The organism is Chitinophagaceae bacterium, from assembly GCA_016717285.1.
In the GTDB taxonomy this organism is placed as follows: Bacteria; Bacteroidota; Bacteroidia; order Chitinophagales; family UBA10324; genus JACCZZ01.
This window is the reverse complement of the sequence record JADKFU010000004.1, coordinates 807,403-922,745: the sequence shown is the minus strand read 5'-3', so window position 1 is coordinate 922,745 and position 115,343 is coordinate 807,403. Positions and strand designations below refer to the sequence as shown.

General features: G+C 41.1%; 99 protein-coding genes (2 of these 99 only partly in view). 84 read left to right on the top strand and 15 right to left on the bottom strand.

Annotated features, from left to right (window positions below):
• From IPO83_09000 to IPO83_08990, 3 genes are all read left to right on the top strand, one after another.
• Positions 1 to 258 carry the 3' portion of a hypothetical protein gene (locus tag IPO83_09000; protein ID MBK9731412.1) on the top strand. It extends 159 nt beyond the left edge of the window, so only the last 258 of its 417 coding nucleotides appear in the window; its start codon lies beyond the left edge, outside the window; the stop codon is at positions 256 to 258.
• Between the two features lie 204 nt (positions 259 to 462).
• Positions 463 to 1,029 carry a YceI family protein gene (locus IPO83_08995; GenBank protein ID MBK9731411.1) on the top strand — a complete coding sequence of 189 codons (567 nt, stop codon included), beginning with the start codon at positions 463 to 465 and terminating at the stop codon, positions 1,027 to 1,029.
• Positions 1,030 to 1,039: 10 nt separating this feature from the next.
• Positions 1,040 to 1,951, top strand: a complete 912-nt coding sequence (locus IPO83_08990) for a hypothetical protein (GenBank protein MBK9731410.1) — start codon at positions 1,040 to 1,042, stop codon at positions 1,949 to 1,951.
• A 46-nt stretch (positions 1,952 to 1,997) separates the two neighbouring features.
• On the opposite strand, the gene IPO83_08985 is transcribed toward IPO83_08990, so the two are convergent.
• Complete coding sequence (locus IPO83_08985) at positions 1,998 to 4,538, bottom strand: T9SS type A sorting domain-containing protein (protein MBK9731409.1); 2,541 nt, start codon at positions 4,536 to 4,538, stop codon at positions 1,998 to 2,000.
• Between the two features lie 377 nt (positions 4,539 to 4,915).
• Here IPO83_08985 and IPO83_08980 point away from each other — a divergent pair, with 377 nt between their 5' ends.
• The 6 genes from IPO83_08980 (at position 4,916) to IPO83_08955 (ending at position 15,416) form a co-directional block, all read left to right on the top strand.
• Positions 4,916 to 6,298: an iron-sulfur cluster-binding protein gene (locus IPO83_08980; protein MBK9731408.1), complete on the top strand. Its 1,383-nt coding sequence runs from the start codon at positions 4,916 to 4,918 to the stop codon at positions 6,296 to 6,298.
• 201 nt (positions 6,299 to 6,499) lie between these two features.
• Positions 6,500 to 9,034: a helix-turn-helix domain-containing protein gene (locus tag IPO83_08975; protein ID MBK9731407.1), complete on the top strand. Its 2,535-nt coding sequence runs from the start codon at positions 6,500 to 6,502 to the stop codon at positions 9,032 to 9,034.
• 329 nt (positions 9,035 to 9,363) lie between these two features.
• On the top strand, positions 9,364 to 11,424 hold the full coding sequence (locus IPO83_08970; protein MBK9731406.1) for a M13 family metallopeptidase: 2,061 nt from the start codon (positions 9,364 to 9,366) through the stop codon (positions 11,422 to 11,424).
• Between the two features lie 126 nt (positions 11,425 to 11,550).
• Positions 11,551 to 13,644, top strand: coding sequence for a T9SS type A sorting domain-containing protein (locus IPO83_08965; GenBank protein MBK9731405.1), 2,094 nt, complete (start codon positions 11,551 to 11,553; stop codon positions 13,642 to 13,644).
• Positions 13,645 to 14,218: 574 nt separating this feature from the next.
• Positions 14,219 to 14,683, top strand: coding sequence for an Lrp/AsnC ligand binding domain-containing protein (locus tag IPO83_08960; GenBank protein MBK9731404.1), 465 nt, complete (start codon positions 14,219 to 14,221; stop codon positions 14,681 to 14,683).
• A 202-nt stretch (positions 14,684 to 14,885) separates the two neighbouring features.
• The gene (locus tag IPO83_08955; protein MBK9731403.1) at positions 14,886 to 15,416 is read left to right on the top strand and encodes a Uma2 family endonuclease; all 531 of its coding nucleotides are present in this window, start codon (positions 14,886 to 14,888) and stop codon (positions 15,414 to 15,416) included.
• Here IPO83_08955 and IPO83_08950 read toward each other — a convergent pair.
• A complete protein-coding gene (locus IPO83_08950) occupies positions 15,398 to 16,333 on the bottom strand; it encodes an exopolyphosphatase (GenBank protein MBK9731402.1) in 936 nt (311 codons plus the stop codon). The two genes, IPO83_08955 and IPO83_08950, sit on opposite strands and share 19 nt — an antisense overlap.
• Positions 16,334 to 16,459: 126 nt before the next feature.
• Here IPO83_08950 and IPO83_08945 point away from each other — a divergent pair, with 126 nt between their 5' ends.
• Complete coding sequence (locus IPO83_08945; GenBank protein ID MBK9731401.1) at positions 16,460 to 16,906, top strand: Rieske (2Fe-2S) protein; 447 nt, start codon at positions 16,460 to 16,462, stop codon at positions 16,904 to 16,906.
• 119 nt (positions 16,907 to 17,025) lie between these two features.
• Positions 17,026 to 17,898: a DMT family transporter gene (locus IPO83_08940; protein MBK9731400.1), complete on the top strand. Its 873-nt coding sequence runs from the start codon at positions 17,026 to 17,028 to the stop codon at positions 17,896 to 17,898.
• Between the two features lie 51 nt (positions 17,899 to 17,949).
• Here IPO83_08940 and IPO83_08935 read toward each other — a convergent pair whose 3' ends face one another.
• Positions 17,950 to 18,330: a RidA family protein gene (locus tag IPO83_08935; GenBank protein ID MBK9731399.1), complete on the bottom strand. Its 381-nt coding sequence runs from the start codon at positions 18,328 to 18,330 to the stop codon at positions 17,950 to 17,952.
• 277 nt (positions 18,331 to 18,607) lie between these two features.
• Here IPO83_08935 and IPO83_08930 point away from each other — a divergent pair, with 277 nt between their 5' ends.
• From IPO83_08930 to IPO83_08915, 4 genes are all read left to right on the top strand, one after another.
• Positions 18,608 to 19,315 (top strand): 3-hydroxyacyl-CoA dehydrogenase, encoded by a 708-nt coding sequence (locus IPO83_08930; GenBank protein MBK9731398.1) that lies wholly within the window; start codon positions 18,608 to 18,610, stop codon positions 19,313 to 19,315.
• Positions 19,316 to 19,319: 4 nt separating this feature from the next.
• Positions 19,320 to 20,648 carry a polysaccharide deacetylase family protein gene (locus IPO83_08925; protein MBK9731397.1) on the top strand — a complete coding sequence of 443 codons (1,329 nt, stop codon included), beginning with the start codon at positions 19,320 to 19,322 and terminating at the stop codon, positions 20,646 to 20,648.
• A 62-nt stretch (positions 20,649 to 20,710) separates the two neighbouring features.
• Positions 20,711 to 21,364 carry a uracil phosphoribosyltransferase gene (upp, locus tag IPO83_08920; GenBank protein MBK9731396.1) on the top strand — a complete coding sequence of 218 codons (654 nt, stop codon included), beginning with the start codon at positions 20,711 to 20,713 and terminating at the stop codon, positions 21,362 to 21,364.
• A gap of 116 nt (positions 21,365 to 21,480) precedes the next feature.
• Positions 21,481 to 22,506: a PorP/SprF family type IX secretion system membrane protein gene (locus IPO83_08915; GenBank protein ID MBK9731395.1), complete on the top strand. Its 1,026-nt coding sequence runs from the start codon at positions 21,481 to 21,483 to the stop codon at positions 22,504 to 22,506.
• Positions 22,507 to 22,555: 49 nt separating this feature from the next.
• Here the strand turns inward: IPO83_08915 and IPO83_08910 are convergent, their stop codons facing one another.
• Entirely contained in the window at positions 22,556 to 23,194 is a 639-nt protein-coding gene (locus tag IPO83_08910) for a DNA-3-methyladenine glycosylase (protein MBK9731394.1), read from the bottom strand.
• A gap of 294 nt (positions 23,195 to 23,488) precedes the next feature.
• Here IPO83_08910 and IPO83_08905 point away from each other — a divergent pair, with 294 nt between their 5' ends.
• A complete protein-coding gene (locus IPO83_08905; protein MBK9731393.1) occupies positions 23,489 to 24,112 on the top strand; it encodes an SAM-dependent methyltransferase in 624 nt (207 codons plus the stop codon).
• 10 nt (positions 24,113 to 24,122) lie between these two features.
• Here IPO83_08905 and IPO83_08900 read toward each other — a convergent pair whose 3' ends face one another.
• Entirely contained in the window at positions 24,123 to 24,401 is a 279-nt protein-coding gene (locus IPO83_08900) for an acylphosphatase (protein MBK9731392.1), read from the bottom strand.
• A 197-nt stretch (positions 24,402 to 24,598) separates the two neighbouring features.
• On the opposite strand from IPO83_08900, the gene IPO83_08895 reads away from it, so the two are divergent.
• From IPO83_08895 to IPO83_08850, 10 genes are all read left to right on the top strand, one after another.
• Positions 24,599 to 25,243 carry a hypothetical protein gene (locus IPO83_08895; GenBank protein ID MBK9731391.1) on the top strand — a complete coding sequence of 215 codons (645 nt, stop codon included), beginning with the start codon at positions 24,599 to 24,601 and terminating at the stop codon, positions 25,241 to 25,243.
• Between the two features lie 130 nt (positions 25,244 to 25,373).
• Positions 25,374 to 25,859, top strand: a complete 486-nt coding sequence (locus IPO83_08890; GenBank protein ID MBK9731390.1) for an asparaginase — start codon at positions 25,374 to 25,376, stop codon at positions 25,857 to 25,859.
• A 308-nt stretch (positions 25,860 to 26,167) separates the two neighbouring features.
• A complete protein-coding gene (locus IPO83_08885) occupies positions 26,168 to 26,983 on the top strand; it encodes an ABC transporter permease (protein ID MBK9731389.1) in 816 nt (271 codons plus the stop codon).
• A 143-nt stretch (positions 26,984 to 27,126) separates the two neighbouring features.
• Positions 27,127 to 28,371 (top strand): ABC transporter ATP-binding protein, encoded by a 1,245-nt coding sequence (locus IPO83_08880; GenBank protein ID MBK9731388.1) that lies wholly within the window; start codon positions 27,127 to 27,129, stop codon positions 28,369 to 28,371.
• Positions 28,364 to 29,248, top strand: coding sequence for a sulfotransferase domain-containing protein (locus IPO83_08875; GenBank protein ID MBK9731387.1), 885 nt, complete (start codon positions 28,364 to 28,366; stop codon positions 29,246 to 29,248). Before IPO83_08880 ends, IPO83_08875 begins: the two co-directional genes overlap by 8 nt.
• A 1-nt stretch (position 29,249) precedes the next feature.
• Entirely contained in the window at positions 29,250 to 29,663 is a 414-nt protein-coding gene (locus IPO83_08870; GenBank protein ID MBK9731386.1) for an FdtA/QdtA family cupin domain-containing protein, read from the top strand.
• Positions 29,660 to 30,595, top strand: a complete 936-nt coding sequence (locus IPO83_08865; GenBank protein MBK9731385.1) for a GNAT family N-acetyltransferase — start codon at positions 29,660 to 29,662, stop codon at positions 30,593 to 30,595. Before IPO83_08870 ends, IPO83_08865 begins: the two co-directional genes overlap by 4 nt.
• A gap of 1 nt (position 30,596) precedes the next feature.
• The gene (locus IPO83_08860; GenBank protein ID MBK9731384.1) at positions 30,597 to 31,346 is read left to right on the top strand and encodes a class I SAM-dependent methyltransferase; all 750 of its coding nucleotides are present in this window, start codon (positions 30,597 to 30,599) and stop codon (positions 31,344 to 31,346) included.
• Positions 31,347 to 31,401: 55 nt separating this feature from the next.
• The gene (locus IPO83_08855; GenBank protein MBK9731383.1) at positions 31,402 to 32,508 is read left to right on the top strand and encodes a DegT/DnrJ/EryC1/StrS family aminotransferase; all 1,107 of its coding nucleotides are present in this window, start codon (positions 31,402 to 31,404) and stop codon (positions 32,506 to 32,508) included.
• On the top strand, positions 32,501 to 33,511 hold the full coding sequence (locus IPO83_08850; protein ID MBK9731382.1) for a glycosyltransferase: 1,011 nt from the start codon (positions 32,501 to 32,503) through the stop codon (positions 33,509 to 33,511). The genes IPO83_08855 and IPO83_08850 overlap by 8 nt, the downstream gene beginning before the upstream one ends.
• Positions 33,512 to 33,541: 30 nt before the next feature.
• On the opposite strand, the gene IPO83_08845 is transcribed toward IPO83_08850, so the two are convergent.
• Entirely contained in the window at positions 33,542 to 34,672 is a 1,131-nt protein-coding gene (locus IPO83_08845) for a hypothetical protein (GenBank protein MBK9731381.1), read from the bottom strand.
• Positions 34,673 to 34,757: 85 nt separating this feature from the next.
• On the opposite strand from IPO83_08845, the gene IPO83_08840 reads away from it, so the two are divergent.
• Positions 34,758 to 35,906, top strand: a complete 1,149-nt coding sequence (locus tag IPO83_08840; protein MBK9731380.1) for a glycosyltransferase — start codon at positions 34,758 to 34,760, stop codon at positions 35,904 to 35,906.
• 65 nt (positions 35,907 to 35,971) lie between these two features.
• Positions 35,972 to 36,916 carry a GNAT family N-acetyltransferase gene (locus tag IPO83_08835; GenBank protein ID MBK9731379.1) on the top strand — a complete coding sequence of 315 codons (945 nt, stop codon included), beginning with the start codon at positions 35,972 to 35,974 and terminating at the stop codon, positions 36,914 to 36,916.
• Here the strand turns inward: IPO83_08835 and IPO83_08830 are convergent.
• Positions 36,906 to 38,183, bottom strand: a complete 1,278-nt coding sequence (locus tag IPO83_08830) for a glycosyltransferase (GenBank protein MBK9731378.1) — start codon at positions 38,181 to 38,183, stop codon at positions 36,906 to 36,908. The genes IPO83_08835 and IPO83_08830 overlap by 11 nt on opposite strands.
• Positions 38,184 to 38,433: 250 nt before the next feature.
• Here IPO83_08830 and IPO83_08825 point away from each other — a divergent pair, with 250 nt between their 5' ends.
• The 4 genes from IPO83_08825 (at position 38,434) to IPO83_08810 (ending at position 42,552) form a co-directional block, all read left to right on the top strand.
• Positions 38,434 to 39,759 (top strand): glycosyltransferase, encoded by a 1,326-nt coding sequence (locus IPO83_08825; GenBank protein ID MBK9731377.1) that lies wholly within the window; start codon positions 38,434 to 38,436, stop codon positions 39,757 to 39,759.
• A gap of 162 nt (positions 39,760 to 39,921) precedes the next feature.
• Positions 39,922 to 40,752 (top strand): polysaccharide deacetylase family protein, encoded by an 831-nt coding sequence (locus IPO83_08820; GenBank protein ID MBK9731376.1) that lies wholly within the window; start codon positions 39,922 to 39,924, stop codon positions 40,750 to 40,752.
• Positions 40,739 to 41,506, top strand: coding sequence for a class I SAM-dependent methyltransferase (locus tag IPO83_08815; GenBank protein MBK9731375.1), 768 nt, complete (start codon positions 40,739 to 40,741; stop codon positions 41,504 to 41,506). The genes IPO83_08820 and IPO83_08815 overlap by 14 nt, the downstream gene beginning before the upstream one ends.
• Positions 41,503 to 42,552 carry a GNAT family N-acetyltransferase gene (locus tag IPO83_08810; GenBank protein MBK9731374.1) on the top strand — a complete coding sequence of 350 codons (1,050 nt, stop codon included), beginning with the start codon at positions 41,503 to 41,505 and terminating at the stop codon, positions 42,550 to 42,552. Before IPO83_08815 ends, IPO83_08810 begins: the two co-directional genes overlap by 4 nt.
• 95 nt (positions 42,553 to 42,647) lie before the next feature.
• On the opposite strand, the gene IPO83_08805 is transcribed toward IPO83_08810, so the two are convergent.
• Positions 42,648 to 43,538 (bottom strand): sulfotransferase, encoded by an 891-nt coding sequence (locus IPO83_08805; protein MBK9731373.1) that lies wholly within the window; start codon positions 43,536 to 43,538, stop codon positions 42,648 to 42,650.
• Between the two features lie 119 nt (positions 43,539 to 43,657).
• Here IPO83_08805 and asnB point away from each other — a divergent pair, with 119 nt between their 5' ends.
• Genes asnB through IPO83_08780 form a run of 5 tightly spaced genes read left to right on the top strand, consistent with a single transcriptional unit; the run spans position 43,658 to position 50,042 of the window.
• On the top strand, positions 43,658 to 45,505 hold the full coding sequence (gene asnB, locus IPO83_08800) for an asparagine synthase (glutamine-hydrolyzing) (GenBank protein ID MBK9731372.1): 1,848 nt from the start codon (positions 43,658 to 43,660) through the stop codon (positions 45,503 to 45,505).
• Between the two features lie 26 nt (positions 45,506 to 45,531).
• Complete coding sequence (locus IPO83_08795) at positions 45,532 to 46,380, top strand: class I SAM-dependent methyltransferase (protein ID MBK9731371.1); 849 nt, start codon at positions 45,532 to 45,534, stop codon at positions 46,378 to 46,380.
• A complete protein-coding gene (locus IPO83_08790; protein ID MBK9731370.1) occupies positions 46,381 to 47,604 on the top strand; it encodes a glycosyltransferase in 1,224 nt (407 codons plus the stop codon).
• A 6-nt stretch (positions 47,605 to 47,610) separates the two neighbouring features.
• On the top strand, positions 47,611 to 48,711 hold the full coding sequence (locus IPO83_08785; GenBank protein ID MBK9731369.1) for a glycosyltransferase family 4 protein: 1,101 nt from the start codon (positions 47,611 to 47,613) through the stop codon (positions 48,709 to 48,711).
• A 53-nt stretch (positions 48,712 to 48,764) separates the two neighbouring features.
• Positions 48,765 to 50,042: a glycosyltransferase family 39 protein gene (locus IPO83_08780; GenBank protein ID MBK9731368.1), complete on the top strand. Its 1,278-nt coding sequence runs from the start codon at positions 48,765 to 48,767 to the stop codon at positions 50,040 to 50,042.
• On the opposite strand, the gene IPO83_08775 is transcribed toward IPO83_08780, so the two are convergent.
• Together IPO83_08775 and IPO83_08770 are read right to left on the bottom strand one after the other, a co-directional pair.
• Positions 50,008 to 51,453, bottom strand: a complete 1,446-nt coding sequence (locus IPO83_08775; GenBank protein ID MBK9731367.1) for a hypothetical protein — start codon at positions 51,451 to 51,453, stop codon at positions 50,008 to 50,010. The genes IPO83_08780 and IPO83_08775 overlap by 35 nt on opposite strands.
• A gap of 127 nt (positions 51,454 to 51,580) precedes the next feature.
• Positions 51,581 to 52,738, bottom strand: a complete 1,158-nt coding sequence (locus IPO83_08770) for a methionine aminotransferase (GenBank protein MBK9731366.1) — start codon at positions 52,736 to 52,738, stop codon at positions 51,581 to 51,583.
• Positions 52,739 to 52,998: 260 nt separating this feature from the next.
• On the opposite strand from IPO83_08770, the gene IPO83_08765 reads away from it, so the two are divergent.
• The 17 genes from IPO83_08765 (at position 52,999) to IPO83_08685 (ending at position 67,093) form a co-directional block, all read left to right on the top strand.
• Positions 52,999 to 53,736: a DUF547 domain-containing protein gene (locus IPO83_08765; GenBank protein MBK9731365.1), complete on the top strand. Its 738-nt coding sequence runs from the start codon at positions 52,999 to 53,001 to the stop codon at positions 53,734 to 53,736.
• The gene (locus tag IPO83_08760) at positions 53,733 to 54,338 is read left to right on the top strand and encodes a TIGR04282 family arsenosugar biosynthesis glycosyltransferase (protein MBK9731364.1); all 606 of its coding nucleotides are present in this window, start codon (positions 53,733 to 53,735) and stop codon (positions 54,336 to 54,338) included. The genes IPO83_08765 and IPO83_08760 overlap by 4 nt, the downstream gene beginning before the upstream one ends.
• 122 nt (positions 54,339 to 54,460) lie before the next feature.
• Positions 54,461 to 55,273, top strand: a complete 813-nt coding sequence (locus IPO83_08755; GenBank protein MBK9731363.1) for a purine-nucleoside phosphorylase — start codon at positions 54,461 to 54,463, stop codon at positions 55,271 to 55,273.
• Positions 55,274 to 55,370: 97 nt separating this feature from the next.
• Positions 55,371 to 55,703 (top strand): carboxymuconolactone decarboxylase family protein, encoded by a 333-nt coding sequence (locus IPO83_08750; protein ID MBK9731362.1) that lies wholly within the window; start codon positions 55,371 to 55,373, stop codon positions 55,701 to 55,703.
• A 229-nt stretch (positions 55,704 to 55,932) separates the two neighbouring features.
• Positions 55,933 to 56,982 carry an arsenosugar biosynthesis radical SAM protein ArsS gene (gene arsS / locus IPO83_08745; protein MBK9731361.1) on the top strand — a complete coding sequence of 350 codons (1,050 nt, stop codon included), beginning with the start codon at positions 55,933 to 55,935 and terminating at the stop codon, positions 56,980 to 56,982.
• A gap of 178 nt (positions 56,983 to 57,160) precedes the next feature.
• Entirely contained in the window at positions 57,161 to 58,153 is a 993-nt protein-coding gene (locus IPO83_08740) for a MoxR family ATPase (protein ID MBK9731360.1), read from the top strand.
• A 98-nt stretch (positions 58,154 to 58,251) separates the two neighbouring features.
• Positions 58,252 to 59,127, top strand: a complete 876-nt coding sequence (locus IPO83_08735) for a DUF58 domain-containing protein (GenBank protein ID MBK9731359.1) — start codon at positions 58,252 to 58,254, stop codon at positions 59,125 to 59,127.
• A gap of 59 nt (positions 59,128 to 59,186) precedes the next feature.
• Positions 59,187 to 60,110, top strand: coding sequence for a hypothetical protein (locus IPO83_08730; GenBank protein MBK9731358.1), 924 nt, complete (start codon positions 59,187 to 59,189; stop codon positions 60,108 to 60,110).
• Complete coding sequence (locus IPO83_08725; GenBank protein MBK9731357.1) at positions 60,107 to 61,090, top strand: VWA domain-containing protein; 984 nt, start codon at positions 60,107 to 60,109, stop codon at positions 61,088 to 61,090. Before IPO83_08730 ends, IPO83_08725 begins: the two co-directional genes overlap by 4 nt.
• Positions 61,090 to 62,112, top strand: coding sequence for a VWA domain-containing protein (locus IPO83_08720; protein MBK9731356.1), 1,023 nt, complete (start codon positions 61,090 to 61,092; stop codon positions 62,110 to 62,112). The genes IPO83_08725 and IPO83_08720 overlap by 1 nt, the downstream gene beginning before the upstream one ends.
• The gene (locus tag IPO83_08715) at positions 62,109 to 62,750 is read left to right on the top strand and encodes a tetratricopeptide repeat protein (GenBank protein MBK9731355.1); all 642 of its coding nucleotides are present in this window, start codon (positions 62,109 to 62,111) and stop codon (positions 62,748 to 62,750) included. The genes IPO83_08720 and IPO83_08715 overlap by 4 nt, the downstream gene beginning before the upstream one ends.
• Before the next feature lie 114 nt (positions 62,751 to 62,864).
• On the top strand, positions 62,865 to 63,197 hold the full coding sequence (locus IPO83_08710) for a winged helix-turn-helix transcriptional regulator (GenBank protein ID MBK9731354.1): 333 nt from the start codon (positions 62,865 to 62,867) through the stop codon (positions 63,195 to 63,197).
• Positions 63,198 to 63,233: 36 nt separating this feature from the next.
• Positions 63,234 to 64,094 carry an arsenite methyltransferase gene (locus tag IPO83_08705; GenBank protein MBK9731353.1) on the top strand — a complete coding sequence of 287 codons (861 nt, stop codon included), beginning with the start codon at positions 63,234 to 63,236 and terminating at the stop codon, positions 64,092 to 64,094.
• Positions 64,095 to 64,124: 30 nt separating this feature from the next.
• Complete coding sequence (locus tag IPO83_08700; protein MBK9731352.1) at positions 64,125 to 64,616, top strand: N-acetyltransferase; 492 nt, start codon at positions 64,125 to 64,127, stop codon at positions 64,614 to 64,616.
• 14 nt (positions 64,617 to 64,630) lie between these two features.
• Positions 64,631 to 65,020, top strand: a complete 390-nt coding sequence (locus IPO83_08695; GenBank protein ID MBK9731351.1) for an arsenate reductase ArsC — start codon at positions 64,631 to 64,633, stop codon at positions 65,018 to 65,020.
• Positions 65,021 to 65,112: 92 nt separating this feature from the next.
• Positions 65,113 to 66,408 (top strand): HAMP domain-containing histidine kinase, encoded by a 1,296-nt coding sequence (locus IPO83_08690; protein MBK9731350.1) that lies wholly within the window; start codon positions 65,113 to 65,115, stop codon positions 66,406 to 66,408.
• Positions 66,395 to 67,093, top strand: a complete 699-nt coding sequence (locus IPO83_08685) for a response regulator transcription factor (protein MBK9731349.1) — start codon at positions 66,395 to 66,397, stop codon at positions 67,091 to 67,093. Before IPO83_08690 ends, IPO83_08685 begins: the two co-directional genes overlap by 14 nt.
• Positions 67,094 to 68,234: 1,141 nt before the next feature.
• Here IPO83_08685 and IPO83_08680 read toward each other — a convergent pair.
• Positions 68,235 to 69,521, bottom strand: a complete 1,287-nt coding sequence (locus IPO83_08680; protein ID MBK9731348.1) for an MFS transporter — start codon at positions 69,519 to 69,521, stop codon at positions 68,235 to 68,237.
• Between the two features lie 61 nt (positions 69,522 to 69,582).
• Here IPO83_08680 and IPO83_08675 point away from each other — a divergent pair, with 61 nt between their 5' ends.
• Entirely contained in the window at positions 69,583 to 70,071 is a 489-nt protein-coding gene (locus IPO83_08675) for a RecX family transcriptional regulator (protein ID MBK9731347.1), read from the top strand.
• A gap of 46 nt (positions 70,072 to 70,117) precedes the next feature.
• Here IPO83_08675 and corA read toward each other — a convergent pair whose 3' ends face one another.
• Positions 70,118 to 71,203, bottom strand: a complete 1,086-nt coding sequence (corA, locus tag IPO83_08670) for a magnesium/cobalt transporter CorA (GenBank protein ID MBK9731346.1) — start codon at positions 71,201 to 71,203, stop codon at positions 70,118 to 70,120.
• A 384-nt stretch (positions 71,204 to 71,587) separates the two neighbouring features.
• Here corA and IPO83_08665 point away from each other — a divergent pair, with 384 nt between their 5' ends.
• Positions 71,588 to 72,175, top strand: coding sequence for a NifU family protein (locus tag IPO83_08665; GenBank protein ID MBK9731345.1), 588 nt, complete (start codon positions 71,588 to 71,590; stop codon positions 72,173 to 72,175).
• Between the two features lie 61 nt (positions 72,176 to 72,236).
• Here the strand turns inward: IPO83_08665 and mfd are convergent, their stop codons facing one another.
• Both mfd and IPO83_08655 read right to left on the bottom strand, forming a co-directional pair.
• On the bottom strand, positions 72,237 to 75,668 hold the full coding sequence (gene mfd, locus IPO83_08660; GenBank protein MBK9731344.1) for a transcription-repair coupling factor: 3,432 nt from the start codon (positions 75,666 to 75,668) through the stop codon (positions 72,237 to 72,239).
• A gap of 127 nt (positions 75,669 to 75,795) precedes the next feature.
• Positions 75,796 to 77,982 carry a YfhO family protein gene (locus tag IPO83_08655; protein MBK9731343.1) on the bottom strand — a complete coding sequence of 729 codons (2,187 nt, stop codon included), beginning with the start codon at positions 77,980 to 77,982 and terminating at the stop codon, positions 75,796 to 75,798.
• A gap of 186 nt (positions 77,983 to 78,168) precedes the next feature.
• On the opposite strand from IPO83_08655, the gene recO reads away from it, so the two are divergent.
• From recO to IPO83_08610, 9 genes are all read left to right on the top strand, one after another.
• Entirely contained in the window at positions 78,169 to 78,693 is a 525-nt protein-coding gene (gene recO, locus IPO83_08650) for a DNA repair protein RecO (protein ID MBK9731342.1), read from the top strand.
• Between the two features lie 644 nt (positions 78,694 to 79,337).
• Positions 79,338 to 80,450, top strand: coding sequence for an MFS transporter (locus tag IPO83_08645; protein ID MBK9731341.1), 1,113 nt, complete (start codon positions 79,338 to 79,340; stop codon positions 80,448 to 80,450).
• A gap of 415 nt (positions 80,451 to 80,865) precedes the next feature.
• The gene (locus IPO83_08640) at positions 80,866 to 81,684 is read left to right on the top strand and encodes a response regulator transcription factor (protein MBK9731340.1); all 819 of its coding nucleotides are present in this window, start codon (positions 80,866 to 80,868) and stop codon (positions 81,682 to 81,684) included.
• Positions 81,681 to 82,907 carry a histidine kinase gene (locus IPO83_08635; protein MBK9731339.1) on the top strand — a complete coding sequence of 409 codons (1,227 nt, stop codon included), beginning with the start codon at positions 81,681 to 81,683 and terminating at the stop codon, positions 82,905 to 82,907. The genes IPO83_08640 and IPO83_08635 overlap by 4 nt, the downstream gene beginning before the upstream one ends.
• A gap of 5 nt (positions 82,908 to 82,912) precedes the next feature.
• Positions 82,913 to 83,656 carry a hypothetical protein gene (locus IPO83_08630; GenBank protein ID MBK9731338.1) on the top strand — a complete coding sequence of 248 codons (744 nt, stop codon included), beginning with the start codon at positions 82,913 to 82,915 and terminating at the stop codon, positions 83,654 to 83,656.
• A gap of 56 nt (positions 83,657 to 83,712) precedes the next feature.
• On the top strand, positions 83,713 to 84,558 hold the full coding sequence (locus IPO83_08625) for a hypothetical protein (GenBank protein ID MBK9731337.1): 846 nt from the start codon (positions 83,713 to 83,715) through the stop codon (positions 84,556 to 84,558).
• Between the two features lie 175 nt (positions 84,559 to 84,733).
• Positions 84,734 to 86,125 carry a tetratricopeptide repeat protein gene (locus IPO83_08620; GenBank protein ID MBK9731336.1) on the top strand — a complete coding sequence of 464 codons (1,392 nt, stop codon included), beginning with the start codon at positions 84,734 to 84,736 and terminating at the stop codon, positions 86,123 to 86,125.
• A gap of 670 nt (positions 86,126 to 86,795) precedes the next feature.
• Entirely contained in the window at positions 86,796 to 89,192 is a 2,397-nt protein-coding gene (locus IPO83_08615) for a hypothetical protein (GenBank protein MBK9731335.1), read from the top strand.
• Between the two features lie 48 nt (positions 89,193 to 89,240).
• Positions 89,241 to 89,627, top strand: a complete 387-nt coding sequence (locus tag IPO83_08610) for a T9SS type A sorting domain-containing protein (protein ID MBK9731334.1) — start codon at positions 89,241 to 89,243, stop codon at positions 89,625 to 89,627.
• Between the two features lie 686 nt (positions 89,628 to 90,313).
• On the opposite strand, the gene IPO83_08605 is transcribed toward IPO83_08610, so the two are convergent.
• Positions 90,314 to 90,472 (bottom strand): hypothetical protein, encoded by a 159-nt coding sequence (locus IPO83_08605; protein MBK9731333.1) that lies wholly within the window; start codon positions 90,470 to 90,472, stop codon positions 90,314 to 90,316.
• Positions 90,473 to 90,498: 26 nt separating this feature from the next.
• On the opposite strand from IPO83_08605, the gene IPO83_08600 reads away from it, so the two are divergent.
• The 19 genes from IPO83_08600 to IPO83_08510 form a co-directional block, all read left to right on the top strand.
• A complete protein-coding gene (locus IPO83_08600) occupies positions 90,499 to 91,449 on the top strand; it encodes a hypothetical protein (GenBank protein ID MBK9731332.1) in 951 nt (316 codons plus the stop codon).
• 138 nt (positions 91,450 to 91,587) lie between these two features.
• Positions 91,588 to 92,445 (top strand): hypothetical protein, encoded by an 858-nt coding sequence (locus IPO83_08595; GenBank protein MBK9731331.1) that lies wholly within the window; start codon positions 91,588 to 91,590, stop codon positions 92,443 to 92,445.
• 120 nt (positions 92,446 to 92,565) lie between these two features.
• Positions 92,566 to 93,126 carry a histidine kinase gene (locus tag IPO83_08590; GenBank protein MBK9731330.1) on the top strand — a complete coding sequence of 187 codons (561 nt, stop codon included), beginning with the start codon at positions 92,566 to 92,568 and terminating at the stop codon, positions 93,124 to 93,126.
• Positions 93,127 to 93,423: 297 nt separating this feature from the next.
• Positions 93,424 to 93,732 (top strand): hypothetical protein, encoded by a 309-nt coding sequence (locus tag IPO83_08585; GenBank protein MBK9731329.1) that lies wholly within the window; start codon positions 93,424 to 93,426, stop codon positions 93,730 to 93,732.
• A complete protein-coding gene (locus IPO83_08580; protein MBK9731328.1) occupies positions 93,713 to 94,012 on the top strand; it encodes a hypothetical protein in 300 nt (99 codons plus the stop codon). The genes IPO83_08585 and IPO83_08580 overlap by 20 nt, the downstream gene beginning before the upstream one ends.
• 23 nt (positions 94,013 to 94,035) lie before the next feature.
• Positions 94,036 to 95,133, top strand: coding sequence for a T9SS type A sorting domain-containing protein (locus IPO83_08575; protein MBK9731327.1), 1,098 nt, complete (start codon positions 94,036 to 94,038; stop codon positions 95,131 to 95,133).
• Between the two features lie 79 nt (positions 95,134 to 95,212).
• Entirely contained in the window at positions 95,213 to 96,337 is a 1,125-nt protein-coding gene (locus tag IPO83_08570) for a hypothetical protein (GenBank protein ID MBK9731326.1), read from the top strand.
• Between the two features lie 1,309 nt (positions 96,338 to 97,646).
• Positions 97,647 to 97,979, top strand: a complete 333-nt coding sequence (locus IPO83_08565) for a hypothetical protein (GenBank protein MBK9731325.1) — start codon at positions 97,647 to 97,649, stop codon at positions 97,977 to 97,979.
• On the top strand, positions 97,957 to 99,741 hold the full coding sequence (locus tag IPO83_08560; GenBank protein ID MBK9731324.1) for a T9SS type A sorting domain-containing protein: 1,785 nt from the start codon (positions 97,957 to 97,959) through the stop codon (positions 99,739 to 99,741). Before IPO83_08565 ends, IPO83_08560 begins: the two co-directional genes overlap by 23 nt.
• Before the next feature lie 646 nt (positions 99,742 to 100,387).
• Entirely contained in the window at positions 100,388 to 102,115 is a 1,728-nt protein-coding gene (locus tag IPO83_08555) for a T9SS type A sorting domain-containing protein (GenBank protein ID MBK9731323.1), read from the top strand.
• A gap of 78 nt (positions 102,116 to 102,193) precedes the next feature.
• Positions 102,194 to 104,590: a T9SS type A sorting domain-containing protein gene (locus IPO83_08550; protein ID MBK9731322.1), complete on the top strand. Its 2,397-nt coding sequence runs from the start codon at positions 102,194 to 102,196 to the stop codon at positions 104,588 to 104,590.
• A gap of 509 nt (positions 104,591 to 105,099) precedes the next feature.
• Complete coding sequence (locus IPO83_08545) at positions 105,100 to 107,316, top strand: tail fiber domain-containing protein (protein MBK9731321.1); 2,217 nt, start codon at positions 105,100 to 105,102, stop codon at positions 107,314 to 107,316.
• 216 nt (positions 107,317 to 107,532) lie between these two features.
• The gene (locus IPO83_08540) at positions 107,533 to 109,911 is read left to right on the top strand and encodes a hypothetical protein (protein MBK9731320.1); all 2,379 of its coding nucleotides are present in this window, start codon (positions 107,533 to 107,535) and stop codon (positions 109,909 to 109,911) included.
• Positions 109,832 to 110,221: a histidine kinase gene (locus IPO83_08535; protein MBK9731319.1), complete on the top strand. Its 390-nt coding sequence runs from the start codon at positions 109,832 to 109,834 to the stop codon at positions 110,219 to 110,221. Before IPO83_08540 ends, IPO83_08535 begins: the two co-directional genes overlap by 80 nt.
• Positions 110,222 to 110,241: 20 nt before the next feature.
• Positions 110,242 to 110,415, top strand: a complete 174-nt coding sequence (locus IPO83_08530) for a hypothetical protein (GenBank protein MBK9731318.1) — start codon at positions 110,242 to 110,244, stop codon at positions 110,413 to 110,415.
• Between the two features lie 114 nt (positions 110,416 to 110,529).
• Positions 110,530 to 111,261 carry a response regulator transcription factor gene (locus tag IPO83_08525; protein ID MBK9731317.1) on the top strand — a complete coding sequence of 244 codons (732 nt, stop codon included), beginning with the start codon at positions 110,530 to 110,532 and terminating at the stop codon, positions 111,259 to 111,261.
• 128 nt (positions 111,262 to 111,389) lie between these two features.
• Positions 111,390 to 111,842 carry an IS200/IS605 family transposase gene (tnpA, locus tag IPO83_08520; GenBank protein ID MBK9731316.1) on the top strand — a complete coding sequence of 151 codons (453 nt, stop codon included), beginning with the start codon at positions 111,390 to 111,392 and terminating at the stop codon, positions 111,840 to 111,842.
• A gap of 369 nt (positions 111,843 to 112,211) precedes the next feature.
• Entirely contained in the window at positions 112,212 to 112,526 is a 315-nt protein-coding gene (locus tag IPO83_08515) for a hypothetical protein (protein ID MBK9731315.1), read from the top strand.
• A gap of 28 nt (positions 112,527 to 112,554) precedes the next feature.
• A protein-coding gene (locus tag IPO83_08510) for a PKD domain-containing protein (protein MBK9731314.1) crosses the window boundary here: on the top strand, positions 112,555 to 115,343 show its 5' portion. 3,919 nt of this gene lie beyond the right edge of the window; 2,789 of the gene's 6,708 nt are visible here — the first part of the coding sequence; the start codon lies at positions 112,555 to 112,557; its stop codon lies beyond the right edge, outside the window.

Here is a 115,343-nt window from a genome sequence, read left to right as displayed (position 1 = left end):
GAAGCAGCAAACCAACAATACCTTGGTAAGGTGATAGAAGTTTCCGGTACCGTACAGGATATAACGGTTGAGGAAAATGGTCGTTTGAGTATTACACTCAATGGCGACGAAATGTTTGGCGTGAGCTGTAAAATGAATGCTGACAGCGAAAAACTAGTACAAAAAATAAATAAAGGAGATGGAATTGTGGTGAAAGGAAGATGCTCCGGAAAATTAATGGATATAGTGCTGGTGAACTGCAGTCTTCAAAAAAGTTAACGCTGACTGTAGTAGCGCAGGAATCTGTACAATGGGATGGAAAGATTCCTGCGCATTAACAACATATAAAAATTGCTTTCAGACAATTATCAAACCCGGAAAACCATTCAACTGACAAAACTTTTACTTATTCCAAGTCTTGAGTCATTCTGCCATATGTCAGTTCAAGACAAAGTTTTTCTTTAACTAAAATCAACAACAATTATGAACAACCGAATCTTCATTTCACTTGCTTTACTGATGCTGCTCGGAGCATCTGTAACTTCCAGTGCTCAAAACAAGTACTTCGATAAAAATTGTGATGTGACCTTTCTTTCCAACACACCACTTGAAAAAATAGAAGGACAGAACAGTTCTGCAGTTTCAGTGCTTGACATCTCAACAGGCGCAATGGATTTTGCCGTGCTCAATACGGCTTTCGAATTCCACCAGGCATTGTTACAGGAACACTTTAATGAGAATTACATGGAATCGGAAAAATATCCCAAGGCTACTTTCAAAGGTCAGATCAAAAATATTGCAGCCGTTAATTTTAAGGCTGATGGAACTTACCCCATTGAAGTAAGCGGCACACTCACCATGCATGGTGTTTCAAAAGACATACAAACCAAGGGAACCGTTAAAGTTTCCGGTGGTGCGATTCAGGGAGTTTCTTCTTTTTCCGTAAAGCCGGAAGACTACAACATTGAAATTCCAAGTGTAGTGAAGGATAAAATAGCCAAGGACATAGCAATTAATGTGTCTGCAAACTATCTGCCTTACACCAAGTAATATTTCAGATATGAAAAAAATAATTTTTGCAATATTGTTGCTGAGTGTCTGTAATTATCATCCTGTTAATGCACAGGATGAAAATTCCGACATCATGAATAGTTTTGATGAACCGGTAACCAGCTATGCAACAGCAGGTTTTAAAACCACCAGGGTTATCAACGCGCATTCATTTGAAAATGTAGGTGCCGGTGTTATGGATGTAAAGATTTCGCATCGCTTTGGCTATCTCAATACAGGAGCTTATGAATTATTCGGTCTCGATAATGCCAGCATAAGAATCGGATTGGATTACGGCATCACCAAACAGCTGATGGTGGGAATTGGCAGGAGCAGTTTTGAAAAAACATACGATGGATTTGTGAAGTACAAATTTCTGCGTCAAAGCACCGGCGCACGTAAAATGCCGATTGCCGCTGCCTTTGTTTCAACTATCGCGATAAAAACTTTAAAGCCTGCCGACCCTGAACGCGAGAATTATTTTTCATCCAATGTCTATTATTGCAATCAATTGATTGTAGGAAGAAAATTTTCTGAAGGATTTACCATGCAGGTGATGCCTACCATGGTACACCGGAACCTGGTAGCAACTACCGAAGACAACAATGATATTTTTGCCATTGGCATTGCAGCGCGCCAGAAACTTTCAAAGCGTACTTCCATCAATGCAGAATATTTTTACCAGCTTAATCAGACAGATCCGAACATACACAATTCACTTTCACTGGGATTTGACCTTGAAACCGGCGGTCACGTTTTCCAGCTCCACTTTACAAATTCTACTTCGATGATTGAAAAAGGATTTATTGCAGAAACAAGTGGCGACTGGCTGAATGGCGATATACATTTTGGTTTTAATGTAGCGCGCGTGTTTACGATTGTACACAAGGAACCCAAAAAACCGCCGGTAGAAAAAGGTTAACATTGCAGTAATCCGACTATTAAGACTTGCAGTAATTACGAAGCCTTCAATGCATCACTACCAGTTTCTTCGCCTTACGAAAACCATTTCCTTCCAATACTAAAAGATAAGTTCCATTCGCTAAAGACGAAAGTGGCAGTTGAACTTGTTGAGTTGAAGTTGCTTTTATTGTTTTTTCCAAAACAATATTTCCTTTAAGGTCTAACATTTTAACCGTTGTTTCTGCGGTTAAATTTCCGTTCCATTTTACGGTGGCCAGTTCACTTGCAGGATTTGGAGAAACATTTAACTGAAGTGTGGCAGCCATCACATCAGCAACAGAAATATTGATATCCATTAAATCAGTTCTGTAAACTCCATGTCCATGTGTAAATGCTATCAGCTTGCGGTCTGATGGAGAGACAACGAGATCAAAAACCATCACCGCTTCCGGCAATGCTTCTGCAAATGAAAACCAGTTTGCACCACCATCATAAGAAGCATACACTGTAAAATCACAGCCTGCATAAATATTTTTCCCCTGCAAAGGATCAACAGCAAGACAATGAAACGGCAGATCGGGCAATGCCGTGCTGATGTCCGTCCAGTTGTCTCCTGCATCCGTTGATTTAAAAATATGACCTGTTCCAAAACCGCTGAATACCACATAAACTTCTTTGCTATTGGAAGGATTCACAGTAATTCTTCGCGGATAACGGTTGGGCAACCCGGTGCTGATATCTGACTTCGAAAATCCGCCATCAAAACTCCGGAAAACGTGCATGGAAAAATCATCCGACGGTGCAGTGGCAAAATAGACGGTGTCATCACTGGTAGCTGAAACTCCAACAGATAAAACATAGTTACCGTTGTCGATTGGATTCGGTTGCACTTCTTCAAACAAATTACCGTCGCTGGTTTTCAGCAAGGTTGTAGTTCCTGCATACAATGTAAACGGATCTGATTGCGACATGACAAGCGGCGCAAGAAAAGCGGCAGGATTTCCACCATAAGGATTGGAGTTGGCAAAATAAATATTGTTGAAGAAATTTCCCTGGTCATCAGATTTGTAAATATTCAGGTATTGATAACAGCCATACTGCACATAATCAGATGTCGGATCAATAGCATTGTAACAACCATCGCCGCCAATTACCGGAATCCAGGAATTGGTGCCATCATACTTAATGGTATAATTATCCTGCAATCCCGACAAGCCAACAGCAGGATCTGTGGCAGAGATGGAACCGATGTAATGCTGACTCGTTACATAACCTTCTGTGCATTCAGCATACGTAAATCCAAAATCATAGGACCGGAACATTCCTCCGTCCGTGATCACATATACTTTCTTAGGATCAAGTGGGTTGCAGATGATATCATGTATATCTGAATGAACATAATCATCATCATAAAAAATATTTGATGTTTGAAAAAAACCATTGCCGGAATCAGTTGATTTAAAAACATTCACACCTCCTGCAAGCACCTTTGTAGGGTCATCCGATTTAATCATCAGCCCTTTTGCATACCAGCCCTGATAACTAACGATTTCATCAACGCCCAATGCGGTCCAGGTGAGGCCACTGTTTGAAGTGCGGTAGATGCCGGCTGTAGAATAACGGTTTGCAATCAGAGCCAACACCGTATTATAATCTCCGGGATATGCAGCGAGTGTAATTCTTCCATCCTGATCATAGGTTAATGGCAGTCCATTGCCGGTTTGCAACAACCAGGTAATGCCACCATCAACTGATTTATAAATGCCTTTATCTTCACTGTCTTCATTTCCAACACCGGCAAAAATGATGTTGGGATCGGTCATGTTCATTTGTAAATCCATCACCATTTTTTTGCCAAGCACCTCGCTCCAGTTTATTCCACCGTCTTCCGTTCTGAAAATACCTTCGGTGGTGGCGGCGATAATTGTATCAGGATGATTGGGATTGAAAACAACGTCCCATACTCCCCTGTTTTGCTGATACGTCCAATCAAGCGACATACTCCAGCTAACGCCGCCATCCAATGATTTCAAAATGCCAATACCAAATGATCCGCGTTGGGTTCGGTCAATCAGTCCGTTGGTGGAAACACCTTGAGCATACGTTTCACCGGTGCCAATAAAAATCTCGTTGTGATTTTTGGGATTGATGGCAATAGCACCCACACCAAGCACAGGATATCCGGTTGGAATATATTGCCACGCACCGGCACCCATTCCACCGGTCTCAGATTTCCACAATCCTCCTCCTGCTGATCCAAGCCAAATCACTGCAGTGTCCGCCGGATCAATGGCAATGCTGATAGTTCTGCCACCGATGTTGTCAGGTCCAATGCTTTCCCAACCGCTTCGCTGATTCATTGCTGTGGTTATTGAAAGCAGTTCATTGTGTTTAACCCAGGCTTTTGCATAACCATCTTTCGGAATATCGTCATTGGGAAATGCATTCATGGTTGACAAAAAATTGAGCGCATCGTAAGCTTCTGATTCCGCTTCCTGGTAAGTATTTATTTCTTTTGAATGGTGTATCCGGGCCTTGTTTCCTTTTATGAAGAAAAACGGTGTACAAAAAAGAATAACTGACAATAGCGTCACTACAGGTTTCATGAAAAATTATTTTGACAGGAAGCAAATCAATGTGCTTAGTAAATTAAGCAATATTTGATTGGGCAAAAAAGATAATTCGGCAAACGGGTTGAATATATAGACAAGTAAAATAGTGATTGCCTGAAATTATGCGCATGAATTTACGTGGCTAAATCTCCAACTCAGTCAAATTATTCAGGGAATATTTCTCCGGTTGATCATTAAATCCATTAAATTGATTTTCTGAATAATGCTTCTCTTCACTGTACTTATTAAGTTCAAACCGTTGATAACACTAATCCCTGTCTAATTCTTTTGTTACTATTTTTGCACGCGTTAATACGGCAATAATACAGTCAACATTGGGAGAATTTCCGTTTACACTTTAACGATTTGATATGTCAAACACTGTTGCATCTTTTTTTGATCATGCACATAAAACAGCAGCTGATAAAGAACTGCACCGTAAGCTCAATCATAATATCGGTAAGTACGATGCGGCTGTAATAAACGGGAAGACACAATTTTCAGATCTCGAACTTGCCAGGCAACGTAGCAAAAACCTGAAATGGAAAGCTATTGCCAACCTCGATAAATACCTGCTTGAATTTGAATCGAACATCACCAAACGCGGTGCACGTGTAGTGTGGGCAGAAAATAAAGAGGAAGCATTGGCAGAGATTGAATCGGTAATGAAACGCGTGAATGCAAAATCGGTGGTGAAGTCAAAATCTATGACCACCGAGGAAGTACACCTCAATGAGTTTCTTGAAAAGATGAACGTGGAAGTGGTGGAAACAGATTTGGGTGAATACATTCAGCAACTCGATGGCGAACCACCCTTTCACATCGTGACACCAGCGATGCACAAATCGAAAGAGGATGTGGCCAAAGTATTTAACAAACACCTCGGAACGCCACTCAATTCTACACCCGAGGAACTGACGATGGTGGCCCGCAAAACACTTCGTCAAAAATATACCACGGCTGATGTTGGCATCACAGGTGCCAATTTTATTTTGCCGGATCTCGGTGCTGTGCTCGTAACAGAAAACGAAGGCAATGCACGTCTCACCATGACTTTCCCGAAAGTGCACATTGTATTGGTTGGTATTGAAAAAGTAATTCCTTCCTACAGCGATCTTCCCCTGTTTCTTCCATTACTTTCCACCTTTGGAACCGGACAGCAACTCACTGTTTACAACACCATCATCACAGGCCCTCGCCAGGAAAATGAAGTGGATGGACCGGAAGAAATGATTGTGATCTTAATGGACAACGGCAGAAGCACATTGCTTGCTGAAGCCGAACAGCGCGAAGCATTGTATTGCATTCGGTGCGGTGCTTGTCTGAATGCTTGTCCTGTCTATAAAAACATTGGTGGATTCGCTTATGAAACCACTTACAGCGGACCGATTGGTTCCGTGATTACGCCACACTTTAAAGGCATGGAACAATTCAAGCACCTGAGCTATGCTTCTTCACTTTGTGGTAATTGCACAGAAGTGTGTCCGATGAAAATCAATCTCCACAACCTCCTGGTATTTAACCGCCGCGATGCCGTGAAACAAGGTGACTTTAAACGGTCGGAAAAGTTTGGTTGGTTCGTATGGAAACGTGCTATGATGAACCGCAAGCTGATGAATACCGGTGGCGAACGCATGAAAAATTTCATGCTCAAATTCCTTTTCGCAAAATCATGGGGCACACATCGCGAAATGATGCAGGTAGCACCGAAGTCATTTAATCAGCTATGGAAGGAGAAGTATCATTCGAAGTAATTAGCACTATCGTGAAAGTTAATTTCAGGACTCACCTTTTACAAAGTTTTTAACTTTGAAAAAGGTGTTTAGATAACCGGAATTTCAAATCCGGTTTCCTTTTTTTGAATGGCCGCATCAAAGTTTCCATGAAAAATTTATTGAAAAGTTCTCCCTGTTCTATATCTTGTGTTTCATTATTTATTCTATAAATCTATATCCATGACAAACGAAACAGAAGTCCCTAATCAATTTACCATCACGGCTGATTTCATTCAGCACACAGGCCAGCACATTTTTCTTACCGGAAAAGCAGGCACCGGCAAAACCACTTTCTTAAAACACATCAAAGAAACCAGCGGTAAAAAAATGGTGGTGATTGCGCCAACCGGCGTAGCAGCCATCAATGCAGGAGGTGTTACGATGCATTCCTTTTTCCAGTTGCCGATGGGTTGCTTCCTTCCCGGATCTTTCCGCGGATCATTTCAATCGCAACAACAGGTAACCGATAAACATCACCTGCTCCGTAACCTGCGCTACAGTGTTGAGAAAATGGAGCTCATGCGCAATCTCGAATTACTGGTGATTGACGAAGTAAGCATGTTGCGCTGCGACTGGCTTGATGCAATGGACATTCTGTTGCGGCATGTCCGCAAAAATCAATTTGAACCATTCGGTGGAGTGCAGCTACTTTTTATCGGCGACTTGTACCAGTTGCCTCCGGTAGCCAACGAACAGGATTGGCTGTTGCTGAAGGACTATTATGCAACACCGTTTTTCTTTTCGGCGCAGGTGATGAAGCAGGCCAATCCATTGTGCATTGAATTGAAAAAAGTGTACCGGCAGAGTGATGAAGTATTCATTCACCTGCTCAACAGGGTTCGAAACAATGAAGTGCGTGACGAAGATCTTCAGCGGTTGCATCAATTGTATCAACCCAATTTCAAACCTGATCCCAAAGATCATTTCATCACCCTTACCACTCATAACTATAAAGCCGATGAAATCAATAGCAGTGAGTTAAGAAGATTACCCGGAAAAGAATTTACTGCAAAAGCAATACTAACCGGCGAATTTCCCGAACGTGTTTTTCCGGTGGAACATGCTCTCGTGCTTAAGACTGGTGCTCAGATCATGTTCATCAAAAATGATGTGAAAGAAAAAAAATACTTCAATGGAAAAATCGGTGTGCTTGAAAAAATAGAACACGATGGGGAAGAAGAATACCTGAAAGTGAGCTTTCCGGAAACCAATGAAACCATCAAAGTTCAGAAAGAAACATGGCGCAATATCCGCTATAGTTTTAAAGAGTCGGAAAATAAAATTGAGGAAGAAGAACTTGGATCCTTCACGCAATATCCCATTCGTCTTGCGTGGGCTGTTACCATTCACAAAAGCCAGGGACTTACTTTTCAAAGAGCGGTGATAGATGCCGGTTCCGCTTTTGCTGCAGGACAAGTATATGTTGCCCTGAGCCGTTGTGTATCCCTTGAAGGAATGGTGCTTCGCTCTCCTATTCGCAGAGAAGTTATTAAAACCGATGAAGCCATTGTTGCATACATGATGATGCAACCTGATGTGGAAAAATTGCAAACTTCACTGGCCACAGAAAAAGAAATCTATGCAGTAAAAACCACCATGGCGCTTTTTAATCTTCAGCCACTGGCAGAAAAAATTCAATGGTTTACGGAATACATGTTACTTCGGAAGCTGGAAGACAAGGAAAAAATTATTTCCGGCTTTCAGTCCATTCATGCTTCTATTCTTGAAATGCTGGAAGTAGCTCAGAAATTTCAGGCACAGGTAAAAAGTATGACCGCTGAAGGTTTAACGGAACAGGTTAATACACAATTGAAGGAAAGAGTAGAAAAGGGAAAAAACTATTTCGGAAAAGAGATGGATGAGAAGATAATCGCGCCATTGGAGCAGCTCAACTCTTCCATTCAAAAGATGCAAAAAGTGAGGAAGGTTTTGAAGGATATGAAAGAGGTGATTGACTTCTTTGAAAATTTCGCATTGCGCTATCGTTTCAAAGAAAGGAAAAAAGAAACTTCATTTTATCAGCATGCGTATGATGGATCTTCCGATGAAAATTCAGCTTCAGAAATTTCTTCCTTGTTGATGGAGCAGTTGAAAGCACTCAGATCAAAATTTTCAAAGGAAGAAAATCTACACCCTTATCGTATTTGTAACGATGCAACAATAAAGGAGATGACAACTTATCTTCCACAATCGTTAAATGAGATGGCAATGATTAAAGGCATGGGAGATTTTACGCTGAATAAATATGGAGACTCCTTTCTGCAAATCGTGAAAAATTTTTCTGAGGAACATCAATTGGAAGGAAGAATTCACCTGCGGGCTGAAGATCAAAAAAGAGCAAAACGGATGTCGGCCGGCAAAATAAAAAATGCAGGAGGCAGTCGTTCACAAAAGGATGGCGTGAACAGTCAACTCCAAAGCTTTCAACTCTTCCAGTCAGGAAAAACCACTGCTGAGATTGCTGCATTGCGCGATTTAACAGTGGGCACTATTGAAGCGCACCTCACGCATTTTGTAAAGACCGGCGAATTGGATGTGTTTCGTTTGATCTCAAACGAAAAAATGGAACTGATCAAAGCAGCTGTTCAAAGTGCTGATGGCGGGGGACTTTCAACTATTAAACCATTGCTTGGAGATGACGTGAGCTATGCTGAAATACGTTTTGTGATTGCTGCACTACAAAGAGAAGAAGCCAAAAATGCGACTGCAAGCTGAAACTGATTCTCCTTCAAAAGCACATGGTACTTCTTTCGCACAAAACGCCGACAGTCCCGACGAATAACTTTTTTCGTTGCATAATTTTTTTCTTGAAAAATGCAAAGTTCGCAAAGCCATAACCTGTAATTTCATTGCGGGCTTTGCGACTTTGCAAGCAACTCTTTTTTTGATCTACTATCGTTATAATCGCCTTAAGAGGTATTTTAATAGTTCGTCATTCGCTGGTTAGTACGGACATTACTGCTATTTGTCTAAAACTTTCGATCTTGCTATCCGTTTTTCGCACCTTTCACCCTTTTAAACTTTCAAACTCAATTCTAATTTCCATGAACAAACTCTTCCATTGTCTTGCATTTTTCAGTGTATTCCTCATCACTTTTACTGCCTGCAATCAACAACCAAAAGCAACTGCAGAAGCAGGTTGTAACCTCGATACTTTCCTGAATGCCTACATCGATTCAACCGTAAGGCCGCAGGATGACTTCTTTCATTTCTCCATGGGAAAATGGGTGAAAAACAATCCTGTTCCCGCCTCCGAACGTTCATGGGGAATCTGGAGCAAAGTGAATGAAGAGAATTACGACCGCATGAAAAACATCAATGAAGAAGCTTCTTCGAAAAATGCGGAAGCAGGTACCAACTGGCAAAAAATCGGTGACTTCTGGCACACAGGAATGGATACTGCTGCTATTGAACAACAAGGCATTCAACCTTTATCATCACATCTCGCCACCATAAATGCACTTGCTGATGTGAACGCAGTGGTAAATGAAATCGGTTATCTTCAATCAATTGGAGTGAGTGCGCTTTTCGACAGCTACATTTATCAGGATGAGAAAAACAGCGAAAAGATGTTTCTTCATTTATCGCAGGGTGGAATAGGATTACCTGACCGTGATTATTATTTCGATAGTGACAATAGAACAAAAAATATCCGCAGTGAATATGTGAAGCACATTGCAAAAATGTTTGTGCTGATGGGCGATGATACAACCACTGCCAAACAAAATGCCGCCAACATCATGCGCATGGAAACTTCTTTGGCAGAAAAGTCCCGCAAGCTTGCTGCCCTGCGCGATCCGTATGAGAACTACAATAAGACAGATGTAGCAGGCCTTAATAAAATGACGCCATCAATTGATTGGAATAGTCTCTTTGCAACCGGTGGTATCAAATCTGTTGATTCCGTGATTGTGGGACAGCCCGAATTTTTTAAACGTGCGGAAGAACTGGTGAAGAAAGAAAGCATTGACAACTGGAAAACGTATCTCCGCTGGAACCTGATTAATACCTATGCAGATAAACTAAGCAAACCTTTCGATCAACAGAATTTCAGTTTTTATGGAACAGTTTTAAACGGAACGAAAGAACAACGTCCGCGCTGGAAACGCGTATTGGATGAAGAAGAAAACCTGATGGGATTTATGCTTGGTCAATTGTATGTGGAACGTTTCTATTCACCTAAAGTAAAAGCACGTTACGATGAAATGGTGGACAATGTGCTGGAGGCCTACCGCGAACGCATCAATAAGCTCGATTGGATGAGTGAAGCCACGAAACAAAAAGCGCAACAGAAGTTGGGCACAGTGATGAAAAAGGTTGGTTATCCTGATAAGTGGAGAGATTATTCCACGCTCACGATTGACAAAAGTTCTTATGCTGAAAATGTGATCCGCGCCACCAAATGGTTTAATGATTACGAGATTTCCAAACTCGGCAAACCGGTTGACCGCACCGAATGGGACATGACACCGCAAACATGGAATGCCTATTACAATCCATCCAACAATGAGATTGTATTGCCTGCTGCGGCATTTATCGTTCCGGGCATGGCGGATTCTTGTGTGGATGATGCCATCATGTATGGCTATGCAGCAGGTTCCACTATTGGTCATGAAATCACCCATGGCTTCGATGATCAGGGCAGTCAATTTGATGAAAAAGGAAACCTGGTAGAATGGTGGACGAAGGACGACCGTGCAAAGTTTTTGGACAGGACAGGAACGATCGTGAAACAATTTAATGACTACGTAGTGCTCGACAGTCTTCATATAAACGGCGATGCAACACAAGGTGAAAACATTGCTGATCTTGGTGGTATGTTGCTGGGACTTGATGCTTTCAAGAAAACAGAACAGTATCAGAAAGGAGAAAAAATCGGCGGCTTTACCCCCATTCAACGTTACTTCATTGGCTTCGCACTTTCATGGTATGGACAGGTACGTGATGAAGCAATGGCAGTGCGTGTAAAAACAGATGTACATGCTCCAAACTTCCTTCGTGTAAACGGACCTCCTGTAAACATTGATGAATTCTATACTGCCTTCAACATTCAGCCCGGTGATAAAATGTACCGCCCGGATAGTTTAAGGGTGAGAATCTGGTAAGCACTGCTTCTTAATTTTTCTCCGTGTACACGGAATTTTATTTTACCCTATATGATTTAGATTTAACCATCTTCAAAATTCATTTGTAGATTCGGATTAAGATTCGGCTCCAAAAAAAGAACTCCTATGAAATACATGTTCACACTTTCAATCGCCGTTTCCTGTTTTTTATGTTCTATGGCTTCGGCACAAACAACGCCCGGCATCCAATGGCAAAAGATGATTGGTGGATCATCCAATGACTACATGTATTCCGTTATTCAAACTGCAGATGGTGGTTCCCTGATCGGTGGATATTCCGGTTCAACAATTTCCGGAGATAAAACCGAAGCGAACCAAGGTGGCTTTGACTATTGGGTATTGAAGTTGGGTATATCAGGCAATATCGAATGGCAAAATACAATTGGTGGAAGTTCAGGTGATCAGTTATATACTGTGATCCAAACGGCAGATGATGGATACTTGTTGGGCGGTTATTCCAATTCCAATATTTCAGGAGACAAATCTGAAGTGAGCCAGGGCAATAGCGACTATTGGGTAGTGAAGTTGGGTGCCTCCGGCAATATCGAATGGCAAAACACGATTGGTGGCAATTCGGTCGACTATCTGAATGCCGTAATCGAAACTACCGGTGGCGGTTATCTCCTGGGTGGTTATTCAGAATCCGGCATTTCCGGTGATAAAACAGCAGCAGGTATTGGAGATTTTTGGGTGGTTCAACTGAACGCTTCAGGCAGTATCGTGTCTCAATATACGATCGGAGGCAACAGTGGCGATCAGCTTATATCCATTGTTCAAACCACTGATGGTGGTTTTCTGTTCGGAGGTTATTCCAGCTCCGGCATTTCAGGAAATAAAACAGAAGCAAGCAAAGGAAGCTATGATTATTGGGTGGTAAAGGCTGACGTTTCAGGAAATATAGAATGGGATAAAACCATTGGTGGAAGTGATAAAGATTATCTCCGTTTCGCACTTCAAAGTGATGATGGTGGTTACCTGTTAGGAGGTTATACGCTCTCGGGCCTTTCAGGAAATAAAACAGAAGCGAGCCAGGGTGGATGGGATTATTATGTAGTAAAACTTAATAGCGCAGGTGGTATTGAATGGCAGAATACAATAGGTGGACTGAATGATGATTTCCTTTTCTCTGGAATCGAGGTTATTGGTGGAGGCTATCTTTTAGGGGGCTATTCCATCTCCTCTGTTTCCGGAGATAAAACAGCACCGAAGAAAGGCGAAGAAGATGAATGGATATTAAAATTAGATGGTTCCGGAAATATCATCTGGCAGCAAACATTTGGTGGCGACGGTACTGAGTATTTGTATTCCATTGCACAAAGTGCTGATGGCGGTTTCTTGCTGGGAGGCACTTCAGCCTCACCAATATCAGATGATGTGACTGAAGGAGCTACTGGTTATGACTATTGGGTGGTGAAGCTTGCCCCTGAAGAATGCATGGGATTTTCCGCTTTTGCAGATGTTGATGAGGATACTTACGGCAATCCAGCCGCTTCCATTTTTATTACAAACTGCATCTTGCCTGATGGATATGTAGTAGATAATACTGATTGCAATGATGCAAATGCCGCCATCAATCCTGGTGCTGCGGAAGTAGTCAACAGCGTTGACGATAACTGCAATGGATTGATAGATGAAAAAACACTTTGTGAGCCGCCGGCCACTCTTCCAGAAAGTAATATTACCGCATCATCTGCTCAATTAAACTGGTTACCATTCAGCAATGCTTTAAGCTATAAGCTAAGGTATAAAGTGAAGAACACCGACACCTGGACCAATTTGACTTCATCTTCAAATAGTAAGACACTCACCGGTCTATTAGCGAACACCAAATATGTCTGGCAGGTAAAGAGTAAATGCACAGTTAATCCATCGATCTTTTCTGCGTGGTCGGAAAAGGATCAGTTCACTACGCACGCTTTAAAGATCACTGGAAAAGATCAACTGCAGTTGTCTCTTGAAATTTATCCCAATCCTTCTTCTGGAAATACCACCATTCATTTCAATCTCACACAATCATCAGATATTGCAATTAAAATTTTTGATGTGAATGGCAAAGAAATTTGGGATATAGTGAATGCTTCACTGGAAGCAGGTGATCATTCATTGCCCATCAATACATCACAATTTTCAAAAGGAAATTATTTCGTTCAATTGATTTCAAACACTACTATTCAAATTGAAAAGCTGATTGTACAATAATTATCTACAGTCAAAAAATAACAGCCGAATCTTTCATATAAAAAATACCTTTTGAATATCTGAAAAGAAAAAACCGCAGCATATTAAAGTGCTGCGGTTTTCTTTTGTGCTGTAGAGGAAGGAGTCGAACCTTCACGGAGCGGTTAGCAGCAGTACAATAAAGGTGGTCAACCCCTTTCCGGGCAAGCCGGAACTATACTGTGTTTATTCCTTTTTCTCCACCCCCGAGACAAGGGGGCATGTCTGCCGGTTTCATCACCCCACAGAGTATAATTGCCTGGAAAATGTAAAGGCAAGTGACAGAAAGTGTAGAATTGAATGTATTAGCCACCATAATTCAATCCTTCTCCGCCGGAAGAAGCAATTTGAGAAAAGTGCTCCGGCTTATTTTCACCATGAAGACACTTCCCGCCACTTGCCAAATACCCCCAAACAATTAGTGATTCAAAGAACCGCTGTAAAAGTATATTCTGTTATAAGGCGTTTGAACTTATTTCAATATTATTTTCAAATTTTTCGATGCTGTCTAATATTCATTGGTTATTTTTGAAAAATTCTAATTTCAATATGCCCTATGGCCACTAAATTGAATTTTGACAAATTGGATCTGCAGATTATTTCCGAGATGATGCGCAATGCATCTGTTTCCTACAAAGAGCTTGGCAAAAAACTGTACGTCTCCGGTGGTACCATTCATGTTCGCATGAAAAAACTGCAACGACTTGGTGTGATTACCGGTTCACGTTATCACATCAACCTGAAAAAAGTAGGGTATGATGTAATCGCTTTCATTGGTGTTTACCTCGAGAAAAGTTCGATGTACGATTCTGTTGCGAAAGAATTGAAAAAACTTCCGGAGATCGTGCGGTTAAATTATACAACAGGAAACTACAGCATGTTTGCGGAGATCGTTTGCCGCGATATGGATCATTTGAAATTTGTATTGCATGATGAATTGCAAAAAATCAAAGGTATTGAACGAACGGAAACATTAATTTCTCTGGAAGAAAGTTTTAACCGGAGCGCGGAGATTTTGTAAGGAAGTTGAAAGTGTTTCCGTGGTTTTGAAATCTTCGAACTGGTGATGGATTGTTGTGCTCGGTCCTTGATAATATAAAGGTGGCTTGGACAAGCTCAGCGCGCCCTGAGCGCATCGAATAGGTACAGTTACATCATTTAAAAAAAGTGCTGACTGCACGTTGTATAAGCCAAATAAAGTAGCTTGCTGACGATTTCTTGTTATGGAAACAACTATTGATCGTCCACCGAGAACAGCTATGGAAGTTTTTAAATTGCTTCCGGAAGGCACCTTATGTGAAGTTATCGAAAACCAATTGTATATGGCTCCTCCTCCAAATGAGTTTCACCAGGGAACACTTAGTGATTTATTTCTTGAGATTGGAAACTACGTAAAACAGCAAGATCCTGGCATAGTACGCTTTGCTCCTTATGGCGTTTATTTAGACGATGAAAGTGTAGTGGAACCAGATCTCCTTTTTATCTCCCGTGAAAATATCGAGCTGATTAAAAAAGATGGATTTCATGGTGCACCGGATCTGATCATTGAAATCCTTTCTCCGTCGAATGAACAACATGATACGGTGACGAAGAAAAATCTTTACGAAAAGTTTGGAGTGAAAGAATACTGGATCGTTGATCCTGAAAATAAAGTGGCTACCGGTTATGAATGGAAAAAAGGAAAATTTCTGTCATTAGGCATCACCACCAATAAAATTCCTTCAAAACTTTTGCATCAAACCTTTTCATTCTGAATCAGCTTCCACAATACACCTTCCTTCAAAGCAAAAGCGGACTGCGAGATTTTCTGAATGGCGAATTGATGAAGAATAACATCTGTAAGAATTGCAGCTACAACAATCATCTTCGCGCGAAAGGTTTTCATGCCTTTCATCGCCAATCTTTCTTCAAGATTACTTTGTAGAAGTTGGTGATACAATGCTTGAAACTGTTCTGGTGAGAAATTGAATGATGTTTTTGCCCCTTCCTTTTCCTGGTAAGAAAACTGCAGACCAATTATAGCTGCAAACGTATCAAATGAACCTGACGCACCAATGAGTTGAGTGATTGCAAATTTTTGCTGTTGCAGAAATAATGAATTCAATTGTTCCATTAGAAATTTTTTCAATTGCGCTGTCTCTGCTTCATTGATCGGTTCATGGTGCTGAAACTGTTTCATCAAGACGGAGGCTCCAACCGGGAAACTTTGTTTCCAGAAAATTTTATTTTCATCTGCAATAATAAATTCGGTGCTGCCTCCTCCGATATCCATTATCAGCACTGGTGCTGATGTCAATTTCACAGCTTGTTTCACGCCCAGATAAATCAATTCCGCTTCCTGATCGCCTGAAATTTTCCGCACTTCCATCGGACATATCAATTTGACCTGCTTAATAAATTCATCTCCGTTTGCGGCACTTCTGATAGCAGCCGTTCCGAAAGCAATAATATGTTGCGGTTGAAAATGATCAATCACCGTTTTATATTTTATGATCTGCTGCAGACCGCGTTCGAATGGCATTTCACCAATACGTTCTAATCCATCTTCACCCAATTGCACAAATTCTTCGGCCTTATGCAGCACTTTAATGATGCGATCATCTGTTACCTCCGCAATCAACAGATGAAATGTATTGGTGCCCAGATCAAGAATGGCCATGCGTTTATTCATGACTTAATACTAAACAATTGTAGCGGAATGTGAAGAATATATTGGCTGCTGCCAAACATAAATTTGCAGTAAGTTCACAAAGTGAAGAAAGTGTTTCTATTTTTGAACTGAACAATCAAAAAATTTATGACTGAAAACTCCCGCCGTAATTTTATCAAGCAAGCTTCAATGCTGGGTGCAGGTGCCTGCTGCCTTGGAACCATTTCCATCATTGAAAGCTGCACCACTTCGCTCGAAGCAATTGGTTCGGAAAAAGCAGTTGTTGAAACGCCCGGACAAATCACCCTGCTCAAATCTTCCATCGCCGGGCAATCCTATACGAAGCTGAGTTCAAGCAAATTCAGAGATCCCATTTTTCTCAACATCAATGCCGATGGCACGTATTCCGCAGTGCTCATGAATTGCACGCATAAAGGTTGCAGTCTTGCCGCTTCACAGGGCAAATTTGTTTGCCCTTGTCATGGTTCCGAATTTGATCTGACAGGCCATGTGTTAACGGGTCCGGCGAAAAATGATTTGCAAAGCTTCCAGGTTACTTCCGATGATTTGCATATTATTGTAAAGTATCAATAGCCCGGTTAATTTTTCAGCGACAGTCGCTAATCGTAAAGTGTCTTCATCAGAATAACACTCCATTGTCTTTTGAAGCTACATAAAAGTTGCCTTGTTGAAATTACATTTGCAACGCTTTTATGAGCCATAAACCTTCTTTTTCCGATTGGATTTTGCTTTTACTGCTTGCCCTTATCTGGGGAAGTTCTTTCATTCTGATGAAAAAAGGACTGGAGGTTTTTCGTCCTGAACAGGTGGCAGCACTTCGCATTGCTATCACTGCACTTGTGATGCTCCCGTTTCTTTTGATACGTTGGAAAGAAATCCGAAAAGGAAAAGTGAAATACATTTTGTTGCAGGGATTGTTCGGAAATTTTTTGCCTGCCTTTCTTTTTACCATCGCCCAACAACACATAGACAGTTCACTTGCCGGAATTCTTAATTCTTTATCACCGGTATTTGTGTTGTTGCTGGGAATATTATTTTTCGGTACAGGATTTACCTGGTGGAGAATTGCAGGTATGTTCGTTGCATTCAGCGGTTCAGTTTTGTTGTTGCTTTTCCAGCAAGGCCATGGCATTACTACCAATGGATTATTCGGATGGTTGATTGTATTCGCAACGTTCTCTTATGGCATCAGCGCCAACATCATAAAAAGATATCTTTACGATGTGCAGCCAATCACGATAAATGCAGTTGCATTTTCAGTGATGCTTTTTCCGGCACTGATCATTTTATTTTTCACTGATGTACCGAAAACATTTGAGTCAGGTAACACTGCCTTCGTTGCTCTTGGTTACATTGCTATTCTCGGCATTGTTGGTTCAGGAATAGCCTCTATTGTTTATTTCCGCCTCATTCACAATACCACAGCATTGTTTGCATCATCAGTAACTTATCTTGTTCCGGTTGTTGCATTATTCTGGGGATTCCTCGCAGGTGAACCCATTGGCCTGATTGATTATGCAGGCATGGCACTTATTCTTTCGGGCGTTTACCTCGTGGGGAAATAACAACCTGCATTTTGAAATGCTTGTGTAATCAGGATGTTGTTACGCAAAAAATTACTTGTTTGCAATCATCGAGATCTCCACATTCACACCTAGCGGTAATCCTGAAACAGCCACTGTTTCCCTTGCAGGATATTCGCCATTGAAAAATGAACCATATACTTCATTTACAGCAGCAAACAATTTCATGTCAGTTAGAAAAATAGTTGTCTTCACTACGTCTGAAAATTCAAAACCTGCAGCAGTCAGGATGGCCTGCAGGTTTTCCATCACCTTGCCTGTTTCCTTCGCAATGTCATCTGTTATCAGGTTACCGGTTACTGCATCTTTTGCAACTTGTCCCGAAATGAACAACATATTACCCGCAGCAACGGCCTGGCTATACGGACCAATCGGTGCCGGACCCTTATCTGTTTTTATAATTTGTTTTGCCATAAAAAATTTCTTTTAAGAGGAAAAGATAGGAATATTATTCACGCGCAAATTCAAAATGGTACCACGAGTGTGCAAGAACGCCAATGATGCTTTCATTGACAGTCAGTGTCCGGCGTCTCGCAGACGTCCAAGGTGAAGGTTCGGGATGCCAACGATGTACAGAATTTGTCTTTTACCCCGGAATGCGCCTGATTATCCTTGGTTGGGTTCCTTCCTATGATATATCTTAAGTTATCATTCAACGTTTACCTTTGTCAGCTTAAAGAATTAATCTTCATTGAAAATATTTGCTACCGGACATGCGAGTCGTCTTTCAGAATTGAAAGAAAAAATTGATCCGGTGCATTTTGTTCAGTATGAAACGGCATCACCTGCGAGCATCGATTTTGCCGGCAACTTTGCATCTTTTGATTTGCTTTTTGACCTGAATGCCGATGATGATGCAGCAGGACTTTCCGGTTACGCGGCCTTGTACCAAAAACCCGTGATCGTTTGCGCTGTTAAAAAATCATTGCATCAGTTATGCCGCCATTTCGAAGGCGAAATTAACTGCCACCTTATTGGTATGAACGCACTTCCCACTTTTATCAACCGTTCTAAGACCGAGGTTTCGTTTTCCAGTGCTGATTCCGCAAACTTTTTTGAACAGATCGCCAAACTTCTTAATTGGGAATACCTTGCAGTAGAAGATAAAGTGGGCATGGTAACACCAAGAGTGATTGCAATGGTAATTAATGAAGCATGCTTCACATTGCAGGAAAAAACAGCAACTAAAGAAGACATAGATACTGCCATGAAACTGGGCACCAACTATCCGTGGGGTCCTTTTGAATGGTGCGACCGGATTGGCATCAAAGACGTATACGAAACACTGGAAGCCATTGCAAAAGATACCGGAGACCCACGATACAAAATTTGTGAATTGCTGAGGGATAAATTCCTTACAGGAGCGTCTTTTTACGTTCAAAAAACAAATCTGAAATAACAGGATGCCGAATCAGAGCTTGCTCATTTATTCCCCGCGTAATTCCCCACGACTGCAATATACTTTGCAGTTGATTTTCAAAAATTTATTAGGACTATCATATGAGTTTACGACAGATAGGTCCCGGTTTTCCGCTTTCGGCGGTGCAAAATTGAGTTATGCAAAAACACCAAACGGCGAAGCAATTTTTATATATGCAGAAGAATTATTATTTGAATCCGACATCAAATTATTTTCCATTCCTGCCGGCACATTCAATGAAATCAAAACGATCTTTCATCACCCTCATACAGCAGCGCTTCCATTTGATCCGTTTGCCGCCACATTCTACCTCGTTTCCAGGTACGAAGAATACCTTCCATTCAAGCCTGATAAACATGGCCGGTTTCCTGCGGAGCTGAGTCTCAGCTACAAAGAAGGTTTTCATAAAGTGCCTGTTGTAAATCATTATGCGCTGTTACTTAAACAATTGATCATTTCAAATTATCCTGACTTTATTTTCCCTGAGAAAAAGTATCAGTTTCAACTTACCTACGACATTGATATGGTTTTTGCTTTCCGCGAAAAAGGTGTCTTGCGGAATGTTGGTGGTTTCCTGAGATCGTTTATAGCATTTAACTTCAGAGAAATTGCATTTAGGATGAAAGTGTTGACACGTCTCCAACAAGATCCGTTTGATACATTTGATTACCAGCAATTACTGCACGAGAAGTATTCGCTGCGGCCCGTTTATTTTTTTCTGTTGGGCGATCATAGCATGTATGATAAAAACATTGATTGGCGAAAAGATGCTTTCAGAAAAGTTGTAAAACAGATTGCGGATAAAAACGAAACCGGTATGCATGCGAGTTATGATTCAAATCGTTTCCCGGAAAAAATAAAGATAGAAAAGCAAAGGCTCGAAAAAATGAGCGGCAGGAATGTATTTCGAAACCGGCAACATTTCTTAAAACTTCAGTTTCCGGATACGTATCAAAAACTTTTTGCTGCGGGAATTACTGAAGATTATACTATTGGTTATTCCTCACAAACCGGTTTTCGTGCCGGCATTGCATCGTCATTTTATTTTTACGACCTTCAAAAGGAAATCTCCACCAAACTGCATATACATCCTTTTGCAGCAATGGACGCAGCCATGTTTTACAATATGAAAATGAGTCCCGATGCTGCATTGGCACAATCGAAGCAACTGGCTGACGAAGTTAAAAAAGTGAACGGCACATTTACTTTTCTTGCGCACAACGACCTCATCAGCAATCAAGGTCCATGGAAAGGATGGCAGCAAAATTTTGAAGCATTGATCAGTTATTGTAATGCACCGATAGAAACTTAAGGATTGCCCGTTCTGCTTTCGGAAAACTATTACCTTTCGAACCAGAACCCTTTCTCCACCTTATGCCAGTAGTCAATTTAAGCACCACCAACTCATTGGTGAATCAATTTCTTTCAGAGATACGTGATGCAGCCATTCAGCAGGACAGAATGCGTTTCCGGAAAAACATGGAACGATGCGGAGAAATACTCGCCTATGAAATCAGCAAGGTATTACCCTACCGTGAAAAAGCAGTCGCTACTCCTTTAGGGATCGCCCAGGTTCCTGTATTGGAATCACCACCCGTAATAGGCGCCATTCTCAGGGCCGGAGTAATTTTGCACCAGGGAATGCTTAACTATTTCGATCATGCCGACAATGCTTTCATCTCTGCCTACCGGAAACATCAGCCAGATGGTTCTTTTGAAATTCTGCTTGAATATGTTTCTTGTCCGAGTCTTGAAAACCGGACGCTCATCCTGGCTGATCCCATGCTGGCAACCGGACAATCGATGGTGAAAACAATGGAGCAATTGTTTGCATCCGGCAAACCGTTGCACACTCATCTCGCTTGCGTTATCGCCGCGCAGCCCGGCATCGACCTCGTTTTGAAACACATCCCCGATGTTACGATCTGGGCCTGTGCCATCGATAATTCGCTGGATGCACGATCGTATATAGTGCCCGGATTGGGCGATGCAGGAGACTTAGCCTATGGAACAAAGATGCAGCACTAGGTGCCTGAAAGTTAAAATTGCAGTTACTTGCAGTATTTTACAAAAAAGTATGGTACTTTTAAAATCCTGAATTTAAATCCGTTCCGAAATTACTGAATACTTAAATCGATTGGTAGATGAAAAAAAATGTACACGTTGCTTTGTTTTTCCTTCTTATAATAAGTTCCGTCGCAAAAGCGCAGGACATCCATTTTTCACAGTTTTACTATTCACCATTCACGTTTAATCCCGCATTAACAGGATCTATGGATGGTCAATATCGCATCAGTGGCATCTACAAAAATCAATGGGGAAGCGTTTCTTCTCCTTACGTCTATTCAACGCCTTCTGTGAGTGCCGATTTCAAATTATTTTCAGGTGGTTATTCTTACAACTATCTCGGAATTGGTGTTTTATTGTTGAATGACAAATCAGGTGACGGCGGATTATCTAATCTCACAGCGATGCTTTCAGCGTCCTATCACCAGGCATTGGACAGGGAGGGAAACTTTCATATAGCCGTTGGTCTGCAAGGTGGAATGGTGCAAAAGAAAATTGACTTTGAGAAGTTGGATTTTTATGATGAATTCGACGGACTTGGCTTCAATGGCATTACTTCAGAGCATTTTGATTATTACCAGATTGGCTATGCAGATTTTGCTGCCGGTGCTGCTTTTGATGGTATGGTCAGCCGTTCCAGCCGTATTCAATTTGGCGCCGCAGCCTTTCACCTTACCACACCTACAGAATCATTTTTTGCAGCAAGTGATAATGTGCTCAACATGCGCTACGTAGTTCATGCCAATGCGACTTTCGGGGTCAATAACAAATTTTACATCTTTCCATTTATACAGTACCAGCTCCAAAACAATGACAACGAATTTGTGCTCGGCTCCAATTTCGGTATTAATATGAACAGCAATCCGCGCGGATTACCAAGTATATTTTATGTAGGTGCATTCTCCCGTGCCGGTGTTGATCTTATTCCTACTATCGGCATTATGATGAAAGGAGTGCAGGCCGGAATTAGTTATGATGTAACCACTTCAAGCGATTTGAGTGCTGCTACCAATGGTAAAGGAGGATTTGAATTGGCAATCGTGTATACCGGCAATAATCAACCTCCTCGACACTACAAGCGGATTTACTGCCCTGCTTTCTGATAAAAATCTTTAGCTGCAATTCCAAAAGCCACAGTTAATTGCTTCAGGACTACCGTGAAGTCAAAACTTTATGTTTTGAATTCGGCTGTTTTGATACCCATGAATTTCCTGTGATATAAAAGCGGTAAGGCCGCATGGAATCTTCACCTGCATACTCCACCCCAATGCGCGGGCCAGCAATGATTTTTCGCGGAGCGATTTTTATTCCACGATCTTCAAGCCAGATGCTGCGAGAAAGCAGGCTGCTTCCTGTGTATGCTGTTGAAATACCAAGCGCCTGTGACACAGCTCCGGGACCTGCTGTGAGTGTAAAATCAAGCTTCAATTTCTTTCTTCGTTCCATCATAGTTGCTATTCCTTCTACCGGTTCGATGGCTCTTATAAGGATCGCATGCGGAATGTTTAACTGATTGGTAACTACATTGAATAAATGATGGATTCCATAGCAGAGATATACATAGGCAGTTCCACCTTGCGCAAACATCACTTCCGTTCTGTTGGTTCTGCGATGGTTGTAAGCATGGGAAGCGCGGTCTGTGATTCCTTCATACGCTTCCACTTCCGTAATCATTCCTGAAGTTTTTACGCCACCAATTTCAGTCACCAGGAATTTACCCGGCAATTCACGGGCAATCCGGAGCACATTACTTCGGAGGTAAAAAGAAAGAGGTAGTTTTTTGTTGGTCATTTGAAATTGGGCATTAGACATTGGTCATTGGTCATTAGTGAATGGATCATCATACCATTCGCATATTCCAAACAACGGCACATGGGCATCTAAATTCAATATACTTCAACTTCATCGCACAATTCTTAATTCTCAATTCCTAATTCTTAATTGATAGTAATTGCTATTTTAACGATTATTTTTCAATCAATCTTTTTCATCTTGTCGGATAAAAGAACCGGGCGACTTTATCTTATTCCTTCTTCATTAGGTGAAGATGGCATTGCTTCCATTCCAGAATCAACGCGCGCAGTGATGGATGGCATCAGTTTTTTCATTGTAGAAAATGAACGCTCCGCCCGTCGGTTTTTACGAAGCATAGGCTATCATAAAAACTTTGATGAAGGTACAATGATCGCTGTTGTGAAGGACGAAGATTTTGTTGCTCCGGAAATGATGTACAAATATTTGCAGGAAGGAAATGATGTGGGTGTAATCTCTGAAGCCGGTTGTCCCGGCATCGCAGACCCCGGAGCTGCGGCGGTGTTATGGGCGCATGAAAAAGGTATTAAGGTTGTTCCGTTAATTGGTCCATCTTCCATTTTCCTGGCTTTGATGGCCAGTGGTTTGAACGGACAGCAATTCGCATTTCATGGCTATTTACCGGTGAACAGTGCAGAGCGAAAAGCAAAAATGAAGGAATTAGAAGAAGAATCGCTGCGTAAAAATCAGACACAGCTTTTTATGGAAACACCTTACAGAAACATGGCTTTACTGAAAGATATATTGGAATGCTGCAGGCAACGAACCTTGCTTTGCATTGCGACTGACATTACGCTTTCTTCTGAAAAAATTATCACACAACCCATAAGCTTCTGGGGGAAACAATTACCCGACCTCCATAAAAAACCAACGCTATTTTTATTACTTGCCCGATAAATTTCTCCTGCTAAATCATACCACGCTTCACTTCAAATCCGGTAAAATTTTTCACCGGGCCTTCCTTAACTTCCACATTTGTTACGGTTGCACGCTCGGGGCCTTCATGGCACCATCCAATAAAAAGCGACAGGTTTTTTTCTGAACCTTCTGCTTCTATATACACTGAACCGTCCCGTTCATTCTTCGTGAAACCGGAAATATCGAGCAATTGTGCACGGTGCCGCGCACTGGCGCGAAAAAAAACGCCTTGCACTTTTCCGTAAACCCGAATGCTGTAGTGCTTAATATCCATATCCGGAAAATCTGAATTGAAAATTAAATAAAAACGAATTGGTTCCTGATAAGAATATAAAAAACAAGCCATTAATCCCGGTACCTCATCAGACAATCATAAAATGTTAACTTGATTTTTATTGTAAAGCAAGGACATCTGTAAATCCTGCTTCCTTATCTTTATCGGGTGGAACTATTAATTCAGACAAGGTGAAAAACATCGTGCTTTTTCCCGGACTCGCTGCCGACCATCGATTGTTTTCGTGTCTTCGTATTGAATCACCTGCCGTTCAAATCATCAACTATATTACACCTCGCAAAAATGAAACCCTGCAAAATTATGCCCGTAACATTGCAGCAACCATTCCGGCTCATGACCACACCATCTTCATTGGTGTTTCCTTCGGTGGCATCCTGGCACAGGAAGTCGCTCATTTTTATACGGTTGAAAAAATCATCCTGATTTCCTCTATTTCTTCCATTAAACAGTTAACCATCGCACACACATTCTTCAAAATATTTCCCGTGTACGAATGGCTTTCAGCGCAAAGTCTGAAAAAACTGATAGTATGGATCAGCCACCGGTTTACGAAGAAAAATATTTCCGAAAATGCATTGTTTGAAAATATGATAGCGGATGCTGATATCCGTTTTATTCGATGGGGAATCCGTGAAACCTTACATTGGAAACAAGTATCACCGAATCTTCGTGTCATTCACGTTCATGGTACTAAAGACCGTCTGTTTCCTATCGTAAAAATTCCTGTGCAACACAGCGTGGAAGACGGTCAGCATTTTATGGTGGTGCAGAAAAGTGCTGAAATAAGTTTGCTGCTGGAACAATTGATTGATTGATTGATTGATTGAAAATCAGCCTCCTTCATTTCCGTCGTCAACAGAAAAGAAACATATCCTTCGGTGGATTCCTTCACCAATTTCTGGTTCTTAGTATTACATTCGTTTATCAAAAACACAAATACCATTTATGAGTATCATGATCCTGATTACCGGAGGCACCTTTGACAAAGAATACGATGAATTGAATGGAACGCTTTATTTCAAAGAAACACACTTGCCCGAAATGTTGAAATTAGGGCGCTGTACTGTACCCGTTGAAGTGAAAACTGCCATGATGATAGACAGCCTCGAAATGACAGATCAGCAACGTAAGATCATCATTGAAATGTGTAACCGTTGCGAACAAAATAAAATCATCATCACCCACGGCACCGATACCATGGCGGTGACAGCAAAAGTGCTCGGAGAAGCAGGCCTTTCAAAAACTATTGTGCTCACCGGTGCAATGATCCCTTATAAATTCGGCAGCTCCGACGGATTCTTCAACCTGGGCAGCGCTTTTGCATTCGCCCAGGCATTGCCGCATGGAGTTTATATTGCAATGAATGGCCGTTCTTTCGATTGGCACAACGTTTTGAAAAATAAGAAGACGGGAATTTTTGAGGAACTGTAGAACAATCATTTTTATTGCAATTCGATTTCCGATCGATGAGCAATACTCATTGATCGATTTGTTCCTCCATCCGTCAATTGATATTTTCTCCATCACCTGGTGACTTCGATTCACAGAATATAAAATTTAAAACTGATGTTCGGGTAAGGTGAGCTAAAGTCTACTAATGGCGGTTTCATTCAATAACCCTGCACTTAAGCGTGTGGTTTCAGAAAGCGTCAAGCATTCCGTTTTAATCCAAATCGCTTTTTTTACCCGTACAACAATGAAAAATTAACTTTGCCACTCTAACACGCGTATAAACATTCATGAAAACCATCATAGAAGCAGGCCGGCCCGGAATCGCTTCACAGTTTAAAGAAATATTTCACTACCGCGACCTGCTTACCATGCTGGCTTATCGCGACTATCGCGTGCGGTATGCACAAACAGTTTTAGGATTTTCGTGGGCGTTGATTCAACCTTTACTTACACTGCTCATATTTATCCTGGTTTTTAATAAAGCCGTTAAAGTAGATACCGGAAATATTCCATATCCGTTGTTTGCACTCACCGGAATGTGGGCGTGGACTTATTTTTCATACGTGATTACACAAGCCGGCCAATCCATCGTCAGTTCACAGGCCCTCGTTACCAAGATTTATTTTCCGCGTCTTATAATTCCAATTTCCAAAGGAATTGTTGGATTTATAGATTTCATCATTGTCTTCTTCATACTGCTTTTGGTGATGGCATGGTATCGTTTCCTGCCGGGAAGTAATTTACTGGCGCTTCCACTGTTGATAGCTGCCGTTGTTGTTTTTTCGATGGCGGTGGGCATTTGGTTCAGCGCACTCACCATTCGTTTCCGCGATTTGCAATACGTGATTCCTTTCCTGGTACAGATTGGATTGTATCTTTCCCCGGTAGGTTATCCTGCTTCACAAATTCCCGCAGCCTACAAAAATCTTTATTACCTCAATCCAATGGCAGGAATCATCGATGGTTTTCGCTGGTGTCTGCTCGATACACCTTTGCCTGAAACCAGGTTTCTTTATTACAGTGCTGTTATAATTTTAGTCACACTTTTAAGTGGTGTATATTATTTTCAACGAACTGAACGTGTGATTGCGGATGTGATTTGAAGGAGATGTGTTGATGTGCCAATGAAATGGATGTGCCGATGATTAGGCTGCAACAAACCAATATCGAATGACTAATGACCAATAACTTAACGACTAACTAACGACGAACTAACTACTCACTACTCTTGTCCCTCCAACCCGCCATTACCGTCAAACACCTGTCAAAGCTCTACCAGCTAGGACGCAAACGCAGCGGGAGTTTTCGTGAAACAGTGAGCGGAAAAATTGGCGGATTATTCAGAAGAAATAATAACGCTGACGCAGAAGCAACAAATTTTTGGGCGCTGGATGATGTTTCATTTGAAGTGTACCCCGGAGAGGTAATAGGTATCATCGGGAAAAATGGTGCGGGGAAAAGTACGTTGCTGAAAATTCTGTCGCGCATTACGCCGCCTACTAAAGGAAAAGTTGAAATCAATGGCCGTGTGTCATCTTTGCTGGAAGTAGGAACAGGATTTCATCCCGAACTCAGCGGACGCGAAAATATTTTCATGAATGGCGCCATTCTCGGTATGAAACGGGTGGAAATCAGGAGTAAGTTTGACGAGATCGTAGCATTCTCCGGTATTGAAAAATTTATAGATACACCGGTGAAGCGTTACAGTAGTGGCATGTACGTGAGACTGGCGTTTGCAGTGGCAGCACATCTTGAACCCGAAATACTGATTATTGATGAAGTGCTGGCAGTGGGTGATGCGGAGTTTCAGAAAAAGTGCCTCGGTAAAATGAAAGATGTGAGTGAACAGGATGGAAGGACGGTGTTATTTGTGAGTCACAATATGGGCGCTATTGCCAGGCTCTGCAACCGAACCATGATACTTGAACATGGAAAAACCGTTTTTGATGGTAACTCGATGGAAGGCATTCAATTTTATCATCGCACCATGAAGAACATTAATGGACATTTGATGTTGCACAATCGGACGAACAGATCAGGCAGCCTTTCCTACCAGTTTTCTGATTATCACATCTCGGATAGCGATGAAAATAAAGTGAATACTATTACCACAGGTTCCACTGTTAATTTTCATGTGTATCTGAAAAAAAAGAGTAAATATTCCCTGAACGCATATATTACTTTATCGCTAAAGGACAGTGCCGGAAACCGGTTGCTAAGTCTTGCATCCGGATTGTACGACCGTAAAATAAATCTGAACAACGATGCCGAAGTTATCTGGACCATCGAACGCTGCCAGCTTGCTCCTGATGACTATTCCTGTGATTTATTTTTGTATGAAGCAGATGGCGGCTCAGGGATGATCGATTCCTTAGAGAACGCATTCAACCTTGTGGTAGAAGAAGGTGATTATTTTAATTCAAACATGATACAAACTGCGGGACGTGATAAATTCTTTTGTGATTTCAAAATAGAAGTCCGGGATGCATGAGTTTCCAAACCTTTTTATTCCCGGTGCAGGGAAATCAGGAACCACATCGCTCCAATGGTATCTCAACCAGCATCCAGCAATAAAAATGATGGAGGTTAAAGAGCCACACTTTTTCTCGAAGGATCAGCAATTCAATAAAGGTTGGGATCATTACCTGAATGGATACAATACTGAAAATTTCACTTTCAAATATCTTGGTGAATCAAGCACCACCTATTTCATATCTGAAAATGCCATCGAAAGAATTCACACAAACATTCATCGTCCGAAATTTATCTTCCTGTTAAGAAATCCAATCGACAGAATTCAATCACATTATAACTGGATACGCACAATAGGTGAACGTTTGAAACCATTCAAAGAAGAAGTTACCGCAGATATTGGACATCCATTTGATGCTGATCATGCTATTAAGAATTACTTCTACAAAAATTACCTTGAGTTTAGCAGTTATGGGAAATGGCTGCAAAAATATTTTGATGTTTTCGGAAAAGACAATTGCTATGTAATGCTCACGGAAAATCTGGATGAAAATCCATTGGTGGCGCTGAACAACTGTTTCAGTTTTTTAAACGTTCCGGCCTTGGATGCCATTATTCCAGTTAGTGAAAACAAGACAAAAGAATTTTTTTACACCGAACAACCCCGCAGAATTACTTCCATTGGCAAAAGATTACTTCCGGAAAGATTAAGGAAAAAAATTACCGCTTCCCGGGTTTTGCCTTTTTCAACAACAAAAAAAATTAAAGTACCTGCGCCGACTTACTATGCATCTAACGAAGAACGGCAATGGTTACACTCTTTACTTAGTGAAGATTTCTTCCTTTTAAAAAAAATTACTGACCTTGATTTCTCAATCTGGGAGGACTTTAATTAATATGGATCAGCCACATCTTATTTCTTTTAAAAAAATTGGTCAGTTGGAGCAGGGATACATTTCAGTTTTTGAGTTTGAGAAATTCCTTTCCTTTCCTGTTAAGAGACTTTTTTGGACTTACCACACTCCTGAAAGTGTGATAAGAGGAAAACACGCGCATTATGAAAATATTCAGGTCTTAATTGCTGCTGCAGGCATTATCAATGTTACTACAGAAACCGTGGAGGGACATACAGTTAAATTTACGCTGGACAATCCCAATGTCGGACTATATATTCCACCACTTACCTGGACTATTCTGCAATATTCTCACAATGCCATACAGATGGCACTTTGTTCCGAGTTGTATCTTGAAGAGGATTATATCCGTGAATATGATCAATTCCAATTGCTAATTAAAAAAAAGGTTGAATGATCGAAATACGTCGATATGACAGCAGCATGAAAGAAGTGTGGAACAGCTTTATTGAAGCAAGTAAAAACGCCACCTTTTTATTCAATCGTAATTACATGGAATATCACGCTGACCGTTTTGAAGATCATTCTTTAATTTTTCTGGAAAAGAACAAAATCATTTCTGTGATTGCGATTAACAAAGCAGGAAATAATTTTATTTCTCACCAGGGGCTTACGTACGGCGGTTTTCTCAGTGGAAATGGCATGAAACAAGTGAAAATGGATCGTTGTTTTGATGCGTTTCTGGAATACGCGCGAAAGGCCGGTATTGATGAAATTGTTTACAAAACAATCCCGCACATCTATCATCGCTATCCTGCTGAAGAAGACCTGCACTGTTTGTTTAAGTGCGGATTTAAGCTTGCACGAAGAGATGTGATGGCGACATTGTGCATCTCTGAGCTGAATAATTCTTTAAGAAACAGAGAACAGGAAGTGCAACGCGCAAAAAGAAATAAGCTGTATGTTCAAGCAACAAAAGATTATGCGGGTTATATGAACATTGTTAAAACACTGACCAATAAAAAATTCAACAGAAGTCCCGTTCATACAGCCGATGAGGTCATTCAACTGGCTGGTATTTTTCCTGATAACATAAAACTATACGGAGCATTTCTAAATGAAACGATGCTTGGCGGAATACTCATTTATGAAACAGATCAGGTTGCACATGCGCAATATATTGCTGCCAATGAGGAAGGTGAACAAAAAGGTGCGATTGATTTAGTGATAGATTACCTGATACATGAGGCTTATCAAAACAAGTATTACCTGGATCTCGGCAATTGTGCAGAAAAGGAAGGCATTCAGTTAAACGATGGATTAATGGCATTCAAAGAGAGATGCGGTGGTCGTGCTATCGCACATGATTTTTACACCCTCAACCTGTGAAATGAACCGCGACCTTGATCAATATTTTAATTCTTACCAGGCTCATGAATTTGAAACGGTGCAGGCATTCTATCGCAGAAAGAAGGTATTGGAGATTATAAAATCATTGGCTCCTAAATCCATTCTCGAAGTTGGTTCAGGTGCTGAGCCGCTGTTTACAGATGTTGACGTGTTCAATCAGTTTTGTGTTGTAGAACCAACATCAGGCTTTTTTCAGGAAGCGGAAAAGCTCAAAGAGAAACTGCCTGCAGAAATTCAACAGAAAGTTTTCCTCTATAACAGTAACATTGAAGAATATGCAAATCTTGCACACACAACTTTCGACCTGATTATTGTAAGTGGTTTGTTGCATGAAGTGGAATTTCCTGATAAGATTTTGGAAGTTGTAGGACGTCTGTGTTCTCCAAATACCACACTTCATATCAATGTTCCAAATGCATGGTCATTCCACAGGATGCTTGCAGTTGCTTCAGGAATTATTCCATCCGTTTTTACACCCTCCGATTCTCAAAAGCAATTGCAGCAGCACCACACTTTTGATATGGAACGTCTTGCAGAATTGGTAGTCAATAATGGTTTTACCATCCTTGATAGTGGTTCTTTTTTCATTAAACCTTTTACACATTCACAAATGCAGCAAATGCTCATGCATAAAATAATTGATAGAAAAATACTGGATGGATTGTTTGCCTTAAGTGAGCAATTTCCTCAGCATGGATCAGAAATATTCGTTAATGTTAAACATCAATAGTGAGGATCAGGTGCTGAAACAATAGTTAATAAGCATTTGAACTTGCAATGACATAATGCAGATCCCATTTCAAAACCTTCAATTGTCGCTGCGGCCAATGAATGCGGAGCTTCAGGCCGCAATGCAGGCCACACTGGAAAGTGGTTGGTATATCCTTGGCGAGTGTGTCAAAAATTTTGAAAAGGAATATGCGGATTTTGGCGGAGTTGAACATTGCATTGGTGTGAGTAACGGGCTCGATGCATTGCATTTATGTTTGCTTGCGCTTGAAATTGGCGAAGGAGCTGAAGTAATCGTTCCTTCCAACACCTACATTGCTACATTATTAGCAGTATCGCATGTTAAAGCAAAACCGGTGTTGGTAGAACCGGATATATTAACTTATAACATTGATCCTCTCAAGATCGAAGAAAAAATAACTTCCAGAACAAGAGCGATTATGCCTGTTCATTTGTATGGCCAGGCCTGTGCAATGGATGAAATAATTTCAATTGCCCAAAAACATAATCTATTTATTATTGAAGACAATGCCCAGGCACACGGCGCACTTTTCAATGGGCGAATGACAGGTTCATTTGGAGAAGTGAATGCCACAAGTTTTTATCCAACCAAAAATCTTGGAGCGTTAGGTGATGCAGGCGCCATTACCACGAATTCAGAAAGGCTGGCAAACAGGATTAAGCTCTTGCGCAATTATGGATCTGAAAAAAAATATACCAATTTGATTATTGGCTATAACAACAGGATGGACGAATTGCAAGCGGCTATATTACGGGTGCGGTTGCAATATCTTAGTGCTGATAATGCTAAAAGAAATGACATCGCAAGATTGTATCAACAGCAACTTAAACAACAACCTAATATAATTTTACCACACGTTCATCCCAAAGCCAGTAGCGTTTTTCACCTTTTTGTGATCCGTACTGAAAGACGGGATGCTTTACAAAAATTCCTTCTCGAAAAGAATATTGAAACACTGGTACATTATCCTATTCCACCTCATCTCCAAAAAGCATATGCACATCTTGGTTATCAAAAAGGCGACTTTCCTATCAGTGAAAAAATTGCTGATACGTGCCTTAGTTTGCCTCTCTATCCCGGTTTAAGCGTTGATGCAATAACTTATATTTGTGATAGTATCCACCAATTTTTTGATGCCTGATCAATTACCTATTGTTACTGTTTGCACGCTTATTTATAATTCGGGAAACTGGGTTATCGAAGCGTTAAGATCTGTTCAGCAACAATCATACCCGGAAAAATTTATTCAGAATATTGTGATTGATGATGGTTCTTCGGATGATTCGGCTCAAGTAGTTGCTAAATGGATCCGACAGAATAATTTTAATTGCCTGTTTATTAAACACGATCAAAATCAGGGCATCTGCAAAAGTCTGAATGAGTCACTGCAACATGCAAAGGGCAAGTATTTTACTTCATTGGGTGATGATCTCTGGAAAGTTAACAGGCTTGAAATGTTGGTAGCGACATTTGAAAATTTGTCATCGGACTATGCATTGATTCATACTCCCGTTGATTTCTGCGACGAAAACGACGTGATTACTAAATATAATTTCAAACGCAGAAACCGTGTGCTGGAAGGATGCGTATTTACTGAAATATTAAAGAATGGCAGCATGGTTATTCCTCCTTCAGCAATCTACCGAACATTGTGCATTAATGAAGCAGGTAATTTTAATGAACAGATTGTGTTTGAAGATCTTGATATGCTATTAAAATTATCCTGGCAATTTAAGTTCAAGTGGTTACCGGAAGCATTAACCATTTACCGGCTGCAGGATAAGATCAGTAGCAGCAATACAGATTTCTTTAAAAAAGACGGTGTATTTACATTGCCGCTGTACTATATTCAAAGCACTTCCCATTTTCTTGGGAAACGGAAAGAGATTGACAACCTTATTCGTAAAAATCAGGCTGCTGCCAAACGGGTTTATCATCTGTCAAAGGATAAGCTGGATGTCGGACCAGTCAACCTTTTTTTTTATTCTGTTTTTGATTCTTACGTACTTGATTTCTTAAGATCAGAAAGACATACGGTTCGTTACCTGCTGCAGCTGACAAAACTTTTAATATTTCGAAGGAGAGCAGGATATTCAATAAGAGACATTGCGTATCTTCTCAAGATATACGTTAGAAAAATTTAATTTCCATCAATGCATTGCTTTCTCTTAACTTCAAATTTTTTCAAGAAATGCTATGCGTAATGAATCTGAATAAAATTCATCTGCATCAGGAACCCATTGAAGGTTTTCAAACCTCGAAACATATTCATTGGTGAACTTGGATACTTCATTTCTCCGTACTCTTATAAAAGGATGATCCTCTCTGTACATTACTATATAAGGAGACTGAAAAATTTCGATTCCCGTTCTCTCTATTTCTTCTTCATATTCTAAACTCATCTTTTTACACATCACAGCAATCAACCTCGCCATGCGGTATTCAATCAATTCCGGGTTTTCTGATTTAAAAACATGCGCAATCCATTTCTTTTCATACGCTTCGAAATCCATTGGTTCATCATGGTGGTTAGCATATTCCCGGTAATCGAGGTAACAGGTGCGATAAAAAATTCTTTTATTAGACTTGCAAAAGTTGGCGTGTATAAGTCCGACCGCATCTTTTTTTTGTAACCTGTAATAAATTGGAATCCGGGCATGTTCTATCCGACCAAAAAATTCCTCATACTGAATATCACGTTCAAAGGATCGCAGGTAATATTCGCCGGGCCTGATAAATTGCACATACCTGTTGCAATGATGTTCATCACCAAAAAGCTCTATGAGCTTAAGTGACACCGCTCCGGGTCGTGTATATTTTAAAATTATTTTTTTGAGCTCTTTAAATTTTGACAATAGAATGAAATCACCGTCTCCGCGGAAGAACCAGATTCTGTTTACATAGTTCAAACATAACTGACGGCATTCACTGAGATTTAAATCAGGCCGTTTCAATAAAACGATATCTATGCTGTTACCATACTGTTCATTGAATTCAGTCATTTTCAAAAAGGTATCATCTGTAGAACCATTGTCAACGGCAATGAGCTGATCCGCAAAACCCACAATACTTTTCAAGCATGCTTCAATGGTGTATCCTTCATCTCTTGCAACCAGACAAAATGCAATACCTTTTTTTAAAGCGGTTCCTTCATTTGTTTTGAATTTCGTTTTGCTTCGATATTTATAATACAGATGATAAGCAAGCCATGAAACAAATGGACGCAGCAGCACATAGCGGATGTAAGTATTCGCAATTGCAACTCTTTTTAAAAAGGGATTCGTTTCAAACCTGACATTAATCATACGTCAAAGATTGGAATAGCCGTTTAAACAACGTAATAATAACAAGTAATAAAAATCATTCTCGCAAAATGTGCAAATTTGTCGCATGCAAAAAATCAAGGTGGCGCATGTGATTTATAATTTGCAACGCGGTGGAGCTGAAAGACTAACACTTGATATTTGCCGGGAATTAAACAGCAGGATAGATTTTGAAACCCTGCTTATTGTTTTTGATGTGCAGAATGATTTTGCGGAGGCTAGTGAAGGAATAAATATTGTTGTTTGCAGTAGTAAAGTCTTTCTGAAATTCCCGTGGAAAATTGTCAGTGACCTGAATGATTGGAATGCCTTGATGTTAAAATTTAAACCGGAGGTCATTCACTCTCATCTTTTTTATGCTGATTGGGTCAGCAGGGAATCATTGTACGAAGACGTGGCGTACTTTTCACACATTCACGGTATTACTACGCAATACGAATCGATTGCTCCTAGAAAGTGGTTAAGCCGGCAACATGCCATTCGAATCATTATAAACAGGCATATCAAAAAACAATACAGGTTTTGTCACAACCAGTTCATCGCTAATTCGCAAGTTACTTTCCGATATCTCGTCAATACTTTAAAGTGGGATACTTCGGGCATCCATTTATTACCAAATGGAATTGACAGGCTAAAATTCACGAGGAAGAAAAATTATTTTTCAAAGAATATAATCAAGCTCGTAACTACGGGTTCACTGAACGAGAATAAAAATCAGGCATTCCTTATTTTGGTAGTTATGAAACTACAGGGAAAAGGATTCCAGGTAAGACTTGATATCCTTGGTGACGGACCTCTTTTCGGTGATTTGGAAAAACAAATCAAAGCCAGCCATTTAGAAAACACCGTTCATTTACATGGAATGGTGACAGATGTAGAATCACATTTGAAGGATGGAGATGTTTATGTTCATACTGCAATTAATGAGTCATTCGGACTGGCAATAGCCGAAGCACTTGCTGTTGGCTTACCGGTGGTCAGTCTTGATGGCAGAGGAAATCGTGAAATTATAGAAGACGGATACAATGGATTTATGGTGAACAGTCAGGATGCTACGATATTCGCAGACAAAATAGCAGATATAGTTAAAGATGAAAACACATACTTTGAATTTTCAAACCAGGCTTTTGAAAGTTCTAAAAAACATGACCTCAGGCAATACGTTGATAAATTGGAATTGCTGTACAAAAATGAAATGCAATATCGCAAGAGATGAATAGGATCATTAAGAAAATGACTCAGGAATAATGACGTTTTTACAGGTTTAAAAAAAATTGCTTTTTGGAACAACAACTTTTTTATCACAATCATCCTACAGAGCATCTTCCATTATTTCATCAACCTTTTTGGCTGGATGCAGTAGCGCCTGGGGCGTGGGATGTGGTGCTGATAGAACAAGAAGGTAAGCTGGTAGCTTCTGCGCCATTTGTTTGGAAGAAGAGTTTATTGGGTACCGAAATCATCATGCCAAAGCTCACCCAGTTTCTCGGGCCGAACATGGTGATGCAACAGGGAAATTACAGAGAACGTCTTGAAAAGGAAATGCAGTTGCATGAACAAATTCTCAAACGCTTTTCTGCACACGATTCTTTTTTACAACGCTGGCATTTCAGTTATCAGAACTGGCTCCCGTATTATTGGGCTGGATACCACCAAACAACACGTTACACGTATGTGCTGGATGATATTTCTGATTTAGAAATTTTGCGAAAGCAGTTTAGTGATAAGGTGAAAAGAGAAATCAAGAAAGCTGAAAATAATTTTATTGTTCAAAGAAGTGATGATGTGAGCGGGTTTTATGAAATGCTTGCACTTAATTTCAAGGGAAAAGGAATGAACATACCGTTTGATGCACCACTGCTTCAAAGAATTTATAAGGCTTGCAAAAAGAATAATGCAGGAGATATCTGGTTATCAAAAGATGCCAAAGGAAAGATTGCCGGTGGAATATTGGTTGCGTGGGATAAACAAAGCGCGTATTACATCATCGGCGGAAAGAACGATGCGTTTGGCAATGCAGGTGTTATGAGTCATCTTTTCTGGAAATGTTTTAATGATTTGAATGGCATTGTAAAGCAGTTCGATTTTGAAGGGTCCATGCTTAAAGGAGTAGAAAATTATTTCCGCTCATTCGGCGCCGAGCAAAAAGGTTACTTCGAAATATCAAAAATAAATTCTGCAATGCTTTCAATGAAAGCCGGATTGCGAAAGCAGTTCAGGAAATAGATGGTGATACCAGCAATTCTTTTGCAAATTCCGGATAGTTCTTGCCGGCATTATATTGTTCTTCCCACGTTTTGCGGGCATTCCTTCTGAATTCCATTATTTCTGTTTCACTTTTTGAATGGAAATTTTGCAATGCAACCGCTACTTCTTCAGGCAATGGATTCGGAGGTAATAAGATGCCATTGACCTCGTGTTTCACAATTTCCGGAACACCACCTACCGCAGTTGCCACCACTGGAATACCAGCTGACATGCATTCCATCATGCTCACTGGAACTCCTTCCAATGGGCTCACATTAATCAGCAGATCAAAAGGAGTGGAAGCATATAACCGGGCCAGCTGATTGTGATTTAAATTTCCGGTAAGATGAACATGAACTGATGGAATACCGGATATCAGTTCCTTTACCATTTTTTCATAATATTCTTTGTCATGCATGGCATCTCCGACATGAAACCATTGTACTTCTAGTCCGGTAATGATACCGAGTGACTTTGCCAGCAGCTCGATTCGCTTGATGGCATAATTATAACCAATGCTAATGATTCTAATGACTGTTGCTTTTTTCCTATAGGAAATGCCCGGCATTTCAAAACAACCCAACCAGGAAAGGCTGCAGCGATCAAACTTAAGTGAAGGAAATCTTTGCTGAATATATTTCAATCCGAAAGATGAAACAAAAAAAATACGGTTCAAGCTGTTGAACTTAATCTTTTGAAACGGAATATAATTCATCGCATGCCTTTCATCGTAAATTTCAAAAGCATGTGCACGTGAGCATGCATTGATTGCCGGATATTTTTTTTTCAGCAAGGCGAGTGCAACAGCAGACAGGTCGTTCCAATAAGAATAGAGGTGAATTGTGTATCCTCTATCGGCATACTGATCGATTATCGGGATAAGATTTCGCTTCAGATCAGTTGAAATGAGCAAAGACCCGAATATGTTTCGATACATAGCAAGGGAAGGTAGCCGCTTGAAATTTATTTTAATAAACTTAATCTCGGCGCGCAATACTTTCCAGTCAATTTGTGTAAGCGCTTTCAGTTTTCCTGAAATTGAAATCTTAAATGGAATCCGAATAATCTTCACATTCAGTGGCAGTGTCCGGGTTTGTTCTTTGAAATGAGATCGGGGAACAATAATCACTTCATCTACCATTTCACTGAGCACCTTCAATTCATCTTCGAGGTGATCATCTCCAATTCCAAATGGAAAAGAATGAGTTATGCAGATGAGTAGGGTTGGAGCAATTGGAGAAGACATGAATTGGTATTGGTAAAAACAGAAACCTCACGATAAAAAAAGTACACAACAAAATTATTATAACCTATCATCTCTGTGCCTCCCATGACTTCGTGATAACAATTTCAAAAAAGTATTTTTCAAAAAGCGTGGAAAAGTATAAAAAAATTTCGCGCACCATTGAAAAACACCTCCGTAATTTTAGTCAACTTTCAATTATCTTTCACAAATTTTTTTCTGAGAGGATCGTTGCAGGCAATTTGTAATAATCATGGACAAACAGAAAGTACTGATCATTTCTTATTTTTTTTTTCCATGCAACCTGCCCGGTGCCCACCGGACTTTTTCATGGGCAAAACACCTTCATGAATCCGGTCTCTTGCCCATTGTTGTCACACGTAATTGGGACCGGCCGCTAAAAAACAGGAATGACCTTTTTATGCCAACCGGCGAATCGGTAATTCACAAAGTGGAAGATGGATATGAAGTTTATTACCTTCCATTCAAAGGTGGTATCAGGGACATGGTTCTCAACCGATTTGGTGAAGACAAAATGATATTGCTAAGAAAGGCATTAACCTACTTTGAATTAATTGCCCAGAATTTTACTACGCGTCTGCTCGCGTTCCGGAATTTTTATACGTTTTCCCGGCAATTGATTTCAAATGATCCTTCTATAAAAATCATTATCACTTCAGCTATGCCATTTGCCTTGTTCAGCATTTGTCATAAGCTGCACAAAAAAACCGGTCTTCCATGGATTGCCGATTACCGCGATGACTGGAATACCACTTCCTGGACATCCAATTACAATATTCAAAGTCACATTACCGGTAAAAGATCAATTGCCGACAGTATATTGGCTTTCTTTGATACCAAGAGTGAAAAGCGATGGCTTTCTTCGGCCAGCATGGTGACGACGGTTTCAAAATACTATGTAAATAAGATTTCCAATTATGTGTTACGTCCAGCCAGAGTCATCTATAATGGTCATGATATTGACCAAACAACTTTGAAAGAGAAGACCAACAATAAGTTTACCGTCAGTTATATCGGCACGCTGTACTGGAAGCAGCGCATAGAAATATTTTTTGACGGAATGGCGAAAGCAATCGCTGAATTAAAGACAAACGAAATCGAAATAATTTTTGCCGGTACAGGATATGATCTTCAGCAATGTGAAAGAATAAAGAAATATGTTGCAGCAAAGAATATTCCTGTCACCATTACCGGTTGGTTGAGTGAACAGGAAGTGCTTGATATCGTTAACTCCTCCCAGCTGTTGTTGAGCATTTCATACGATGGTGTTAAAGGAGTAATTCCCAGCAAAGTTTTTAACTACCTGGCCTTCCGGAAACCTGTGCTGCTTTGTCCTTCAGATCATGATGAGCTGGAGGAAGCGCTGACTGCATCAGGATTAGGCATCATAGCAAATGATGCCGAAAGTTGCAGTAGAAAAGTTGTGGAAGTTTATAAAAACTATATGGCAAATCAAACGACCATCCACGCGAACCAGGATTTAATTGATAGTTTTTCACGGCGCAACCAGGCAAAAAAACTGGGTTCCATTATTCACACCATTATCGGTTCTGCATAGCATATGAAAAATGTTCTTTCCTTTCTGCTACGGAATTGCGGAGTCGCTTATGTACTTCGAAAAAATAAAAAGGACACTATTACCATACTTTGTCTACATCGCGTTTCGAATGAATTGAATCATGTTTGGGCGCCATTAAAAATTAATATTTTCCGTTCACTCATGGCATATTGTAAAAAGCATTATGCCGTGATTCTGCCCTCACAGTGGAATGAAAAAACAGCACTTCCCAAAATGGTGATTACTATTGATGATGGTTTTCATGATTTTATGGAATATGCATTGCCGATTCTCGCAGATAATAATTTGCCGGCTGTTCACAATGTGCTAATTTCATCCATCATCAATAATCAGGTGAACTGGACTTACCGCCTTAACCTGATTGTGGAAGATCATTTAAAATCGAAGAAAAATTTTTCACTTACGGAATACATGATACCATACCGCATGATCGTAACCCAGAACAACGCTCCTAAAGTAGCATTGGAGACAATGTTATTATTGAAAGATTTGCCTTTGCCTCAAACAGAAAAGATATTATCGCAACTTGAACAATTCTGCGAAAGCGATCTCTATTATCCGAAAATGATGAATGAAAGTGATTTAAAATCCTGCGAAGCTGCCGGCATTGAGATCGGATCACATGGATGGACGCATATATTACTAAAGGGTTCGTTGGGCGCGGAAATCTTAAAACATGAAATCGTTGAATCAAAAATAGCACTCGAAAAAATGCTCGGGCATGAAGTGGAATGTTTTGCATTTCCCGCTGGTCAGTATGACAATGAAGTGGTTAATTATACACGGCAAGCAGGTTACAAATATATATTTGCAGCCGGCGATCAGTTTTTTCACCCAACGAATACTGATACAGTACCTGTATTATTTCCCAGGATTACCCCTTCCGCAGGCAATATCGATATGAATATTTTGAAAATAGAAAGTTTGAATTTGCTTCTCAAAAACAAACTGTCGGCTCATGGACAAGAATAAAGAAGTGTATGAGAACCATAGGATTTCAGCCCGTTACTTCGGATGGCATTGGATGTTTCCCCCGGAAAAGAAATTTCTGCAAACACTTCGTGAAAAGCAAGCACCTGTGAGCATGCTTGATGTAGGTATCGGCGGCGGCAGGACAACTCATTCTTTTGCGCCCAGAGTAGAGCATTATACAGGCATTGATTATTCAGGTGCGATGATCAGTTATTGCAAACGGAAATTCAAGTCTTTAAAAAATGTGGAATTGTTCGAGATGGATGCGAGAGATTTATCTGCTTTTCCTGATGAAAAATTCGACATTGTTCTATTCTCCTTTAATGGAATCGATTGCGTGGATTATGAAGGAAGGAATAAAATTCTTTCCGAATTCAGGCGGGTATTGAAACCAGGCGGAACGTTATTGTTTTCTTTTCATAATGTCAGGCACCTGTATAATTTATACTCTTTTCAAATGCCACGAAATCCATTTACGATTCCGTGGGAGCTGAAAAGAATAAAAATGCTCCACAAGCTGAATGGTCCTCCAAGCCAGTACGTAGGCAAAGAAATATTTTCAATGTATGATGGCGCAGATAATTTTCATACGCTTATCTTCTACCTATTGCCGGAAAAACAATTGCATGATCTTCGTCGTACCGGATTTGAATTAATGCAATGGTGGGACCTTGCATCAGGCAAAACAATTGAATCCGATCAGTTGATTGATACTGCTATTCCGTGGATATTTGTCCAGGCGCACAAATTATGATGTATAAGTACCACTTGAAGGACGGCTTGCCGGACGAAATTTTTATGCCGGTAAAAAATATCTTCGATCAATGTAACCATCGTTTTTTTTACCAGGATCCCGAATGGCTTCGTATGGAGCCGGACAAAAAGAAACTGCTTATAGTAACAGATTCTTCAAATAGTATTATCGCTTATGCTGCATTGGAAACAAAGAAACTAAGAACCATTCATCTTTCATTTGGGCCTGTAACTTTGAATGAGGACGACTTGCCGGAAATCATTGCCGGCATGGCAAAGTGGTTGAAAGAACAAGGATGGTGGAGACTTACCATACAGCTTGCAATTCCTGTTATTCATGGTGGAGATCATATCGTAAGCAAAACCCGGGAGCTGGCTTTTTTTCGCCAGTCAAGCAATCTCTTCAACTGGAAAAGCTGGTGGCTGGCATTGGATCAGGAACCTGAGCAACTCATGAAATCCTTCAGCCATCATCATTTAAAAAGTGTGCGGCAAGGATTGAAACAACCAATAACATTCCTAGAAGCCACCACAGATGAACAGGCGCTTATGCTTGCATCATTGTATATTGAAATGTACCGCAAGCGGAAATTGCCCGTGAATGAAAATGATACACGGCAACTTTTTTCAGCAGTCAATAACTATATTCAACAACATAAGAAAGGTATCATGCTCGAAGCGGTGCTCGATGGTCGGACGGTTGGAGGTATCGTGATAATTTTCCAGGGAAACACAGCGTACTATTATCTTGGAGTAACAACCATCAGCTACAAGAGAAGTATTCCAATCCTTTATGCTGCGTTTTTTCATGTGATGGCCTATTGTCGCAAATCCGGAATCAGTACGCTTGATTTTGGCGGCATTGCAGTTGCAAGTAAAGAAGGGGAATCACTCCACAATATCAACCGTTTCAAAATGGGCTTTGGAGGAAATGCAGTTAACTATCCGGGGCTAATGGTATTTGACCTTAATCCATTGATATCGCGCAGCATTGAAAAAGGAATGCAATGGAGAAATCAATTCAGGAAATGGAAGGAACGGAAATGAATCAGGATGATACTTTTTTTTTGAAAAATCCGTTTCTCAATAACTTAGAATTTCTAGGATAAATTACTTTTCTGTTTTGAACTGAAAATGTGAATTTATTCATTCCAATGTCCCAGCTTCAAACCGGTCATCATCTGCAGCTCATCATTATAAGGTTTGAAAAATGCCGTCAGCTCACCCAAAATCTCAGGTGACATTGGAGGAAGTTTCGCAATGGTATCTCCTGTATTTGCCTTGAAGAGCCAATCACGTATCTTGAGAAATGTCTTCGTCGGCAGTATTTTCTTTGCGATGATTTTAAGCGGATTCTCATTATTCATCAACCAAATTAAAAACCTGCCCATCTTCTTTGATCGAGCTTTTTTTGTGGGATTATGAATCACCGTAGTATCAACAACTATCGAATCATTAACTTCAAGTCGTCTGAACAGCCGCGCACAAACCGCTGAAGGATCCGACTTCAATTCATCAAATAATATAATCTGCACCTGTTGTTTTGGGAAAAAGCGGAGTATTTTTTTTAAATGCTCCGAATACAAACCCAGTTCTATAAAAAGGCGGAACATCTGATCCTTTTCTCCTTTACTGAAATTAGTTAACGAGGTTGAAATAGCAGACCAGGGTTTGGTATACCAACCGCTTTCCCGCTCCATATTGTACGACGAATAGGCCCGCTCTATAGGATTGCGAATGATCAACACAATAAGGCAATCAGGGTTGTGCTCATACAGTCTCGTGAGAGCTTCTTCATTCTCATACAGACTTGCATTTTTTGCTATTATTTTTTTTGCTGAATGCGAAAATGTTTCAGGAAAATACTTTTTAAATGCATGTTCAAAGCCTTCCAGATATTCCTCGTCATTCGCGAAAAAAGCAAACTCGGTGAGGTTATGAGTGATAAGTGACGGATGTTTCCCTAAATAATTTTTTAGTGAAGTGGTAGCTGCTTTTTGCGCACCGACAATCATCAGATCAATTTGTCGCATGGATGATTTTGCAGATTAAGAATAGTGCGTGCCTTTTATTTAAGCTTTATTCAGGAGTTTAATATAATCACAAACTTGCGATAATTAGTACATTAGTCGCTCACTTTCCCCAACTTCTCATGTGCGGCATTGCAGGCTACTTTGCACCTCATCATTCATTCGGCGCAAACGTGCTCGAACAGATGACCCGTTGCATGGCACATCGTGGTCCCGATGCAGAAGGATTTTTCCGGGATGAAAATGCAGGTCTGGGTCACCGTCGTTTAAGCATCATTGATGTTTCGAGTGATGCCAATCAACCCATGTCGTCGCACGATGGTCGCTGGGTAATGATATTCAATGGCGAGGTATTTAACTTCCGAGATATCGCAAAAGATCTTTCCGTTTCCTGGCGAACACAATCAGACACCGAAGTGATGTTGGAAGCATTTAGTAAATGGGGACCTGAAGCAGTGAAAAAATTCAATGGCATGTTTTCGATTGCATTGTATGATGTGCACGAAAAAAATATGTACCTCTTTCGCGATCGTATCGGTGTTAAGCCTTTGTACTATGCCCTTTTCGAAAATACAGTATTCTTCGCATCAGAATTAAAAGCACTCACCCTTCCCAAAGAAATCCGAACACAGCTTCAAACAGACAGGGAAGCAATCGCTTTATACTTACAGCTCGGATATATCCCACAGCCCTATACAATCTGGCAGCAAGTAAAAAAATTTCCTTCTGGTTGTTACTTAAAAATAACTGAAACAACACAGGAATTTACAACGTGGTGGAAGCCGCAGGATGCCGTTCATTCAGAGGTAATCAAAGACGAAGAGCAGGCTAAAAAACAATTACACGAATTGCTTTCCAGTGCTGTAAACTATCGGCTCATCAGTGATGTTCCTTTCGGAACATTTCTCAGCGGCGGCATTGATTCATCACTCATTACGGCACTTGCTCAACAAAACAGCGCAACCAAAATCAACACCTTTACCATCGGATTCAAGGAGGAGCAATACAACGAAGCTGCACATGCAAAAAAAATAGCAACCTTCCTGCATACCGATCATCATGAACATATAGTAACGTATAAAGATGCGATGAACCTGGTAGAGGAAGCGATGGATATTTATGATGAGCCGTTCGCAGATTCTTCCAGCATTCCCACGTTGCTGATTTCTAAATGGACCCGGCAACAGGTGAAGATGGTGCTTACAGGTGATGGTGGTGATGAATTATTTATGGGATATGGAATGTATTATTGGGCAAAATTGCTGAACCGGCCATTGGTTAAATTCGCAAGGGCTCCGATTGCTTCAGCTCTTTCGGTGATGGGCGAAAAATACAGGCGCATCTCCTGGCTTTTCCGTTTCAATGACGACCAGAATATTCAACAGCATATCTTTTCACAGGCGCCATATTTTTTTACGGAAGAGGAAATTAAAGGCCTCATGAAAGCTCCCAGTTTATTGGCTTCACTGCCGGTTTTTACAAGCCAGGTAAAACGTACACTATCTCCGGAAGAGCAGCAATCTTTTTTCGATTTACAATATTATTTGAAAGATGATCTGCTGGTAAAAGTAGATCGTGCCAGCATGAAGTACGCGTTGGAATGTCGCACTCCGTTTCTCGATTACCGTGTTGTTGAATTTGCATTGAATGTTTCGCAACAGCTGAAGATGAGCAGGAATGCGCTGAAAATTTTGCCTGCTAAATTGTTGAGTGACCTGTTACCAAAGGAATTATTTAACAGACCCAAACAGGGTTTCTCCATTCCGCTTTTAAAATGGATGCTTCACGAATGGCGCTATCTTATTGATGATTATCTTTCGGAAGAAACGATCCGGGAGCACGGCATCGTGAATGTACCTGAAGTGGAAGCAATGAAGAAGAAATTCTTTGCAGGTGAACATTATCTTTATAATCGTCTCTGGAACCTGATCGTATTACATCGCTGGTTTCGTCAACATTCGCAATCGTGATGAGTGAATCTTTACATAAGCAGTGTTTGATCTGCAACCACCCGAAGCTCCAGATACTTACACGATACGCAGTGCATCATCTTGTGAAGTGCAGTAACTGCGGTTTCGTTTTTGCAAACAGCATTCCTTTAGAATCAGAATTGGTTCATCATTATGAAGGATATGGTCGCAGGAATTACTTGTCACCCATCACTGTAAAGCGATATCATGAATTACTGAATCGTTTTGAAAAATTCAGAAGCACACGGAAGCTGATAGATGTAGGATGTGGCATTGGATATTTCTTGGAAGTTGCAAAGGAACAAAACTGGAATGTATATGGAACAGAATTTACAGATGAAGCGATACGCATTTGCCGTGAGAAAGGAATCAATATGCAACAGGGAAAATTAAATCCGGCCAACTATGAAGCGACATCTTTTGATGTAATTACTTCGTTTGAAGTATTGGAACACATTAACAATCCACGTGAAGAAGTGCAGCACTTTCATAGGTTGCTGCGCCAGGGAGGCGCAGTGTACATCACCACGCCCAACTTTAATTCACTGTCACGGATTTTTTTAAAGGAAAAATGGAATGTGCTGGCTTATCCCGAACATTTATGCTATTACACGCCCGCTACACTTCAGCGGCTGTTTACTGAATCCGGCTTTTCGTTGCTCAAAATAGAAACTACCGGCATCAGTATTACCCGGGCTAAAACGAGCCTGAAAATTTCCAATCAATCTTATATCTCTGAAACATCGGATGATGAAAAATTTCGGCGCACCCTGGAATCCAATTCTCTAATGAGAAGCATCAAATCTGTAACGAATAAGCTACTTACTTTTTGGGATGCCGGCGACAGTATCAAAGCAACCTTCATCAAAAAATAAATGGGAAAGCGGGTTTTGTACATATCGTATGATGGAATGACGGATCCGCTCGGGCAATCGCAGGTAATTCCCTATTTGAAAGGATTAAGTCTCTTGGGTCATCAGGTTGCGATTGTAAGTGCTGAGAAGAAGGAATCGTTTTTGCAACTGGGTCAAGCCATCCAAAAAATATTGACAGCAGCTAATATTGAATGGCGACCTGTTCTTTACTCAAATGCTTTTCCGGGGTTTTCTGCCTATGCAACTTTTCGACGACTTAGAAGAAAAGCAATTCAGCGACAGCATAAAAATCCATTCAACATTGTTCATTGCCGCAGTTATATACCTGCACTGATTGGTATGGAATTAAAAAAAAGATCAGGGTTGAAATTCATTTTCGACATGCGTGGATTTTGGGCTGATGAACGCGTGGAAGGTGGGATCTGGGATCTGCGAAATCCATTGTATCGAAGTGCATTTCAATTTTTTAAAAAGAAAGAGCGGGAATTTCTCAGCGAAAGTGATGCAGTGATTAGTCTTACTTCAGCTGCGAAGGTTGAGATATTATCATGGAATGAATTGAAAATTAATTCCGGTAAAATCAGCGTAATTCCCTGTTGTGCCGACCTAGATTTTTTTTCAGAAAAAAATACCGATCTGAAAAAGCAACAACAACTTCGCGATGAACTGGGCATTCAGGCCGCTGATTTTATCCTATGCTATTCAGGATCTACAGGCACCTGGTATTTATTGAATGATATGTTAAAATTCTTCCGCTGTCTACTTGATGAAAAACCAAATTCTAAATTTCTCTTCATCACTCCGGATGAAAAGGAAAAAATTGTTTCAGCTGCCACTGCTATCGGTATTGAAAAATCAAGCATCATCGTTGTTTTTGCAAAAAGAGATGCAATGCCCTTGCTGTTGAGTTTAAGCCATGCAGCAATCTTCTTCATTAAAAATTCGTTCTCAAAAAAAGCTTCTTCCCCAACAAAAATGGGTGAGTTTATGAGCATGGGAATTCCAATAGTTTGCAATGATGGCGTTGGTGATGTGGGAACCATCATGAGTACTTGCAATGCCGGCATCCTGCTTCCTAACCTCGAAGATGCTTCGTTGAGAAATGGTGTAAAGCAAATATTGACTTCCTCATTCCCAAAAGAGGAGATTAAAGATGCGGCCATGCATTTTTATTCACTCAAACAAGGCGTCAAACAATACGACGAAATTTACTCTTCTTTGTAGTGGAACATGCCAATACCCCAAAAGAAAATACTCTTTATCGGCCCTCACCGGCCTAACAGAAACGGCAGTCAGCGCTTCAGGATGGAACAGTATTTTCCGTACCTGGAAGAACAGGGTTTTATCTGCGACTACTCCTGGTTCCTGGAAGAAAAAGAGGATCGTATTCTTTACAGTCCGGGAAATGCATTTGGAAAACTTGGTGTTTTTATGAAGGCAGTAATCATACGCTTACGCGATGTGCTCCATGCCAACAGGTACGATATCATTTTTATTCAGCGGGAAGCCCTAATGACAGGATCTGTTTTTTTCGAACGGCAATTTTCACGTTCCGGCGCAAAAGTAATTTTTGATTTTGACGATGCGATCTGGCTTGAAGACACTTCTGAGGCGAATAAGTCCATGGCCTGGCTGAAGCGTCCTTCGAAAACTGCTGATATTATTAAAGCATCAAATTTGGTGATTGCTGGCAATGAATTCTTAGCTGATTATGCACGGCAATTCAATAGCGCTGTCGAAATAATACCCACCGTGGTGGATACTTCTATCTACGTTCCGGAAAAAAAACCTGCAACAGAACGCATATGTATCGGGTGGAGTGGAAGTAAAACCACTGTAAAACATTTTTCCCTGATTGTGCCCGTTTTGAAAACGCTGAAGGAAAAATATGGATCGCAAATCTTTTTCAGGCAAATTGGTGATAAGAATTTTACGGCAGCTGGTCTTTCAATTGAAAGTTCAGACTGGAAACTTGAGGGCGAAGTAGATGAATTAAACAGCATTGATATTGGGTTGATGCCACTGCCGGATGATGAGTGGTCTAAAGGTAAATGCGGTTTTAAAGCTATACAGCTCATGGCCCTCGAAATTCCATCTGTAGTTTCTCCGGCAGGAGTGAATAAAAAAATCATACAGCATGGCGAAAATGGCTTTTTAGCTTCTGATACTGAAGACTGGATAAAATGTATTTCTGATTTAATTGAATCTTCTTTACTTCGGGAAAGGATAGGTGCATCAGCACGAAAAAGCGTAGAAGAAAAATATTCTGTAAAATCACAATTCCCGCGTTTGCTTTCTATACTTTACTCTTTGACAGGTATAACTAACTAAGGAAAAAAGCAGTTCGCATTTTTAATTTTGGGAGAATTCTTAAACACTGAAAAATGAGAAAATATTTACCGGTAAAACATTTTTCAGGATCTTACTATTTTATGATTTTTATGCTCATTGTGGTTATAAGGACTTTATTCACCTTATTTTATCCATTAAACAGTTACCAGTTTTTTGCGGCTGATAGCAATGAATATGTCGGGCTCGCAAATAATATTCTTTCCTTCAACTTCAACTTTGATATCGGCCGTTTTATCCGTTCACCGCTTTATCCCTTTTTTATTGCGCTACATAAAATTATTTTTCAGAGCTACTGGCAAAATGCCCTTATCGCATCTCAAATATTATTGTCTGGTTTTACAGGAATTTATCTTTGCCTGATTAGCAAAGAGCTTTTTAAAAATGTGCCTTCGATAGTAATAACCGGCCTTTTGTATTCGATTTATCTTCCCGTTTTTTATTATGTCTATTCATTTACTTCAGAAACAGTATACATGTTTTTCAATGTGGTGTCGATATATTACCTTCTTCGATTATTGAAAGAAAACAGAGCAAAGCATTTGATAGGATATGGAGTAAGCTTTTCACTTGCCTACTTAACGAGAGCAGAAATCCTCCTCTTTGTACCATTTGTCGTGTCGCTTATTTTTTACGCTTACAGAAAGAATTTTTATGATGCTTTTAAAATTTCCTGTTCGGTATTTATCATTTGGTTTTTAATGACCTTACCGTGGGCGCTTGTGAACGAAAAGATTCATCATTCCTATATCACTTCAAGCAATGGTGGCAAATATGTATTTTATCTTTCAAATTCACGGCTTGGTTACGCAGACATTGTAGAAACTCCTGCAATAGGTTCTCCGGGATATGATGCACTGCTTAACAATTATAATTTTTATAATTCCGACTATGATTCCATCATCAACCTGGCATCCAATATTAAACAGGACGCCTTTTTTCTCTCGGCAATCCGGTGGATAGGCAACAATCCGGATAAATTTATAAAAGTGAAAATATGTAACCTGTTGAACTTTTTTTTACCTGGTCTTACTTTAAATCATCACTCCTTCAAGGACCGGCTGATCATGTTTATTTTCACACTTCCGTTTCATGCTCTATTCTACCTTGGATTATTCCAGGCTATACGATCCGCAGGCATTATTCCGCACCTCTGGATTTTATTTTATTTCGCATGCATGTGTGGATTTTTAACGCTGTTTCTGTACTCCGCACGTTTCAGGGCCTACGGGCTTGAAGTGTATTTCCTTATTTATTCTTCTTACGCAATCACAAATATTATTCAACATTCGAAGAAACTGGTAGCGGCGTAATTATTTGATTTTGCCCCTGACGCATCCTGGTTTTGAGCGGGTGTCTTTTTTTACTGTATCCCCGCAGCTTATTTCTACGAACCTCATTAACATGATTCAGGATTACAAGTCCTGTAAGAAAAAAAGGGATGCATGGAATTTTATACCGAACAAGAGCTCCAAAATTATAGGATGTAAAACCTACCGCAAACGCAAATAAAATGGAAAATGAAAAGCAGAAGAATACATCAGCGTTCGTAAAAATTGCACCCATGGTTTGCTTAATGCCATTTCGTACAAATATGTAAATGGTAAAACCCATAATAAAAATACTTTCGAGTGCAGCCATCAGCATTACCGGGTTGTCAGCTTCCCAGAGGTAAGGTCTGAAAAGGGTTACATTGACAGCCGCCGGGAAAGTCTTAGCAATACTTTGCCAGCTATTATCATTTACTCCAAGGCTATATCCCGAGGCATGCTCGCTTTCCGCCAGATGGGCGTGCCATTGCTGAAATGATTCGGCAGTATCAAGCACATTCCCCAGCGAGAACTTAGAAATTTCATTTCCCAGTTGTACAACGAGCAGATATCCAAATGCCAGTGCAATGAAAAATACCCCAGGACCAATAATCACTCTGAGAAATTTATTACTGATGTGATTTCTGTAGGTAAGTATAACCCACATCAATAAAGAAGGTATGAGACTGATAATAATGTATGCCTTTACCTGAAGGGCAATATATCCGGTGAAAAAAATGATTACGCTATTGATGACTATATTTTTGCGCCGGAGGAAAATGCTATAGGAGGAATAAGTGATCCATCCCAGGCAACCGAATGTGATGCTGTCCTTTAAAATGCCGGAACCCCAAAAGAAAACAGATGGAACAAACAATATGCTGTAGGCGAGTGGTTTCGTTAAGTTAGGATGTAGCTGAACAAATGTTCTGAGCAATGCCCACGCTCCTGTAAATGATAAAACGGAAATAAGGACGGCCATTACAGGATAAGAATGAAAGGACAAAACACTTAAGACGCCGTAAATCCTGTCTGCCATCCAGGTAGATGGATCCCGGAAGTAGCTTAGCCCATATGTGTATTCATAGGTATCAGGTGTTATTGTTTTAGCGGGAAGGAAAAGTAATTTGAAAAAAGTGCTAAAAGAATCATTGATGGAATTATTAAAAACCTGAGAATCCCGAAAATAATAGGAAGTGTCTCCACCATCGTAATAAAAGACATAAATAAACCCGACTCCCAGTCCTCCCATAATTTTTACCATCATCCCCGGGATAAAATATTTTTTCAACGGTGACTGATTATAAACAAAATTGCGATACAGATAGGCAAAAATCAGGATGATGACCAAATAGATGGGCAGCAGGAAAACATCCTGCAGGTAAAACATCTTTATATTTTCTCCCTTAAACATGCTGCACTAAAATTAGGAAAATGAAAATTGAGCTGCACAAATGAAAGCTTTAATATATAGTGTATCTTATATCATCCTACTCAGCTCTACTACATCAAGGAAGCATCCGGAATTTTGCAGAATTTTTTCAAATCTTCATTAATCGTTCTGCCGCTTTTTCCAGGGTTTCATTTTCTTTCGCAAAACAAAACCGCAACATCTTCCTGTCTACAGCATGATGATAAAACACTGACGTAGGAATAGCTGCCACGCCAATTTCTTTTGTTAGGCGCATGGCAAACTCGGTGTCTTTCTCATTGCTGATTCCTTTGTAACCCAACATCTGAAAGTAACTTCCGGAAGCAGGTTTTGCTTTGAAACGGGAACCCTCCATCAACTTTAAAAAGTAGTCGCGCTTTGCTTCATAAAATTCGCGAAGCCCCAAATAGTGCGACGGATCTTTCATCATTTCAGTAAAAGCATATTGAATGGGTGTGTTGGCAGAAAATACAATGAACTGGTGCGCCTTGCGAAATTCCCGCATCAGTTCTGCAGGTGCCAGGCAATAGCCCATCTTCCAACCCGTGTTGTGATATGTTTTACCAAATGAAAAAACCACGAAGCTGCGTTCCGCGAGTTTCGGATACCGCATTACACTCTGATGTTCATTGCCATCGAAGATAATGTGCTCATACACTTCATCACTCAGGATAATGATGTCTGTATTCTGAGTGAGCTTCTGCAACTGCTTCATGTCCTGAACAGTCATCACCATGCCACTCGGATTCTGCGGCGTATTGATGATGATCATTTTCGTGCGCTGATTGATAAGTTTTTTCACATCGTTCCAATCAATCTCATAGGAAGGCGGTTCGAGCTCCACATAAATCGGCACACCGCCATTCAGTTCAACAGAAGGCGCGTAACAATCATAGGCAGGTTCAAAAATGATCACTTCATCATCTTCTTCCACCACGGCTGTAATCGCTGCATAGATCGCTTCAGTACCGCCGGCCGTAACAGTGATTTCTTTATCAGCATCATATTTTGCCGAATATATTTTTTCAACTTTCTCCGCAATCGCTTCACGCAATGGAAGGATGCCGGCCATTGGTGCATATTGGTTCAGTCCCTTCCGCATGAATTGCTCCACCAGTTCAATGAGCCTTTCGTCACACAAAAAATCAGGAAATCCCTGCGAAAGGTTGATGGCATTGTGTTCATGCGCCAATGCTGACATAATGGTAAAAATGGTGGTGCCCGTTTTAGGCAGCTTCGACTTTATGTGAGAAGGGTAAACAGGCATATAGAAATTTCAATTGACTTTAAAAATTAATTCACAGGTTGCTTTGATTGGTATTTGCTGAATCAGCCATCTATTTAATGCAGTGCTAATTGTGATACCCGGAAACTCTTTTACTTCCTTTCAGGTGCAGCATCAACAAAATGCAAACATTTCTTTGATGCAGGAAAAAATTATGGTGATCAGGAGGGAATTATCTTTCTTTGCTTCCGTCACCATTCTTTTCCTGACTGCAAGTTAAAATACGGGGAACGATCTGCACAATGATTTTTATTCTTCTCTTCTCTTCGCTCCTGTATTGGTCTCCTGAATCAACCGTTGGGTATAGCCCTATTGATTCAAATGCTGCTGGTTATGAATGGTGGGATCAATGGCTGAAGAAAAATGTGTCAGCCACAGGCGAAGTGAACTACAAAAACATGAAGCCCGAACTTGGAACACTTCGGTCGTTCACCGCCGGCCTTGGCAAGAGTGAACCTGCTGTCACCGCGACCAAAAACGAACAGTTAGCGTATTGGATCAATCTGTATAATGCTGCCACCATTCAACTCGTTCTTGAACATTACCCTTTGAAAAGCATTCGTGATATTGCCAATGGCAAACCGTGGGATGATGCTTTTATTTCAGTTGGTGAAAAGAAATACGCATTGAATAACATTGAAAATGATGTGTTAAGAAAAAAGTTTACTGATCCACGTATTCATTTTGCTATTAACTGCGCTTCCAAATCATGTCCGAAGCTATTGAATGGCGCGTATCTTCCTGATAAGCTTGACGTACAACTGAACAGTATGACGAAATTATTTATCAATGATGCTTCAAAGAATAAAATAACGGCCACTCAGATTGATATTTCTGAAATCTTTAACTGGTATCAAAAAGATTTCATACAAAAGGGCAGCGTGATTAATTTTTTGAATGAATGGTCAGCAACCCGGATTTCCGCCACTGCTTCCATCCATTATTTAAATTATGATTGGAGTTTAAACGAAGCACCATGAAAAAGCACGATAGTTTATTGATGATTTTTGTGAAAAACCCGGTTCCCGGAAAGGTGAAAACCCGGTTGGCAAAGACAATGGGTGAAGAGAAAGCACTTGAAATTTACCGGCAACTGCTTGACCACACTCATAAGGTAACGCAAAAGCTGGCCGTTGATAAGATTGTTTTTTATTCCGATGAAATAATTGCGGATGATATCTGGGAAGAAAATGTCTTTGATAAAAAAGTGCAGGAAGGCAGTGATCTCGGCAAACGAATGACGAATGCATTCAAATATGCTTTCAGCAAAGGCTACCGCAAAGCGATTGTGATCGGCAGCGATTGTTTTGACATCACCCCAAAAATAATTAACGAAGCATTTGCGGCTTTGCCTGCGAATAACTTTGTAATTGGTCCATCACATGATGGTGGCTACTACCTCCTTGGCATGGCCACGTTGTATGCGGCTGTATTTAAAAATAAAAGATGGAGCTCAGATGAGGTATTCCATGATACGCTTGTCGACATTCGCAACATCAACGGCTCGTACAAGTTACTGAAGGAATTAACTGATATAGATACGGAAGCAGATCTTGATTCGGTAAGAAATATCGCCTCCTGAAATTACAAAAGAGAACTTTGCTGAAATTTAATTTTTATCCAGCGGCATTTTTCTGAGTCCATAATGGGAAAATTGAGAGCTCCGATTTTTCCTGAACAATCAAATTCAATTTACGGATGAACTTGTTAGAACAATTAAAGGAAACAGTGCATTTTATCCAATCAAAAAATGTAACCGACCCTCAGGTGGGTATCATTTTGGGAACAGGCCTGGGAAATCTCGTCACACGAATAAACAAGGAAGTTGAAATTGACTACCGTGACATTCCGCATTTTCCCCTTTCCACCGTGGAATATCACAAAGGAAAAATGATCTATGGCACTCTGGGCGGAAAAAAAGTAGTGGCTTTACAGGGAAGATTTCATTTGTATGAAAACTATTCGATTCAGCAAATCACCTTTCCCGTAAGGGTATTGAAACAACTTGGCATTCAACAATTGCTGATCTCCAATGCTGCAGGCGGATTGAATCCTGCTATAAAAAAAGGATCGCTGATGATAATTGATGACCACATCAATATGCAGCCATTTAATCCCTTAACAGGAAAAAACCATGAGGAATTAGGACCACGCTATCCGGACATGAGTTGTCCCTATGATGCGGCGATGATTAGAAAAATGGAACATTGTGCAGTGCAAATGAACCTCCCGCTTTATAAAGGTGTTTACGTGGCCGTGAATGGACCGAACCTTGAAACAAGAGCAGAATACCGCTTTCTGAGAATGATTGGCGCAGATGCTGTAGGCATGTCCACTGTGCCTGAAGTGATTGTTGCCAATCACATGTCGCTGCCGGTAGCCGCCGTTTCAGTAATTACTGATGAATGTGACCCTGATCATTTAAGACCGGTAAACATTGCTGAGATTATTGAAACAGCAGGAAAAGCAGAATTACATTTGACCAACCTCTTCGAAAATCTGGTGAAGGAGTTATGAAAGAAATGATGAAGAATTAATTGAAAATGGAAGAGGCAAAGCATCCGGATACTGCAATAAGAAAAAGAAAATACAACCAAACAACCTATACCAACAGATGAAAACCTATTACAATCCGGAAGACCTCAAAAAATTCAGTAACATTGGCGAGTTCGACAAACCACTGGCAGATAAATTTTTTAGCTGGTATGGTGATGTGTTTGCCGAAGGTGCTCTTACAGCCCGCGAAAAATCGTTGATTGCACTTGCCGTTGCACATGCGGTTCAATGTCCCTATTGCATTGATGCCTATTCGGAAGATACACTTGCAAAAGGTTGCACTGAAGAACAGATGATGGAAGCTGTGCATGTTGCAGCAGCCATTCGTGGAGGTTCGTCCCTTGTTCATGCAACACAGATGATGAATAAGGTGAAGGAATTAACGATGTGAGGGAATAGTGAGTAGCGAGTCATTGGTCATTGGTCGTTAGTCCTGAGTCGTTAGTAATTGGTCATTAGACATTAGTTCACTAGTCAGTCGTAGTAATAGTGAATTGTTAGCTGGACAACAGAAAACTCACAACAGTCAACAAACAACAGTCAACACACATTGTCTCATGCATACATCGGCACATCAAATCATCGGCACATCATTTTAAATCCATTTTCAAATACCATCAATGAAATCTTTACTTGCGCAGCACCATGAACTTTCACAATCCGGCCGGCAGTTACAATTGCTGGATGAAGTGGTGCAGTCTGCTGCAATTACCCCTTTTAAAGAAAAACTGAAAACGTTGGGATTTTATCCGCTAAAACCAACGGGCATTGACATATTGCAGATAAATGTGGGCAAGTTGTGCAATCAAACCTGCAAACATTGTCATGTAGATGCCGGGCCGGATCGCAAAGAGATCATGTCAAGGGAAACGTTGGAACAATGTCTGGAAGCAGTGCGTACCTCAGGTATTTCAACAGTGGATATTACCGGTGGCGCTCCTGAATTAAATCCGCACTTCCGTTGGTTTGTTAAAGAGTGTACGCAACTCGGTGTTAAGGTGATGAATCGTTGCAACCTCACTGTCATTTTTTCCAATAAAAAATACAATGACCTGCCGGAGTTTTTCGCTGAGCATAAGATAGAAGTCGTGAGTTCGTTGCCCTTTTACAATGCAGACCGGACAGATAGACAGCGTGGTGAAGGCGTATTCGCTGCCTCTGTAAAAGCAATGAAGTTGCTGAATGCGGTAGGCTATGGTAAAGCAGCAAGTGGGCTTATATTGAATCTTGTGTATAATCCAACAGGTGCATTTCTTTCATCTGGACAACAGGTCCTGGAAGCACAATTTAAAAAAGTGCTGCATGAAGAATTTGATGTCGTATTCAACCATTTATTCACGATTACCAATATGCCTATCAGCCGTTTTCTTGATTTCCTGATCACAAGTGGCAATTATGAATCTTATCTGGAAAAATTATTAGCCGCATTCAATCCGGCAACGGTGAACGGATTAATGTGTCGCAACACACTTTCCGTTAGCTGGGATGGTTATTTATATGACTGCGATTTCAACCAGATGCTCGATCTGAAAATCGGTGAAGGTGATGCCATGCACATTAAAAATTTAGATCTCAATTATTTAAACCGTCGCGAAATTATCGTCTCTCAGCATTGTTATGGCTGCACTGCCGGTGCAGGTTCCAGTTGTGGCGGTGAAGTGGTGAAATAGTTCCTATTGGTCCTCATTTTTATCAGTGCGCCCGATTAAATTCATTTGTTCAGGTTTATAGATATCAATTAATAAGTGGGCACTGCGAAACCCAAATAAATTATCCTCCAGAAAACCATTTCGCTCATTCATCCTCAATTCATAAATTTACCATCTTCATCAATATTCAATTTGTAAGATGGCAACTACCATAATAAAAGAGCTGGGAGATAAAATTCAACAGGAGAGCACCTTTGTTGATTCATTGAGAAATGAATTGGGTAAAGTAATAGTAGGTCAGCAATACATGGTGGACCGTCTCATACTTGCATTACTGTCTAACGGGCATGTTTTGCTGGAAGGTGTTCCAGGGCTCGCTAAAACACTTGCTATAAAAACGCTTGCATCGGCCATACGAGCTAAGTTTAGTCGCATTCAATTTACACCTGACCTCTTACCGGCTGATGTGTTAGGCACCATGATCTACAACCAGCAAAAAAATGAATTCACCGTAAAGCAAGGTCCCATTTTCGCCAATTTGATTCTGGCAGATGAAATCAACCGTGCTTCCGCGAAAGTGCAGAGTGCATTGTTGCAGGCCATGCAGGAACGACAGGTAACTATCGGCGAACACACCTATTCGCTGGAAGAACCCTTTCTCGTTTTGGCAACTCAGAATCCATTGGAGCAGGAAGGAACCTATCCGTTACCGGAAGCGCAGGCTGATCGTTTCATTATGAAAGTGATCATGAGCTATCCCGAAAAAGAAGATGAACGATTGATCATTCGTCAGAATATTGCAGACGATCCAATAATCATTCAACCGGTTATCTCACCGGCTGATATATTGCGCGCCAGGCATTTGGTGCGTGATGTGTATATGGATGAAAAAATTGAACAGTACATTATCGATATTGTTTTTGCCACCCGGAATCCTGCTGAATATAAGTTACCGAAATTGAAAAATCTGCTGCGTTATGGCAGTTCGCCGCGTGGCAGTATTAACATTGCGCTGGCTGCAAAATCCCTTGCTTTCATGCAGCACCGTGCCTTTGTAATTCCTGACGACATAAAAAATGTCTGCCTAGATGTACTCCGTCATCGTATTGGCATCACCTACGAAGCGGAAGCTGAAAATGTAACCACCGATGAGATCATCCGTGAAATTATTCGCACGGTCGAAGTGCCTTAGCAGTGGAGGTGAGGACTTGGACTTAAGACACAAGATGTCAAAAAGCAGACACAACAACATAAACTTTTCAAACATTTCAAACCCTTCGGACTTTTACTGTGGAAACCACTGAACTCTTAAAAAAAGTCAGGAAAATAGAAATCAAAACAAAAGGCCTCGTCAGTCAATTGTTTTCCGGTGAATACCACAGTGCTTTCAAAGGCCGCGGCATTTCGTTCAGTGAAGTACGCGAATACGAGGCAGGGGATGAAATTCGCTCCATCGACTGGAATGTGACTGCACGTATGAATCATCCTTATGTTAAAGTATTTGAAGAAGAACGCGAACTGGCAGTGATACTGATAGTGGATGTCAGCCGGTCATCCATGTTCGGCACACAAAGCCAGTTAAAGCGTGACCTGATTACAGAAGTGAGTGCAGTGCTGGCAAATTCAGCAATCCGCAACAATGATAAAGTGGGTGTCATTCTTTTCAGCGACAAGATTGAAAAATTCATTCCACCCAAAAAAGGAAACTCACATATTTTACGCATCATCCGGGAGCTTGTTGACCTTATTCCCGCTTCCAAAGGAACCAATCTTACAGTGGCACTCAATTACCTCAACAATGTGATCAGGAAACGCAGCGTGGTGTTTTTGTTGTCTGATTTTATGACTGACAATTATGAACCGATGCTTCACATCGCAGCCCGCAAACATGACATAATCGGCATTCACGTTTTTGATCATGGTGAAACTGTACTGCCGGAAATGGGATTGCTACAGGTACAGGATGCCGAGACTGGAAAAATTAAATGTATTGACACTTCAGGCGGTACCATAAAAAAACAGTATGCAAAAAAGTATGCAGACCATCTGCAAGCAGTTACTTCCACTTTTCAGAGAAGTGGTATTGATTATGTGAGCATCAATACACATGACAATTACATTCGTGCATTAATGATGCTGTTTGAACGAAGAACCAAAAGAATATAAATCATATCAATCATCCGGACTTGAGGAGTACGATCAGCATAAAATATTGGTTCACTGCAATGTTCATCGTTGCTCCATGCCTGCTCCTACAAAGTCAGTCTATTCGCATCACTGCTACACTTGATTCAACTAATTATCCGGTTGGTGACTGGATCAACATTCAATTATCCGCTGAACATTCTTACAATACGAAGATGTTGTGGAATATTCCGGTGATGATCAATTCGGTACACTTTGAAAAACTATCTGAATCAGCAATCGATTCCATTCAACAAAAAGATTTTCTCACTGAAAACAGAACCATCACCGTTACTTCTTTCGATACAGGTGTATTGCTTATTCCTCCGATTGCCAGTTATTTCCTGGAAAACGGCATAACCGATACTGTGATTACTGAACCGTTATCGGTTTATATTACTTCAGTTGCAGTAGATACAACAGCAACTGTGCGCCTGATAAAACCACCGTTTTCAATCGCTACCGCGAAACCAAATCTTTTGTGGTACCTCATTCCGCTTCTTTTTTTACTGATTCTCATCATTGCAGGTTGGTACTTCCTGAAAGAAAAAAAACGAAAAACTGTTCATTCCGCTTTACAAGACATGGATACAAGGTTACCTCACGAAAAAGCGGATGATCTCCTGCGTAAACTCGAAATGGACAAACCTTGGGAACACAAACGTATCAAGCAATTCTACGTTGAAATCACACAAATACTCCGTGAATATATGGAAGCAGGTCTTGGCTTGCCTGCACTCGAAAATACAACGCATGAAATTATTACCTCACTTCGGAAAAAATCCATAGACGAAAATTTATTGCAGCAATTAAATGAAAATCTTCACGTCGCCGATCTTGTGAAATTTGCGAAAGCAGAGCCAGCCGAAACAGTTCATCTTCATATGCTGGATACCGTAAAAGAATTTGTGCAAAAAACAAAACCGGCAACGTTGAGTACGGTTCAGGAGGAACTTCAAGCATGATCCAATTTGCAAACCCTGAATGGTTTTGGTTACTCAACAGTATTCCACTATTGACTGTTTGGTACATCTGGAGACACAAATCACAACAGCCATCGCTGCAATTTTCCACTACCTCGTTTTTTCTGAATGCGCCGGGCACACCCGGACTATACTTGCGGCACAGTTTATTTTTCTTGCGGATGATTGCATTCGCCGCATTGATAGTAGCGCTGGCAAGGCCACAAACTGTCCTCTCAAAAAGCATCCTGGCAAGTGAAGGTGTTGACATTGTGATGGCTATTGATATTTCAGGCAGCATGCTGGCCCGTGACTTTGTTCCGAGCCGTTTGGAAGCTGCAAAAAAAGTGGCGAACAATTTTATTGCGGGGCGTCCCAACGACCGTATTGGCGTTGTGTTTTTTGCAGGTGAAGCCTATACCGGCTGCCCGGTTACCATTGATCACAATGCATTGCAACAGATTATTACTACCGTAAAAACAGGATCAGTTGAAGACGGAACAGCGATCGGTTTGGGATTGGGAACGGCAGCCAATCGCCTGATGGAAAGCACCTCCCCCGAAAAAATTATTATCCTCGTAACGGATGGCGAAAACAATGCAGGAACCGTTAAACCACTTGAGGCTGCGCAATTGGTAAAATCATTGAACATACACACCTATTGCATTGGCATTTTTTCACTTGCTTCAGAAAATAAACCGGCTACCACACATGACAGCACCTACATAGCCATCGGTGGTCCTACTGCAGAAACAACCTTGTTACAGATTGCTGAAATTACAGGAGGAAAATATTTCCGTGCCGGTAATGAGAAATCACTTCAACAGATTTACCATCAAATTGATGCACTGGAAAAAACCAAAGTAGATGTAACCACTTTTAACCGTTACACTGACCAATTTTTACTGCTTGCAATCATTGCAGCGATTGCACTAGTGGCAGAAATAATATTGCGTTACACTTATTTCCGGACAGCACCTTGATGGAAATTACCCAACCATATTATCTCTTTGCATTGCTGCTGATTCCGGTAGCGGTTTTATTCTTTATACGTTACCGAAACTGGAGGAATAAGGTTTTGCTGCAGTTCGGAGAACAGGAATTGGTGACACAATTAATTCCCGGCAACAGCATTATTCGCCCTGTACTGAAGCTCAGTTTACAACTCACTGCATTTGCGCTCATCATCTTCGGGCTTGCCAATCTTCAATCGGGAAGCTCCAGTCGTACCATTCATCACGAAGGTATTGACCTTGCCATTGTGCTCGACGTTTCCAACAGCATGCTGGCAACCGATGCAAAACCTGACAGGTTAGAAGTTGCTAAAAAATTTGCAGCGCAACTGATTGAGCAAATGCCGGAAGCACGTATCGCTCTTATCACCTTTGCCGCCGTTCCCGTTCTGCAAACACCTCTTACCATTGATCACAGCGCTGCACAATTATTACTCAACACCATCACAACTGATGCTGTGCCTGAACAGGGAAGTGATATTGGTGCAGCTTTGCAGGAAGGCATTCAGGCACTTCCGGAAAATCTGCAACACTATCGCGCCATAGTGTTGATCAGCGATGGAGAAGATCAGGAAGAAGCGCTGAAACAGGCAATGGAGACCGTTGAAAAAAACCAAATAGTTGTTTGCACCGCAGGCATTGGCAGTGAAAGCGGAACGACTATTCCGGTTACCGAAAATGGAATAACAACAGAAAAGAAGGATGAACAGGGAAATTTGGTAATCACCAGGTTCAATCCGGAAGTACTAAATGCGATCGCGAAAAGCAGCAATGGCATTTTTGTCAAGCTGACTTCAAGAGACAATGAAGCAGTACGTAAGATGGTGCTTCACCTGGATGCCATCAACAAAAATAAATTTGATGAACAGTTACTGGTACAATATGAATCTAAGTTTCAATGGTTGCTGCTTCCTGCTTTGCTCTTACTCTTCATTGATTTGCTGATCAGCAACAAAAAAATAACCTGGTTTAGAAAACGAAAACCTTTATGAAGATAAATCTGAAAAATTGTTACCCTTTTTTGTTGCAGTTATCTTTGTTCATAATGTTTTCACATCCTGTTCAATCACAAACTGCGGAGCAATTTATTTACAAAGGAAATACCGCATACAATGCAGGCAATTTCTCTGAAGCACAGCATTTGTATCAACAGGCAATGGAAAATGATGCAGCCCATCAATTTCCTCAAATTCAATTCAATCTCGGAAATGCACTTTTTCAGCAAAAGAAATATCGGGAAGCCATTCAGCAATTCAGGCAGCTTGCAGATGCAAATGTGGAAACATCTTTAAAAGCAGCGTCCAGTTACAATGCAGGAAACAGTTATTTTGAACAAAAAAATTATGCCGCCGCGCTGGCAGCTTACAAAAATACCCTTCGGCTAAATCCACGCGATGAAGATGCACGTTACAATCTCACATTGGTGAATGCATTACTGGCAACTAAGCAAGTCTCAGATAAGTCTGCAGCACAAAAGCCAAAGGAAATATTTCAGCCACCACCTGCGCAACAACTTACACCTGAAGAACAACGCCGCTTACTGGATGAACTAAATGCCGCCGAAAATAAAACCATGCAACAACTACCTAAGAAGCTCCAGCAAAAAAAGAAAAACACGAAAGACTGGTAATACAGTGTAACTCATGCTTCACCATGAGCCTCCTTTCAATTATGCCAAAAATATTTTCCACGTATCTTGTTTGTAATTTTATTTATCGTACATTTGCGATAAACAATAAATAAAATGGCCACACACAAAAAAGATGCCTTCTCTTTGAAAGAAAATGAACTGGCCGCATTCGCGAAGGCATTAAGCCATCCTGCCCGAATTGCCATTCTCAAGACCATTGCCACACACAACACCTGCATCTGCGGAGAAATAGTAGAAGTGTTGCCTCTGGCGCAGTCTACTGTTTCACAGCACCTTAAAGAATTGCTGAATGCAGGTTTAATCGAAGGCACAGTAGATGGTCCGAAATCATGCTATTGCATCAACTGGAAAACATTCAACAAATTTTCTGAAAGCTTCAATTCCTTCTTCAATAAAGCAAAAGCAATGAATGAACGCTGCTGCTGATTTTTTCACTTACTTCAACATAAAATAATTTTCACCATGGAAACAAATGAAAAATTAAAACAACAGGTAAAAAAAACCTATAGCGAAATTGCGACGCAGGAGAAAACAGTAAATGCATCCTCCTGCTGCGGTGCCACCGGATGCTCCGGTGAAGTGTACAACATTATGGCAGAAGATTACAGCCAGCTCAAGGGCTATAATCCCGATGCTGATCTTGGCCTTGGTTGCGGACTTCCAACACAGTTTGCTAAAATTAAAAAGGGCGATGTTGTAATTGACCTTGGTTCAGGTGCGGGCAATGATTGCTTTGTGGCCCGTGCAGAAACCGGTGAAACAGGAAAAGTAATTGGTATCGATATGACCACCGCTATGATTGAACGTGCAAGAACAAATGCTGAAAATCTTGGCTTCCACAACGTAGAATTCCGGCTTGGAGAAATTGAACACTTGCCGGTTACTTCCAATGTAGCAGATGTGGTTGTGAGCAATTGTGTGCTTAACCTTGTTCCTGATAAGGAAAAAGCATTTGCAGAAATTTTCCGTGTATTAAAACCAGGTGGTCATTTCAGCATTTCCGATATTGTATTGGTTGGAGTCTTACCTGAAAAACTTTTGAAGACTGCTGAAATGTATGCAGGCTGTGTTTCAGGAGCTGTTCAAAAAGAAACATATCTTCATTTTATCCGCAACAGTGGATTTGAGAATGTTACGTTGCAGAAAGAAAGACTGATCACCATTCCTGATGATATTCTTTCGGCGTACTTAACTGAGGAAGAGCTCAACACTTACAAAAACAGTGGTGTTGGAATCCACAGCATCACTGTATTTGCAGAAAAGAAAACTGATATGAAAGGTATTACGAATTCTTGTTGTGATAAAACAATATGCTGCCAATAATAAAATGAGTGCTGTTCTAATTTTTAAGCAATGATGATTGAGTTATTAACGGAACAACATTATCCTGCTGTTAAAGAAATTTATGTGCAGGGCATTGCCACCGGTCACGCAACTTTTGAAACAGCAGCTCCTGCCTGGGAAGATTGGAACAACGCTCATTTGCAGCATTGCCGGTTTGTCGCCACCGAACATCAAACCGTTGCCGGATGGGCCGCGCTAACACCTGTATCCGGACGATGTGTTTACGCAGGAGTGGCTGAAGTGAGTGTATATGTTCATACCGCAGCACGAGGAAAAGGGATTGGCAAAATGCTATTACAAAAAATGATTACTGAAAGTGAATTGCAGCATATCTGGACATTGCAGGCAGGCATTTTTCCGGAGAATACGGCGAGTATTCAGCTACACAATTCTTTGGGATTCCGCCTGGTAGGATATCGTGAAAAAGTAGGGAAGATGAATGACCGCTGGCGCGATACACTATTGCTGGAAAGAAGAAGCAGGATAACAGGAATTGATTGATAAACTAACGGGCCATGAAAAAAAACATCCTTTTTGTTTGTGTTGAAAATTCAAACCGCAGCCAGATGGCGGAAGCTTTTGCAAAAATTCACGGTGAAAATATTGTGCATGCATTCAGCGCAGGATCGAAACCATCTGGTACTATCAATCCGAAAGCTATATTGTCCATGAATGAAATTGGTTACGACCTTACCGTTCAACATTCAAAATCTTTGAAATCAATTCCTGATCTGGAATATGAATACGCCATCACTATGGGCTGCGGCGATGAATGTCCGCTGGTGAATGCAAAATATAAAGCAGACTGGGATATCCCGGATCCGAAAAATATGGAACCGGAAGACTTCAGAAATATCAGGAACCTGGTTGAACAAAAGGTGAAGGCACTGCTGCAACAATTATAACTCATACGCGATCTGTCCATCTGTAAATAATAATATACACGTTTAAAACCTTTCATCGAAATGAAATTCCGATGTAATACTTTTGACATGGTATGAAACGCTCCCCCATCCGTATCTTTCTATTGCTCGGACTTATTTCCATTACAGGCGCGCTCATTACTCAGCTCTTCTGGCTACAAAAAGCCATGAATGCAAAGGGCGACAATTTCGACAACAACGTAATACTCTCCCTGCGCCGGGTGGCTGAACACCTCGATGTTTCTTCCACCAATTCAATCATCACCCTTGAAGTAGTACGAAAAATTTCGGATCGCACCTTTCAGTTAGCCGTAAATGACAAAGTCGATTGCAACGTACTCGAATATTACCTCCGTACAGAACTCTCCTATCCCAGCCTGGATGTTGATTTCAATTATCATATTCACGAGGCGGAAACAGACAAAGAAGTATTCAGCAGAGCGGTGGATCTGAAGGATCAAAAAAGCCTGTATGCTGTCAGCACAGACCTTCCGTCATTTACAAATGGCACCTACTATGTCGTTATTTACTTTCCAACACGTGCCACATATATTGGTGTAAAGATGACCATATGGATCTTTTCCTCTTTCATATTGTTGGTAGTGACTTGCTTTTTTGTCTACACTATTTTTATTATTCTGCGGCAATTCCGGCTGGTGGAAATGCAAAAAGATTTTGTGAACAACATAGCACATGAATTCAAAACACCCATCTCCACCATTACCATTTCTGCGGAAACACTTGGCAATCCTGATATTATCCAAAAACCGGAAAGATTGCACAACTATGTGAATATTATCAAGAATGAAACCAGCCGCTTAGGCAATCAGGTTGACAGGCTGTTACAGATTGCAAAAATGGAAAGTGACAAAATCGAATTGCATGAAGAAGAAACAGATCTGCACACATTGATCCGCGAATTGCTGCCCAACCTCAGCATTAGGACAGATGAACTGAGTGGAAAACTGCGCCTCCGCCTGGATGCAAGGCAACACCGTATCATGGCCGACCGTGTCCATCTCATCAACATATTATATAGCCTCGTAGATAATGCCATCAAATATACTGAGCAAGTGCCTGACATCGAGATGCACACGTGGACTGAAGGTGACCAGCTTTGTTTGTCAGTTCAGGACAATGGCATTGGCATCACTGAAGAGCACCGTAAAAAAATATTTGATAAATTTTACCGCGTTCCTACCGGGAATATTCACAACGTAAAAGGGTTCGGCCTCGGCTTGCATTATCTTAAACTCGTGGTAACTGCCCACAAATGGAAAATAAAAGTGGAGAGTGAAAAAAATAAAGGAAGTAACTTCATCATCACAATTCCTTATTTAAAACAAGAAACTGCAAATGGCAACAACTAAAGCTACCATCATGCTGGTAGAAGATGATATGAATCTCGCCTATGTTACCAAGGACAACCTGGAGAACAAAGGCTATTCAGTGCAACACTGCACCGACGGTGTTTCCTGCTTCGAATTATTTATGAAGGAAAAGTTTGACCTCTGCCTGCTCGATGTGATGCTGCCAAAAATGGATGGTATTATGCTTGCGGAAAAAATCCGTGAAAAAGACAAACAGGTACCCATCATTTTTGTAACTGCCAAGTCGATGCTGGAAGATAAAATTGCAGGATTTAAAGTAGGTGGTGATGACTATATCACGAAGCCATTCAGCATTGATGAGTTACTGTTTAAGATTGAGGTTTTTCTAAAGCGAAGCAAAGTGTTTGTTGCAACCGATAGTACCCAGCAATTCTTCACAATAGGCAAGTACACATTCGATTTTGCAAATCTTACTCTTAAGATCAATGGTAATGAAAGCACGCTCACACTTCGTGAAGCTGAAGTGCTTCGCTTCCTGGCACTTCATCAGAATGAATTAGTCCCGCGTGAAAATCTGCTCAAACAAATCTGGGGATCCGATGATTATTTTTTGGGCAGAAGTCTCGATGTATTTATTTCCCGTCTAAGGAAAAATTTAAAAGACGATTCAAAAGTTTCCATTGATAATATTCACAGTGTAGGATTTAAGCTGGTGGTGAAATAGAGATGCGTTATACCTCGCTCTTACAACAGATGAATTCAATCCAAAATTCATTACTGTAACCATGCAACCCATTCAGGAGTCATTTTGATTTCGATGGGAATGCTACAAAGATGAACACCTCTTTTTCTCCGTGCCTTTCCGCGCCTCCGTGGCATCCATCTTCTGAATTTCTTATCACGAAGATCTGAAAGAACACAAAAAATTCATTTCAGGAAAAAGGCTTCCGTCAAAAATTAAATACCCCTTTTTCTCCGTGCCTTTCCGTGCCTCCGTGGCAACCATCTTCTGAATTTCTTATCACGAAGAATTGAAAGAACTCTAAAATTTCATTTCAAAAAAAAGCTTCCGTCAAAAATCTAAATACCCTTTTTCTCCGTGCCTTTCCGTGCCTCCGTGGCATCCATTTTCTGAATTTCTTATCACGAAGATCTGAAAGAACACAAAAATTCATTTCAAGAAAAAGACTGCCGTCAAAATCTAAATCCCCCTTTTTCTCCGTGCATTTCCGTGCCTCCGTGGCATCCATCTTCTGAATTTCTTATTACGAAGATCTGAAAGAACACAAAATTTCATTTCAAGAAAAAGACTGCCGTCAAAATCTAAATCCCCCTTTTTCTCCGTGCATTTCCGTGCCTCCGTGGCATCCATCTTCTGAATTTCTTATCACGAAGATCTGAAAGAACACAAAAATTCATTTCAAGAAAAAGACTGCCGTCAAAATCTAAATCCCCCTTTTTCTCCGTGCATTTCCGTGCCTCCGTGGCAACCATTTTCTGAATTTCTTATCACGAAGATCTGAAAGAACACAAAAATTTCATTTCAGGAAAAAAACCCACTTCAAAATCTAAATACCCCTTTTTCTCCGTGCCTTTCCGTGCCTCCGTGGCAACCATTTTCTGAATTTCTTATTACGACGAATTGAAATAACACGAGAATTTCATTTCAGGAAAAAAACTCACTTCAAAATCTAAATCCCCCTTTTTCTCCGTGCATTTCCGTGCCTCCGTGGCAACCCTTTTCTGCATTTCTTATTACGACGAATTGAAATAACACGAGAATTTCATTTCAGGAAAAAAACTCACTTCAAAATCTAAATACCCCTTTTTCTCCGTGCATTTCCGTGCCTCCGTGGCAACTGACTTCAAATTTTCATGCCCGTAGAAAGTTGCACAAGTTTTTTCCGGTCTCTTAACAGAAAGTAAATTGCCACAAGCAACACCAATCCGAACACGAAATAGGTATAGATGATATTTTCTCCTTCAAAAAATGTAAGCGCAAAAACCGCCGAGAATATCATTCTCAAAATAATATTGATGGTGGAGAACACACTTCCTGCACGGCCAATTACCTGGTTTGGAACATAATGAAACATAAAAGTGATCCGCATGATCCGTGTGCCTGCATTGCACAATCCGTACACGAGGTTAAAAAGATAAAACACAAAGAAATTACGATTGATCATACTCAGGAAATAGATCACGGCAGTCACAACCGTCATCATCAATATTGCAGAAACCTCTGATGATTTGCGAAAAATCTTCCGGATCATTATTCCTGCGAAAACTGCACCGATGGCAAAATACATTTCAGAGGCACCATATACTCCCGCATCTGCTTTCAGGTGGCTCACCACGTAAGCAGGATTCATCACATAACTTGAAACAATTACTGTAAGAAAGATGGCAAGCGCTGCATTGCCAAACGTGAAGATGACAGGGTTTTTTTTCAAAAAAATGAAACCTGTTTTCAAACGCTCCCACGCATTGCCTGTTTCCTCATGTCTCGCAGCTGCAGGCCGGTAACGAAGGAAATAAATAATGAAGAATGAAATTACATATGTAATGCCATCCATCATAAAAATCTGTTGCAGTTGCCATGGCCGGAATTGAAAGCCGAGTGGCAAACGAAATCCGAGCACATTCACAATACCATCTTTCGATCCGGCCAGCAACAACGCGGCAAAAGCTCCTGCCATCATACTGGTAAGCTGACCCACAATTTCAATCTGGGAAGTTACTTTTCCGTACTGAGCTGCAGGTGTTATTTCCTGAGCCAACGCATATAGATTAGGATAATGAATATTGTAGATCAGGAAAGTTGCTCCAAATACCAATATCACAACCGGTACAGGAACACTTCCATACACAAAACCAATCACTGCGGCAGCAAGCAGGATGAAGGCACCGAAAACAGAAACACCTAATGAAAGTATTTTACGATTGTATTTATCAATGAGTGTACCGGCATACAAACTCCAGAAAATCATGAACAGGTTAATGAAAACAAAGCTGGTGCTGAATAAAGATGGCTTGCCGAGAATGCTGGTAAAATACCAGGGAATGGCAATCATGCTGATGCCCTGGGCCACTCCGGAAATCGAATTGGCAACAAATAAAAGATTGAGCGCTTTCCTGTTTGATTGCTCCATTAGCTATCAGCATTTCTGTTTTGAACTCTGAAATGCTGTTTAACTTTGCGAAACTATCAAAATGGAAACCGTACCCGGAAAAAAAATGCTCACACCGATGCAGGCGATGGAACGCCTGCGGAAATACTGTGCTTACCAGGAACGTAGTCAACTGGAAGTGCGCTTCAAACTGGTGCAGTTAGGACAAAGGGGCAATGATCTTGAGAACATACTGGTGAAGCTGATAGAAGAAAATTTTCTGAATGAAGAGCGATTTGCACTCGCCTATGCACGTGGTAAATTCAGGATGAAAGGATGGGGAAGAAATAAAATAAACCAGGAGCTAAAGCAAAAAGGAGTATCTGACTATTGTATTAATAAAGCTATGAAAGAAATTGAGGCAGGTGATTATCAGAAAAGATTTCTTCAGGAGCTCAAAAAGAAAGCAGCATTAATCAAAGGTGGAACGGCCTATGCCCGGCAACAAAAACTTTCCGCTCACCTGATTCGCAGGGGTTATGAACCGGAGATGGTGTGGGAAGCGGTAAAGAAAGTAGTGAGTAGTGAGTAGTGAGTTGGTCAAATAGGTACTAACGACTTTCGACTAACGACTCTTCCTAAAACCACTTCTTTCGTTTAAAATAATAAATCATAAAAGCAGCAATCACAGCCATCACAGCCAACACAGTATAGTAGCCATACTGCCAGTCAAGTTCGGGCATTACTTTGAAGTTCATGCCGTAAATACCAACAATAAATGTGAGTGGAATAAAGATGGTGGAAATGATGGTGAGCACTTTCATCACTTCATTCATCTTCAGACTCAAGGTGCTGAGATAGAGATCCATGATATCTGAAAAAAGATCGCGGTAAGTTTCAGTGGTGTCAATTACCTGTATGGTGTGATCGTACAGATCACGGAAGTAAGGAAGCACTTCCGTTTTAATCAACTGCATATCGCCGCGTAACATGTAATTGATTACTTCTCGCAAAGGCCATACTGATTTGCGGAGATAAATTCCATTTTGTTTCAATTCATTGTAACGACGCAAAAATTCTCTTGTCGGATCGCCCGAAACCTCTTCTTCCATATCCTCCAGTTCAGTACCCATCGATTCGATGATAATGAAATATTCATCCACAATTTTATCCATCAGGCAATAGGCCAGGTAATCAGAACCATATTTACGGATCCGCGAATCAGCATCCCGCAGCCTAAGTCGGATGCTATTAAAAATATCGCCTTCATTCTCCTGGAAAGAAATCACAAAATTCTTCCCCAACACTAAACTCACCTGTTCGATATTCAGATTGTGCTTATCTGTATCATAGGTGAGCATCTTTAATACAATGAATGCATACTCTTTAAAGTCATCGATTTTTGGACGTGAGTTGGTATTCACCACATCTTCGAGCACCAACGTGTTGATCCCAAAATATTTTCCCACTTTTTCAATGATGTCAGTATGGTGAATGCCGCCCACATTAATCCATGTGCTGGTAGATGTATCCCTGTATTTGTAACAATCTTCCACCGTCACCGACTTACTTTCATTAAAAAAGTCGATGTCATAATCAATTACGCTGATGTTTACCTGGTCTGTCCGGTCATCACCCACATAAATAATTTTTCCTGGTGCCAGCCCCGGACTTTTTTTAAGTGTTTGCGGTTTGCGGTAGGAATGTTTTCGTTTCCTTTTCAAGGGAGTAGTGTATATGATTTTGTAAAAGTAGGAGAATTCTGTGGCGGTGGTGGATGTGATGGTGTTTTTTGATGGGGCAATTTAATGAGTGTTTGGATGAATTAAGGCATTGCTTAATTGTCTAATTGTTTAATTGTTGGTTTACATTGAATGCGAAGCAACAGTTTAACAATTAAGCATTGCAAAATGTAGTTGCCAAGCATTGTTTAATTGCTTTATTGTTGAAGTCAACATGAATGCGCAGCAGCAATAAAACAGTTAAACAATGCAACAATTGTCCATCATTACGTGGACATTCAACGCTGCCCAAAGTCTCTTTCAACGCAATGAACCATCCTCCAACCCTTTTTGTTAACTTTGCTTCCCGTTCATAAATTTTTGCAAATGGAAACTACCCTGAATAAAAAAATAGTGGATGTCTATACCGAAATGACTCCCAACCCGGAAACAATGAAGTTTGTGACCGATGTAATGTTGTTTGCCGGCAATTCCGCTGATTTTGCGGATGAAGCCAGTGCCAAAGATTCAGCACTTGCTACTGAACTCTTCGGTTTCCCCTTTGTGAAAGGCGTTTTTATCATGAATAACTTTGTTACGGTTACAAAAACACCTGATTCCGAATGGACAGAAATTATTCCCGCCCTTCGCGAATTTGTAAAGAATTATCTCGAAGCAGAGAAAGAAGTGCTTGTCAAGGATTTCAAGCCTTCGCACAAAACTGAAAATCAACAGGATGAAACGGCAGTGATCAGTAAGATCAAAGAGATGCTGGAAAATTATGTGAAGCCGGCTGTTGAAATGGATGGTGGTGCTATCCAGTTCAAATCATTTCATGAAGGAAAAGTAACGCTGATGTTACAGGGCTCCTGCAGTGGTTGTCCTTCTTCCATGATCACTTTAAAAGCCGGTATTGAAGGATTGCTGAAACGCATGGTGCCGGAAGTGGAAGAAGTGGTGGCGGAAGCGATGTAAATCAGGTATTTCGACATTCATGTCGAAGCGTTTCGCGACTTGAAAGTCGCGGACATGGTTGTTAAGTTGTTTCCTCCAACATCTTTTCCATCACCTCCATTGCCTGGTGCATATTTCTCACCGATTGAATGGTGAGCAACATATTTTTTTCCATCTGCCGCATGCTGCAACGGTTAGGATGCCGCATTACAAACCCCATTACACGGGCAAAAATATCGGAGTCGTAATAAGTCGATTCCGGATTTTCTACTGTATAGCATTTTAAAATTCCTTTGCGTTGCTGCAGTCGCTCAAAGCCCAATTGCCTCGCGAGTTTTCTCAACCGAACGCCGTCAAATAATTCCTTTACTTCTTTTGGAATCGGTCCAAACCGGTCGCGCAATTTTTGGTCGAAGACTTTCAATCCTTCTTCATCTGCGATATTGTCAAGCTCAGTATATAATGCAAGGCGCTCATTGATATTGGAAACATAACTATCAGGAAATAACATCTCAGCATCAGAGTCAATCGTACAATCACGCACAAATTTTTCTTCTGCCTTCACTTCATCAGCAAATAATTCCTTGAAATCTGTCTGCTTCAACTCACGAATGGCTTCATCCAGAATCTTGTGATACGTATCGTATCCGATATCAGCGATGAATCCGCTTTGCTCACCGCCCAATAAATTTCCTGCACCACGAATATCCATGTCGCGCATAGAAATCTGAAAGCCACTTCCGAGATCAGCGAATTCTTCAATGGTCTTCAACCGCTTTCTTGCATCCGAAGTAAGTGTGGAAAGTGGTGGCGTCACGAGATAACAAAACGCCTTTTTATTGGAACGGCCTACGCGCCCACGCAATTGGTGCAAATCGCTCAATCCAAAATTCTGCGCATCATTAATGATGATAGTATTCGCATTAGCTATGTCAAGTCCTGATTCCACTATATTGGTGCACACCAAAACATCATAACGGCGCTCGATGAAGTCAATCATTTTTTCTTCGAGGATATGACCTTCTAATTGACCATGTGCCACGGCAATATCTGTTTCAGGACAAATCTTTTTTAACATAGCTGACACTTCTCCGATATCTTTCACGCGGTTGTGAATGAAAAAGACCTGGCCGCCACGACTGATTTCAAAATCAATCGCTTCTTTAATCTTATCAGGATCAAACACCATTAATTCTGTTTCAATCGGCTGACGGTTGGGCGGTGGAGTGTTGATGATGGAAAGATCACGTGCTCCCAGTAAGGAAAATTGCAAAGTGCGCGGAATGGGTGTTGCTGTTAAAGTAAGCGTGTCAACATTCGCTTTCAGTTGACGGAGTTTTTCTTTTGATGCAACACCAAACTTTTGTTCTTCATCAATAATCAGCAAGCCCAGATTTTTGAACTTCACTCTTTGACTGATCAACGCGGATGTGCCGATAATGATATCAATTTTTCCTTCTTCGAGATTTACCAATGTTTCCTTCTGCTGTTTCGCAGATTTAAAACGATTGATATAATCTACCGTGCAGGGAAAATCAATCAGCCGTTCACCAAATGTTTTATAATGTTGTAAAGCGAGAATAGTAGTTGGTACCAACACTGCCACTTGCTTTCCATCAGCAACCGCTTTAAATGCTGCACGAACTGCCACTTCCGTTTTCCCGAATCCCACATCACCACAGACTAACCGATCCATCGGAAAATCTTTTTCCATGTCGCGCTTGATGTCGGTGATAGATTTCATCTGATCCGGTGTGTCCTCGTAAATAAAGCTCGATTCCAATTCCGTTTGCATATAAGAATCAGGGGCGAATGCAAATCCTTTCGTTGCTTTTCGCTTCGCGTACAACTCAATCAGGTCTTTGGCAATGTCTTTTACTTTCGACTTTGTTTTCCGCTTCAGCGACTCCCATGCATCGGTGCCAAGCTTGTTGACGCGAGGTGGCGTTCCGTCTTTCCCGATGTACTTGCTGATTTTATGCAACGACTGAATGTTCACATACAACAAATCATTATCACGGTAAACCATGCGCACTGCTTCCTGCAATTGTCCGTTGACTTCAATCTTTTCCAATCCGCTGAATACACCAACACCATGATCAATGTGCGTTACGAAATCTCCGGGTCGTAATTCGCGAAGCAATTTTACCGTGAGTGATTTACTTTTTGAAAAACCCTGCTTGAGATGATAGCGGTGATAGCGGTCAAAAACCTGGTGATCAGTATAACAGGCAATCTTTCGTTCTCTGTCAATAAATCCTTCTTTGATAGCGAAAGAAAACGGATGATAAATCACTTTCGCTTTCAGGTCTTCCAGAATAGAATCAAGTCGCCGGAATTGGTTTGCATTGTCTGAAAACAACAGGATGTCAATATGTTCATCACGGTATTTTCTCCAGTAATCAATCAGCAGGTTGAAATTTTTGTTGATGCTCGGTTGCGGCTCCATGTTAAAATGCAACCATTCATCTTTCTCAAAGAAAAACTGTTTGCCGAATTCGATGACTGAAAATTTATCAAGCGATTCCATCATGGAAACTTCATCCGAGAATAATTCTTCCGGCGTGGCCTGCAAAATCACTTCTTCATCTTCCGGCAATGTTTCTTTCAAACGTCCAAGTAATTCACCTGCAGTTTCAAAACATGCTTTAATCCGTTCACGCACGAATGATACATCCTGGAACCAGAGGATACTTTCTTCCGGAATAAAATCGAAGAAAGAAATTTTTTCCGTGCTTGAAAATTGGGTCTGAATATTCGGGACAATCGTCACCTGTGAAATTCTCTTCTGCGACAGTTGTGTGAGTGGATCGAAGACACGGATCGATTCCACTTCATCCACAAAGAGTTCAACACGATACGGCAATTCATTTCCGAAAGAAAAAATATCAATGATGCCGCCGCGAATGGCAAACTGCCCGGGTTCATACACAAAATCAACACGCTCAAAACCGTAGCTCACCAGCATTTCGATTACAAAATCCTCATCCAGCTTTTCATTCATCTTGATGAGGATCGTAGACCTTTTCAAAGCCTGTGTGCTTACCACTTTCTCCATCAACGCTTCCGGATACGTAACCAGCAATTCATTTTTCACCGGCGAATTCACGATACGGTTCAAAGCTTCTGTTCGTAACTGAACATTGCTGTTGTTGAGTTCATCGAAATGGCCGGGTTTCTTAAAAGCATCCGTCAGAAAGAGGACCTCTTTCTTTTCAATAAACTGCTGTAAATCATTTTGGAAATAGGCCGCCTCTTCCTTATCATTCATCACAAAAATGAACGACCTGTTGAGCAACTGGTGAAATGCACCAGCAACGATAGAAGAGGAAGCACCAATAAGCCCCAGGAGATGAATGTGCAGAGGTTTCCCTTTGCCTTCCGGTTTTGAGATCTGATCCTTTGCTCCGCCTGGAGGCGGATGCGTGATCACCGTTGAAGGATGCAGCTTTGATGCTATGCTTGTCAACCGCTCATCTGCAACAAACTGCTGCAGTAATTCCGTCTTATTCACGCGGCGAAATTAAAGCATTGCAGCGAATGATTTTTATGCCAACTAAAAAAATTGTGTAACCGTGGCACCGATTTGATGCTGAATATTTGCTCATTTTATAGGTGATTCTAACAGTGGCACGGCTCTGCTACTTGCGAAATCCTCGTTGTAATAATTTCATGCGGATCAAACAAAGGAACACACTTAAAAACAACAATACACAGGTACTGATCAACAATAACCAACCTGTTAAACTGGTATCAAAATGGAACTCCACTTTATGCGTACCGGCCGGCAATAAAACCGACATCATACAGAAATTTGAAAGCAAAATATCCGTTGCACTGCCATCTACTTTTATTTTCCAACCAGGATAAAAAGTTTGTTGCAGAATGAGAAGTGCCGGTTGATTGGTATTGACATTAAAAGCAAACTCATTGGTGGCAAATGACGAAAGTTGAATAGTGTACACGAGAGAATCTACTGGTGCTGATTTGAACTTATCAGGAAAAATGGATTCCGGTACGAGCACCGTTTGCCGATGTTTTACATGCGCACTGTCGGATGGACCGGTTGAGAATGATTGTACCTTGTTGGCAAGATAAACGACAGGATGATCCATAAGCAAGAATTTTTCCGGCGAGTGTTCCAGTTCACCTCTCAATTTTAAAACGAACGGAGAGTAATTGTCCCGCGAAAATTGTTTTGTAAATAAATTATTGTTGAAATAGGAGGGCGCAAAACTTCCGTTTCCTATGCTGGTTGTTTCAAGTTCTGTAGCGGGGTTCCAAAGCGGAAATCCATGGGGTGACTGCGCAATTTTTTGATTGAGTGCAGTCGCGGAAAACGGACTGGACATGATTGTTGTGAAGTTGATTCCTGAAGCAATGAAAAGATCGGTAATAACAACTGTTGTTACAAAAAAATACCATGACGTGCTTTGCCATTTATTTTTTGTAATAAACAGCAGCAACAGCGCAACTAATAATGCAAGTTGCAAGAAGGATTGAAGTATGATATTATTCGCTGTACTGCTTTCACCAAAAAATTTAAGGAATGCAGCAGTGGAGAAAGAGGAAGGTAAAATGAAATTACTGTTGTAATACCAGGCTACTCCGCTTAAAACAATTACAAGCATGATTAAAGCAAATGCAACAAAGATTGGCAGTTTTGACGCGCGTAGTTGTTCACCTTTCCATCCTTCTGCAGCTACAATGATGAATCCGATAATCACAAACAACCTGAAAGCGGCCGGAAAACGAATGTGATCGAAGAATGGAAGGTAATCAAAGAGGTAAGGCCATACAGGAATTGCGTCACCAAAAGCGATGAACAGAAACACCATTGATAAAAAAGCAACAATCCTTATTAAAATTTTCCTGGTAAGAATAATTCCAGTGAGAAAATAAATAAGTGCAAACAATCCGATGTATGCATTGGCCATGGAAATATCGGTATCGAAATCCAGGTTGCGGCCAAGTGGAACGGAAGGTAGCAGAAATGTAACAGCGCTTTGCGGTGTGAAGGCACGAAACGCAGTTTGTTCTTTTATCAAAGCATCACCACGCGTCATAAGAGGTATGCCTTGCAGGAATGAAAAGATATACGGCGCAGAAATTACCAAGTAAATGACAAGCATCGTCACACTCCACCGTAGCATTTGAAAAATTTGTTTCTTGTTTTGTTGTTGTAAATTCCTGATAAGAAAAAAAAGATAATGACTGCCGATAAGGTAAAGCAGGATAATGAGGAATGCAGGATAACCGCCCGTGGTGAACATAAAAAGTGTCAAGGCAGTTTTAATGGCATCTGTGTAATTTCCGGATAAGAATGTTTTCCTGTAGAAATGAAAAATAAACGGAAGCCAGGCTGCGCTGATAACCCAGGAATAATGTTGCGCATTGTTTACAAAAAATCCGCTAAACTGATACGACCAGGCGAGCAGCAAACAAATAAATACCGGATACTTCAATCCTCGTAACAATGCAAACATGCCCAGACCCGCAATTACCAAATGAAATAAGTATTCAATGTTGATGGTTAAAAAATCATACCCCAAAAAATAACCTGTGAGCCAGGTGATGGGATAAAACACACCACTCTGCGGATCAGCACCCATCGGCACTCCCATTCCAGAATAAGGATTCCACCAGGGAAACTGATACTGTTGCAAACATTCACCAATAAAATACCGGTACGGCAAAAAATAATCCGCCATGTCGTAAGCCATTGCCTGCGGATGCAGCCACATGGGCCAGTAGACGAAGAATGGAAGGATGAAAATAAACACGCAGGCAATAATTGATGCTCTTGATTGCGATAATTTGATGTTCATGAAAATGCTGCGATGGAGTATTGAATTTATGAAGATACTACTTCATGGATAACTGAGGTGACGGTTTAATTGGAATAACGAATACCGGTTAACGATTTTTGATTTAAGAACTAAATCATAAACCATTCAGAGCATGAAGAAGAAGTATGATGAAAGTAGAATCACCTTCGTACTTTTGAAAACATCATGCTACAAAAAACACAGGGCATTGTATTCAGAACCATCAAGTTTTCCGAAACAAGTGTGGTGAGTAAAATTTATACGGAGAAGTTCGGTTTGCAATCCTATATCATTAATGGCGTGCGTTCAGCCAAATCAAAAATGAAGGCGAGTTTGTTGCAATCATTATCGCTGCTTGATATGGATGTTTACTACCGTGAATACCGCAACCTGCACCGGATAAAAGAATTGCAGTCCGCTTTTGTATTCAGATCTATTCCATTTCAGTTGGTGAAAGGGTCGGTCGGATTGTTTATGATTGAAGTGCTGAGCAAATCCATTCATGAAGAAGAAGCCAATGAGCAATTGTTTCATTTCATCTTTGAAAAAATAAAATCGCTGGATGAGATGGAGCATGTGCCATCCGGATTTTTGATTGAATTTCTGATTGAACTCTCTGTTCATCTGGGTTTTCATCCGAATGGATTATACAGCGAAAGCACGCCGTATTTTAATCTGCGCGAAGGGGTTTTTTATTGCTTCCGGAAATGAACAACCGAATACACTCGATGCTAATTTATCGGAACATCTTTCCAATTTTATGCAGCACACAACTATTGAGCTCGCTGCCGCACCGCGCAGGTTATTATTAGAAGCGATGCTGCAATATTATCAATTACATGTTCCGAATTTTTCGTGGCCGAAGTCGTTGAGGGTGTTGGAGGAGGTGTTTAGGGCGGGATGAATATGACAGAGAATTTCTGGTGTAACTGATGGTAAAGAATCGTTAACTTTCATTCAAATCAATTCCACATGAATAATCCGGTAGAAAAAATTCTGAAACATATAAAATGCTTGCAAGGCGGGATCGCCCGAAGAATCCTTTGGACAATGACGTGCTGATTGGACCGGTCATTTTCCTGGGGTCTCAATGACAGCAAAGGTTGATCAACTTTCTCTCCGGCTTTACCGCAACCATTTAGCAATGTAACTATGTAACAATTAAACACTCTCCGGCTTCGCCGCAACCATTAAGCAATTTAGCCATGTAACAATTAACCCTACGATCACGACATTGAAATCGCAAAAAGTCCCCGCCCGGATTTCTTCGCTACCTTCGAAACGTGAAGCACATCATCACCCGAACCATCCTCGTTTTATCGCTCGTCAGTTTATTCACTGACATCTCCAGCGAAATGCTGTACCCCGTAGTGCCCGTGTTTTTACAATCTATTGGCTTTTCTACTATATTAATTGGTGTGCTCGAAGGATTTGCCGAAGCCATTGCAGGATTGAGCAAAATGTATTTTGGAAGATTGTCGGATGAAGTTGGAAAGCGGATGCCCTTTGTGCGACTCGGTTATTTGCTGAGCGCGATTTCAAAACCAATGTTATCATTCTTCACTTTTCCTGCATGGATTTTTTCAGCACGAACACTTGACCGTTTTGGAAAAGGTATTCGAACGGGTGCAAGAGACGCGCTGCTTTCAGATGAAACGACACAAGGAAACAAAGGCACTGTTTTCGGCTTTCACCGTGCGATGGATACAACAGGCGCCGCATTGGGTCCGCTTGCCGCATTGATCTATTTGCATTTTCATCCGGAAGATTATAAAACTCTTTTTCTGATTGCCTTTGTGCCGGCAATTTTGAGTGTGCTGCTCACATTCATCATTAAGGAAAAACATAAAGCAACTATTTCCGCAAAACCGGGAAGTTCATTTGCTGCAAAGTTTTTTTACTGGAAAAAATCTCCTGTTGCATTCCGGCAACTCATGATTGGCTTGTTATTTTTCGGTCTCATCAACAGCTCAGATGTTTTCCTGTTGTTACGCGCAAAGGAAATTTCAGGAAGTGATTCTTCAGTGCTGCTCGCTTATATTTTTTACAACCTCGTGTATGCACTGTTTGCTTTCCCGATAGGAAGACTCGCAGACAAATTAGGATTGAAACAGGTAATCATCATTGGCTTATTATTGTTTGGCATTGTGTATTCGATGATGGCATTTACAAAAAGTTATCCGCTGATCATCACTGCATTTTTTTTATACGGAATATATGCTGCGGCAACTGAAGGTGTTGCAAAAGCATTCATCAGTAACCTTGTTCCAAAAACTGAAACCGCTTCAGCCATTGGATTTTTTACAGGATGGAATTCCATCTGTGCTTTTATCGCCAGCAGTCTGACCGGATTAATTTGGTATGCCGTTTCTCCGGAAGTGGCTTTCCTGATAAGTGCTGCGGGAAGTATCGCGGTTGTTGTGTATTTGCTTTTGAAGAGAATTGAAGTTCAAAGCGAAATGGTATAATCCAGATCCTGATGAGTTACCCTTTCCTCCCGTTCTGATTGAATTTCTCTTGTTCATCAGGAGATTGCTTCTCCCGCCTCAAACAGCATTGCAAATCGAAGTGTATTCAAGGCGGGATTGCTCGAAGAGTCCTTTGGACCTTGACGATCTTGACTGACCGTTCAAGCCACCCTCACCTCGTTCATCGCTACAATTAAACAATTAAGCAATTAGACAATTTTAAAATAAAACGGCTTCGCTGCAACCATTTAACAATTTAGCCATATAACCATTCAACCCAATTTGCAAATATGAACTACAACCTCGCCCTAACAATTAAACCATTAAATAATTTAGCAATTAAACTCACTCACATCATCCGTTTGCTCATTAGATACTACCGTTGGTACATTCCTCTGTTTCCAACCTTTAATTTATGCCATCTTTACAATTTACTCAAAGAACGATACGAAAGATGAACGCGCTGCTGATAGATGATGAACTTCCTGCTCAAAAAATATTGCAGTCGCTTTTGCAGGAATATTGTCCGCAGGTGAACGTAATCGGCTGCGCATCATCAGCTTCAGAAGCACGCTCCATGCTAAAGCAACATGCAGTGGATATTCTTTTTTTGGATGTAAATATGCCACGCGAAAGCGGATTCGATCTGCTCAGCTCCATCGCTTCTTTTCAGTATGCCGTTATTTTCGTAACCGGAAACCAGGAATATGCATTGCAGGCATTAAAGGCCAGCGCGGTTGATTTTCTGTTGAAGCCGGTGGACATTGATGAACTGAAAGCCGCAGTGAAAAAGCTGGAATATTTTCAACAGCTCCGGAAACAAAATCCGGAAATCAACAACAGCTATGCAGCAACAGTAAATGAGTTGTCGCAAAACCTGTTCAAAGAAAGAAAGATTGCGCGGCTCACGCTTCCCCATTTACAGGGATTTAAAATGGTAGCTGCTAAAGATATTGTTTACCTCGAAGCCGATCGCAACTATACCGTTTTTCATCTTGCAAACAGGGAACGCGTGATGGTAAGCCGCAATATGGGAGAATATGAGGACCTCCTCGATCCAGATATTTTTTTCAGGGTACATAAATCATTCATCATTAATCTGCACCACTTGAAAGAATACAGCACTGCAGACGGATATTTTGCAGTAATGCAGGACGGCATCTCAGTAATTGTAAGCCGGAGAAGAGTAGATGAATTTATGGCTGCGATCAACAGGTTTACATCATTGAAATGAAAAATCACGGCCGCATATTATTTTGGAAACACCAACTGCTGCAACGCATAACAGGCTTGTTACTTTTATTGCTCTTTTTTCAGTCTGCAGCTGCAGCCGGTGATTCCATTCCTGTTCCGCGCATGATACTGCGATCGGTAATGGTGAACACGGTGGAGAAGCGTTTTGATTCTTTATTGTGCTGCAAGCCGGGTGAAAACAATTTCGAATTCAGGTTTGAATCGATTGACCTTACCTTTTCAGGACAAACACTTTTCCGCTACCGGATCAGAGAAAGTGAACCCTGGAAAACGACTGCTGAAAAAAATTTGTTGTTTCCCGCGCTACCTGCAGGCACCTATCATTTTGAAGCAGCCGCTAAGAATGAGCGCAGCAACTGGAGTGAAACGGTGAGCTATTCTTTTAAGATCCTGTCGCCATTGTATCAAAGGTGGTGGTTCCTGCTGCTTGCTTTTCTTTTGGTGGTAGGAACAACTGCATGGGTAGTCACGCTGCGCAATAGGCAGCATCTGAAAAAGCAGCAGCAGGAATTTGTTGCGCAGCAACGGATGAATGAAATGGAAAACCAGGCCAAGCAGGCCATGATGAATCCGCATTTTGTTTTTAATGCGCTCAACTCCATCCAGCAATACATCAACGACAACGACCGCATCTCCGCCAATAAATACCTCACCAAGTTCAGCAGGCTGATCCGCCTGAACCTTGACCTGGTGAATAAAAGTTTAATTACGCTGGAAGAAGAATTAGAGAAACTTAAACTATATCTTGAGATCGAACAGTTAAGGTTTGGGGAGAAGTTGCAGTATGAATTTATTATTGATCAGCATCTGGAAACAGACATCATTTATATTCCTTCGATGATATTGCAGCCGTTTGTGGAGAATGCGATTTGGCATGGTATCATGAGTTCCGGTAAACCGGGAATGATCAGTATTCAGTCTGGGTTATTTGATGACGATAAAATGTTGCGCTTTCGGATTATTGACAATGGCATTGGCATCAATCAATCGCGAAAGCTGAATGCAGGAAAGAAGAGAAAAAGTTTAGGTATTCAACTTACTATTGACCGGCTGCGGTTGTATGCGCAATCATCAGGCAGAGAAATAAAGTTTGAAACTACAGATCTGGGTGAAAACGACCCAATAGAATCAGGAACAGTGGTAACAATTGAGTTGCCGGTGAGTATTGCGAAGGAAAAGAAATTTCACGCCTTTAAAAATTAATTACCATGAAATTGTACAAAAAATGCTTGCTTACACTGTTGGTTACGGTACCGATTTTAATAGCCACTACTAATTCATGTGATGTGATTACCCTTACCGGTACTACCTATCTGTTCCCAACCACTAATTGTACCGGAGGATGGAGACAAGCTCCTTATGTAAACGAAGATTATACTCTTTGCTGGATTTTTACCGACGGCAGCTATGAGCGAACCAATGCTTTCATCAGCAGTGCTGCAAGTTCACCAAATACATCCCTTCCTGTGACATTGTACCAGTCGCAATCCAATGCCGGAGAGCAGTTGATTCAGACAACAGTCAGCAACCGCTATGGGGATGATACCGATAAGAAAAAAGTGATTGGCGGATCTGTTCCTTCTACTGGCACGATTCCGCCCATGAATACTTACACCAACAGCCAGGCCATTTTGAATGCTCCGGTTATAACGAAGATTCAAACAGATCATGGCAATGATGAGGTTGCTAAAGATGCACCACTCTTGTTGATTTTAACAGTCAATAATGATCACATAGAAAACAATGATGCACTTGGATACCAGTTACAGGGTGAAGGGTATGTGCTGAGATTGTATCATAAAAATGTTGGAATCAGTTATGGATTCACGGCAGGACAAACCACCAACTACCCTTCGCAGCTTGATGAGTATTTTGCATTTGCACCATTAAACTCGCCACAGATACCTTATAATGTAGGTTTCTCAATGATCCGATTAGAAGCTGGACAGTAGCAAATAATTTCGCGGGGCATGAAAAAAATATTTATTGTCAGCTGGAGGTTCCCAATATGCAGAATGTGAATGACAACAATCGTGTACTGGATACATTTGTCGCCGTGCTAACCAAAATGGTGGGCGGGCAACCCCAGTTTGTTGCCGGTAGCGAATCAAAACTCCCAATAGCAATCGGTAAATCCCATGATCCCAATGTGATAGAAGTGAACATTCCCACTTCCACACAATGTGGCCCTGATGCCAATGGGGTGCAGGAAGAATTGGAATACACAGTTCACTTTCAGAATATTGGAAGTGATCCTGCAACTACCGTAGAGGTGAATTTAGATATTGATCCTCATTTGAATAACAGCAGCTTAACGGTAACCGAAATTGGAATAGGTACAAACCCGCCTGTTGCAGGCGGAGCCAGCATATCACAGGCTCGAACCGGATATAATGGTTTGGGGGGAACATTTGAATACTCTGTGGGGACCTCCAATACAGCCTACAACACTTCATTGCTAAGCACACAGATACCAAGCATAATACCAGATGCAAAATTTCTTTTCTCCGGTATTCAGCTTGCGGGAATTAATGCTGCCAATGTGCAGGATTCAAAAGGCTACATCAAATTCAAAATCAAAACAGCAGGCGCCTACCAGGTAATCCACAACCAGGCGGGAATATTTTTCGATCACAATCCTGAAATCGTTACCAACCTTGCCGAAACCAGGTGCCTCAAGGATTCAATCAATATGAATTGCGACAGTTGCAGGATGCATTTAAGAGAATGCCGGGATCAGCTCAATGGCAGTAAAACAGATAGCAGCAATAGCTGGATGAACTGGCTCGGCTGGATCATCGCCGGCCTGGAATTACTGATCATCATTTATCTTCTAACAAGGAAGAGGAATTAAAGGAACAATCTGCATTCCGGAGTAATCGTAGAGACGCCATGCATGGCGTCTCTACAACCAGGGAAATATCAATATCGCAACTGATCATGGCGTCTCCACACCGATAGAAATACCAGTCATGAAAACCGTTGTGCAATGAAATCCGGCGAAGTTCCTGTTTTCATTATTTTGCGGAATGAAATTTTTGTGGCCTTATTTTATTATCGTACTCATAGCCGGATTACTTTTCTGTTCCTGCAATCCATCTCCTAAATCAAATCACGCAAATGTTCTTTCAGGGGAAGATTCGCTGTTGATTGCCGAATGGAGAAACAAAGGCTATCCTTACTATGAAACCAACCAGGACAGCTTCACGAATTTTCAGTTGCAGATTGCAGCAAAATACAAGCAAGCGGGCCAGCTCGGCAACTGGCTGAATTGCTATGATAGCATCATCCGATCGTACCGCAAACACGATCAGCTTGAAAAATCTATCGCCTGTTTTGAAAAGCTGTACAAGGACATATGGCAGGAACCGACGGATTCCTTTTCTTTGGTAACACTTGCAGAAAGCAACCGGCAGATCGCATTTATCTACTACCGTGAAAAAGATGAATATGCAAAAGCGCTTCCTTTTTATGATGAAGGAATCCGTTTGATCAACAAAGCAAATGGATGGAATCCTGACCTGGGAAGGCTCTTTTACAAAGCCGCAGGCAACTGCAGTGCAAGGATGGACGACTATGAAAAATCAGTCAGCTATCATCAGCGCAATGTTCAGATGTGCCGGGATTTTAAGGACACTTCCAATCTGTTTATGGGATTGAATGATTTAGGATACCCTTATCTCGATGCGGGCCATTTTGCAGAAGCAGAAAGTGCATTCCGGGAATCGTATCAGCTTGCTTCCCGTTTTGATTCCGTGGAGCAACAGGCAGATGCCTGCAACAGTTTGTCTCATGTTTTTATCGAAGAAAACCTATTGGACTCCGCAACGCGATATAACTACCTCAGTTTGGAGTTGTTGAAACGATGGAAGAATAAAGAAGCCGACAGCGAAGCTGACGTCTATCGGGTTCAGGGATTACTCTTTTCCAGGCAAAAGAAATTCGCTGCCGCAGAAAAAAGTTATGCGCATGCCATTGAAGTAATGGGAGAAAGCAATGAGGGCAGAAGGAGAGAATGCGGTAAAATTTATGCCGAATTTGGTACCATGTACCTTGAACAAAATAAAGAATTGCAGGCGTTACAAAAGTTTCAGCGCGCGTTACAGTGTCTTATTCCGGAATTTAAAAACGATGATGTATCAATAACACCTGACTCTTCCATGCTGTACGATGAAAACGGATTGTTTGAATCCTGTGAGGGAAAAGGTGATGCCAATATGAGCTTGTTTCATAGAACGAGCGATAAAAAGTATCTTACTGAAGCGGCACTTAATTATCACGCGGCTAAGATTGTGCTTGATAAAAGAGTGCGTGGTTTAGGTAATGAATCTTCAAGAATAAAGTTTAATGAGTCTGTTGCAGGTATCCTCCAAAAATCGAAGATGGCGGATTCGTTGCTGCAGTTATACTTTGCGGATTAATGTGTCTTTAGTCATTCTGTCGGCAGTCATCGGATGACTTAAATAAATTCTAAAAAAAGACGAACTACTTTTAAGTTATCCGATGACTTATTCTCAATGAATCTGTTTAAAGATATCCTTTAAAAATCCAGGGTACATTTTGCGCTATAGCCGCTAATAATATTTATTACTCCTGTACGGGCAGCCCTTGAACAACTTTGGCTTAATAAAAACGTGCTACAATTTTTTTGGTGATTGTATTCACCAAAAGTTATGCTTTTGGGTGAATAGGTTCACTAAAAGTCCAATCCTTCCAGGGGCCTCACTCTTTGTAAAATTTACTGCCACTTACTACTAAAAGCTCAGTCAAACATTAATTGCTTATTCCGTTGCCTTCCGACCGTTCGTGCGCGTGGTTTTACCGCTTGCACATTCAATACTACACCACATACATTTTGACTGTGGCGGCTTTTAGATGATTCTATGTTTATGGTATTGAATTTTAAAAAGCGGGTGAATAAAAATTAATGCAGTTCTGCTTAACAGCACTTTTCAGTTCTATTTTCTTATTGGCCGAAGAGGGCTTAGGGCGAGGAACAACTAAAAAATCATTCTATAAGATTATTCAGAGTCATTTCAAATCATCCTTAAATCAATTTATAGACCTTCTTAAACTTAAAAACAACTTGTTATGAAAAGCCTTACATCCCTATCAACCCTGGTGCTACTCTTAGTATCCTTTACATTGTATGCCGTAAATCCTCCTATTACATCCAACGATGGAAAGGTTTCAAGGAAAAAAGGTATAGCATATTTCTCGTTGGCAAAATTACCGTCAACTACCTACTATGCAGATGCAGACGGAGATGGTTACGGTGATATAAATACCACCACTATTGCCGGTTCACCTCCTCCCGGGTATGTAGCAGACAACACCGACTGCAATGATGGGGATGGATCCATTTATCCCGGAGCAACTGAGAATTGCAATGGTCTCGATGACAACTGCGATTCACAGATTGATGAAGGCACAGGTGCTCCGGTATGGGTAAAACTTGCTGCCGGCAGCTATCACAACCTTGGGATAAAATCGAATGGCTCACTGTGGACATGGGGACGTAATGCCAATGGAGAATTGGGTGATGGTACTACCGCAGACAGAAGCGCACCCGTTCAGATAGGTACTGATTATGACTGGGACATAGTTTCCGGTGGTAACTCACATAGCATTGCCCTGAAAACTGACGGCACACTATGGGCATGGGGTTCCGACTACTACGGTCAATTAGGTGATCAATCTATTATTAATAAACTCGCTCCCGTGCAAATCGGCACAGCCAATGACTGGGTGAGTATTTCAGCCGGTCATTTTCATAACCTTGCATTAAAAGCTAACGGCACGCTTTGGTCGTGGGGATTCAATGGCCAGGGTCAGTTAGGTGATGGTACTTACAACAACTCAAAAGATATTCCTACGCAGGTTGGGTCTGCCAATAACTGGGCAATTATTTCAGCCGGCGGTTCTCATTCGCTTGCCATCAAAACAGATGGTACACTCTGGGCATGGGGATGGAATGTGTTCGGACAAGTAGGAGATGGATCAACAACTGACATCGATATGCCTTTGCAGATCGGGACAGATAATGACTGGGCAGTTATTTCCGGAGGTGGCGGACATTCGCTGGCAATAAAAATAAGCGGTACACTGTGGGGATGGGGCTGGAACATCTATGGACAAGTTGGTGATGGCACAGTTTACACCACGAGAACCACTCCTGTGCAGGCAGGCACTGATATTAACTGGGCAAATGTTGGAGCAGGTGCTTTTCACAGCACGGGCTTAAAAACAGATGGAACGGTCTATACATGGGGCCGCAATGTGGAAGGGCAAATAGGCGATGGAACATACAATGATACAGGCTTTCCTTTACAGGTAGGAACAGATAATAACTGGACAAGTATAGCAGGGGGCGATTTTCATAGCATTGGACTCAAATCAACGAACGAATACTGTGACGCAGGACTCAACAACTATTCACAATTGGGAAATGGCACTACTATCAGTCAGAACATTTTTCAGTGTCTTTCGCTCTGTACGTACTATGCCGATAATGACCTTGATGGTTATGGCTCGGGTACAGCTGTTTTTATGGCCTGCTCCTGTACTCCGCCGGTTGGTTATGTAACCAATGACAATGACTGCAATGACTTCAATGCAAGCGTTCACATCGGTGTTATTGAAATTTGCAATTTATTAGATGATGATTGCGATGGATTAACTGATGCTGCTGATCCTTCTGTTTCCGGTGCAGGTACATACTATACAGATGCAGATGGTGACGGATATGGTGGAAGTGTTGCAATTATTGCCTGCTCTCAGCCTGGTGGAACTTCATTGACCAATAATGATTGCAATGATGGCAATGCAGGTATTCATCCCGGCGCAACCGATATCTGCAACAGCATTGATGATGATTGCAACAGCATTGTGGATGATCATGCATTTACCGCTACTATAACTCCGGGAGGTTCAGTTACATTTTGTGCGAATTCATCTGTTACACTTTCAGCAAATGGTGGTGGTATTTCGTACGTGTGGTATAAAAATGGCACCCAGATTAACCCTCTTGCTACCAATCAAACCTACGCTGTGTCATCAAACGGCACCAATACTTATACCGTTCACGAAAGTAATTCGTATGGATGCACAGCAGTGTCTGCTGCAACCACAGTAACATCCGTTGCATTACCCACCGCCATCATTACAGCCAATGGTTCTACTGATCTTTGCGTGCAAACCCCTATTATGATGCAGGCCAATACCGGATCAGGGTTATCTTATGTGTGGAAGAAAGGAACTTCCACGGTCGGAAGCAGTTCATCTTATTCGGCCTATTCCCCCGGAAATTACAAAGTGATAGTGACAAAAAATTCTACCGGCTGCAGCAAAACTTCTAACGTGATTACCATCGTGAAAAATCTTCCGGTAGCAACCATCACAGCATCTGGCTCGCTAGATTTGTGCGTTAACCCTGGCCTAACGCTCACTGCAAACTCAGGAATCGGATACCCGTACCTATGGAAATAAGGGGAAGTCCCATTAACGGCGCATCTTCTCAAAGCTATTTGGTCGGCAATGGCTCCCAGCACCGGCAACTATAAAGTGGAAGTAACCACTCCCGGAGGATGCAGCACAACCTCTGCCGTAAAAACTGTGTCGAAGACCTGTAAGGAAGGATCCGATGTAGGTTTGGAGAGCGATGTTGAAATTAATCTCTATCCAAATCCCACGAATGGAAATTTTGTGATTGAAATGGATTTGGGAAATGAAGTCAACAGTGAGATGGATATTCAGTTGCTGAACATACTTGGTCAGCAGGTAATGCTGCTCCATGGTTCAGTGGTGGATGGAAAACTGAAGCAGGAAATTCATTTGAATGCTGCTGTTCCTTCGGGTATTTATAATGTGAGAGTTATTGGTGCTGATCAAATTTACAATCGTCAGTTGATTTATCAGCGGTAAGGTCAACAGGATTTAGTATCAAAAAAACTCTCCGGTTTTCGGAGGAGTTTTGTTTGTACTGATGTCTTGATATTCAGTCATTGTCTCAAAGGAACTCCTACGGAGCTGATGCCGTTTGTGTGCTTCGCACACAACCATGACCACTCATTCGTTGTTCACTGGTGGAAGTCTGAACTGATTTTAATGATTGAATGAATACTTGATTTGGCAAGTTAAAAATCATAGCCAATCAGAAATCAATCAAATCATAGTTCAGACAATTTATCCAGGCACTCGTTCGCAGCCCTCATAGCTCAACTGCAAACGAGCACCAGTGAGAGAAGGAGGTTGTAAAATCAAGTCATTTATCTTGCGGCGGGAATTATTTATTTATCAGTGAGTCGTGTAGGACACTCACGACGCGTCAGGTTAAAATTAAGCAAGTCTGAACGATGCTGGTTGCAATACCATAGATATTGGAAAGAATTATTGCCAGGTCAATCGTTAGCAAGGTTTAATTACCGTATCTTGAAATCAATTCGTGTCTTACATATTCCAATATAATGCTCGTACCTGCGGACAAGTTGCCGGGATTGAAATGAAATTCTTTATTCCATATAAAAGAATCCGCGTTTCCCAGGTTTCGTTTTTAATATTTCTTCCACTGCTATCACTATCGCAGGCAATTAACCCGTACGCAAAAAATTTTACAGTAAGCGATGGCTTGCCAGGTATGGAATGTTACCAGGTAATTCAGGATCGCTCAGGTTGGTGGATTGCAACCGATCGTGGGGTAAGGTTTTGATGGTTACGGGTTCACCAATTTCACCACCACAGATGGCCTTACAGATAATGCGATCCTCCATTTATTCTGTGATCATAAAAACCGTGTATGGATGACAGGATTAAACGGCACCGTATGTTATGCCGGAATGGAAAAATATTTCCATATCACTATAGCGATTCCTTAAAAAAAATATTTCCGGAAGACGGATTAATAACAGGTTTTTTTTGTGATGAAGAGGACAATCTTGTCTTTAGCATCGCTCAACTGGGAATTTTGACAATGGATGCAAAGGGAAATGCTTCAATAAAGAACAATTCAAAAAATGGTTTAAACCTGAGTTTCCTGCAAACAAAATCCAATATTGTTTTGGCATACAGTGTTTTTTCATTCAACAAAGGTATTAATGGTATTATTAATGGAAAAGAAACAGAAATTCCTTATACGCTAACCCGCATTAAAATTCCGGCCTACCACGCCGCGGTCTTGCCTTCAGCAAGCATTGTAATGAGCACAGCAACGGAATTATTGTTTATAGACCTTAATCATTTGCCCCTGGCAGTTTATCCATGTTCTGTTCCGCCGCTTTTTATTTATCCAGAAAGTGATTCCTCCGTTTGGATTTCCCAAAACAACATCGGGGGTATCTTCCGGCTCTATTGGAACAGGGTAAAGGGTACCGTGGATCGTACGAATCAATATTATACCAATGTAATTGTATCTTCCATCTGCACTGACTCGGCAAATGGCTTTTGGTTTACTACCCTCGCGAATGGTTGTATTACATCCCTTCCTTTAGTACCAAATTGCTATCGCGGTCAAATGGGTTGTTATCCGCTAAAAATATTACAGGATGGCGCAGACAATGGACGGTACGCCTTTATTTCAACTGAAAATGAAATTTTTCTTTACCGGAGCGATTCCGTTTTTCTTCCTCCGAAACAGTTGCAGTTTCAGTCTGAAAAGCCAATTCAGGATATTTTAATCTCCGGCAATTTACTGTACGTAATAATAAGCGGTGGCAATGTATTAATTGATTTGCAGAAGGATTTTACCTAATAAAATCAATTACCATGACTGATTTTATTAGCGACTCTTCGGGGATTATTTATTGCTTCCACAGGATGCCACCTGTTTTTGAATGCATTGGATACCTTACCTGCAAAAGAGATTTTTCATCGTAAACGCTGTGATGCGATGGAAAAATCTGCCGATGGAAAAATCTGGATCGGTACTGTGGATGGATTGGCTTTCCTCGATAAGAATCTTTCACCGCACTTTATAAATGATTCCTTATTAAATGGAACACGTGTGAAGGATATTCTGGAGTTGCCCAATGGAAATTTCATCCTTGCCGGATTGGGAAAAGGACTCATTTTCTGGGACAGGAAAAATGCAGCCACACTCCTTGATCATCCACTCAATCGTGATCTGCAGATTACAAATTGTATAGCAACGGATTCGGCTGGAATCATTTGGGCTGGCACGAATAGAGGACTGTATAAAATTTCGAAAGAACAAACCGGAAAATACGAGGTAACAAAAATTGGTTCATCAAAAGGGATTCCTTCAACCGATATTAGAAAAATATGCGTGTATGAAGGAAAGGTTTTTTTATTGTGCCACGAAGGTATTTTGATCTATGATCCGCTTAAAGATAAATCAAATTCAAAACCGGTATCAGTTTTTTTTGAAAACATAAAATCGGGCAACGAAATACTTTCGCCCGAAAATATTTTAAATATTCCTTACGATAAAAGAAACCTCTCCATTCATTATAAAGGAATTGATTACAGCCAGTTTGGAAAAATAAATTACCGGTTCAGGCTAACCGGTGCTGATACTTCCTGGAAATATACTACCAATACACAAATTGATTTTCCCAAGCTTACTGCAGGTGGTTATACACTACAGGTAGAAGCGAAGAATAGTTCGAATTTGTGGAGTGAGCCCTGTGAGGTTATCTTTTCATATTATTCCACCATTCTATGCGCGCTGGTGGTTTATATCACTTTGTACTATTATCATTATAGCCATAGCCGCATGGCTTATTAAAAAGCGTAACATCAGTTATCTTAAAAAGCAGCAGCAGCAATTTATAGCACAGCAACAAATGAATGAAATGGAGAACCCAAACAAGTCAGTGAATCATTTTATTTTAATGCACTCAATTCCATCCAGGTTTATGTAAACGACAATGACCGTGTTTTGGCCAATAAATACCTTACAAAATTCAGCCGGTTGATCCGCTTAAACCTCGACCTGGTAAACAAAAACTTAATTACGCTCGAAGAGGAATTTGAAAAGCTTAAGCTCTACCTTGAGATTGAACAGTTAAGGTTTGGAGAAAAGCTGAAGTATGAATTTATTATGGAGCCTGATTTGGAAACCGACATCATATACATACCCTCAATGGTATTACAACCATTTGTCGAAAATTCAATCTGGCACGGCATCATGTCTTCAGGTAAGCCGGGCATGATCTCTATTCAGGCAGAAATATTTGATGGGGATAAAATGCTGCGACTGCGGATAACTGACAATGGCATTGGTATCAATCAATCGCGCAAACTGAATGCTGGAAAAGTGCGAAAGAGTTTAGGCATTCAGCTTACGGTTGACAGGCTGCGGCTGCATGCGCAATCATCGGGCAGAGAAGTAAAATTCACTACTATAGATTTGGGTGAAAATGACCCTTTAAAACAGGAACAGAAGTTGTCATTGAATTGCCTGTGAGTAAACTGATATCTTCGGGTTACGACGCCGTAGCCTCACCGCTTCTTCCTCCTATTCTTCCGTTTGTTCTTCCACTATTACCATTCGCACATTCAATACTACACTACATACATCTTCCCTGCATTCGCTTTTGTGTGACGCTATGTTTACGTGTTGAAATTTTAACCAGGGAACACATACCGTACTACCCTTAAAAAAATTACGGCGGTCAAAGCTGAAAAACCGAAACAGAGTAAGAACCCGGAAGCTGAAAAGAAGAAACAGAGCGGGCAAACTTAACTTCTAAAATCACACACTATGAAAAAATTATTTCACTTAAGTTTCGGAATTGCATGCTTTATCTATGCAACTGCCTCCAATGCTCAACCCATTTGGACACCCGGGTGCTACATCCATGAAAATGATTTTCCTTACGAACCCAATTACCATTACCAACCTATCAGGGAGAATACCGCCAATGGGCAGTACTATGGAATGGGCAACACGTTCAAGGATGCAAACAATAATAACATCTCACTAAATGGGTCAAGTGGATGTGGCCTCATTAATCAGGGCATTGGAAATTTAGGAACACCGGGATTGGATTATGATGTGGACCAATGGTGATGTAGATGACGTCTGCATATTTGGATTGTATGATCAGAATGCGGGTGCAGGCCATGCATTCCCCTATACAACAATACAAGGCGGAGGATCTTATGATATCATTCCGCCCACTTCTATCAATTACATTAGCGGATCCGTGCATGCTTATGCATCAGGCATCAACCATGGGCCTCCCACTTTGCCAGGATTTAGCGGAATACTTCACAACACCGGCGAAGGAAAAGCGGCTGCAGTTTATTCTTATTTGAAAAATCCATCAGGTGTAAAAAATTCAGGTTAAAAGGATACCGAACAAATGATTGGATGTATGTTCCTTATCCATGGGAGCTATATGATATTCCATTGTCGATACCATCCACCTCTCAAATTTTAGATGTAGTAGGAGTTGAAAGCTACGTGTATGTTTTGTATTCTACCAATGCCTATACCTTGAAAGCATTGATATATGATTATGATGGGAACCAGATTAGTGCTTCACCATTTACACATACCCTTGGAATAGGCAATACCTTTAACATGGCTTCCATTCAGTTTTACATTGATGTAAGCACTATTAATATTATCGGTGATTGCTACAAAACAGGAAAGAATAAAATTTTTGCTGATCAGTTGACTCCATCTGGTTTTTCATTCAAAACAATCTTACCACTAACAGGAAATCAGCAAGGCGTGGTATATAACCTCAAGTCAGAACTTGAAGGCAGCAGCATCTATGTGGATGCAAAAAATGTAGTCACCGGAGATCGGGTGCTGTATAAGATTGACAAAGCAACCTATGCTGTGCTATTTACACAAACTATGACTTACACCGGGGAATACTACATTGGAACAAGCGGCACGGGTGGCATAACTGACTTCTACGTTTTCAGTATCAACGGGGCTGGAACAGTGCTGAATGTTGACCGGTACGATGAAACGCCATCGGGATTCATTACACTCACCGCAACCAGTGCAGTCAATTGTTATTTGCCACAATATAATGTCAATAATTTTTTTCCGGCCCCTTCTAAAGTGGACAAGGTGATTGATCAGGGTATTCCATTGGTGATTATTGATGAAATAACACATACGGCTACTTCAATCGGGCCTATGGAATTGGTCATTGACTTAACAGGGTTTCCGCTGAGGTTGCAAAATGGTGATGCTGGTATTGAAAACAACAACGCAACCCTCTCTATTTACCCAAACCCTTCTTCAGCAGAAATTACGATTGAACTCAAAGATGCAAGCAAAGTAAAATCGATTGAAATCTTTAACATGACCGGTGGTTTGGTTGCAACCTATAATGATGTCAATGATAAAATCATTTTGCAAAGGGATTTACCTGAAGGCATTTACTTCTTACACCTCACTAGAGATGAAGGGGAAGTGATTACCAAAAAATTTGTAAAAACAAATTAGGAACCTAAACATAATAAGAACCCGGAAGCCGAAAAGGGTAAACAGAGTAGGCAAACTTTAACTTCTAAAATCACAGACAATGAAAAAATTACTTTACATAAGTTTTGTAGTCGGGTGCTTTCTCTATGCGCCTCTTGCCAGTGCCCAGCCCATTTGGACACCCGGTTGCTACATCCATGAAAATGATTTCCCTTACGAACCCAATTACCATTACCAACCTATCAGAGAGAATACCGCAGACGGGCAATATTATGGAGTCGCCAACACATTCATAGATGCCGTTAATAATAATATCTCGATAAATGCGTCGGCTGGTTGTGGTTTTATCAATCAGGGTGTGGGAAATTTGGGCACACAGGGATTAGATTATGATATTTGGACCAATGGTGACGTAGATGATATGTGTATTTTTGGTTTGTATGATCAGAATGTTGGAGCAGGCCATCCTTTTCCCTATGTGTATATACAATACGGGGGAACTTATGATATCATTCCACCTGCGGGTATAAATTATTTAAGCGGTTCGGTGCATGCTTATGCTGCAGGTATTAACCATGGACCTCCCACACTTCCCGGTTTAAGCGGCGTTTTGCATAATACCGGTGAGAAAAGGTGCTGCCGCTTACTCTTATCTTCAAAGTCCGTCGGGAGTAAAAAATTCAGGCTAAAGGGATATAGAACAAATGATTGGATGTATGTTCCCTATCCCTGGAGTTTGTATGATGTTCCACTGGCAATACCGTCTACATCTCAGATCCTGGATGTGGTGGGAGTAGAAAGCTATATTTATGTCCTTTATTACACCAATGCTTATACGTTGAAAGTTTTGGTATATGATTATGATGGCAACCTGATAAGTGCGGCACCATTTACACATAACCTGTTAGCCGGTAATACTTTTAATATGGCTTCCATTCAGTTCTACATTGATGTAAGCACCCTTAATATTATCGGTGATTGTTTTAAAGGAGGAAAGAATAAAATTTTTGCTGATCAGTTGACTCCAACTGGTTTCACCTTCAAAACAATTCTACCACTAACAGGCAATTCTCAAGGAGTAATTTATAATCTAAAATCAGAACTACAGGACAACAACATTTATATTGATGCCAGGAATGTAGTAACCAATAAACGTGTACTGTATAAGATTGACAAAACCACCTATTCAGTTTTGTACACGCAAACCATTGACTTATACCGGTGATTATTATATTGGACAAGAGTGCACAGGCGACATTACTGATTTCTACGTTTTTATTTTGATGCATCCGGTACTATTTTAAAAGTGGACCGGTATGATGAAACTTCGGCTGATTTTTACAACCCTCACTGCTACAAGCACCGGAATTGTTTTCTACCCCCCTTTTGATTTAGTGATTTTTGTCCTTTAGAGGTTCCACCATTTAAAGTGGCTGATGTTATTGATCAGGGTTTTGCTCCATTGGTTATTATGGATGAAATAACACATACCGCTAATTCTATCGGGCCTTTCGAATTAATCATTGACTTAACAGGTTTCCCATTGCGTTTGCAAAATGAAGAGTGTTGTTCATACAAACAGCCTGCAATCCATCTCACATTTATCCCCAACCCATCTTCTGCAGAAAATTACTATTGAACTCAAAGATGCAAGATGCCAAACTCGATTGAAGTCTTTAACATGACGGTGGTTTGATTGCAACTATAAGGGAGTTAAGGATAAAATCATTTTGCAAAATGATTTGCGAAGGCATTTATTTTTTACCTACCTCACTACAGATGAAGGGAAGTGATTAGTAAAAAATTTGTAAAAACAAATCAGTAATCAAGATCATAATAAGAACCCAAGAGGATAAGGGTAAATAGCTCTATCAAATTTTCCCAAACCTTAAACAACAAACCATACCACTCTTTCTCACTTCCTGCTGATGCATCAAATGCTCAATTATCCATTACAGATGCAAGCGGAAAAGTGGTGAATACTTATTCACTTTCAATTGGTTCAACAGAACAGGTAATCAACGCCAACAAACTTTCGCAGGTGTTTACCAGTATTCATTAATTATAAATGGAAAATGATGGACAGCAAACAAATGGTGATCGTGAAATAACACTTCCTATTCCGACCTGTTTAATTTATCATTCATTAAAACCGCCTCTCTTATAGGAGGCGGTTTATTTATTTTATATGACAAATCCGGAGGGATCAAATTAATGCTTTGGCATTTTTGGTCCCTGCTGTAAATGACAAAACAGCATTACAATTACTGTAGTGTTAGCTTCTTCATCCTCCCTCTTACCATTCGAACATTCAATACTACGACATACATCTTCCGCATTCGCCTTTGTGTGGCCTTTGTTTACACCGTTGAAATTTTAACAAGGGAACACATACCGCAATCTTAATAAAAATTACGAGGGTGGAATCGAAAAACCGAAACAGAGTAAGAACCCGGGAAGCTGAAAAAGTGATAAGAGGTAAGCAACCCATTACAACCTAAATCTAACAAGTATGAAAAGCAATTTCTCTTTTAATGGCCTTGCTCACTCTTATTACAACGGCCGGCCAGGCACAATTTTTAAATTACTATGCCAATTTTGGCAACGCCAACTCCAAGATGAACTTCACCTGCATTGTACCAAAAAATTTCGGCACCGGGGCTGGCAACGTTTACGCCATTGGTACCGTCGACTCCACGGTTTTGTCGAAAACAAAATACATCTACGTGGCAGAGATTGATCCAAATGGAAGTATCGTGATGGCAAGAAGTACCAGCATTGAAGTAACTGCTGCTGATATCAATGATTATTCTACTGCTGCGCTTCTGCCATGGAAAACCTACGATGGATACTGGTTGTGCAGGTAACCGCAGAACACCTTTTCAGTATAAAAGCAGGGGCTTTGTGATAAAGATCAATGTAGTTGCTGCTACTAAGAACGTAGTATGGTTTAAGCAATCCAACGATAACACATTGTTTACACGCATTATTGAAGCGTCTACCCTTCCGAAAAAAAGATATTATGTGAGCGGCCAGGATATGCAGGTGGCCAGAAGCAACCGGAGAAGATGCATTGCTGATGGAGGGGTTGCGCGTACCACCGGTACTATGACGATGCTTAGCAATCGAAAAGTTCTTGCATCTGAAACCTGGAACGGTGTGATTTATGACCCAACACTAAAAGAGTTCTATGTCGGTGGGCGGTACAATTACAACACCACCAATACGATGATGCGCCAATCAATAACGAAGTTAAATGCAAGTTTCGCTGAAGTGTGGAGCTACCCGTATGTGAAAAATATTACCACCGATCAGGCAAGGTTATATCTGACCGACCTGTTACTCAGTAATTCAAAGCTGTATGCAGTCGGCGCTGGAGATCTTGCCGGTCAAGGCATTGCGTTAACGCAGCAATTCATTGCAACAGACTTGAATGGTACGTTGCAGGCAGGGCAAAATTATACGATAAACGGAAATACAGGAACACTTCATCAAGTTATTGCTATTCCCGGCAGCACAGATTTAATTCTGCTGGGAGATTTGTACGATGCTGTCAATCCTTCAACCTACGGTAATGCATACCTCATGCGTGTTGACGCAAGCGGCAACAAAATTTGGGCAAACAAATATCCGTTCTCATTAAAAAGTTATTCAAGCAGTGTGCAACGTATTTCGGGAATGGCCATTCAGGGTGGAAGTTTATATGTTGTTGGGCAATACCTTCCTTCCAGCAATATCCCCCAAGCAGCCTTATTAAAGGTTAACACCGCAGACGGGAACGGACTCTTAGGTTGTGCCGATTCAGTTGGTATAGCCGCTTCTCCCTTTACCTATCAGGGGCCGCTTACACCTATGTCCCCTGAAACATATGTTTACACCGATAATATAGTAAAATATAAAAAACATGACATAATCTTTGACTGGAATACGGTGTGCTCGGCATCGAATCCCTGTGGAAACGATACCACCGATCTGGGCGATCAATTCATGTGCGCAGGCCAAATTTTCAATTACTGCGGCCAAAATTTCACTATCCCCGGTCATTACGTTGTTAGTTGCCTGGGGGATGACGGTTGTGTACACACTTCCTCGTTCGATCTTATTGTTTCATCGCTCGCCGCTCATGCCGGACCCGATGGATTTGTCTACGGCTGCTGCGCTAATACACTCAATGGCTCTGCTACCGGCGGCACTCCCGGCTATACTTATGCGTGGTTGCCCATAGCAGGATTAAGCAGTCCTGGTAGTGCCAACACAAACTGCTCAGTAGCGACTACCTACACACTTACCGTCACAGATGCAGCAGGTTGCACGTCAACCGATGTGGTAGTAATGGCAGTAGGGAATCCCACCGGCAGTTGTTGCCGCGTAGGTGGTAATGCTGAATCAACTGTGAAAGTATTTCCCAACCCTTCATCCAATGATTTTACCATTGATGCAGGCGGAAACGAAATCTCAAAACTGATGGTGCTGAATATGTTAGGTCAGTTGGTTGAAACAGTCAATGGATTTAGTACACCAATCATATTTGGAAAACAATTGCCTGAAGGTATTTACAATATAATTGTAGAATATGCTGATGGAAAATCATCTCAGATTCGGGTGGCAAAAGTGGCTTCGGAAAAATAACGCAGAACTATTTAACCGGCATTATTTATAGCCAATACAACCAGGCATCTGCTTCACAGGCTGAAGCAGATGCCTGGTTTGTGAAATGGAAAAACTGAAGCAGCAAACAAATGGTAATCGTGAAATAGAAAATCGATTCTCTGTTTAATTCCCTTTCATCATTGAGTGAAGCCGCCTCAGCTATCGGGGTGGCTTCTTTATATTTTATGCATCGTATGAGTAATGCATGAAATGTCGTTTGATTCCTCTGGATCAGCAATCAAATCGGAAGCAAAATCACAACAGCGGCAATTTGTATGCACAACAGGAGTATCGCATGCTGGCTTTTGCTGAAACTTATTCGTTACATGATTCATAGTAGCCTGGCTTAATTCCCTTCTTGGCTCCCCATCCACTTTCCACTTCTTCCGTTTGTACTCGTGTGTTTACCATTTGAACAGTTAAAACTACACTACATACATCTTCCCTGCATTCGATTTTGTTTGACGGTATGTTTACACTGTTAAAAATTTTAACAAGGGAAAACATACCGCAATACCCTCAAAAAATTACGGCGGTGGAATCTGAAAAACCGAAACAGCTTAAGAACCCCAAAGCTGAAAAGGGAAACAGAACGGGCAAACTTTAACTTCTAAAATCACACACAATGAAAAAATTATTTCACTTAAGTTTTGTAATTGCATGCTTTATCTATGCAACTGCCTCCAATGCTCAACCCATTTGGACACCAGGTTGCTACATCCATGAAAATGATTTGCCTTACGAACCCAATTACCATTACCAACCTATCAGAGAGAATACCGCAGACGGGCAATATTATGGAATCGCCAACACATTCAGAGATGTAAGTAATAATAATATCTCGATAAATGCGTCGGCTGGTTGTGGTTTTATCAATCAGGGTGTGGGAAATTTGGGCACGCAGGGATTAGATTATGATATTTGGACCAATGGTGATGTAGATGATATGTGTATTTTTGGATTGTATGATCAGAATGTTGGAGCAGGCCATCCTTTTCCCTATGTGTATATACAATACGGGGGAACTTATGATATCATTCCACCCACGGGTATAAATTATATCAGCGGTTCGGTGCATGCTTATGCTGCAGGTATTAACCATGGCCCCCCCACACTTCCCGGTTTAAGCGGCGTTTTGCATAATACCGGTGATGGTAAAGGTGCTGCCGCGTACTCTTATCTTCAAAGTCCGTCGGGAGTAAAAAAATTCAGGTTAAAGGGATATAGAACAAATGATTGGATGTATGTTCCCTATCCCTGGAGTTTGTATGATGTTCCACTGGCAATACCGTCTACATCTCAGATCCTGGATGTGGTGGGAGTAGAAAGCTATATTTATGTCCTTTATTACACCAATGCTTATACCTTAAAAGCTTTGGTATATGATTATGATGGGAACCTGATAAGTGCGGCACCATTTACACATAACCTGTTAGCCGGTAATACTTTTAATATGGCTTCCATTCAGTTCTACATTGATGTAAGCACCCTTAATATTATCGGTGATTGTTTTAAAGGACGAAAGAATAAAATTTTTGCTGATCAGTTGACTCCAACCGGTTTTACCTTCAAAACAATTCTACCACTAACAGGAAATTCTCAAGGAGTGATTTACAATCTAAAATCAGAACTGCAGGACAACAATATTTATATTGATGCCAGGAATGTAGTAACCAATAAACGTGTACTGTATAAGATTGACAAAACCACCTATTCAGTTTTGTACACGCAAACCATGACTTATACTGGTGATTATTATATTGACAAGAGTGCTACAGGCGGCATTACTGATTTCTACGTTTTTTATTTTGATGCATCCGGTACTATTTTAAAAGTGGACCGGTATGATGAAACTTCGGCTGGATTTACAACCCTCACTGCTACAAGCACCGTGAATTGTTTTCTACCCCCTTTTGGATTTAGTGATTTTTGTCCTTTAGAGGTTCCACCATTTAAAGTGGCTGATGTTATTGATCAGGGTTTTGCTCCATTGGTTATTATGGATGAAATAACACATACCGTTAATTCTATCGGGCCTTTCGAATTGATCATTGACTTAACAGGTTTCCCATTGCGTTTGCAAAATGAAGAGGTTGTTGATGCAAACAGCACTGCATCCATCTCCATTTATCCCAACCCATCTTCTGCAGAAATTACTATTGAACTCAAAGATGCAAGCAAAGTAAAATCCATTGAAATCTTTAACATGACCGGTGGTTTGATTGCCACTTATAATGAAGTTAATGATAAAATCATTTTGCAAAAAGATTTACCCGAAGGCATTTACTTTTTACACCTCACTACAGATAAAGGGGAAGTGATTACTAAAAAATTTGTAAAAACAAATCAGTAATCGAATCATAATAAGAACCCGGAAGCCGAAAAGGGTAAATAGAGTTGGCAAATTTTTCAAACCTTAAAACAACAAACCATGAAAAAACTATTTCAAAAAGTAATGTTTGCATTCATTTTGGTTGCAGGATCTGTAACAGCGCAAGCCCAGATTGAATGGCGCGTCGCGGGCAACAATGCCGCACCTGGAGATTTCCTCGGCACTCTCACTCCTCAACCATTGGTATTTAAAGTCAGTAATACCTTATCCGGAAAAATTGACTACACTAACAACAGCGCCAATACCAGCATTGGATTTCAAACACTCATTGGGCTGACTAGTGGGAAGCAGAACAGTATATTTGGATTTCAGGCACTGAAATTCAATACCACGGGTTCATATAATACAGCAGTGGGTTACCGAAGTTTAAATGCAAATCTGATCGGTGCCAACAATACTGGAATAGGATATCAGGCCTTGCTCAGCAACATTGCTTCAAATAATACCGGTGTGGGTTATAATGCTTTGGTAAAGAATTCTACCGGAACATTAAATGCTGCACTTGGTAGCAATGCTCTTGCTAACAATACGTCGGGAAACAATAATGTTGCTATTGGTAGTAATGCACTTTTTACTCAAACCACCAGTTTTGACAATACTGCAGTAGGTGTAGATGCGATGTATTCCAACACTACCGGTAGTACAAATACTGGTAATGGAAGGCAAGCTCTTTACTCCAACACTACTGGCTACAACAATGTAGCGGTTGGAGGACAAGCACTTTATTTCAACACCACTGGCTATGAGAATGTTGCCGTCGGTTTGCAGGCGCTGTATTCAAATACTACAGGAAGAAATAATATAGCAGCAGGGAGATGGGCGCTGTATTCAAATACTACGGGATTCAACAATGCAGCCATGGGAGATGCTGCTCTTCAGTATAATACTACTGGATACAACAACGAAGCAGCCGGGGCAAATGCACTTTACCGCAATACCACAGGTTCATCGAATGCAGCAAATGGAATGAGTGCTTTAGCACTTAATACTACCGGATATGAGAATACAGCAACCGGTAATTCAGCACTTTATTCCAATATAACCGGCTACGACAATGTTGCCGATGGATTTCAAGCGCTATATTCAAATACCTCTGGTTACTTCAATACAGCGAATGGAAGAAATGCGCTTTATTCAAATACAACTGGTAATAGTAACTCTGCAAATGGTGCAGGTGCTCTTGGCTCAAACACAACGGCCTCATCTAATACGGCGAATGGATATTCCTCCCTCGGATTAAATACAACGGGTAATAATAATTCCGCAAATGGATATGAAACACTCTTTTCAAATATATCCGGAAATGATAATACGGCCAATGGACACCTGTGTCTTTTTTACAATACTACTGGATTCAGCAATACCGGCAATGGAAGACAATCACTATACAACAACACCATTGGAAACAGTAACGTAGCTGATGGGAATTCAGCATTGTATGCTAACACCACCGGTACTAACAACACTGCGGAAGGATTCAATTCTCTTTTCTACAATGTAACAGGTACTTACATGACTGCATTGGGTTCAGGTGCAGGTGTAGCGAGTGGAAATACCAACTTAACCAATGCAAGTGCAATCGGAGCCAATGCCATTGTATGTTCAAGCAACATGATGGTGTTCGGAGATGCTGCAGTTACCAAATGGGGATTCGGTGTTTGCCCGGGTCCTACTGATGCAATTTTGGTTGGAACCAATCCGACAAATGGTAATGGAGCCCATGTCACAAATGGCGGCGCATGGGTAGATGCTTCCGAAAGAGCGAAGAAAGAAGGTTTCACTGCGCTGGATAAGAAGGACATTCTCGAAAAAATTTCGAAACTCGAAATCACCAGATGGAAGTACATAGGTACTGATAATGAATATCACATTGGTCCAATGGCCGATGATTTCTTAAGCACCTTCAATGTGGGTGATAATACCGGAATAGCCCCAATGGATAAAGCAGGTATTGCACTCATCGGAATTCAACAACTGTCTAAAACAAATGATGAATTGAAAATGCAGGTTGAAACGCTGCAATCGGGCAATCAGGAATTGAAAGATGAAGTAGAGGATCTCAAGTCAATAATGAATGAATTGAACGCTCAGCTTCAATCGATTGATGCTTCTCTTTCACAGTGCTGCACAAATCATCAGCAATCGAAAGCATCCTCAACAGATGGGAATGATAACGCGGGTGCTCACCTCTATACAATAACTCCCAATCCTTTTTCACAAAAAGCAACCATCACTTTCTCGCTTCCTGTTGATGCATCCAATGCGCAATTATCTATTACAGATGCAAGCGGAAAACTCGTTAGCACTTACCAGCTTTCAATGGGTTCAACAGAACAAGTTATTGATGCCAATAAACTTTCACCAGGTGTTTATCAGTATTCACTGATCGTAAACGGTAAAGTAATCGACAGCAAACAAATGGTGGTGACACATTAAGCGAACCCAGTTTATAAATATTAAAGTGAAGCCGGCACCAGCTATAAAGCCGGCTTCATTATGTAGGTACTTCGAAAGGGCAGCTATTTATCAATAAATGATATCTCTACTTGCTGATTTATTTTTCCTTTCGTCATTTCAGGTTGAAAGCGTTTGCGTCGCATCACCTTTTCACCTGATTTCCATCTTTCCATAAGGCGCTTCTTCAGTAACAAGAAAATAATTATGCGTAATAAAACGCCTGCATGTTGTTTTCATTAACTAAGCCCTTCACACTTATCACCTTATTTCTCACACTTAATAAATGTACAGGAACACTTACCAATTGGTAATTGACATCGGTGATAACGTGAAGTATGTTTGTAATCAACTATTTTTAGAATAAATTATCGGACCTCCACCCTGAGATGGTATTGCAGTGTATTCTCAAAAACCGAAACAGAGTAAGAACCCGGAAGCTGAAAAGGGTAAGCAGAGTAAGCAAAAAAATTCATCTAAACTTTCAACAAATGAAAAAACTATTGATCATTTTATCATTGCTTGCCACTTTTCATGTGAATGCTCAGGTACTGAATTCTCCTTCGGGAACCGTTGGATTTTCATCGCCTAATGTTGGAATCGGCACGACTTCAACAGTTTCCAATTATGGTGTACATATGCGCGGTGGAATTGGAAATCCTATTCCGTCTGGATTGTACATTCAGCGAGGAGATATTCCCGCTTCCAATCAAGACTGTGCATTGGGCATAGGCTTCTCCTCCAATTTATTTTCCGCTGTGAGTATTGGTGGAGGGTCATGTGCCTTTCAGCTTTTTCCTTCAGCGAATACTCCGGCACCGGATATGGCATTTTCAACCAATACCGTTGCGCCACAATTACTTATCAGGAACAATGGAAATGTTGGCATCGGTACAGCTACACCTGTGCAATTATTGGATGTGAATGGCACCACCAAAACAAAAAGATTCATCATGACGAATGGCGCTGTGAATGGATATATTTTGCAAAGCAACGGAAGCGGTCTTGGTACCTGGGTAAATCCTTCCAGCCTGGTGCTTGCTGAAACAGATCCTAAAGTAGGAACATTAACCACCAATAAAATTCCCAAGTGGGGAGGAACTACATTGGTAGATAGCAAGATCGCCGAAGTTGGAACAAGCATCGGGGTAGGCACTTCTACTCCTGCTACTAACTATGGAGTTCATATTTCAGGTGGTGTCAGCCGTCCGCTGGGAGTAGGCATTTACGTTGAACGGGCAGATCTGATTCCATCTAATCAGGATTGTGCATTGGCTGTTGGTTTCTCCTCCAGCTCTTTTACCTCAGTAGGAATAGGAGGCGGCTCTTGTGCATTCAGGCTTTTTCCTTCAGTAAATACGCCGTCACCTGACATGGCCTTCTCGTGCAATCAAACAGCTCCTCAATTGATAATCAAAAATAATGGTAGCGTAGGAATCGGTACAGCGATACCCGGAGCACTGCTGGAGGTTGCCGGCGGTGATGCTTTAATTAATACTTTAACAGTAGGAAAGGGCGGCAGTGCTTTACCCTCTAATACGGCTTTAGGATTTCAAGCGCTATCGTTAAACACATCAGGATATAATAACGTAGCAACTGGATACCAGGCAATGTATTTAAATACCACTGGATATCGCAATGTTGCAAATGGTTACCTGGCACTCACTGCTAACACCATAGGAAATTTCAATACTGCCACCGGCTATACGGCACTTTATTACAATGCTGACGGAACCGGCAATTCTGCTCATGGCGCCGGTGCACTTTTCTCAGCAACTAACGGAAGTTACAACACCGCAATGGGTAACTTAGCCCTCTATTCTAATTCCGGTGGAAGTTTTCTTACAGGATTAGGTAGTAATGCAGATGTTGCAGGGGCTAATCTTTCCAATGCAACTGCAATAGGATTTGGCGCGCTTGTAAATAACAGTGATAAAATTCGTTTTGGCAATGCAGCAGTAACTGTCATTGAAGGCAATGTAATTTATACTGTGTCCGATGGAAGATTCAAAACAAATATTACGGAAGATGTTAAAGGCCTTGACTTTATTAATAAGCTTCGCCCGGTACAATATAACTTTGAAGCAAAGGAGTTTGATGAATTTCTAAGCAGGAATTCACCACAGCAAACAAAGGATCTATTGAGCAAGATGGATTATTCAAACGCACAAAAAGCCAGATATGACGGGTTTATTGCACAGGAAGTAGAAGCTGCTGCGAAAGAAGTTGGATATCAATTCAATGGTGTGCATGTACCTGAAAACGAGAATGATAATTACAGTTTGGCATATAGTGAATTTGTGGTGCCGCTTGTAAAATCAGTGCAGGAATTGTCAAAACAAAATGATGATCTGAAGACCCAGCTTGCAACGATGCAGACGCAGATTGATGCGTTGATCAATGGAACAAAGTCTCCTATTGATTTAAAATCAACAACCGGCAGCGTAAGCAAGCCAATCCTTAATCAGATCGCTCCCAACCCGTTCTCTCAAAGCGCAATCATCAGTTTTGCGCTTCCGGCCGATGTTAAGGATGCAGAATTACTGATCACTGATTTGAGCGGAAAAATTCTTAAAAGCTATTCCCTCATTGCAGGTGCAACGCAACAAGTAATCAACGGTAATGAATTGAGTGCAGGAACTTATTTATATTCGGTTTCTATAAAGGGAAAAGTGATCGACAGCAAACAAATGGTGGTGACACATTAAGCAAACCGGTTAACAGCAATCTTTTTCCATAATTAAAAAAGAAGCCGGCTTCCCTTTAGAAGCCGGTTTCTTTTTGGATGATGCGCAAACTCGAAGCAATGCTAAGTAACAGCGACGAGGGATTTTTAAAATGAAAAAATTCCGGGATAAGAATCTTGCCTGGGCCGTTTGTAAATCAACTCCCTTATTGACAGCAGGCTTCCTTATATTTCCGAAATGCTCCGCCTCCTTTTCCTGGTAAGTTTTTATTGTTGCTTCAACAGCATGTGCCTGGCGCAATTTGTTTACATGAAGCATTTTACTTCAGCAGACGGGTTGCCCAGCAATGTAGTGTATGATGTTTTGCAGGATGAAGATGGATTTATCTGGTTTGCGACCGATCACGGAGTGAGCCGTTTTGATGGCCATCATTTTAAAAACTTTTTGAAATCGGATGGCATTGCCGATGATGAAATAATCAGGTTAGGTAAAGATCAGCAGCAAAGAATCTGGTTTTTGGGTTTCAATGGGAAAGCCTCTTTTTACCTGCACGGAAAATTCTACAACGAAAACAATTCCGCGGTAGCCGCTAAAACGCAGTTGAATTCTGTCTTCTGCAAAGTGCTTGTTTCAAAAAAAGGCATGGTCTATCTTGTTTCAAACAGCGATGGCTTTATTGAAGTGAATGGTGATTCGGTAACTCAGTATTCAAAACAGACTTTATTTCGTTTAACAGGATTCAATTATCTGAACGGACTTAAAGCTGTGAAAATGGATACCTCCGGACAGCTTTTGCTATTCACAAATGACAGCGCCGCAATTTTCAACCATGGAAAAGCATCACCATTGCTTCAGCAGCTTCCAAAAAATACGGTTCATGGCTTTATACTGTCAGATGGATCTTATGTGATTTTGGGAAATAACAACCTGGTAAGATTCAAAGGAAATAGAACTGACACTGCCACCGGATTTGAACAGAATCCTTTTGCTGATTATAACAGCGTGGAAGAAGACGGTAACAATAATCTCTGGCTCATGTCAAAAACCGGTGCGCGGTTATTTCGTGATAAAATTTTAGACGCGCAACACCAGTTGAAAATACTTGATGGCAAATATTGCGGCCATGTTTTTACCGACAGTGAAGGCAACACCTGGCTGGCACCTTTGCGCGACGGTGTTTACATGATTCCTTCTCTCGAAATACAATTGCTCAGCAAGCCGGATGGACTTGCGAATAATGATGCGATTGTATTGTCAGCACATCCAAATGGCGTAATTGCCGGATTTGCCAACGGTATAGCGCAACAGATCCTTTACGATCACGGACCCATTCAACTTCGGCCTCCGGTGGAAATCACCGGATATCCGGTGAATTTTTTTCCCGGAAAAAATAAGCAGTGGCTTTGTGTAACAAATTTCGAACTGATTACTACGGATGATAATTTTAAAACGATCAGTAAAACGGTTATCGGCTGGACAAAATCCGCGCAACGGACGAAAGACGGTTCGTTGCTTTTAGGTGGTGGTCAGAAACTTTCGCTGCTAAAAGATAACCGTCTTTCGGTACTGTATCAATTTCCACATGATAAAAGGATTTATGCGATCGCAGAAGACCGGAACAACCTGCTTTGGATAGGTACAGAACAAGGGCTTTTTATATTTCATGATTCCAGCATGCAGTTTCTCGGAGAAAAATTTCCTGCACTTAAAAGCAGAATCAGCGATCTCCGTCTCGACGCAACAGGCAGGTTATGGATTGCTTCTGCGGAAACCGGATTGTGGATGCTTGAAAATGAAGTGTTGAAAGAAATGCTGGCGACGAAAGAAAAAATTTCCGCCCGGAATATTTTCATTGATAATAACAACATCATTTACGCGGGAACCGATGCAGGTCTATTCATATTAAAGGAAATAAAAAAGGGAAACTTTCAAATTACACGTTTCAGAAAACAAGACGGTCTTGCTTCAGAAAAAATAAATTCATTGCTTGTAAAAGATGGCATGATCTGGATTGCAACCGATGAAGGCCTGCAGGTTTTTCCGGTTGATAATAAGTTGAAAAAAATCACAAATGTCCCGATATATCTCAATTCCTTTACCGTAAACGGCACTTCCACAAAGGTTGATACTGCGCTGCAATTCGATTACCGTCAAAACAATATGCAGTTATCATTTTCCGGAATCAGTTTCCGCGAAGCTGCTGCATTAACGTATCGCTATAAGCTTCGGTCCGAGGACGTAAACTGGCAATACACTTCCAATTCAACATTGGATTTGCCGCAATTACCTGCGGGAAAATATCAGGTTACGGTGCAGGCCGCTACTTCAGCAGACAACTGGTCAACCCAACCCTTACAACTTGCATTCACTATTCATTTGCCTTTCTGGAAAACCAAACTTTTTTTATGCAGCCATTCTATTTCTTTTTGCATCAGGAAGTGTGCTGTTGTTCCGCTATCGTTACAAAATGAAATTGCTGAAGGAAGAACAGAAAAGAAAATCAATCGAAGCGGAGCTGGCAGCTTTGCGTTCGCAAATGAATCCTCACTTTATTTTCAATTCACTGAATGCTATACAGGATTTTATTTTTCAACACAAGACAGAAGAAGCGAATGAATACCTCGCCAAATTTGCAAAACTCATCCGTGCTGTCCTGCATCAGTCACGAAAAAAATCGGTGACCGTGGAAGAAGAATGTGAGTTGCTGAAAACATATCTCGAATTGGAATCATTGCGTTTCAATAATTCATTTGACTGGGAAATATTTACTGATCAACAATTGGAAATCAATGAGGTGATGATTCCTTCCATGTTGTTGCAACCGGTAGTGGAAAATTCAATAAAGCATGGATTTAAGAACCTGGAACGAAAAGGAATGCTTAAGATCAGTTTCAAAAAGAAATCGATGGCATTTGTTGTGAAGTAAGCGACAATGGTACAGGTCGTGTGACTGATAAAAATGGAAAAGGCAGTTCACTGGCCATTTCCATTATACAAGAGCGCATTGCTATTCTTAATCAATCTCTGCGGCGGCCCTGCACAATGGAAGTATTTGATCTTGGCGATTCAGCTTCGCCTTCAGGGTTAATGACCATTTTCAGGTTTCCGTCATCCATCTGACTATTCTTGTAACCGGTAAGATTCAATGCTAATTAACATTGCATTTTTCATTCTAAAAATATAAACGACATCAGGAATCGAAGTATATTTCGAGTGTATTAAAATCTTCAGCTCATGTTCTCCTTTGTAATTATTGAAGATGAACAACACAGCGCAAATGTGCTGCTGCAAATTATGCTACAGCATTTTCCCGCATTGCAGTATCATGGCCGGGCAGCAGGCGTGATGGAAGGGGTGACGCTGATTAAAAAGAAGCATCCTGACCTGATTTTTCTGGATGTGGAATTGTGTGACGGAACCGGTCTTGAAGTCTTACGACATTTTGATCAACGACCGTTCAAAACGATTTTCACAACAGCCTATGATCATTATGCATTACCGGCCATTAAATTTTCCGCCATTGATTTTTTGCTGAAACCGATCAGTATTGAAGAGACAAAATCGGCTGTAGAAAAAGCGATGCAGCTATCACAGACTGAGCGCATCGACCAATTGGTAAAGACGCAGGAAAACGGTGCTTTGAAACGATTAGCGCTCCCTACGCTGGAAGGTTTTGCATTTGTAGATGTTAGTGATCTTGTATTTCTTTCTGCGGAGGGAAGCTATACCGTGCTTCATACTGCTGACGGACAGAAGTATGTTGTTTCCAAACCACTGAAGGAATATGAAGAGTTGCTGGAGTCGCAGGGATTCTTCCGCATTCATCATTCCCACATCGTGCGGCTTCATCAGATCAGCAAGTATGTGAAAGGAAGCGGAGGTTATGTAGTGATGAAAAACGGAATATCGCTCGATGTTTCCGCAAGAAGAAAGGATGATTTTTTGAAGAAGCTGACGGAGATGTAGTGGTCTTTGGCAGGTCAAAACACGAAGTAGCGTCTAATATCAGTTCGTGGCTATATGTTAGCTCCTTTAGCCCTGAAAGGGCGTAATCTACTAAAGCAGGGTGCAGCCCTGCGTAAAAAAATATATCTATGAGCCAATCTCTGGTAAAAAACTATCTCCACATCGTCTTCAGCACTAAATATCGTCAGGAACTCATCTATCCTCCGGTTGAACAAGAACTGCATGCATACTTAGGAGGGGTCTGCAAAAGCCTGGAATGCCATCCAATAAAAGTGGGCGGCTATACAGATCACATACACATTCTTTGTATGCTGTCCAAAAAAATAGCACTCATGAAATTACTCGAAGAAGTAAAATCACACTCTTCAAAATGGATCAAGACTAAGGGATCTAATTATAGTAATTTTTACTGGCAAGATGGATATGGTGCATTCTCGGTAAATCCTTCAGATATTGATAGGGTTATTAAATATATTACAAATCAAAAAGCGCATCATAGTAAAAAAACTTTTCAGGATGAATATCGTGCCATGCTTAAAAGGTATGAGGTAGAATATGATGAACGGTATGTTTGGGATTAGGTGGTGTGTTGCGCTCTTTCAGATCTTTGTTTGTGATGGCTTCGCCATCACTTCCCAGGGCTGCATTCTGCTTTAGACGCAGGGCTGCACCCTGCTTTAGTAGATTACGCCCTTTCAGGGCTTAGTTGGGTACGTGATGATTGGCAAGTGTAGCAAAAAGTTAGGGGCAAAGCAAACGCCTGATCAGGATGTGCTTGCTGCAAACATTATCAAATCATAATAGTATGGCTGGAAAAATCGGCCTTTCTTTATCAGACATCTCTTCCCTTTACGCTTATCCTCCCATTCCCTACACTTATCAGATCAGGCAACACACATATGAGTTACGGCTTGCAGTCAAAGTGACATCAAAGTATATTTATTTTTATTATGAAAGAACCGAAAATAATCATTGACCATGGCGGTAATGAAAATTGGGAAACTTATCAACCAGAGGTGGCACTGATTTCAATGAATGAATATATTCAGATACGCTTCACCAAGAAAACGGCTGATGCAGTGAATATTTATAAACGCAGATCTTCCAGTGAATCCTGGCAATTTATCGCTACAGCAGTTAACTCTCCATTTGACGATCATGAATCTGAAGAGCCCTGGGAATACAGAATTCAAGGCGTAAGAGAAAGCCGGGAAGTCGGTTTGCCTGTGGTAATTGCATATAACGAACACAATCATTCAGCATAAAATTTTCAAACCCCAAATTTTAATAGTTATGAAAAAAGTTTTCCTCCGTCTTGTAACTTCCTTTATCGTATTGTTAGCAGTTCCGCAATTCTGTGCTGCCCAACTGGACGTCAAGATCACGCAGAATCCGACCTATCCCTGTGATATTGATACCTCTTCTGGTACCGGCGGCGGACCGGATTGTATTCATGTCTGTCTTGGTGATACCGTTGCATATACCACTGATGGACAAGGCCAATTTCACTGGGAACTCTCGGGCAATGGAACGATTATCAGCGGGCAGGGAACTCAAACCGTTGTAGTGGTCTGGAATTCACCGGGAACCTATCAGGTAATGGTGATAATCCAGGGCCCTGACGGGAATCCGAAAGTTTATCATTTATGCGTAATTGTAGAACAGCCTCCTACTGCAGTTATTGGTTTCGATGCAGGACTTACTATTCAAAACGGTTGCATAAAAATTTGTAATAACACTACCATTAACTTCAACAGTACTGGTTCCTACGCAAATATTTTAAGCAGCGACTGGGATTTCGGAGATGGATTTACAACGTCCACTACCGGCACCACAGTGAGTCACACTTACACGACTCCTGGCAATTACATAGTTACACTTACTGTTCACAGCGCCTGCTGTACAGGCACTGTACAATATTGCGTAAATGTTGATCCGGCAACAGGCCCAGATATTTTTTGTATCACACCGGTGTGCGGAGGAACTGAAGGAGTTAAGTATTGCACCGGTGCAGTTTGCGGGACTTACAATTGGTCAATTCTTGGCGGCACAGGCACAATTCAGGGACCTAATAATACAAACTGCGTACTGGTAAATTGGGGCGCCGGTCCGGTAGGAACTCTCTCACTCGCCACAACACTGTGCACGCCGGCAACATGTCCGGTGGCCACTGTTGCCACCGTTCCCATAATGCCAAACGGAGGATTTATTATTGGCGGCCCTCAACTGGTTTGTGCACCATCTGTACATTCGTATTCGGCGCCTGTAATTCCTGGAGCACAATACACATGGACATTATTTGAACCATGCGGCAGCACCACCACCACGCTTCCAACCAACGCACCACCGTACATACAGAATATTACATTTCCTTGTTTGGGACAATATATTCTCACCTGCCATATGAGCAATGATTTGCTTGATTGTGTAGGGGACACTTCCATAATTATCAATGCAGTGGGAAGTTTTAGTATTTCAGGTCCTGATACTATTTGTGAAAATTCAACAGTGAGCTTTACTTCATTACCATTTAATTGCGATTGGAATATTCCATCAGTAGGTTCAGCAACAAATTCTAACAATCCTTCCTTTACATTTTCCACTGCTGGTACTTACACCGTTACTGCAACACCTGCTTTTCCCAATGTTGCCTGTAATTCACCACAAACATTAACGGTTGTTGTGCTGGCCGCTCCAACGCAGGCCACTATTTCTCCCAATCCAACTGTTTGTCCAGGCACACCTTACACTTATACTGCTTCCGGTTCGGGGCCTGGTGTTACTTACAATTGGTCTTCAACAGGCGGAATTACTTTTAATAATGCTACCGCGAATCCGGTTTCAGCAAATATTCCGAATATCTTTTCTTCCGGAACAATTACGGTAACACCGGTTAACTCAGCAGGGTGCGCCGGAATTCCCACCACAATTACTGTAAATGGATATGCAACTCCTACACCCACGATTACCGGCCCTTCAGCTGCCTGTCCGGATGTGAATACCACTTACAACATTTCACTTTCTTATCCCGGCGTGTCAAACGTCAATATCACCATCAATCCTGCAAATGCCGGCGTGATCGTAAACCAGACTTTGACAACGGTTGATATCAAATGGTTTGTGATAGTTCCTCCAACAGCAACTATCACCATATCAGAAACCATTTGTGGTAACCTCACCGGCACTTTCACTACACCAACCATAAACATATTGCCATTGCCCACTCCAACCGCTGCTGCTTCCGGTGGTTGTGTTGGTACCAATGTGAGTCTTACAGCTACAGGCGGTACAGGTTACGCATGGTATCTGGCAACAGGTGGAGCTTCCATTGGATCAGGAAGTCCATTGTCCACTCCTTATGTTGCTCCTGGAAATTATTATGTGGTGGCAACCGGTGCTAACGGCTGTACGAAAATCGCCTATGCATTGGCAGCAGAATTTCCCGGACCTACTGTTTCTAATCCTTTGGGCCCCACTACCGGATCATGTGATCCGCTTACCGGACTCTTTAGTCCTGCTGTAACGCTACAAACTGCAAATGGTCCTTATACCTTTTCATGGTCGAACGGCGGTACGAATTTCTCAACTACGGTAACCACACCCGGAACTTATTCGGTTACAGTAACTACTGCTAACGGTTGTACAAAAACACAATCTCATACCATACTTTGCGGATGCGCAGTACCCTGTCCAACCTGTGTTGACGGAGGAACCTGTGATCTCGTAACCGGAAATCTTTTGTCACCTACAACGCTCACCTCACCGGCAGCAGGTAGTTATTCATGGAGCCCCGGCGGACAAACAACTCAAACCATCAGTACAATTGTTCCCGGTTTATATTCAGTTACTGTACCTAATCCGGGTAACCTCGCTTGTCCTACTTCTACCACTTCATTTTATGTGCATTGCACAAACGATGTTTGTCCATACAGTGGCAATCCTGTTTGTACAGCAAATACTCCAATCGTATCGCAAGGCAATCCTAATTGCAATGATTTCACATTTACTACCAATAGCAACTGCGCTGGAACAGCGGTCTGGAGTTTTGGAGATGGCTCACCAGGTGCATCAGGAAATACGGT

Coding starts and splice junctions, on each gene's coding strand:
- IPO83_08995 (MBK9731411.1), top strand. CDS start 463: ATGAACAACCGAATCTTCATTTCACTTGCTTTACTGATGCTGCTCGGA.
- IPO83_08990 (MBK9731410.1), top strand. CDS start 1,040: ATGAAAAAAATAATTTTTGCAATATTGTTGCTGAGTGTCTGTAATTAT.
- IPO83_08985 (MBK9731409.1), bottom strand. CDS start 4,538: ATGAAACCTGTAGTGACGCTATTGTCAGTTATTCTTTTTTGTACACCG.
- IPO83_08980 (MBK9731408.1), top strand. CDS start 4,916: ATGTCAAACACTGTTGCATCTTTTTTTGATCATGCACATAAAACAGCA.
- IPO83_08975 (MBK9731407.1), top strand. CDS start 6,500: ATGACAAACGAAACAGAAGTCCCTAATCAATTTACCATCACGGCTGAT.
- IPO83_08970 (MBK9731406.1), top strand. CDS start 9,364: ATGAACAAACTCTTCCATTGTCTTGCATTTTTCAGTGTATTCCTCATC.
- IPO83_08965 (MBK9731405.1), top strand. CDS start 11,551: ATGAAATACATGTTCACACTTTCAATCGCCGTTTCCTGTTTTTTATGT.
- IPO83_08960 (MBK9731404.1), top strand. CDS start 14,219: ATGGCCACTAAATTGAATTTTGACAAATTGGATCTGCAGATTATTTCC.
- IPO83_08955 (MBK9731403.1), top strand. CDS start 14,886: ATGGAAACAACTATTGATCGTCCACCGAGAACAGCTATGGAAGTTTTT.
- IPO83_08950 (MBK9731402.1), bottom strand. CDS start 16,333: ATGAATAAACGCATGGCCATTCTTGATCTGGGCACCAATACATTTCAT.
- IPO83_08945 (MBK9731401.1), top strand. CDS start 16,460: ATGACTGAAAACTCCCGCCGTAATTTTATCAAGCAAGCTTCAATGCTG.
- IPO83_08940 (MBK9731400.1), top strand. CDS start 17,026: ATGAGCCATAAACCTTCTTTTTCCGATTGGATTTTGCTTTTACTGCTT.
- IPO83_08935 (MBK9731399.1), bottom strand. CDS start 18,330: ATGGCAAAACAAATTATAAAAACAGATAAGGGTCCGGCACCGATTGGT.
- IPO83_08925 (MBK9731397.1), top strand. CDS start 19,320: ATGCCGAATCAGAGCTTGCTCATTTATTCCCCGCGTAATTCCCCACGA.
- upp (MBK9731396.1), top strand. CDS start 20,711: ATGCCAGTAGTCAATTTAAGCACCACCAACTCATTGGTGAATCAATTT.
- IPO83_08915 (MBK9731395.1), top strand. CDS start 21,481: ATGAAAAAAAATGTACACGTTGCTTTGTTTTTCCTTCTTATAATAAGT.
- IPO83_08910 (MBK9731394.1), bottom strand. CDS start 23,194: ATGACCAACAAAAAACTACCTCTTTCTTTTTACCTCCGAAGTAATGTG.
- IPO83_08905 (MBK9731393.1), top strand. CDS start 23,489: ATGGATGGCATCAGTTTTTTCATTGTAGAAAATGAACGCTCCGCCCGT.
- IPO83_08890 (MBK9731390.1), top strand. CDS start 25,374: ATGAGTATCATGATCCTGATTACCGGAGGCACCTTTGACAAAGAATAC.
- IPO83_08885 (MBK9731389.1), top strand. CDS start 26,168: ATGAAAACCATCATAGAAGCAGGCCGGCCCGGAATCGCTTCACAGTTT.
- IPO83_08875 (MBK9731387.1), top strand. CDS start 28,364: ATGCATGAGTTTCCAAACCTTTTTATTCCCGGTGCAGGGAAATCAGGA.
- IPO83_08870 (MBK9731386.1), top strand. CDS start 29,250: ATGGATCAGCCACATCTTATTTCTTTTAAAAAAATTGGTCAGTTGGAG.
- IPO83_08865 (MBK9731385.1), top strand. CDS start 29,660: ATGATCGAAATACGTCGATATGACAGCAGCATGAAAGAAGTGTGGAAC.
- IPO83_08860 (MBK9731384.1), top strand. CDS start 30,597: ATGAACCGCGACCTTGATCAATATTTTAATTCTTACCAGGCTCATGAA.
- IPO83_08855 (MBK9731383.1), top strand. CDS start 31,402: ATGCAGATCCCATTTCAAAACCTTCAATTGTCGCTGCGGCCAATGAAT.
- IPO83_08850 (MBK9731382.1), top strand. CDS start 32,501: ATGCCTGATCAATTACCTATTGTTACTGTTTGCACGCTTATTTATAAT.
- IPO83_08845 (MBK9731381.1), bottom strand. CDS start 34,672: ATGATTAATGTCAGGTTTGAAACGAATCCCTTTTTAAAAAGAGTTGCA.
- IPO83_08840 (MBK9731380.1), top strand. CDS start 34,758: ATGCAAAAAATCAAGGTGGCGCATGTGATTTATAATTTGCAACGCGGT.
- IPO83_08830 (MBK9731378.1), bottom strand. CDS start 38,183: ATGTCTTCTCCAATTGCTCCAACCCTACTCATCTGCATAACTCATTCT.
- IPO83_08825 (MBK9731377.1), top strand. CDS start 38,434: ATGGACAAACAGAAAGTACTGATCATTTCTTATTTTTTTTTTCCATGC.
- IPO83_08820 (MBK9731376.1), top strand. CDS start 39,922: ATGGCATATTGTAAAAAGCATTATGCCGTGATTCTGCCCTCACAGTGG.
- IPO83_08815 (MBK9731375.1), top strand. CDS start 40,739: ATGGACAAGAATAAAGAAGTGTATGAGAACCATAGGATTTCAGCCCGT.
- IPO83_08810 (MBK9731374.1), top strand. CDS start 41,503: ATGATGTATAAGTACCACTTGAAGGACGGCTTGCCGGACGAAATTTTT.
- IPO83_08805 (MBK9731373.1), bottom strand. CDS start 43,538: ATGCGACAAATTGATCTGATGATTGTCGGTGCGCAAAAAGCAGCTACC.
- asnB (MBK9731372.1), top strand. CDS start 43,658: ATGTGCGGCATTGCAGGCTACTTTGCACCTCATCATTCATTCGGCGCA.
- IPO83_08790 (MBK9731370.1), top strand. CDS start 46,381: ATGGGAAAGCGGGTTTTGTACATATCGTATGATGGAATGACGGATCCG.
- IPO83_08785 (MBK9731369.1), top strand. CDS start 47,611: ATGCCAATACCCCAAAAGAAAATACTCTTTATCGGCCCTCACCGGCCT.
- IPO83_08780 (MBK9731368.1), top strand. CDS start 48,765: ATGAGAAAATATTTACCGGTAAAACATTTTTCAGGATCTTACTATTTT.
- IPO83_08775 (MBK9731367.1), bottom strand. CDS start 51,453: ATGTTTAAGGGAGAAAATATAAAGATGTTTTACCTGCAGGATGTTTTC.
- IPO83_08770 (MBK9731366.1), bottom strand. CDS start 52,738: ATGCCTGTTTACCCTTCTCACATAAAGTCGAAGCTGCCTAAAACGGGC.
- IPO83_08765 (MBK9731365.1), top strand. CDS start 52,999: ATGATTTTTATTCTTCTCTTCTCTTCGCTCCTGTATTGGTCTCCTGAA.
- IPO83_08760 (MBK9731364.1), top strand. CDS start 53,733: ATGAAAAAGCACGATAGTTTATTGATGATTTTTGTGAAAAACCCGGTT.
- IPO83_08750 (MBK9731362.1), top strand. CDS start 55,371: ATGAAAACCTATTACAATCCGGAAGACCTCAAAAAATTCAGTAACATT.
- arsS (MBK9731361.1), top strand. CDS start 55,933: ATGAAATCTTTACTTGCGCAGCACCATGAACTTTCACAATCCGGCCGG.
- IPO83_08740 (MBK9731360.1), top strand. CDS start 57,161: ATGGCAACTACCATAATAAAAGAGCTGGGAGATAAAATTCAACAGGAG.
- IPO83_08730 (MBK9731358.1), top strand. CDS start 59,187: ATGTTCATCGTTGCTCCATGCCTGCTCCTACAAAGTCAGTCTATTCGC.
- IPO83_08725 (MBK9731357.1), top strand. CDS start 60,107: ATGATCCAATTTGCAAACCCTGAATGGTTTTGGTTACTCAACAGTATT.
- IPO83_08720 (MBK9731356.1), top strand. CDS start 61,090: ATGGAAATTACCCAACCATATTATCTCTTTGCATTGCTGCTGATTCCG.
- IPO83_08715 (MBK9731355.1), top strand. CDS start 62,109: ATGAAGATAAATCTGAAAAATTGTTACCCTTTTTTGTTGCAGTTATCT.
- IPO83_08710 (MBK9731354.1), top strand. CDS start 62,865: ATGGCCACACACAAAAAAGATGCCTTCTCTTTGAAAGAAAATGAACTG.
- IPO83_08705 (MBK9731353.1), top strand. CDS start 63,234: ATGGAAACAAATGAAAAATTAAAACAACAGGTAAAAAAAACCTATAGC.
- IPO83_08700 (MBK9731352.1), top strand. CDS start 64,125: ATGATGATTGAGTTATTAACGGAACAACATTATCCTGCTGTTAAAGAA.
- IPO83_08695 (MBK9731351.1), top strand. CDS start 64,631: ATGAAAAAAAACATCCTTTTTGTTTGTGTTGAAAATTCAAACCGCAGC.
- IPO83_08690 (MBK9731350.1), top strand. CDS start 65,113: ATGAAACGCTCCCCCATCCGTATCTTTCTATTGCTCGGACTTATTTCC.
- IPO83_08685 (MBK9731349.1), top strand. CDS start 66,395: ATGGCAACAACTAAAGCTACCATCATGCTGGTAGAAGATGATATGAAT.
- IPO83_08680 (MBK9731348.1), bottom strand. CDS start 69,521: ATGGAGCAATCAAACAGGAAAGCGCTCAATCTTTTATTTGTTGCCAAT.
- IPO83_08675 (MBK9731347.1), top strand. CDS start 69,583: ATGGAAACCGTACCCGGAAAAAAAATGCTCACACCGATGCAGGCGATG.
- IPO83_08665 (MBK9731345.1), top strand. CDS start 71,588: ATGGAAACTACCCTGAATAAAAAAATAGTGGATGTCTATACCGAAATG.
- IPO83_08655 (MBK9731343.1), bottom strand. CDS start 77,982: ATGAACATCAAATTATCGCAATCAAGAGCATCAATTATTGCCTGCGTG.
- recO (MBK9731342.1), top strand. CDS start 78,169: ATGCTACAAAAAACACAGGGCATTGTATTCAGAACCATCAAGTTTTCC.
- IPO83_08645 (MBK9731341.1), top strand. CDS start 79,338: ATGCTGTACCCCGTAGTGCCCGTGTTTTTACAATCTATTGGCTTTTCT.
- IPO83_08640 (MBK9731340.1), top strand. CDS start 80,866: ATGCCATCTTTACAATTTACTCAAAGAACGATACGAAAGATGAACGCG.
- IPO83_08635 (MBK9731339.1), top strand. CDS start 81,681: ATGAAAAATCACGGCCGCATATTATTTTGGAAACACCAACTGCTGCAA.
- IPO83_08630 (MBK9731338.1), top strand. CDS start 82,913: ATGAAATTGTACAAAAAATGCTTGCTTACACTGTTGGTTACGGTACCG.
- IPO83_08625 (MBK9731337.1), top strand. CDS start 83,713: ATGCAGAATGTGAATGACAACAATCGTGTACTGGATACATTTGTCGCC.
- IPO83_08620 (MBK9731336.1), top strand. CDS start 84,734: ATGAAATTTTTGTGGCCTTATTTTATTATCGTACTCATAGCCGGATTA.
- IPO83_08615 (MBK9731335.1), top strand. CDS start 86,796: ATGAAAAGCCTTACATCCCTATCAACCCTGGTGCTACTCTTAGTATCC.
- IPO83_08610 (MBK9731334.1), top strand. CDS start 89,241: ATGGCTCCCAGCACCGGCAACTATAAAGTGGAAGTAACCACTCCCGGA.
- IPO83_08605 (MBK9731333.1), bottom strand. CDS start 90,472: ATGGAGGATCGCATTATCTGTAAGGCCATCTGTGGTGGTGAAATTGGT.
- IPO83_08600 (MBK9731332.1), top strand. CDS start 90,499: ATGGATGACAGGATTAAACGGCACCGTATGTTATGCCGGAATGGAAAA.
- IPO83_08595 (MBK9731331.1), top strand. CDS start 91,588: ATGGAAAAATCTGCCGATGGAAAAATCTGGATCGGTACTGTGGATGGA.
- IPO83_08585 (MBK9731329.1), top strand. CDS start 93,424: ATGAAAAAATTATTTCACTTAAGTTTCGGAATTGCATGCTTTATCTAT.
- IPO83_08580 (MBK9731328.1), top strand. CDS start 93,713: ATGATGTGGACCAATGGTGATGTAGATGACGTCTGCATATTTGGATTG.
- IPO83_08575 (MBK9731327.1), top strand. CDS start 94,036: ATGTATGTTCCTTATCCATGGGAGCTATATGATATTCCATTGTCGATA.
- IPO83_08570 (MBK9731326.1), top strand. CDS start 95,213: ATGAAAAAATTACTTTACATAAGTTTTGTAGTCGGGTGCTTTCTCTAT.
- IPO83_08565 (MBK9731325.1), top strand. CDS start 97,647: ATGGCCTTGCTCACTCTTATTACAACGGCCGGCCAGGCACAATTTTTA.
- IPO83_08560 (MBK9731324.1), top strand. CDS start 97,957: ATGGATACTGGTTGTGCAGGTAACCGCAGAACACCTTTTCAGTATAAA.
- IPO83_08555 (MBK9731323.1), top strand. CDS start 100,388: ATGAAAAAATTATTTCACTTAAGTTTTGTAATTGCATGCTTTATCTAT.
- IPO83_08550 (MBK9731322.1), top strand. CDS start 102,194: ATGAAAAAACTATTTCAAAAAGTAATGTTTGCATTCATTTTGGTTGCA.
- IPO83_08545 (MBK9731321.1), top strand. CDS start 105,100: ATGAAAAAACTATTGATCATTTTATCATTGCTTGCCACTTTTCATGTG.
- IPO83_08540 (MBK9731320.1), top strand. CDS start 107,533: ATGCTCCGCCTCCTTTTCCTGGTAAGTTTTTATTGTTGCTTCAACAGC.
- IPO83_08535 (MBK9731319.1), top strand. CDS start 109,832: ATGAATCCTCACTTTATTTTCAATTCACTGAATGCTATACAGGATTTT.
- IPO83_08525 (MBK9731317.1), top strand. CDS start 110,530: ATGTTCTCCTTTGTAATTATTGAAGATGAACAACACAGCGCAAATGTG.
- tnpA (MBK9731316.1), top strand. CDS start 111,390: ATGAGCCAATCTCTGGTAAAAAACTATCTCCACATCGTCTTCAGCACT.
- IPO83_08515 (MBK9731315.1), top strand. CDS start 112,212: ATGAAAGAACCGAAAATAATCATTGACCATGGCGGTAATGAAAATTGG.